This window comes from Rhizobium leguminosarum (assembly GCF_010668065.1).
GTDB classification, from domain to species: Bacteria; Pseudomonadota; Alphaproteobacteria; order Rhizobiales; family Rhizobiaceae; genus Rhizobium; species Rhizobium leguminosarum_S.
The window spans coordinates 112,834-225,614 of the sequence record NZ_WUEN01000004.1; the positions used below are offsets into that span (position 1 = coordinate 112,834).

Annotated in this window: 114 protein-coding genes, 4 pseudogenes and 1 riboswitch (1 of these 119 running past the window's edge); of the genes and pseudogenes, 43 read left to right on the plus strand and 75 right to left on the minus strand. The window is 61.5% G+C overall.

Features of this window, described 5'->3' with window-relative positions; translation table 11 throughout:
- Positions 1-694 carry the 3' portion of an NAD(P)-dependent oxidoreductase gene (locus GR198_RS12600; protein ID WP_003540382.1) on the plus strand. Its footprint begins 176 nt before the window's first position, so only the last 694 of its 870 coding nucleotides appear in the window; its start codon lies off the left edge, out of view; it ends in the stop codon at positions 692-694.
- Positions 691-1,374 (plus strand): DNA alkylation repair protein, encoded by a 684-nt coding sequence (locus GR198_RS12605; RefSeq protein ID WP_164022667.1) that lies wholly within the window; start codon positions 691-693, stop codon positions 1,372-1,374. The genes GR198_RS12600 and GR198_RS12605 overlap by 4 nt, the downstream gene beginning before the upstream one ends.
- Positions 1,375-1,401: 27 nt before the next feature.
- Here the strand turns inward: GR198_RS12605 and GR198_RS12610 are convergent, their stop codons facing one another.
- The 5 genes from GR198_RS12610 to GR198_RS12630 all read right to left on the minus strand — a co-directional run bounded on the left by GR198_RS12610 (position 1,402) and on the right by GR198_RS12630 (position 6,243).
- Positions 1,402-2,298 carry a LysR substrate-binding domain-containing protein gene (locus GR198_RS12610; protein ID WP_003540384.1) on the minus strand — a complete coding sequence of 299 codons (897 nt, stop codon included), beginning with the start codon at positions 2,296-2,298 and terminating at the stop codon, positions 1,402-1,404.
- A gap of 447 nt (positions 2,299-2,745) precedes the next feature.
- Positions 2,746-3,774 (minus strand): porin, encoded by a 1,029-nt coding sequence (locus tag GR198_RS12615; protein ID WP_003540385.1) that lies wholly within the window; start codon positions 3,772-3,774, stop codon positions 2,746-2,748.
- A gap of 716 nt (positions 3,775-4,490) precedes the next feature.
- On the minus strand, positions 4,491-4,979 hold the full coding sequence (locus GR198_RS12620) for an Lrp/AsnC family transcriptional regulator (protein ID WP_003540387.1): 489 nt from the start codon (positions 4,977-4,979) through the stop codon (positions 4,491-4,493).
- Between the two features lie 69 nt (positions 4,980-5,048).
- Positions 5,049-5,681 (minus strand): uracil-DNA glycosylase family protein, encoded by a 633-nt coding sequence (locus GR198_RS12625; RefSeq protein WP_164047781.1) that lies wholly within the window; start codon positions 5,679-5,681, stop codon positions 5,049-5,051.
- Between the two features lie 4 nt (positions 5,682-5,685).
- Positions 5,686-6,243, minus strand: coding sequence for a thermonuclease family protein (locus GR198_RS12630; RefSeq protein WP_164069083.1), 558 nt, complete (start codon positions 6,241-6,243; stop codon positions 5,686-5,688).
- A 106-nt stretch (positions 6,244-6,349) separates the two neighbouring features.
- Between GR198_RS12630 and GR198_RS12635 the strand changes: the two genes are divergently transcribed.
- On the plus strand, positions 6,350-7,885 hold the full coding sequence (locus GR198_RS12635) for a sensor histidine kinase (protein WP_164069204.1): 1,536 nt from the start codon (positions 6,350-6,352) through the stop codon (positions 7,883-7,885).
- A gap of 1 nt (position 7,886) precedes the next feature.
- Here the strand turns inward: GR198_RS12635 and GR198_RS12640 are convergent, their stop codons facing one another.
- Together GR198_RS12640 and cobT are read right to left on the minus strand one after the other, a co-directional pair.
- Positions 7,887-8,270 (minus strand): diacylglycerol kinase, encoded by a 384-nt coding sequence (locus tag GR198_RS12640; RefSeq protein WP_164022664.1) that lies wholly within the window; start codon positions 8,268-8,270, stop codon positions 7,887-7,889.
- A 140-nt stretch (positions 8,271-8,410) separates the two neighbouring features.
- Positions 8,411-9,427 carry a nicotinate-nucleotide--dimethylbenzimidazole phosphoribosyltransferase gene (gene cobT, locus GR198_RS12645; protein ID WP_020050292.1) on the minus strand — a complete coding sequence of 339 codons (1,017 nt, stop codon included), beginning with the start codon at positions 9,425-9,427 and terminating at the stop codon, positions 8,411-8,413.
- A gap of 156 nt (positions 9,428-9,583) precedes the next feature.
- Here cobT and GR198_RS12650 point away from each other — a divergent pair, with 156 nt between their 5' ends.
- From GR198_RS12650 to GR198_RS12670, 5 genes are all read left to right on the plus strand, one after another.
- Positions 9,584-10,366 (plus strand): adenosylcobinamide-GDP ribazoletransferase, encoded by a 783-nt coding sequence (locus tag GR198_RS12650; RefSeq protein ID WP_003540399.1) that lies wholly within the window; start codon positions 9,584-9,586, stop codon positions 10,364-10,366.
- Positions 10,367-10,384: 18 nt separating this feature from the next.
- A complete protein-coding gene (locus tag GR198_RS12655; RefSeq protein ID WP_003540405.1) occupies positions 10,385-10,603 on the plus strand; it encodes a DUF1289 domain-containing protein in 219 nt (72 codons plus the stop codon).
- Positions 10,600-11,301 carry a TIGR02281 family clan AA aspartic protease gene (locus GR198_RS12660; protein ID WP_131709241.1) on the plus strand — a complete coding sequence of 234 codons (702 nt, stop codon included), beginning with the start codon at positions 10,600-10,602 and terminating at the stop codon, positions 11,299-11,301. The genes GR198_RS12655 and GR198_RS12660 overlap by 4 nt, the downstream gene beginning before the upstream one ends.
- A 189-nt stretch (positions 11,302-11,490) precedes the next feature.
- A complete protein-coding gene (locus GR198_RS12665) occupies positions 11,491-11,928 on the plus strand; it encodes an EamA family transporter (RefSeq protein ID WP_164069084.1) in 438 nt (145 codons plus the stop codon).
- Between the two features lie 98 nt (positions 11,929-12,026).
- Entirely contained in the window at positions 12,027-12,950 is a 924-nt protein-coding gene (locus tag GR198_RS12670; RefSeq protein ID WP_164069085.1) for a LysR family transcriptional regulator, read from the plus strand.
- Here the strand turns inward: GR198_RS12670 and GR198_RS12675 are convergent.
- From GR198_RS12675 to GR198_RS12740, 14 genes and pseudogenes are all read right to left on the minus strand, one after another.
- A pseudogene (locus tag GR198_RS12675) lies at positions 12,913-13,649 on the minus strand (SDR family oxidoreductase). The gene GR198_RS12670 and the pseudogene GR198_RS12675 overlap by 38 nt on opposite strands.
- Before the next feature lie 110 nt (positions 13,650-13,759).
- Positions 13,760-13,988: pseudogene (locus tag GR198_RS12680) on the minus strand (ABC transporter permease); the annotation flags it as partial.
- 120 nt (positions 13,989-14,108) lie between these two features.
- Entirely contained in the window at positions 14,109-14,534 is a 426-nt protein-coding gene (locus GR198_RS12685) for a hypothetical protein (protein ID WP_164069086.1), read from the minus strand.
- A 71-nt stretch (positions 14,535-14,605) separates the two neighbouring features.
- Positions 14,606-15,367: an ABC transporter permease gene (locus GR198_RS12690; RefSeq protein WP_003540416.1), complete on the minus strand. Its 762-nt coding sequence runs from the start codon at positions 15,365-15,367 to the stop codon at positions 14,606-14,608.
- Positions 15,364-16,290: an ABC transporter ATP-binding protein gene (locus GR198_RS12695; protein WP_003540418.1), complete on the minus strand. Its 927-nt coding sequence runs from the start codon at positions 16,288-16,290 to the stop codon at positions 15,364-15,366. Before GR198_RS12695 ends, GR198_RS12690 begins: the two co-directional genes overlap by 4 nt.
- A gap of 459 nt (positions 16,291-16,749) precedes the next feature.
- Complete coding sequence (locus tag GR198_RS12700; protein WP_164022661.1) at positions 16,750-18,363, minus strand: glycoside hydrolase family 43 protein; 1,614 nt, start codon at positions 18,361-18,363, stop codon at positions 16,750-16,752.
- Positions 18,364-18,461: 98 nt separating this feature from the next.
- Positions 18,462-19,493, minus strand: coding sequence for an L-glyceraldehyde 3-phosphate reductase (gene mgrA, locus GR198_RS12705; RefSeq protein WP_003540422.1), 1,032 nt, complete (start codon positions 19,491-19,493; stop codon positions 18,462-18,464).
- A 153-nt stretch (positions 19,494-19,646) separates the two neighbouring features.
- Positions 19,647-20,780 (minus strand): Gfo/Idh/MocA family protein, encoded by a 1,134-nt coding sequence (locus tag GR198_RS12710; protein WP_017988583.1) that lies wholly within the window; start codon positions 20,778-20,780, stop codon positions 19,647-19,649.
- 9 nt (positions 20,781-20,789) lie between these two features.
- Entirely contained in the window at positions 20,790-21,551 is a 762-nt protein-coding gene (locus GR198_RS12715) for a sugar phosphate isomerase/epimerase family protein (RefSeq protein ID WP_029870734.1), read from the minus strand.
- Between the two features lie 37 nt (positions 21,552-21,588).
- A complete protein-coding gene (locus GR198_RS12720) occupies positions 21,589-24,048 on the minus strand; it encodes a beta-mannosidase (protein WP_164069087.1) in 2,460 nt (819 codons plus the stop codon).
- Positions 24,049-24,281: 233 nt separating this feature from the next.
- A complete protein-coding gene (locus GR198_RS12725; RefSeq protein ID WP_003540428.1) occupies positions 24,282-25,373 on the minus strand; it encodes an ABC transporter ATP-binding protein in 1,092 nt (363 codons plus the stop codon).
- A gap of 4 nt (positions 25,374-25,377) precedes the next feature.
- Positions 25,378-26,322 carry a carbohydrate ABC transporter permease gene (locus GR198_RS12730; protein WP_003540430.1) on the minus strand — a complete coding sequence of 315 codons (945 nt, stop codon included), beginning with the start codon at positions 26,320-26,322 and terminating at the stop codon, positions 25,378-25,380.
- Positions 26,315-27,220: a carbohydrate ABC transporter permease gene (locus GR198_RS12735; RefSeq protein ID WP_029870732.1), complete on the minus strand. Its 906-nt coding sequence runs from the start codon at positions 27,218-27,220 to the stop codon at positions 26,315-26,317. Before GR198_RS12735 ends, GR198_RS12730 begins: the two co-directional genes overlap by 8 nt.
- A gap of 183 nt (positions 27,221-27,403) precedes the next feature.
- Positions 27,404-28,639, minus strand: coding sequence for an ABC transporter substrate-binding protein (locus GR198_RS12740; protein WP_029870731.1), 1,236 nt, complete (start codon positions 28,637-28,639; stop codon positions 27,404-27,406).
- 454 nt (positions 28,640-29,093) lie between these two features.
- On the opposite strand from GR198_RS12740, the gene GR198_RS12745 reads away from it, so the two are divergent.
- A complete protein-coding gene (locus tag GR198_RS12745) occupies positions 29,094-30,137 on the plus strand; it encodes a LacI family transcriptional regulator (RefSeq protein WP_012757809.1) in 1,044 nt (347 codons plus the stop codon).
- Positions 30,138-30,194: 57 nt separating this feature from the next.
- On the opposite strand, the gene leuS is transcribed toward GR198_RS12745, so the two are convergent.
- Both leuS and GR198_RS12755 read right to left on the minus strand, forming a co-directional pair.
- Complete coding sequence (gene leuS / locus GR198_RS12750; protein ID WP_164069088.1) at positions 30,195-32,711, minus strand: leucine--tRNA ligase; 2,517 nt, start codon at positions 32,709-32,711, stop codon at positions 30,195-30,197.
- 393 nt (positions 32,712-33,104) lie between these two features.
- Positions 33,105-34,013, minus strand: a complete 909-nt coding sequence (locus GR198_RS12755) for a LysR family transcriptional regulator (protein ID WP_029870729.1) — start codon at positions 34,011-34,013, stop codon at positions 33,105-33,107.
- Positions 34,014-34,188: 175 nt separating this feature from the next.
- Here GR198_RS12755 and GR198_RS12760 point away from each other — a divergent pair, with 175 nt between their 5' ends.
- The 3 genes from GR198_RS12760 to GR198_RS12770 are packed head-to-tail and all read left to right on the plus strand — an operon-like array spanning position 34,189 to position 36,475.
- Positions 34,189-34,803, plus strand: coding sequence for a C39 family peptidase (locus tag GR198_RS12760; RefSeq protein WP_029870728.1), 615 nt, complete (start codon positions 34,189-34,191; stop codon positions 34,801-34,803).
- A gap of 34 nt (positions 34,804-34,837) precedes the next feature.
- The gene (locus GR198_RS12765; protein WP_029870727.1) at positions 34,838-35,914 is read left to right on the plus strand and encodes a D-alanine--D-alanine ligase family protein; all 1,077 of its coding nucleotides are present in this window, start codon (positions 34,838-34,840) and stop codon (positions 35,912-35,914) included.
- 15 nt (positions 35,915-35,929) lie between these two features.
- Positions 35,930-36,475, plus strand: coding sequence for an AAA family ATPase (locus GR198_RS12770; protein WP_029870726.1), 546 nt, complete (start codon positions 35,930-35,932; stop codon positions 36,473-36,475).
- Positions 36,476-36,484: 9 nt separating this feature from the next.
- On the opposite strand, the gene GR198_RS12775 is transcribed toward GR198_RS12770, so the two are convergent.
- From GR198_RS12775 to GR198_RS12785, 3 genes are all read right to left on the minus strand, one after another.
- A complete protein-coding gene (locus GR198_RS12775; protein ID WP_029870725.1) occupies positions 36,485-37,102 on the minus strand; it encodes a class I SAM-dependent methyltransferase in 618 nt (205 codons plus the stop codon).
- 104 nt (positions 37,103-37,206) lie between these two features.
- Positions 37,207-37,716 carry a GNAT family N-acetyltransferase gene (locus GR198_RS12780; RefSeq protein WP_029870724.1) on the minus strand — a complete coding sequence of 170 codons (510 nt, stop codon included), beginning with the start codon at positions 37,714-37,716 and terminating at the stop codon, positions 37,207-37,209.
- Between the two features lie 56 nt (positions 37,717-37,772).
- Positions 37,773-38,267 carry a GNAT family N-acetyltransferase gene (locus GR198_RS12785; RefSeq protein WP_164051866.1) on the minus strand — a complete coding sequence of 165 codons (495 nt, stop codon included), beginning with the start codon at positions 38,265-38,267 and terminating at the stop codon, positions 37,773-37,775.
- Positions 38,268-38,515: 248 nt separating this feature from the next.
- Between GR198_RS12785 and GR198_RS12790 the strand changes: the two genes are divergently transcribed.
- Positions 38,516-38,893: a VOC family protein gene (locus tag GR198_RS12790; RefSeq protein ID WP_164047767.1), complete on the plus strand. Its 378-nt coding sequence runs from the start codon at positions 38,516-38,518 to the stop codon at positions 38,891-38,893.
- Positions 38,894-39,037: 144 nt separating this feature from the next.
- Here the strand turns inward: GR198_RS12790 and GR198_RS12795 are convergent, their stop codons facing one another.
- From GR198_RS12795 to gndA, 4 genes are all read right to left on the minus strand, one after another.
- Positions 39,038-39,337, minus strand: a complete 300-nt coding sequence (locus GR198_RS12795) for a type II toxin-antitoxin system RelE/ParE family toxin (protein ID WP_029870722.1) — start codon at positions 39,335-39,337, stop codon at positions 39,038-39,040.
- A complete protein-coding gene (locus GR198_RS12800) occupies positions 39,334-39,618 on the minus strand; it encodes a ribbon-helix-helix domain-containing protein (RefSeq protein ID WP_029870721.1) in 285 nt (94 codons plus the stop codon). The genes GR198_RS12795 and GR198_RS12800 overlap by 4 nt, the downstream gene beginning before the upstream one ends.
- A gap of 91 nt (positions 39,619-39,709) precedes the next feature.
- A complete protein-coding gene (locus GR198_RS12805) occupies positions 39,710-40,456 on the minus strand; it encodes a carbon-nitrogen hydrolase family protein (protein ID WP_164051865.1) in 747 nt (248 codons plus the stop codon).
- An 84-nt stretch (positions 40,457-40,540) separates the two neighbouring features.
- Entirely contained in the window at positions 40,541-41,992 is a 1,452-nt protein-coding gene (gndA, locus tag GR198_RS12810) for an NADP-dependent phosphogluconate dehydrogenase (RefSeq protein ID WP_204329163.1), read from the minus strand.
- A 212-nt stretch (positions 41,993-42,204) separates the two neighbouring features.
- Here gndA and GR198_RS12815 point away from each other — a divergent pair, with 212 nt between their 5' ends.
- The 3 genes from GR198_RS12815 (at position 42,205) to GR198_RS12825 (ending at position 43,828) form a co-directional block, all read left to right on the plus strand.
- Positions 42,205-42,996, plus strand: coding sequence for a helix-turn-helix domain-containing protein (locus tag GR198_RS12815; RefSeq protein ID WP_164051863.1), 792 nt, complete (start codon positions 42,205-42,207; stop codon positions 42,994-42,996).
- Positions 42,997-43,066: 70 nt separating this feature from the next.
- Positions 43,067-43,465 (plus strand): hypothetical protein, encoded by a 399-nt coding sequence (locus tag GR198_RS12820; RefSeq protein WP_003540465.1) that lies wholly within the window; start codon positions 43,067-43,069, stop codon positions 43,463-43,465.
- Positions 43,466-43,828, plus strand: a complete 363-nt coding sequence (locus GR198_RS12825) for a VOC family protein (RefSeq protein ID WP_003540467.1) — start codon at positions 43,466-43,468, stop codon at positions 43,826-43,828.
- Positions 43,829-43,873: 45 nt separating this feature from the next.
- Here the strand turns inward: GR198_RS12825 and GR198_RS12830 are convergent, their stop codons facing one another.
- The 7 genes from GR198_RS12830 to GR198_RS12860 all read right to left on the minus strand — a co-directional run bounded on the left by GR198_RS12830 (position 43,874) and on the right by GR198_RS12860 (position 50,343).
- Positions 43,874-44,590 (minus strand): PAS domain-containing protein, encoded by a 717-nt coding sequence (locus GR198_RS12830; protein WP_018074610.1) that lies wholly within the window; start codon positions 44,588-44,590, stop codon positions 43,874-43,876.
- A gap of 262 nt (positions 44,591-44,852) precedes the next feature.
- Entirely contained in the window at positions 44,853-45,788 is a 936-nt protein-coding gene (locus tag GR198_RS12835) for a lipid A biosynthesis lauroyl acyltransferase (protein ID WP_164069089.1), read from the minus strand.
- A 4-nt stretch (positions 45,789-45,792) separates the two neighbouring features.
- On the minus strand, positions 45,793-46,821 hold the full coding sequence (locus tag GR198_RS12840) for a zinc-binding dehydrogenase (RefSeq protein WP_164069090.1): 1,029 nt from the start codon (positions 46,819-46,821) through the stop codon (positions 45,793-45,795).
- A 56-nt stretch (positions 46,822-46,877) separates the two neighbouring features.
- Complete coding sequence (locus tag GR198_RS12845; RefSeq protein ID WP_003540471.1) at positions 46,878-48,164, minus strand: beta-ketoacyl-ACP synthase; 1,287 nt, start codon at positions 48,162-48,164, stop codon at positions 46,878-46,880.
- 12 nt (positions 48,165-48,176) lie between these two features.
- Entirely contained in the window at positions 48,177-49,382 is a 1,206-nt protein-coding gene (locus GR198_RS12850; protein ID WP_025394908.1) for a beta-ketoacyl-ACP synthase, read from the minus strand.
- Positions 49,379-49,861: a 3-hydroxyacyl-ACP dehydratase FabZ family protein gene (locus GR198_RS12855; RefSeq protein ID WP_003540474.1), complete on the minus strand. Its 483-nt coding sequence runs from the start codon at positions 49,859-49,861 to the stop codon at positions 49,379-49,381. The genes GR198_RS12850 and GR198_RS12855 overlap by 4 nt, the downstream gene beginning before the upstream one ends.
- 203 nt (positions 49,862-50,064) lie before the next feature.
- Positions 50,065-50,343: an acyl carrier protein gene (locus GR198_RS12860; RefSeq protein ID WP_003540486.1), complete on the minus strand. Its 279-nt coding sequence runs from the start codon at positions 50,341-50,343 to the stop codon at positions 50,065-50,067.
- Between the two features lie 430 nt (positions 50,344-50,773).
- Between GR198_RS12860 and GR198_RS12865 the strand changes: the two genes are divergently transcribed.
- Complete coding sequence (locus GR198_RS12865) at positions 50,774-51,496, plus strand: Crp/Fnr family transcriptional regulator (protein WP_029870712.1); 723 nt, start codon at positions 50,774-50,776, stop codon at positions 51,494-51,496.
- A gap of 56 nt (positions 51,497-51,552) precedes the next feature.
- On the opposite strand, the gene GR198_RS12870 is transcribed toward GR198_RS12865, so the two are convergent.
- The 8 genes from GR198_RS12870 to GR198_RS12905 all read right to left on the minus strand — a co-directional run bounded on the left by GR198_RS12870 (position 51,553) and on the right by GR198_RS12905 (position 58,340).
- The gene (locus tag GR198_RS12870; RefSeq protein ID WP_032983804.1) at positions 51,553-51,981 is read right to left on the minus strand and encodes a L,D-transpeptidase; all 429 of its coding nucleotides are present in this window, start codon (positions 51,979-51,981) and stop codon (positions 51,553-51,555) included.
- A gap of 138 nt (positions 51,982-52,119) precedes the next feature.
- Positions 52,120-52,320, minus strand: a complete 201-nt coding sequence (locus tag GR198_RS12875; protein ID WP_029870710.1) for an ECs_2282 family putative zinc-binding protein — start codon at positions 52,318-52,320, stop codon at positions 52,120-52,122.
- Between the two features lie 90 nt (positions 52,321-52,410).
- Positions 52,411-53,391: an adenosylcobinamide-phosphate synthase CbiB gene (cbiB, locus tag GR198_RS12880; RefSeq protein ID WP_029870709.1), complete on the minus strand. Its 981-nt coding sequence runs from the start codon at positions 53,389-53,391 to the stop codon at positions 52,411-52,413.
- The gene (gene cobD / locus GR198_RS12885; protein WP_164069091.1) at positions 53,388-54,431 is read right to left on the minus strand and encodes a threonine-phosphate decarboxylase CobD; all 1,044 of its coding nucleotides are present in this window, start codon (positions 54,429-54,431) and stop codon (positions 53,388-53,390) included. The genes cbiB and cobD overlap by 4 nt, the downstream gene beginning before the upstream one ends.
- Positions 54,428-55,738: a cobyrinate a,c-diamide synthase gene (locus GR198_RS12890; protein ID WP_164069092.1), complete on the minus strand. Its 1,311-nt coding sequence runs from the start codon at positions 55,736-55,738 to the stop codon at positions 54,428-54,430. Before GR198_RS12890 ends, cobD begins: the two co-directional genes overlap by 4 nt.
- Positions 55,735-56,574: a uroporphyrinogen-III C-methyltransferase gene (gene cobA / locus GR198_RS12895; RefSeq protein WP_164069093.1), complete on the minus strand. Its 840-nt coding sequence runs from the start codon at positions 56,572-56,574 to the stop codon at positions 55,735-55,737. The genes GR198_RS12890 and cobA overlap by 4 nt, the downstream gene beginning before the upstream one ends.
- Positions 56,575-56,896: 322 nt before the next feature.
- Positions 56,897-57,850 (minus strand): nucleoside hydrolase, encoded by a 954-nt coding sequence (locus GR198_RS12900; protein ID WP_164069094.1) that lies wholly within the window; start codon positions 57,848-57,850, stop codon positions 56,897-56,899.
- 70 nt (positions 57,851-57,920) lie between these two features.
- The gene (locus GR198_RS12905; protein WP_029870703.1) at positions 57,921-58,340 is read right to left on the minus strand and encodes a cobalamin biosynthesis protein; all 420 of its coding nucleotides are present in this window, start codon (positions 58,338-58,340) and stop codon (positions 57,921-57,923) included.
- 100 nt (positions 58,341-58,440) lie between these two features.
- Here GR198_RS12905 and GR198_RS12910 point away from each other — a divergent pair.
- From GR198_RS12910 to GR198_RS12920, 3 genes and pseudogenes are all read left to right on the plus strand, one after another.
- Positions 58,441-58,702 (plus strand): annotated as a pseudogene (locus GR198_RS12910) (TSUP family transporter); the annotation flags it as partial.
- A 51-nt stretch (positions 58,703-58,753) separates the two neighbouring features.
- Complete coding sequence (locus tag GR198_RS12915) at positions 58,754-59,167, plus strand: nuclear transport factor 2 family protein (RefSeq protein ID WP_011652353.1); 414 nt, start codon at positions 58,754-58,756, stop codon at positions 59,165-59,167.
- On the plus strand, positions 59,167-59,961 hold the full coding sequence (locus GR198_RS12920) for a helix-turn-helix domain-containing protein (protein ID WP_164069095.1): 795 nt from the start codon (positions 59,167-59,169) through the stop codon (positions 59,959-59,961). The genes GR198_RS12915 and GR198_RS12920 overlap by 1 nt, the downstream gene beginning before the upstream one ends.
- Before the next feature lie 5 nt (positions 59,962-59,966).
- On the opposite strand, the gene cobO is transcribed toward GR198_RS12920, so the two are convergent.
- Genes cobO through cobU form a run of 4 tightly spaced genes read right to left on the minus strand, consistent with a single transcriptional unit; the run spans position 59,967 to position 66,366 of the window.
- Positions 59,967-60,617: a cob(I)yrinic acid a,c-diamide adenosyltransferase gene (cobO, locus tag GR198_RS12925; RefSeq protein ID WP_164069096.1), complete on the minus strand. Its 651-nt coding sequence runs from the start codon at positions 60,615-60,617 to the stop codon at positions 59,967-59,969.
- Positions 60,614-64,798, minus strand: a complete 4,185-nt coding sequence (gene cobN, locus GR198_RS12930) for a cobaltochelatase subunit CobN (protein WP_164069097.1) — start codon at positions 64,796-64,798, stop codon at positions 60,614-60,616. The genes cobO and cobN overlap by 4 nt, the downstream gene beginning before the upstream one ends.
- Before the next feature lie 4 nt (positions 64,799-64,802).
- Entirely contained in the window at positions 64,803-65,852 is a 1,050-nt protein-coding gene (gene cobW, locus GR198_RS12935; RefSeq protein WP_164069098.1) for a cobalamin biosynthesis protein CobW, read from the minus strand.
- A 4-nt stretch (positions 65,853-65,856) separates the two neighbouring features.
- On the minus strand, positions 65,857-66,366 hold the full coding sequence (gene cobU / locus GR198_RS12940; protein WP_164069099.1) for a bifunctional adenosylcobinamide kinase/adenosylcobinamide-phosphate guanylyltransferase: 510 nt from the start codon (positions 66,364-66,366) through the stop codon (positions 65,857-65,859).
- A gap of 376 nt (positions 66,367-66,742) precedes the next feature.
- Positions 66,743-67,138, minus strand: a riboswitch (cobalamin riboswitch).
- A gap of 259 nt (positions 67,139-67,397) precedes the next feature.
- Between cobU and GR198_RS12945 the strand changes: the two genes are divergently transcribed.
- Positions 67,398-69,188: a chloride channel protein gene (locus GR198_RS12945; RefSeq protein WP_012757842.1), complete on the plus strand. Its 1,791-nt coding sequence runs from the start codon at positions 67,398-67,400 to the stop codon at positions 69,186-69,188.
- Between the two features lie 21 nt (positions 69,189-69,209).
- Here GR198_RS12945 and GR198_RS12950 read toward each other — a convergent pair whose 3' ends face one another.
- The 3 genes from GR198_RS12950 to GR198_RS12960 form a co-directional block, all read right to left on the minus strand.
- Positions 69,210-70,466, minus strand: coding sequence for an adenylate/guanylate cyclase domain-containing protein (locus GR198_RS12950; RefSeq protein ID WP_312876451.1), 1,257 nt, complete (start codon positions 70,464-70,466; stop codon positions 69,210-69,212).
- A gap of 170 nt (positions 70,467-70,636) precedes the next feature.
- The gene (locus GR198_RS12955) at positions 70,637-71,407 is read right to left on the minus strand and encodes an SDR family oxidoreductase (protein ID WP_164069101.1); all 771 of its coding nucleotides are present in this window, start codon (positions 71,405-71,407) and stop codon (positions 70,637-70,639) included.
- Between the two features lie 102 nt (positions 71,408-71,509).
- Positions 71,510-72,964 carry a cobyric acid synthase gene (locus GR198_RS12960; RefSeq protein ID WP_164069205.1) on the minus strand — a complete coding sequence of 485 codons (1,455 nt, stop codon included), beginning with the start codon at positions 72,962-72,964 and terminating at the stop codon, positions 71,510-71,512.
- A gap of 639 nt (positions 72,965-73,603) precedes the next feature.
- Here GR198_RS12960 and GR198_RS12965 point away from each other — a divergent pair.
- Both GR198_RS12965 and GR198_RS12970 read left to right on the plus strand, forming a co-directional pair.
- Positions 73,604-74,605, plus strand: a complete 1,002-nt coding sequence (locus GR198_RS12965; RefSeq protein ID WP_204337108.1) for a glycine betaine ABC transporter substrate-binding protein — start codon at positions 73,604-73,606, stop codon at positions 74,603-74,605.
- A 20-nt stretch (positions 74,606-74,625) separates the two neighbouring features.
- Entirely contained in the window at positions 74,626-74,988 is a 363-nt protein-coding gene (locus GR198_RS12970) for a hypothetical protein (RefSeq protein ID WP_204328696.1), read from the plus strand.
- Positions 74,989-75,064: 76 nt separating this feature from the next.
- On the opposite strand, the gene GR198_RS12975 is transcribed toward GR198_RS12970, so the two are convergent.
- Positions 75,065-75,220 (minus strand): hypothetical protein, encoded by a 156-nt coding sequence (locus tag GR198_RS12975; RefSeq protein WP_003540537.1) that lies wholly within the window; start codon positions 75,218-75,220, stop codon positions 75,065-75,067.
- 109 nt (positions 75,221-75,329) lie between these two features.
- Entirely contained in the window at positions 75,330-76,271 is a 942-nt protein-coding gene (locus GR198_RS12980) for a LysR family transcriptional regulator (RefSeq protein ID WP_017960848.1), read from the minus strand.
- 73 nt (positions 76,272-76,344) lie between these two features.
- Between GR198_RS12980 and GR198_RS35785 the strand changes: the two genes are divergently transcribed.
- Positions 76,345-76,590 (plus strand): hypothetical protein, encoded by a 246-nt coding sequence (locus tag GR198_RS35785; protein ID WP_164069103.1) that lies wholly within the window; start codon positions 76,345-76,347, stop codon positions 76,588-76,590.
- Here the strand turns inward: GR198_RS35785 and GR198_RS12990 are convergent.
- The 3 genes and pseudogenes from GR198_RS12990 to GR198_RS13000 form a co-directional block, all read right to left on the minus strand.
- The gene (locus GR198_RS12990; RefSeq protein ID WP_164069104.1) at positions 76,505-77,599 is read right to left on the minus strand and encodes a 4-oxalomesaconate tautomerase; all 1,095 of its coding nucleotides are present in this window, start codon (positions 77,597-77,599) and stop codon (positions 76,505-76,507) included. The genes GR198_RS35785 and GR198_RS12990 overlap by 86 nt on opposite strands.
- Entirely contained in the window at positions 77,592-78,263 is a 672-nt protein-coding gene (locus GR198_RS12995) for a 4-carboxy-4-hydroxy-2-oxoadipate aldolase/oxaloacetate decarboxylase (RefSeq protein WP_029870689.1), read from the minus strand. The genes GR198_RS12990 and GR198_RS12995 overlap by 8 nt, the downstream gene beginning before the upstream one ends.
- Before the next feature lie 2 nt (positions 78,264-78,265).
- Positions 78,266-79,227 (minus strand): annotated as a pseudogene (locus tag GR198_RS13000) (VOC family protein).
- Positions 79,228-79,480: 253 nt separating this feature from the next.
- On the opposite strand from GR198_RS13000, the gene GR198_RS36110 reads away from it, so the two are divergent.
- The 3 genes from GR198_RS36110 (at position 79,481) to GR198_RS13010 (ending at position 81,800) form a co-directional block, all read left to right on the plus strand.
- Positions 79,481-79,615 carry a hypothetical protein gene (locus tag GR198_RS36110; protein ID WP_261315154.1) on the plus strand — a complete coding sequence of 45 codons (135 nt, stop codon included), beginning with the start codon at positions 79,481-79,483 and terminating at the stop codon, positions 79,613-79,615.
- A gap of 95 nt (positions 79,616-79,710) precedes the next feature.
- Positions 79,711-80,592: an NAD(P)-dependent oxidoreductase gene (locus GR198_RS13005; RefSeq protein ID WP_164069105.1), complete on the plus strand. Its 882-nt coding sequence runs from the start codon at positions 79,711-79,713 to the stop codon at positions 80,590-80,592.
- Entirely contained in the window at positions 80,589-81,800 is a 1,212-nt protein-coding gene (locus GR198_RS13010; protein WP_164069106.1) for a LysR family transcriptional regulator, read from the plus strand. Before GR198_RS13005 ends, GR198_RS13010 begins: the two co-directional genes overlap by 4 nt.
- Positions 81,801-81,813: 13 nt before the next feature.
- Here the strand turns inward: GR198_RS13010 and GR198_RS13015 are convergent, their stop codons facing one another.
- Entirely contained in the window at positions 81,814-82,422 is a 609-nt protein-coding gene (locus tag GR198_RS13015; protein ID WP_029870685.1) for a LysE/ArgO family amino acid transporter, read from the minus strand.
- Positions 82,423-82,522: 100 nt separating this feature from the next.
- On the opposite strand from GR198_RS13015, the gene GR198_RS13020 reads away from it, so the two are divergent.
- The gene (locus tag GR198_RS13020) at positions 82,523-83,416 is read left to right on the plus strand and encodes a LysR family transcriptional regulator ArgP (RefSeq protein ID WP_029870684.1); all 894 of its coding nucleotides are present in this window, start codon (positions 82,523-82,525) and stop codon (positions 83,414-83,416) included.
- A 48-nt stretch (positions 83,417-83,464) separates the two neighbouring features.
- Here GR198_RS13020 and GR198_RS13025 read toward each other — a convergent pair whose 3' ends face one another.
- The 10 genes from GR198_RS13025 to GR198_RS13070 form a co-directional block, all read right to left on the minus strand.
- On the minus strand, positions 83,465-83,824 hold the full coding sequence (locus tag GR198_RS13025; protein ID WP_029870683.1) for a hypothetical protein: 360 nt from the start codon (positions 83,822-83,824) through the stop codon (positions 83,465-83,467).
- Between the two features lie 109 nt (positions 83,825-83,933).
- Positions 83,934-84,416: a transcription elongation factor GreA gene (gene greA / locus GR198_RS13030; RefSeq protein WP_029870682.1), complete on the minus strand. Its 483-nt coding sequence runs from the start codon at positions 84,414-84,416 to the stop codon at positions 83,934-83,936.
- A gap of 213 nt (positions 84,417-84,629) precedes the next feature.
- Positions 84,630-84,815: a DUF3008 family protein gene (locus tag GR198_RS13035; protein WP_003560205.1), complete on the minus strand. Its 186-nt coding sequence runs from the start codon at positions 84,813-84,815 to the stop codon at positions 84,630-84,632.
- Between the two features lie 37 nt (positions 84,816-84,852).
- The gene (locus tag GR198_RS13040) at positions 84,853-85,062 is read right to left on the minus strand and encodes a DUF2945 domain-containing protein (protein WP_029870681.1); all 210 of its coding nucleotides are present in this window, start codon (positions 85,060-85,062) and stop codon (positions 84,853-84,855) included.
- A 72-nt stretch (positions 85,063-85,134) separates the two neighbouring features.
- Positions 85,135-85,368, minus strand: a complete 234-nt coding sequence (locus GR198_RS13045; protein ID WP_003540582.1) for a DUF2171 domain-containing protein — start codon at positions 85,366-85,368, stop codon at positions 85,135-85,137.
- Positions 85,369-85,449: 81 nt separating this feature from the next.
- On the minus strand, positions 85,450-86,406 hold the full coding sequence (locus tag GR198_RS13050; RefSeq protein WP_029870680.1) for a DUF2950 domain-containing protein: 957 nt from the start codon (positions 86,404-86,406) through the stop codon (positions 85,450-85,452).
- 20 nt (positions 86,407-86,426) lie between these two features.
- Positions 86,427-87,794, minus strand: coding sequence for a DUF3300 domain-containing protein (locus GR198_RS13055; RefSeq protein ID WP_029870679.1), 1,368 nt, complete (start codon positions 87,792-87,794; stop codon positions 86,427-86,429).
- 92 nt (positions 87,795-87,886) lie between these two features.
- On the minus strand, positions 87,887-88,915 hold the full coding sequence (locus GR198_RS13060) for a DUF2955 domain-containing protein (RefSeq protein WP_029870678.1): 1,029 nt from the start codon (positions 88,913-88,915) through the stop codon (positions 87,887-87,889).
- Positions 88,905-90,011 (minus strand): HlyD family secretion protein, encoded by a 1,107-nt coding sequence (locus GR198_RS13065; RefSeq protein ID WP_029870677.1) that lies wholly within the window; start codon positions 90,009-90,011, stop codon positions 88,905-88,907. The genes GR198_RS13060 and GR198_RS13065 overlap by 11 nt, the downstream gene beginning before the upstream one ends.
- A gap of 151 nt (positions 90,012-90,162) precedes the next feature.
- Positions 90,163-90,420, minus strand: a complete 258-nt coding sequence (locus GR198_RS13070; protein WP_029870676.1) for a hypothetical protein — start codon at positions 90,418-90,420, stop codon at positions 90,163-90,165.
- A gap of 146 nt (positions 90,421-90,566) precedes the next feature.
- On the opposite strand from GR198_RS13070, the gene GR198_RS13075 reads away from it, so the two are divergent.
- The 6 genes from GR198_RS13075 to GR198_RS13100 all read left to right on the plus strand — a co-directional run bounded on the left by GR198_RS13075 (position 90,567) and on the right by GR198_RS13100 (position 97,908).
- A complete protein-coding gene (locus GR198_RS13075; protein WP_029870675.1) occupies positions 90,567-92,387 on the plus strand; it encodes an adenylate cyclase in 1,821 nt (606 codons plus the stop codon).
- A 143-nt stretch (positions 92,388-92,530) separates the two neighbouring features.
- Entirely contained in the window at positions 92,531-93,946 is a 1,416-nt protein-coding gene (locus GR198_RS13080) for an alpha/beta hydrolase (RefSeq protein ID WP_032983792.1), read from the plus strand.
- 50 nt (positions 93,947-93,996) lie between these two features.
- Positions 93,997-96,153: a mechanosensitive ion channel family protein gene (locus GR198_RS13085; protein ID WP_029870673.1), complete on the plus strand. Its 2,157-nt coding sequence runs from the start codon at positions 93,997-93,999 to the stop codon at positions 96,151-96,153.
- 54 nt (positions 96,154-96,207) lie between these two features.
- Positions 96,208-96,612, plus strand: a complete 405-nt coding sequence (locus GR198_RS13090) for a hypothetical protein (RefSeq protein WP_029870672.1) — start codon at positions 96,208-96,210, stop codon at positions 96,610-96,612.
- A 106-nt stretch (positions 96,613-96,718) separates the two neighbouring features.
- Positions 96,719-97,366, plus strand: coding sequence for a MarC family protein (locus GR198_RS13095; RefSeq protein ID WP_029870671.1), 648 nt, complete (start codon positions 96,719-96,721; stop codon positions 97,364-97,366).
- Between the two features lie 341 nt (positions 97,367-97,707).
- Positions 97,708-97,908 carry a hypothetical protein gene (locus tag GR198_RS13100; protein ID WP_012757869.1) on the plus strand — a complete coding sequence of 67 codons (201 nt, stop codon included), beginning with the start codon at positions 97,708-97,710 and terminating at the stop codon, positions 97,906-97,908.
- A 186-nt stretch (positions 97,909-98,094) separates the two neighbouring features.
- On the opposite strand, the gene GR198_RS13105 is transcribed toward GR198_RS13100, so the two are convergent.
- Positions 98,095-100,887 (minus strand): DEAD/DEAH box helicase family protein, encoded by a 2,793-nt coding sequence (locus tag GR198_RS13105; protein WP_029870670.1) that lies wholly within the window; start codon positions 100,885-100,887, stop codon positions 98,095-98,097.
- A gap of 467 nt (positions 100,888-101,354) precedes the next feature.
- Between GR198_RS13105 and GR198_RS13110 the strand changes: the two genes are divergently transcribed.
- A complete protein-coding gene (locus tag GR198_RS13110; RefSeq protein ID WP_003540607.1) occupies positions 101,355-102,374 on the plus strand; it encodes a GlxA family transcriptional regulator in 1,020 nt (339 codons plus the stop codon).
- Between the two features lie 114 nt (positions 102,375-102,488).
- Here GR198_RS13110 and GR198_RS13115 read toward each other — a convergent pair whose 3' ends face one another.
- Together GR198_RS13115 and GR198_RS13120 are read right to left on the minus strand one after the other, a co-directional pair.
- Entirely contained in the window at positions 102,489-103,820 is a 1,332-nt protein-coding gene (locus GR198_RS13115) for a diguanylate cyclase (protein WP_017994403.1), read from the minus strand.
- Positions 103,821-104,006: 186 nt separating this feature from the next.
- Entirely contained in the window at positions 104,007-104,837 is an 831-nt protein-coding gene (locus GR198_RS13120; RefSeq protein ID WP_003540610.1) for a response regulator, read from the minus strand.
- Positions 104,838-105,241: 404 nt separating this feature from the next.
- On the opposite strand from GR198_RS13120, the gene GR198_RS13125 reads away from it, so the two are divergent.
- Entirely contained in the window at positions 105,242-106,225 is a 984-nt protein-coding gene (locus GR198_RS13125; RefSeq protein ID WP_029870668.1) for a hypothetical protein, read from the plus strand.
- Here GR198_RS13125 and GR198_RS13130 read toward each other — a convergent pair.
- The 3 genes from GR198_RS13130 to GR198_RS13140 form a co-directional block, all read right to left on the minus strand.
- Positions 106,211-106,762 carry a TetR/AcrR family transcriptional regulator gene (locus tag GR198_RS13130; protein ID WP_245279615.1) on the minus strand — a complete coding sequence of 184 codons (552 nt, stop codon included), beginning with the start codon at positions 106,760-106,762 and terminating at the stop codon, positions 106,211-106,213. The genes GR198_RS13125 and GR198_RS13130 overlap by 15 nt on opposite strands.
- 79 nt (positions 106,763-106,841) lie before the next feature.
- Complete coding sequence (locus GR198_RS13135; RefSeq protein ID WP_017994408.1) at positions 106,842-107,345, minus strand: DinB family protein; 504 nt, start codon at positions 107,343-107,345, stop codon at positions 106,842-106,844.
- 132 nt (positions 107,346-107,477) lie between these two features.
- Positions 107,478-108,002 (minus strand): DUF6428 family protein, encoded by a 525-nt coding sequence (locus GR198_RS13140; RefSeq protein ID WP_029870666.1) that lies wholly within the window; start codon positions 108,000-108,002, stop codon positions 107,478-107,480.
- A gap of 42 nt (positions 108,003-108,044) precedes the next feature.
- Between GR198_RS13140 and GR198_RS13145 the strand changes: the two genes are divergently transcribed.
- Genes GR198_RS13145 through arsK form a run of 7 tightly spaced genes read left to right on the plus strand, consistent with a single transcriptional unit; the run spans position 108,045 to position 112,429 of the window.
- Entirely contained in the window at positions 108,045-108,401 is a 357-nt protein-coding gene (locus GR198_RS13145; protein WP_012757878.1) for an ArsR/SmtB family transcription factor, read from the plus strand.
- The gene (locus tag GR198_RS13150) at positions 108,398-108,928 is read left to right on the plus strand and encodes an arsenate reductase ArsC (RefSeq protein ID WP_029870665.1); all 531 of its coding nucleotides are present in this window, start codon (positions 108,398-108,400) and stop codon (positions 108,926-108,928) included. The genes GR198_RS13145 and GR198_RS13150 overlap by 4 nt, the downstream gene beginning before the upstream one ends.
- On the plus strand, positions 108,928-109,371 hold the full coding sequence (arsN2, locus tag GR198_RS13155) for an arsenic resistance N-acetyltransferase ArsN2 (RefSeq protein WP_011652407.1): 444 nt from the start codon (positions 108,928-108,930) through the stop codon (positions 109,369-109,371). Before GR198_RS13150 ends, arsN2 begins: the two co-directional genes overlap by 1 nt.
- Positions 109,368-110,075 carry an aquaporin gene (locus GR198_RS13160; RefSeq protein ID WP_029870664.1) on the plus strand — a complete coding sequence of 236 codons (708 nt, stop codon included), beginning with the start codon at positions 109,368-109,370 and terminating at the stop codon, positions 110,073-110,075. Before arsN2 ends, GR198_RS13160 begins: the two co-directional genes overlap by 4 nt.
- A complete protein-coding gene (gene arsC / locus GR198_RS13165) occupies positions 110,072-110,500 on the plus strand; it encodes an arsenate reductase (glutaredoxin) (protein WP_029870663.1) in 429 nt (142 codons plus the stop codon). The genes GR198_RS13160 and arsC overlap by 4 nt, the downstream gene beginning before the upstream one ends.
- Positions 110,475-111,200: an arsenical resistance protein ArsH gene (gene arsH, locus GR198_RS13170; protein WP_029870662.1), complete on the plus strand. Its 726-nt coding sequence runs from the start codon at positions 110,475-110,477 to the stop codon at positions 111,198-111,200. The genes arsC and arsH overlap by 26 nt, the downstream gene beginning before the upstream one ends.
- Positions 111,197-112,429: an arsenite efflux MFS transporter ArsK gene (gene arsK / locus GR198_RS13175; protein ID WP_029870661.1), complete on the plus strand. Its 1,233-nt coding sequence runs from the start codon at positions 111,197-111,199 to the stop codon at positions 112,427-112,429. The genes arsH and arsK overlap by 4 nt, the downstream gene beginning before the upstream one ends.
- Positions 112,430-112,450: 21 nt before the next feature.
- Here the strand turns inward: arsK and GR198_RS13180 are convergent, their stop codons facing one another.
- Positions 112,451-112,717 (minus strand): hypothetical protein, encoded by a 267-nt coding sequence (locus tag GR198_RS13180; protein WP_029870660.1) that lies wholly within the window; start codon positions 112,715-112,717, stop codon positions 112,451-112,453.
- Positions 112,718-112,781: the final 64 nt, after the last annotated feature.

The following is a 112,781-nucleotide window of genomic DNA, read 5'->3' on the forward strand; positions in this document are numbered from 1 at the left end:
TGCCGATTTCGTCTTCGTCTGCGTCGGCAATGACGAAGATCTCCGCTCGGTGACATTAGGCGAGAACGGCGCTTTACACGGCATGAAGCCCGGTTCGGTGCTGATCGACAACACCACAGCCAGCGCTGAAGTCGCCCGCGAACTTTATGCCGCGGCAAAGGAAAAAGGTGTCGATTTCATCGACGCTCCCGTCTCCGGCGGCCAGGCCGGCGCCGAAAACGGTGTCCTGACCGTCATGTGCGGCGGCGACGAGGCCGTCTTCGAACGCGCCAGGCCTGTCATCGACGCCTATGCCCGCATGGTTGGCCTGATGGGGCCGGCAGGCTCGGGCCAGCTGACCAAGATGGTCAACCAGATCTGCATCGCCGGCCTCGTCCAGGGACTTGCCGAAGCGCTGCATTTCGGCAAGCGCGCCGGCCTCGATATTGAAAAAGTCGTCGAGGTGATCTCGAAGGGTGCAGCCGGCTCCTGGCAGATGGAAAACCGCCATAAGACTATGAACGCAGGCAAATACGACTTCGGCTTCGCGGTCGACTGGATGCGCAAGGATCTCGGCATCGTGCTCACCGAAGCCCGCCGCAACGGCGCCAAGCTGCCGGTCACCGCGGTCGTCGACCAGTTCTATGGCGACGTGCAGGCAATGGGCGGCAATCGCTGGGACACATCCTCGCTGCTCGCCCGCCTCGAGAAATGATCGGCCCCTCCTCCGATGCGGCCGACCTGATCGCGCATCTCGAAACGCTGCGTTCGGAGGAGAATGTCGCCGGCATGGCGCGCTTCGGCATCGTCACCGGCGGTGCCCTCGGCATCTCCAATCCCGATATCCGCGCGGTCGCCAGACTGGCGAAGAAGGATCACCTCAGGGCAATTCAGCTCTGGCGAAGCGATATCCGCGAAGCCCGCCTGCTCGCCCTCTACACAGCCGAACCGAAGCGGTTGACGACGGAAGAAGCCCGACATTGGGCCGATGATTTCAACTCCTGGGAGATCGTCGATTGCGCCGCCGATCTCTTCGTCGAGGCCGGGCTGGACGAGCTCATCTCAGACTTCGCCGCCGACGAGCGTGAATTTATCAGGCGCACCGCCTTCGCCATGATTGCCGGTGCCGCCGCCCATCGGAAAATGGAGTCCGACGCGACCCTCCTTGCCTGGATGCCGCTGATCGCGGCCCATGCCTGCGACCCGCGAAACTTCGTTCGCAAGGCGGTGAATTGGGCGCTGCGCAGCATCGGCAAGCGCAATCTCGCCTGCCATGCACCGGCGCTGGCACTTGCAAAGATCCTGGCGGAAAGCCCTGATAAAACCGCCCGCTGGATCGGCAAGGATGCCGCCAGGGAACTGGCCGGCGAAAAGCTCTTGGCACGGTTGAGATAAGACGGGATGCCGGCTCGAATAACTAAATCAATGCTGCCTGGACTTTTCGACCAGGAAATCGATCAGGACCCGCACCGCCGGCGGCATGCCCTTGGCCGTCGTGAAGACGATGTAGAACTGGCTCTCCTCCGACTGCCATTCCGGCAGCACCCGCACCAGCTTGCCGGCCTGGAGATCGGCCTCACAGGCACTTTCGAGCAGAAGCCCGAAGCCGAGGCCGGCACGGGCCGCGTCGAGGATGGCGGTCATGCTGCGGCAGGTGAGCCGTGGCTGATGCCGAATCACCTGTTTGGCGTCATTCGGACCGACCAGTTCCCAGGTGTGGAACGACACCCATGACGTCATTGCCAACGTCGGCAGCTCGGCGAGTTCGTCCACGCAGTTCAAACTGCCTGTACGCTCGACGAGCGATGGACTTGCGACCAGGATACGCCGGATACGGTCGAGCTTGCGCATCGTCAGGCTCGTCTGCGTCTCCGGCTCGTTGGTCGCCCTCACCTCGAGGTCGATCCGTTCGTTGATGAGATCGGCGCGCCGGTCGGAGCCAATGATCTGCAGCTTGATCTTCGGATAACGTTCCAGGAATTCGGGCAGGATCCCCCCGACCGAGATGTCGACGAGACCGAGCGGACAGCCCATCCGCACCACACCCTGCGGGTCGGACTGAGCCTCGCTGACGATCGATTTGGCACGATCGGCCTCCTGCAGGATGGTCTGGCATCTTTCGTAGAAAGCCTGGCCGATTTCAGTCACCCGGAAGTGGCGGGTCGAGCGTTCTATGAGCCTCGCGCCAAGCCCTTCCTCAAGCCGGCTGACCCGCCTGCTGAGTTTCGAACGCGGTATTTTGAGATCGCGACTTGCCGAAGCAAAACCGCCGCTGGAGACGACGGCGGCGAAATAATAGTAGTCGTTGAGATCGTCCATAAGAACAAGCTATCCGCGAGTAGGAATGAATGCCGGCCCCCAGCAAGGGTTGTATCCTCTCTCCCAAAAAGCTGTGATCACATTGTCGGCATTGGATTTTCTTTTCGCGACCTGTTGCGACAAAACAAACCGATGCCGAATGGGAGAATGGACAAACAGCCGTCCGCACGACAATTCTATCGGTGGATCCAGCTCGTTGGAAAAATGGAAAAACAGGGTGCCTCTAGAACGAGGCTGGCGGGATGCCGAGTGCAATACACACCGCACCGGTTCGGCTCACCTGAAGGCATCGTGATTGACTGCCTTGAAGACAGTACGCCGGAAACGCTGCAAGGACGGTCCGGCAGGGAAGACCGGACCCGTCCCCGTAGCTGATCGGAGGTCACTCGGATCAGAAACTGATTGTAGTGCTCCCGGTCCGAAGACCGGGAGCATCCACCAAGTGGATTAGAACGAACGCTGCAGGCGGAAGTAGCCCGAAGTGGAGTCGTCACCATCATCCGGATCGAGGTACTGAACCGAAGCCTTGGCGTAGAAGTTGTCGACGATCTGGTAATCAACCGTCAGACCGACCTTCCAAGCATCGCCGAGACCGTCGAAATCATCAGGTACGACAGTGCCGCCGCCGAAGTAGTTGCCGTAGTACTGAACGGCCGGGGTGATCTTGAGCTTGTCGGTTGCCTTGATAGCGTATTCGGCAGCAACAGCCCATTCAGCCGAGGAGTAGTACGAGTTCGGGCCAGTGGAGTATACGCCGGCGAGGCCGAGCGTACCGGGACCGATGTCAACGGTACCCATTGCACGGATAGCGCCGTCTTCGTTGTCGACGTCATAGCCACCGGTGATCTGGTAGCTGAACACACCGGCAGTGCCGCCAACGCCGAAGGCAACGCCAACGTTGTTAGCTTCTTCGCCAGCCTTGTAAACGCCATCTTCCAGTTCGTCGACGCTGAGGCCGGCGTAGAAGGTGCCGCTTTCATACTGATAGCGGATCGAGTTGTGCAGCGTTACGACCGAACCGATGTCGTCGGTTTCGCCAGAGAGACCATCGTCCCACCAGCTGTAGAACAGACCGGCGCGGAAGCCCGCGACGTCGAGGTAAGCGGAGTCGAGGATGGCATCCTGATCGGTGGCATTGTCAGCATTGAACTGCATGACGATGACGCCGGTCAGCGGACCATACTCGGTGTCGCTCTTGGCCGTGAACTGAACCTGACCGCGAGTTACTGCATCCCAATCAGAATCGTTGTCACCACCTGGCTGGTCGCCAACGTTGACCTGGAAACGGATGTAGCCTTCGATCTTGAGGCAGGTTTCGGTGCCCGGGATGTAGAAGTAGCCGGTGCCGTAAGCGTCGCAGACGCGAACGTATTCAACCGGTTCCGGCTCGGCAGCAACGATAGCGTCAGCTGCAAGAACCGGCGTCGATGCAGCAAATGCTGCTGCTGATGCAAGCAAAACCATTCTGATGTTCATTTACCAATCCATTCCTTTGTCGATCGGGGCAGGCTTCAGATCGGGTAGTCGATTTGAAGCCGGCCCAGTTTGAACAGCCATCTCGGCGTGCGGATCGATCGAACCGCCAAACCGTCATCACATACAAGGCTCTATCAAGCAATTGTCGATGCACGCCAGATGGGTTCTCACCGGCTACTTTCCCCGGCAACGTGATTTTTATACAACAATTTCAAATATTTATAAAGAAAACACGCCAAGCGGCTCCGCGACGGAAATCCTCCATCGCAAGCCGCAAACGCTACACCCCATTGTCAAATTCCCCACCGTCCGACCCCCGTCGAACATACTGGTGAAGCGCATAAACTCTACCGCCGGCTAACAAGCACAAACAAGGTGGCGGTTTAGAACATGGTGTCCTGAATTCGATACCAATGAGACAAAATTATGACATATCGCCCACTGGTTTCATCGACCATAACCCCGGAATCCTTACCAGGCTATTCATTTTTCCAGGAATTGGGGGCGATTTGAGCGTTTTTTCGCTATTTTTGAGGCTTTTTTGCAATCACCGACCGCACATGCCAGAACTCGGTCTTGCCGAACCGGCATTCCCGCGTGCGGCCAGAGTGTCACACCTCGCCTCCAACGGGCATATCCCCGGTTAGACTCACGTCTGGTCCCAGTCCTCGTTGGATTTTGCATGATCGCGTGCGGTCATGGCCGCACGCTTGGCCTCAATCCTCGTTGGACTTGGCATTGTCGAGAATCATGTAGTCGAGCGGCAGTTGCGTCGAATACTTGATCTGCTCCATCGCAAAGGCGGAGGAAACGTCGCGAATCTCGATCTTGGCGATCATCCGCTTATAAAAAGCGTCATAGGCGGCGATATCGGGCACGACGACTCGCAGGAGATAGTCGACATCGCCGCTCATCCGGTAGAATTCGACCACTTCGGGGAATTCGGCGACCACCTCGGAAAAGCGGCGCAGCCATTCGATCGAATGGGTGGCAGTGCGAATCGACACAAAGACGGTGACCTTGGTGTTGACCTTCTCCGGATCGAGAATGGCGACTCGGCGCTTGATGACGCCGTCTTCTTCCATCTTCTGGATGCGTCGCCAGCATGGCGTCGTCGAGAGACCCACTTTCTTGGCGAGATCGGCAACGGCAAGCGTCGAATCTTCTTGCAGAAGACGCAGTATTTTTCGGTCGAGGCGATCCATGCGCACAACAGTCCTTTCGAATTATTTTCTTTGTATAACTCGATTCCGCGCAACGAAAAGAATTTTGTTTCAGGAAAGCAGCATTTTCGTCCGTTCCTGCAAGACCGGGAGCAATTCTTTCTCGAACCAGGGATTGCGCTTCAGCCAGCCGCTATTGCGCCAGCTCGGATGCGGCAGCGGCAGCACCGCCGGCGATCGGTCGGACAGAAGACAGTCACGCCATGCCCGCACCGTCTCGGTCATATTGTCCTGCCTTTCGCCGGCCATATGCCAGGCCTGCGCATATTGGCCGATGACCAGCACCAGTTCGATCTGCGGCATGGCCGAGATCACTCTTTGCCGCCAGAATGGCGCGCATTCGCGCCGCGGCGGCAGATCCGCGCCCTTGTCGTCGTAGCCAGGAAAGCAGAAGCCCATCGGCACGATGGCGAATCGGTCGCGGTCATAGAAGCTTGCCCTGTCAACGCCGAGCCATGATCGCAGCCGGTCGCCCGATGCGTCGTCGAACGGCAGGCCGCTCTCATGCACCCGAAGCCCGGGCGCCTGCCCGGCGATCAGGATGCGCGCGCTCGATGAGATCACCGCCACCGGCCGCGGCTCGTGCGGCAGCCGGTATTCGAGGCCTTTCGCCGGTGCGTCGCGACAGATGCGACAGCAGGCGATCTCCCGCCGTAGCGTCTCCAGCATGGCTTCGTCGCTCATGGTTTTACTCCCATCCGACGACCTGCCCGATGAAGCGCAGGGCGCCATCGAAGCCGGAACTCTGGCGCGCATGATCGCGCACATCGCGCGGCCGCTCGAAAGTTCCGGCCCAGAGACCGGTCTTCTCAGCCTTCGCCTCGGCCTCCTCCTTGCCATAATCGCCATAGGAGATGGCCATGCCCCGGCGCACCATGGCGGCATTGATGTCGCCGCCCGCCCCGCTCAGGCAGACGACGAGCAGCCTGTCGTAGCGGTCGCGCCGGCTGCCCTGACAAAGCGTTCCCGGTACCAGCACCATGTCCTGCAGCGCCGCGCGCGCCGCGCGCCCGCAGGCCCAGGCTTTCCCCGCCCGCTCGCAGCTCTGGTTGAGTTCCGGCGCATCGATGCCTTCGAGGCGCAAACGTTCGTCTCCCAATACCAGGCTGTCGCCGTCGGCAGCATGGAAGGCGCCCGCATGCTCGATTTTTGCTGCATCGTTGAGCTTGGCGGCGATCAGCGCCACGAGCGCCAGCAGGGCAAAAGCAATCACGCCGTCGCGAATCAGGCGCAGGCCCCGTGTCACGCTTTCGCCTCCTTAAAAAACAAATCCTTGGCAAAGATGGCAAACATCTTCTTAAGAATTGCCGGTTAAGCTCTTATCCACCCTGGGATGAAGTTTCAACGTGCACATGAGTACCGGCGTAAGCACATCGACCGACAAGATCATCGTCGACAGGTCGCGCAGCCACCGCAACAAGGCCGTTTCCAAGGCCGTGCGGCAGACGCGCGAACGTCTTCAGTCCGGTCATGCGTCCAATTCCTCCTTCGATCGTGACGTGCTCGACATGTATGTGGCGTCGGTGCTGCAGGGCGCGACGATCATGCCGCTCTTCGTCGTCATCATCACCGCGCTTGGCGTCTATTTCACTGAAGATACGCAATTGATCTTCTGGGCGCTGCTGACACTCACCTGTCACGCCGGCAATATCCTGCTTGCAAGGCGCGCGCGCCGGCAGGAGATCACCGCCGAGAGCGCCCGCAAATGGCGCCGCCTGCTGCTCTCCGGCCAGTTCCTGATTGGCTGCTGCTGGGCCGTCTTCGCATTACAGGGTTGCGACACCTGCGAGCCGTCGAGCTTCGTTCTTTATAAAGGCGCCACGCTGCTGATCGCGCTCTCCGTCACGGCGATGTCGAACTTCATGCTGACGCCCGCCGTGCTCGCCGCCTTCTCGCCGGCGGTCCTGGCGCTTGCCGCCAAGAGCGGCCTGTCGCGCGACCTCCTCGAAATCAGCCTGACGGGGCTCTTCACCACCACCCTCGTCTTCTTCAATTATATCAGCGACCGGCTCTTCAAGTCGAACCTCAGGATCCTTTCCTACCAATCGGAGAAGGACGACCTGATCGCCGAGCTGGAAGTGGCGAAATCGATGTCGGACGAGGCTCGCCGCCGCGCCGAAGAGGCAAACCTCGCCAAGTCGCGCTTCCTTGCCTCCATGTCGCACGAGCTTCGAACCCCGCTCAACGCCATACTCGGCTTTTCCGAGGTGATGTCGGCCGAAGTCATGGGGCCGCTCGCCAATCCGACCTACAAGGAATATGCCGGCGATATCCACCGCTCCGGCCAGCATCTGCTTGATCTCATCAACGAGATCCTCGACCTGTCGCGCATCGAGGCCGGCAAATACGAACTGAGCGAGGAGGCGATCTCGCTGCTCGATATCACCGAAGATTGCATCGGCATGGTCCAGCTGCGCGCCCGCGCCAAGAACATTGCCATTTCGGACCAGTTCGAGCGGCAGCTGCCGGCCATCTGGGCCGACGAAAAGTCGATGCGCCAGGTGGTGCTCAATCTTCTCTCCAATGCCGTCAAGTTCACGCCGCAGGGCGGCGAGATCCACGTCAAGGTCGGCTGGACCGCCGGCGGCGGCCAGTACATCTCGATCAAGGACAACGGCCCCGGCATTCCGGAAGAAGAGATTCCCGTCGTCTTGTCGGCCTTCGGCCAAGGCTCGATCGCCATCAAGAGCGCCGAACAGGGCACCGGCCTCGGCCTGCCCATCGTCCAGGCGATCCTTGCCAAGCATGACGGACAGTTCCTGCTGAAATCGAAGCTGCGCGAGGGCACCGAGGTCATCGCCATCCTGCCCGCCAAGCGCGTGCTCCAGAGCCTGCCGGCCGTCGAGGAGGCCCAGGCCGTCGCGCGCAAACGCAAGAGTTTTGCCTGATTCAACTAAAGAACAGGTGCTTAGCGAAGACGAAGCCGAGATAGAGGCAGCAGGCGGCGATCATGCAGGTCACCGCGAAGGAGCCGAGATCCTTGGCATGTTTTCCGACGATCGAAATCTCCGGCGAAATCCGGTCGATCACCTCTTCGACGGCGGTATTCATCGCCTCCATCGAAAAGAGCCCGAGAAACAGAAGCACCGCGACGACGATCTCGCCCGCAGTGGCTCCCACCAGCGCCAGCGCCGCGATCGAAACGACGAAGAATCCGAGTTCCTGGCGGAAGGCCGCCTCTTTCAGCACCCGCAGGAAACCCGCCCAGGAATAGCTGGCGGCGGCGATGAAATGCCGAAGTCCGGTCTCTTTCGTCACCGCAGGCTTCGTCAAGATGCCCTCTCCTCTTCCCGTTGCATCACAGACCGGGAGAGGCTTTGCCGTCTCCTCCTTTGATGAGCGAATACGCAAATACCGAATCCACTTGAGGCGCGCAAGCGAAGGCGTGCGGATCGGCGGCGCCGACCGCGGCCTTAATGCTTATTCGACACACCTGCCTGGGCGAAGGTCGCCATGCCGGAATGACAGGCGGCGGCCGCCTTGACGATACCGGCGGCTAGCGCCGCACCGGTGCCTTCTCCGAGCCGCATGCCGAGCGCCAGAAGCGGCGTCTTGCCGAGCATCTCGATCGAGCGCAGATGTCCGGGCTCGCCGGAGACATGGCCGATCAGGCAATGATCGAGTGCCGACGGATTGGCGGCTTTGAGGATCGCCGCCGCGGCGGTCGCGACATAACCGTCGATCAGCACCGGAATGCGCTCCATGCGCGCAGCAAGGATGGCGCCGGCCATCGCCGCGATCTCGCGGCCGCCAAGCCGACGCATGATCTCGAGCGGATCGTCGAGATGGTCACCATGCAGCGCTACCGCTTTTTCCACCGCTGCGATCTTGCGCTCCAGCATCTCGCCTTCCGAACCGGTGCCGGGTCCCACCCAGTCACGCGCCGAACCGCCGTAAAGCGCATAGTTGATCGCCGCCGCAATCGTCGTATTGCCGATGCCCATCTCGCCGATGCAGAGCAGGTCGGTGCCGCCGGCGATCGCCTCCATGCCGAAGGCCATGGTCGCGGCGCAATCGCGCTCGGAAAGCGCTGCCTCCTCGGTGATGTCGCCGGTGGGGTAATCGAGCGCCAGATCGAAGACTTTCAGCCCGAGATCATAGGCGACACAGATCTGGTTGATTGCCGCACCGCCCGCTGCAAAATTCTCGACCATCTGTTGCGTCACCGTTGGCGGAAAGGGCGTGATGCCCTGCCTGGTGACGCCGTGATTGCCGGCAAAGATCGCCACCAGCGGCCGGTTGACGGCAGGTGTGCGGCCCGTCCAGGCAGCAAGCCAGAAGGCGATTTCCTCGAGCCGTCCGAGCGCACCCGGCGGCTTGGTCAGCTGCGCGTCACGTTCGCGCGCCGCCACCAGCGCGCGGGCATCCGGCCCCGGCAGGTCACGGAGCAGGGTACGGAAATCGTCGAACGGCAGGCCTGAAACGCTCATCTGTGCGGTTTTCCTATGATTCCGGGTATTCTTGTTTTTTTCCCGCAAATCAGCTTCTTTGCAGGTGGCAACTCTCTTAAAGCGGGCGGACGAGGCGAACAACTCCAAAAGCGCCGCCGCGACCATAAGCCGAGACCTCCGGCAGAACGAAGCAGAATGAAGATCAAGGACTATGCGGTCGATACCGCCCGCGCCGTCGCCTTCCTCAGCCGCATTCCCATGCCGCCATCGCTGTTCAAAGGCTATGACGGCAGGCTCGGCCGGCTGGTGCGCGCCTTTCCCTTTGCCGGCATCGTCATCGGTTTCATCCCCGCACTCGCCCTCCTCCTGCTTTTGGGGCTGCGTGCGGACCCGCTGATGGCAGCCTTGATCGCGCTTTCCATCCAGGTCCTCGTCACCGGCGCGCTGCACGAGGACGGCCTGGCCGATACGGCCGACGGCATCGGCGGCGGCAAGAACCGCGAACAGAGCCTGCTCATCATGAAGGACAGCCGGATCGGCACCTATGGCGCGATAGCCCTGATCCTCTCCTTCGCGATCCGCGCCGCCGCGCTTGCTGTGATCGCCCGCCATTCCTCGCCGCTCACGGCAGCCCTCGCCATTCCCGCCGTCGCGGCTCTCAGCCGCGGCGCCATCGCCTGGCACTGGCAGCGGCTGGCGCCGGCAAAGGCCGATGGCGTGGCCGCCTCGACCGGCCAGCCGGACGAGGCGGCGATGCAGTTTGCGCTCGCCTCAGCCGGCCTCGTCGCAGCGCTTCTGATCTGGCCCGCATTCGGCCTGCGGCCGCTAGTCGCAAGCCTGCTCGCCACCGGCATCGCAGGGCTCGCCTTCACCGCCTTCATCCGCCGCAAGCTTGCCGGCCACACCGGCGATACGCTGGGCGCGACGCAGCAAATTTGCGAGATCGCCACTCTTTGCGCCCTTGCCACGGCACTTTGAAACTCCGATATATCGCTCATGCAAACACCCTGCATTCACCTCTGCTCCCTGGAGCCCAGCACCGGATTTTGCGCCGGCTGCGGCCGGACCCTTGAGGAAATCGGTAGCTGGACGAGCTATTCCGACACTGAGCGAACGCGGATCATGGCGCTACTACCGGCAAGGCTTGCCGGCGCCGCCACGGTGTCGAACCATGTGAAATCAAGCCTCGCCGGTAGGCAGGAGCGGCCTTTATGATCCGTTTGACCGTCTTCCTCGTCGTGATCGGCATCGGTCTTGCCGTGCTGATCCTCAACAGTGACAACAGCCGGATCCTTGGCCTGCAGAGCGATGACTTCGGCCGCGTCGTCTATCTGCTGCCGATCGCTCTGATGCTGTCGGCCGGCATCTGGGCGAGCCGGCGCAGCGTCGGCGAAACGATGCGCCAGATGATGATCTGGCTGGTCATCATCCTGGCGCTCGTGACCGTCTATCTCTATCGCCAGGAAGCTCTCGGCGTCGGCAACAGGCTGCTAGCCGGCCTCGTTCCGGGCCGTGCCGTCGTCGTTACCACAAGCGAGGGCGGCCAGGAGATCATCCTGCACAAGCTGCTGAACGGCCATTTCGAAGCCGATGTCGCGGTCAACGGCCAGACGATCCAGATGCTCGTCGATACCGGCGCGAGCATAGTGGCGCTGTCGCGCGAAGATGCCGAACGGATCGGCATCGATCTCTCCCGCCTCACCTATTCCATGACTATCATGACAGCCAACGGCCGCGGCCGCGCAGCACCCGTCACCCTCGACCAGGTAGCGATCGGCCCGATCATCCGCAACAATGTCGCAGCCAGCGTCGCCGAGGACGGCCGGCTCGACCAGAGCCTGCTCGGCATGAGCTTCCTGGAAACGCTGGGCTCGCTGCAGATGCAGACCGACGAACTCCGCATGCGCGATTAAGCCTCGCAGCGCTCCTGATCCCGCTGCCGCTGCGGGCGCCTTTACGGCAGCGGTCGGATCTGTCACCTTCAAGAGCAACAACAAGACCACAAAGAGCAAAAAGAAACTCCTAGTCTGGTGGCACCGCATGTTCGACCGGCCATTGCCCGAGGCGAGGCCTTGACCCATGGGTGCAACAGGAGTTTCGCAATGAATTCACTCTGGCCGATCGTCATCGGCGGCGTTCTGCCCGCCCTGTTCTGGGGCATCACCGCGATCTTCCAGAAGCAGAGCGCCACGGCTGCCACCGGCTCCGCCGTCTACCTGATCGCCTTCGGCGCTGCCTGCGCGCTCGCCGGCCTGATCGCCGCGCTGATCTGGCGCCCCGTCCCCTGGACCGCCGAGGGTCTCGGTTTTGCCGCCACCGCAGGCGCCTGCTTTGCCGTCGGCACCGGCCTCATCAGCTTTGCGCTTTTCACTTACGGTGTCCCCGTCTCAAAACTCGCGCCAATCTGGAGCTGCAACGTACTGGTGACGCTGGCGATAGGCGCCGTCTTTCTCGGCGAAGCCTCCGAACTCGACGTAATGAAGCTCGTCGCCGGCACCCTCCTCATCATCTCGGGCGCCCTTCTCGTCAGCAGCGCTTGACGGGAACTGGTGCGCCGCCACATGCTCCTGCGTTGCAGCGCCTTCTGCTTTGTTGATATCCTACGTCAAGGCGCTTCTGCGCCATACCGGAGCTCGACATGAACCCACGACAGTTGAAGACATTCCTCGCAGTGATCCGGCACGAAAATCTCACGCGCGCCGCTGCCGAGGTCAATCTCGCTCAGTCGAGCCTCAGCGACCAGATACAGGCGCTGGAAGAGGAACTGGGCGCAGACCTCTTCCTCCGCTCCCGGCAGGGCGTCGTCCCGACACCGGCAGGCGCGGTCCTCAAGGCCTATGCCGAAGAGATACTAGCACTGAACGACGAGGCGAAGGCCGCCGTCAGTGTTGCAGCCGGCAGCGCCGGACAGTCCATCACCTTGGGGACGCTCGAAACCATCGCCGCCGAGCGGCTGGCGCCTTGGCTGTCACTCTTTCGCAAGAAGAACCCAGACGTCGGCCTCAAGCTCAAGGTCGGCGGCAGCGGCGAATTGCTCGCGCAATTGCAGCATGGCTCGATCGATATCGCCTTCACCTTCGATCGCGGACAGCAGGATGAGCGCTTCTTGACGCGCCGCATCTGCAGCGAACCGCTGGCGCTGATTGCCGGCCGCGATTTTCAAGCCCGACCACCCGCAAGCCTCGCGGCACTGAGCACTGCACCCTTCGTCGCCACCGAAACCGGCTGCGTCTACCGTCACCTGTTCGACACGGCCTTTACCGAAGCACACATTGCAGCACCATCAATCGTCACCGAAGCCGACAGCATCGCGACGATCGTCCGGCTCGTCGCTTCCGGCACCGGTTATGGCCTCGTGCCGCGCCTTGCCGTCGGCCCGGCCGCAGCGCGGCGCAACGTCGTCGAACTGCCATGGCCGGGCAAACCACCCGCAGCCTCGCTGGTGATGATGTGGCGGCGCAGGCGCGTGCAGCCGCCGGCGCTTACCCTCCTGCTGCAATCGGCAAGCGAAGAACTCTCGCCGCTCAGACCAGCCGATGCCCGCCTTCGACATGCAGGATAGTGCCTGTCGTAAATCCATTGCCGATCAGAAAGCGGATTGCATCGGCAATATCATCGGGCCGTCCAACGCGTCCGGCCGGCAGGCGCTGTGCCATCGCATCAAGTGTCGCCTGCTTGGCGTCGCCGGCGACGAAGCTCCAGATCGGCGTATCTACCCATCCGGGCGACACCGCGTTGATCCGGATCGGCGCCAGTTCGACGGCAAGCGCCTGACCAGGCCTTCGAGCGCCGCATTGACGGCTGCGACCACTGATCCACGCGCCGCCGGCCGGTAGGCCGCGACACCTGACGTATAAGTAATCGATCCTGAGGGCGGCAGATGGGCGGCGCCGTATTTCGCCAGCAGCAGCGGCCCGTAGAACTTGCTTTCGACCACCCTTTGCGCCGCCATAAGCTCGATCGTAGGCAGCAGCTGATAGGCGCCTTCGATATCGGCCGCCGTGCTGACGATGTGATCGACCGGCCCGCTATTGCAAAACAGCGCCGCGACCTCTTCCTCGCGCGATATATCGACTGCAACCGTCGCCAATCCAGGATGCTCGCCGAGATCGCGACGGGCCGCCATAAGCTTGTCTTCGCTGCGTCCTGCGATCGTTACCGCCGCCCCTTCCCCGAGCAAGCGCCTCGCCAGCGCCAGCCCCATTCCGGAACTGCCGCCAACAATAATGATCTTCGCGCCTTCGATCCTGATATCCGTCATCTGCCGTCTCCTTCTTGGCTGACGCAGCAGATGCCTCGGACCGGAGCGGAAGAAAAACGGAAGAAACCGATGACGTCATCGAATTTTCCGATGGTTGTTTCAGAAAACGATCAGTTCCGCAGCCGGTAGCCGGTCTTGAAGATCCAGGCGAGCGTTCCCAGGCAGATCACCGGGAACACCGTGATCATCCCCAGGCTGATTGCCGGGTTGACGTCGGCGATCCCGTAAAAAACTCCAGCGGAAGCCGCTGACGAGATAGAGCACCGGGTTGAGATGGCTGACCGCCTGCCAGAAGGGCGGCAGCATACTGACCGAATAGAAGCTGCCGCCGAGGAAGGTGGCGGCACGACTCGGCGAAGCCTCCGAGCTCGACATAATGAAGCTCGTCGCCAGCACCTTCCTCATCATCTCGGGCGCCCTTCTCGTCAGCAGCGCCTGACGGGAACTGGCGCAATGCGCTCAGTACGAGATGAGGACTTCACCGATCCTCGGGCGTCGCCTTACAACCAGCAGAGTCGTGACACCAGAGTCAGCCTCACCGGACAAAATATCGACAGTAGCACGCCGACCGAAGAACTCGATCCGTGATCGCAAATTCTGGAAGGAACAAGGATTGGGCGAGCAATAGATGCCCAATTCACCATGCGCCTCTGAGCCCGGAAACACTGTAATTGCAAGATCAATGCCGAGATCGTCATGCTTGGCGAGACTGCATGTGTCGTCCGGAAGGCATGACACCTCGGCAGAGAAAGGCTCCTTCCCCTCCATCACCACGGCATAGGTAACCTTGATGGAATGGGCGGTCTCCTGCGACAGGCTTTGCTGCGGGATTAGACAATAGATCGAAACGATTGCGACACATCCAAGCACATTGCTGCTGACCATCAGATTGCCCCATGACCGATGACGTTTTGCTGAGCAATCCTTCATGTTGAAATTGCGGCATTTCTGCCGGATCAGTTGCGCAGCCGGTAACCGGTCTTGAAGATCCAGGCGAGTGTTCCCAGGCAGATCACCAGAAACACCGTGATCATCGCCAGGCTGATCGCCGGATTGACATCGGCGATCCCGTAAAAACTCCACCGGAAGCCGCTGACGAGATAGAGCACCGGGTTGAGGTGGCTGACCGCCTGCCAGAAAGGCGGCAGCATACTGACCGAATAGAAGCTCCCGCCGAGGAAGGTTAGCGGCGGCACGACCAGCATGGGAATGAGGTTCAGCTGCTCGAAATTCCCGGCCCAGATGCCGATCATGAAGCCGAACAGGCTGAAGGTGATCGCCGTCAACAGGAAGAACAGGATCATCATGAAGGGATGCTCGATCCTGACGTCGACGAAGAGATTGGCGGTCAGGAGAATGATGAAGCCAATGATCATCCCCTTGGTCGCCGCCGCACCGACATAACCGAGCAGGATCTCCGTCATCGCCACCGGCGCCGAAAGCACCTCGTAGATCGTGCCGGTGAATTTAGGGAAATAGATGCCGAAAGAGCCGTTGCTGATGCACTGGCCGAGCAGCGTCAGCATGATCAGGCCGGGCGTGATGAAGGCGCCGTAGGACACGCCCTCCACCTCCTGAATGCGTGATCCGACCGCGGCGCCGAAGACGATGAAATAGAGCGAGGTCGAGATGACGGGCGAGATGACGCTCTGCAGCAGTGTGCGGCGCGTTCGCGCCATCTCGAAGAAATAGATCGACTTGACGGCCTCGACGTTCATTTTTCTGCTCCCACCAGCGCCACGAAGATGTCCTCGAGCGAGCTTTGCCGCGTCGAGAGATCCTTGAAATGAATATTGTTCTCGCCGAGCCGGGTCAGCAGTGCCGCAATGCTTTCCTGTTCGTTGCCAGCGTCGAAATCATAGGTCAGCCGGTTGCCGTCTGCTTCCAGCGTCAGCCCGTTGCCGGCAAAACAATCCGGCAGGCGGCTCAGCGGTTCGGTGAGATCGAGGATGAGCTGCTTGCGGCCGAGCTTGGCCATCAGCGCCGCTTTGTCCTCGACGAGCAGCAACTCGCCGCCGTTGATGACGCCGACGCGATCGGCGATTTCCTCGGCCTCTTCAATATAATGGGTAGTCAGGATGATGGTGACGCCGGAGGCCCTGAGCTCTTCGACGACATGCCACATGTCCTTGCGCAGCGTCACGTCGACGCCGGCGGTCGGCTCGTCGAGGAAAAGAATATCCGGCTCATGTGAGAGCGCCTTGGCGATCAGCACCCGTCGCTTCATCCCGCCGGAGAGCTGGCGCAGCATATTGTCCTTCTTGTCCCAGAGCGAGAGCGCGCGCAGCACCTTCTCGATATGGGCAGGATTGGCTTTCTTGCCGTGCAGCCCGCGCGAAAAGCTGACTGTATTGAACACCGTCTCGAACTGATCGGTGGTGAGCTCCTGCGGCACCAGCCCGATCATCCCGCGGGTGGCGCGGAAATCCTTCACGACGTCGTGGCCGGCGACCAGCACCCGGCCGCCGCTCGGATTGGCGATGCCGCAGATGATCGAGATCAGCGTCGTCTTGCCGGCGCCGTTCGGCCCGAGCAGCGCCAGGATCTCACCCTTTTCGACGTCGAGATTGATGCCCTTCAGGGCCTCGAACCCATTGGAGTAGGTCTTGGTGAGGTTCTGAACGGAAATGATGGGGGCCATGCGGGACTCTTGCGGATTCTCGGAAGTTACTTCGGCCCGCTATATAGTCCCTTTGTAACGCTTTAACATCCTTAAGCGCATGAACACTGCATTCACGTGCTGCCAACACAGTTGGCCCGCCGAAGCGGTTGGCCGGCGAAAGAAAGGCAGCGACCGGCTTCATATGTCATCATCCGGTGATCTTCGTGCCCGATAAGAGAGCCGAGGTCAGCACCGGCATCCGCCCCGCCGCCCACCCCTTTGCGGAGCCGTCTCCGGGTGTTCTCGTTGCGCCCCATTTTTGCTGCCTCGGCATGTAGTGAAAGTTATTGTTCAGTCACGAAGTGCTTTGAACCGGCCAGTATCCCCAGTTCAGCCGCGTTCGTCTTAGCCGGCCCTGTGCCGGCTTTCTTTTTTCGTTCCTTCCGCACCTCGCTCTTTCCGTGGCTCGCTGCGGATGAAAGGGATCAAGGGTATCCCTCACAACTCGTCGTAATTGAACCAGTCAAAATCCGCGGCCTTCGCCCGACCCGATGTATCGAAGGCAAACACGCCAGCGAAAGCGCCGGTGAAGGAGCCGTGTTCGCCGCGTCCGCCCTCGTCTGAGATCACTCCGGCATCGAGGACCGGGCCGATCGGTTGCCAGGCGCCCTTGCCTTCGGTCTGCCAGAAGAATTGCAGGTCGTTCTCGCGGATTTCCATGGCGAGCTGGACGCGGCCCTCGGCGGCAATCGCCACGCCGCTTTCGGCGGGAAAACTCAGGCGTCCGTTCGGGTAGTCGCCGTTGCAGGAGAGGATCGTCACGCAGCGGCCGAGTGTTTCGTGCAGCGTCACCGCAACGGCGTGAAATTTGTGGCGGTTGTAGTAATGCGTCAGCCCCGCCACCTGCTGATAGGTATCGGGCGAGAACTCGACCACGGTCTCGGCGCGGAAACTGTGATGTTCCTGGCGGCGGGCAACCAGCGACTGTTCGAACCAGGAGCCGATGCTTTCGCGCGCAAACAGGCGTAGATGGCCGGGACGATCCGTCAGGTTGAAGATGCGCGCGGGCTCTGGCGTGCGCAGCCATTGGAAATCGGCAGGCAGCACGCCGCCATCGAAGCTGTATTCGCTGCGCATCGGCTTTTCCACGGGCACCGCGCCGGAGAGGCCGGGCACATCGACATCGGGCACGGTGGTGCCGTTTTCGAGATAGAGCCAGTCGTCGTCGCGCCAGACGCACTTTTGCAGGGCGGTCTCGCGGCCCAGCGTGCAGCGCCGCTTTGGCGGCAGCGGCCGGCCGCAAAGATGGGTGTGATAGGCCTCGCCCTCGGGCGTTTCGACATATTGGCCATGCCCTGCCCGCTGCAGTACCGCGCCCGGATGATCCTTGGAGGTGATGAGATGCATGTTCGGATGCATCTCATAGGGCCCGTCGATATTACGCGACCGCGCCATAGTGACGGCATGGTCGTAGCCGGTGCCGCCCTCGGCGGTGGTGAGGTAATACCAGCCGTTGCGCTTGAAGAGATGCGGGCCCTCGACGAGGCCGAGCGGGCTGCCGGCGAAAATGTTCTTGATCGGCCCCTTCAGCGCCTTTGTCACCGGATCCCATTCCTGCAGCAGGATGCCGTCGAAGGCCGGCGATTTCGGCGAGCCGCCATAACTTTCGGTCCGGTGGTTCCACTGCATGTTGACGAACCACTTGCGGCCGTCATCGTCGTGGAAGAGCGAAGGGTCGAAGCCGGAGGAATTGACATAGAGCGGCTCGGACCATTCGGCCTCGATCGTCGGTGCCGTGACGATGTAGTTCGGCGCATCCTTGAAATTGCCGTCGTAGCGTTTGACGTCGGTATAGACCAGCCAGAACTGCCCGTCGGCATAGGATAGGCACGGCGCCCAGATGCCGCAGCTATCGGGATTGCCGCGCATGTCGAGCTGCGATCTCCGCTCCAGCGGCCGGCGCACCAGCGTCCAGTTCACCAGGTCACGCGAATGGTGGATCTGCACACCCGGATACCATTCGAAGGTCGAGGTAGCGATGTAATAATCCGCGCCGACGCGGCAGATCGACGGATCGGGATTGAACCCGGGCAGGATGGGATTGCGGATCATGACAGGGTCTCCTCCGACCGGCGGTGCTTTTTTTGCTGTACGTACATCAGATTATAACAGTAAAAGGCCCGGAAGACTTGCCTCCGGGCCTGAGATGACTATTCGCGTTCGGCGGACTTGGCCCAGAGATTGATGTCGGCCTCGCGGGCATAAACGTCGATCTCAGCAAGCTCCTCGACACTGAATTCGAGATTGTCGAGCGCCTTGACGCAATCGACGATCTGCGACGAGCGGCTTGCGCCGATCAGCGCCGAGGTCACGCGGCCGCCGCGCAGTACCCAGGCGATCGCCATCTGCGCCAGCGTCTGGCCGCGCCTTTCGGCGATCTCGTTGAGCTTGCGGATATTGTCGATGATCGAGGGGCGGATGTAGTCCTTCTTCAGGAAATGGTTTTGCGCTGCGCGGCTGTCTTCGGGAATGCCGCCGAGATATTTCGTCGACAGCATGCCCTGGGCAAGCGGCGAAAAGACGATCGAGCCCATGCCGACCTCATCCAGCGTATCGAGCAGCCTGTCGTCCTCGACCCAGCGGTTGAGCATCGAATAGCTCGGCTGGTGAATTAGGCACGGTGTGCCGAGCTCCTTGAGGATCGCGGCGGCTTCGCGCGAGCGCTGCGAATTATAAGAGGAAATACCGACATAGAGCGCCCGGCCGGAACGGACGATATGGTCGAGCGCGCCGCAGGTCTCTTCCAGCGGTGTTTCCGGGTCGAAGCGGTGTGAATAGAAGATGTCGACATAGTCGAGGCCCATCCGCTTCAGGCTCTGGTCGCAGGAGGCGATCAGATACTTGCGGCTGCCCCATTCGCCGTAAGGGCCGGGCCACATGTCGTAGCCGGCCTTGGAGGAGATGATCAGCTCGTCGCGAAGCCCGACGAATTCGCTGCGCATGATTTCACCGAAGGCGGTCTCGGCGCTGCCGGGAGGCGGGCCGTAATTGTTGGCGAGGTCGAAATGGGTGATGCCGAGGTCGAAGGCCGTGCGGCACATATCGATTTTGCGGTCATGCGGTGTGTCGCCGCCGAAATTGTGCCAGAGGCCGAGCGAGACGGCCGGAAGCTTCAGGCCGGAACGGCCCGTGCGGTTATATTTCATTTTCGAATAACGGTCTGCGGCCGGTTGCCAGCTCATGAGACTCTCCTTGATAAAAATATCTGTATAGTCGTCATGCTCGGCTTGTGCCGAGCATCTGCCGCCCTGTTTGCAGATCCTCGGCACAAGGCCGAGGATGACGGTTCTGGCGGGATGCCTCGCGATCCAGCGAGATCCCGAGGCATCCTCTTATCACTTCAAAAGCGCCTGCGCTTCTTCGATGCCAAGGGCCGCCGGTTGCGTGCAGGTCGTGGTCAGGTCGATGAAACGGCCCTCTTCGCCCGATTTCAGGATCGAGGTCATGACGTCGACACCGTGCAGCGTGCGGTCGAGCGAGCAGCGCGCATCGCGGCCCTCGATCAGCGACATCGCCATGTCGGCAAGCCCGGCGGTGCGGTAATTGGCGCGCGACCCGTTCGGGCTCTCCTGGTTGATCTTGCCGAATGGATGCTCCCAAGCATCGAGCGGCTTGATGTCCTTGTCGCGGCCGCTTGCCTCGACGGTGCCGCCGAAGAAGTTCGGATCCGGCACGTAGAGCGAACCGTCGGTGCCGTAGAGCTCCATATTGGCATGGCGGTGCGACCACACATCCCAGCTCGCCGTCAGCGTCACCGTGGCGCCGTTGACGAATTCGAGCAGCGCCTGGATCGTCGTCGGCGTCTTGACCGGGATGATCTCACCGTTGCGCGGCTGGCTGGTGATGGTGCGGGTCGGCGACGCCATCGAGGTCATGCCGCCGACACGTTTGACCGGGCCGATCAGGTTGATCAGGTTGGCGATGTAATAAGGGCCAAGATCGAGGATCGGGCCGCCGCCCGGCAGGAAGAAGAAATCCGGGTTCGGATGCCACATCTCCATGCCGGGGCTCATCACGTAGCAGGCGCCCGAAGTTACTCGACCGATGCCGCCGTCGTCGATGAACTTGCGGGCGAGCTGATGGGCGCCACCGAGGAAGGTGTCGGGCGCGCAGCCGACGGCAAGGTTCTTTTCCTTGGCGATGCGGCGAAGCTCCTCACCCTCTTCGAGCGAAAGCACCAGCGGCTTTTCGGAATAGACGTGTTTTCCGGCCTCGAGGATCGCCTTCGATACCCGGAAATGCGCATCCGGGATCGTCAGGTTGACGACGACGTCGATCTCGTCATTGACGAGAAGCTCGTCGATCGTCTGCGCTTTGACGCCATATTCCTTGGCGCGCGCCTCGGCCGCCTGCGCATTGATATCGGCGCAGGCCAGCACCTTCAGCCCCTTGAAGAGCGGTGCCAGTGAGAAGTAAGTGGTGGAGATGTTGCCGCATCCGATGATGCCGACGCCAAGTTCCCTGGTCATGATGAAGCCTCAGTAGGTCTGGAAGGATGCGATCGAGCGGCTGATATTGCGGTCGATGTCATTCGGGTTATCGTGTTCGACGACGTAGTGTTTGGCCTTGGTGGCGCGCAACGCCGTCATTAGCCTCCCCCACTCGACCTTGCCGTGGCCGACATCGGCCCAGCCGCTCTCATCCGTCGCCTCGCCAGCCGGTGCGATGTCCTTGACATGCACGGCGGTGATGCGCGGTCCGAGCTTCTCGATCCAGGCGAAGGGATCGCCGCCGCCGCGGATGACCCAGGCGATATCCGCCTCCCAGGAAATGTCGGGCGCGCCTTCGAAGATGTGCTCGATCGGCCGCGAGCCATCCTGCAGCTTGAAGAATTCGAAATCATGATTGTGCCAGCCAAATTCGTAGCCGGCCGCCTTATAGGGCTTGCTGATCTCCTGCAGGCGCTTGCCGAAGGCGATCCAGCCGGCAGCATCGGACGGGCGTTCCTCGGCGGCGAGATGCGGCGCATAGATCGAATCCATGCCGAGGATCTTGGCAATGTTCAGCGACTTCTGAACTTCCTTTTCCAGAAAATCGGGGCTGAAATGGCCGCTCGCCATGACGAGGCCGTTCTTGTCGAGCTCAGCGCGAAGGCTCTTCAGCCCGGCATCATCGAGATCGGCATAGATGCCGCCGAAGCCCTCGACTTCGGCATAGCCAGCCTTGCCGAGCTTTTCGAAGATCGCCGAATAGGGCTGGAAGTTGCGGGCGCTATAGAGCTGGTAGCTGAGTTTCGTCATCATGTTCTCCTTGGGCCTCGTGCCCATTCTTGCAGGATCAATCCGCCGACTGGCAGGAATACAGGTCGTAGAACCGGAACTCCGGAAGCGCGCCACGATCAAGCGGCCGTGCCGGGGTAAAGGTGATGCGGCGGCTCTCGCCGGCCGCAAGATCGAAGGCGTTGTCGGAATATTTGCCGTCGGTCTCGGTTTCGATCATCACGAAAAGCGCAAGTCCCCTAGCGGTGACGTTGATGTCGACGGAGCCGTTCTCCTCGACATATTCGTGGGTGACTGTCAGCCCCGCGGGTTCCAGCTCCAGCGCCTTGTAGGTACCGTTGACATGGTGCCCCTCGCCGCCCGTGCCGTTCGACGCGGTGAAACGCCAGGCAAGCAACGTTCCCTCGGGAATATCGGTAACGTCGATGCTCGTGGCAGTGACGGCCGCATCCGGCGAACATATGGCCTGTACGTCTCTCAGGTGCCGGCGTTCGCCCTGCATCTTCAGCAGCGAGATCGAAAGGTCGACGCTGACATCGGCAAGCGTGTCGTTGACCAGCGAGAAGCGAATCGTCTTTCCGTCGTCGGAAGGAATGGCAGCGACCGCGACCGGCTGGAAGAAGCGCTTGACGAGATAGTGCATCGCCTTCCAGCGGCCGCCATAGTCGAGGCTCGACCAGGAGGCGACCGGCCAGGTGTCGTTGAGCTGCCAGTAGATCGTGCCCATGCAATGGGGTTTGAGCGACCGCCAGTATTCCACCGCCGTCTTGATCGCCAACCCCTGCTGGATCTGGGAGAGATAGACGAAGTTCGGAAAATCCTTGGGGAAGCGGAAATAACGGAACATCGTGCCGGCGATGCGCTCGTTGCCGCCGGCATTCTTCTGGTGCAGCTCCATCACCGGGGAAGCGACGTTCATGTCTTTCGCCTCGGCATAGGTTTTGATCACAGGCAGCGACGTATAGGACTGGAAGCCGAATTCCGAGCAGAAGCGTGGACGCACCGAGCGGTAATTGTCGAACGACTTGTTCTCGTGCCAGACCGACCAGTAATGCATGTCGCCGGACCCGTCCGCATGCCAGGCATCGCCGAAATCGAGATAACCGGAAGCCGGGCTCGAAGGCCACCACAGCGCGCCGGGCAGCGCCTTTTTCACTGTCTGCTCGATCGTGCGGTTGAGGCGATCATAGGAGACGAGATAACGGTCGCGGTCCTTCCTTGATTCCTCGAACCAGGTCAGCGCTCCGACCAGCTCATTGTCGCCGCACCAGAGGACGATCGAGGGATGCGAGGAGAGCCGGCGCACTTGGTAGTCGACCTCGATCGTCACATTGTCGAGAAAGTCCTCGGTCGAGGGATAGAGGTTGCAGGCGAACATGAAGTCCTGCCAGACCATAAGGCCCAACCGGTCGCAGAGATCGTAGAAATGATCCTGCTCATAGAAGCCGCCGCCCCAGACACGGATCATGTTCATGTTGGCGGCTTTGGCCGATTGCAGCAGGTCTTCGGTCTTCTCAGGTGAAGACAGCGAAAACAGCGCGTCGGCCGGGATCCAGTTGGCGCCGCGGCAAAAGATCTCGCGGCCGTTGACCTTGAACGCGAAGCGGCTGCCTGATGCATCCGGCGTGGTGATCAGCTCGATGGTGCGAAGACCGATTTGCTTGATCACCTCATCCGTCGGCAATTCGACGGAAAGCCTGTAGAGCGCCTGCTCGCCGCAGCCGGAGGGCCACCAGAGGCGCGGATTGTCGATATGGAAGAGGTGGTTGACATGGGTCTCGCCGTTGACGCCGACATCCAGGCGCACGCGCTCGCCATCAAGGTCGAAATAGACCTGGGCAATGTCTGGCCCCTTGGAAAACAGCGTCGCCGTCACTTTGAGATCGACCGAACCGTCATTATTGTGGGTCTGGCGGGTGACGACGTGTTCGATGCGCGCCGTTTCGAGCTTTTTCAGCGCGATCGTCCCGTAAAGGCCGAGCGGGGCAATGGCGATGTTCCAGTCCCAGCCGAAATGGCACTGTGGCTTGCGCAGCATGTTGCCGTCGGGGATCGGCGAGTTGCCCGTGCTGTAGGGAATGTAGAAGGGCTGCTGCTTCTGTCGCGCGGCGCCGACAGCGACGTTGGAGGCAAAGACGATGCGGATGCTGTTGTCGCCTGATTTCAGCATGCTGGAGACATCGGGCCGGTGGCGGCGGAAGCTGTTGTCGGCTTCGAGCGCCAGAAAGCCGTTGACGTGGACGCTGGCAACCGTGTCGAGATAATCGATATCGAGATACCAGTCGCCCTCGACCTCCTGAAGCGCGAAGCTGCGCTCGACCGCCCATTCGCGCTCGGCGACCCACTGCACCTTTTCCTCGTTGCGGCCGAAATAGGGATCGGGGATCAGCCCTGCCCGGTGAAGCGCCGTGTGCACGTCGCCCGGCAGCATGATCGCAGTGCGGATCTCGCCGTCGACAGAGGCGAGCTGCCACGAACCGGAAAGGTCGATGTTGGGAGTAGTTGATCGATGCGTCACGATATCGTTTCCGATTTACGTTTTTGAAAAGGACGGCGTTTGGTCGTCGTCCGGTAGCTGTCGTTCGTCAGGGGGCCTCCCGCCCGCCTCACTCTCCGTCATCCTCGGGCTTGACCCGAGGATCCACACCGCATCCACCAGCAGCAACGGGCATGGATCCTCGGCACAAGGCCGAGGATGACGGAGAGTGGGGTAGGCCCTCTCGCCGAATTCGCCGCCGCCCGCAGAACCTTCTAAAGACGCAGCTCGCTTTCGGCGTCGAAGACCGAGGCGACCGTCATGTCGAAGCTGAGCTTCACCTTGGCTCCGACGTTGAAGCGGCGTGCGCCGTTGACACGTACCGACATCGTGTGACCGGCATGTTTCAGCCACAGCAGATTGTCCGCGCCCATCGGCTCCTCGATATCGACGGTGGCGTCATGTTCTTCGCCGCCGGTATTCTCGTTGACCTTGATGTGTTCTGGACGAACGCCGAGCACCACTTTGCGGCCGGGCTGCAGCGTCTCGCTGGCGTCGTAGGCAGCGAGCGAGAAAATGACGCCGTTGGCCAAAAAGGCAATGCCATCGCCTGATTTGACCAGCTCGCCGTGCAGGAAATTCATCGACGGCGAGCCGATGAAGCCGGCAACGAACAGATTGCGCGGCCTGTTGTAGATCGTCGTCGGATCGTCGAGCTGCTGGATGATGCCGCTCTTCATGATGGCAATGCGGTCGGCAAGCGTCAGCGCCTCGATCTGGTCATGGGTGACGTAGATCATCGTGTTCTTCAGCGACTGGTGCAGGCGCTTGATCTCGACGCGCAGCTCCGAGCGGAGTTTGGCGTCGAGGTTGGACAGCGGCTCGTCGAACAGGAAGACGTCGACATCGCGCACCAGTGCCCGGCCGATCGCCACGCGCTGGCGCTGGCCGCCGGAAAGCTCGGCCGGTTTGCGCTTCAGCAGCGGCTGAATCTGCAGGATTTCGGAGGCACGCGCCACCCGCTTGTCGATCTCTGCCTGCGGCACCTTGGCGACGCGAAGACCGAATGACAGGTTCTTCTCGACGGTCATCTGCGGATAGAGCGCATAGGACTGGAACACCATGCCGATGCCGCGGTCCTTCGGCTCTTCCCAGGTAACGTTCTTGCCCTTGATGAAGATCTGCCCTTCCGAGGCGTCGAGCAGGCCGGCGATGCAATTCAGCAAGGTCGACTTGCCGCAACCGGACGAACCGAGCAACACGAGGAATTCGCCGTCGTTGATGTCGAGATTGAGGTCCTTCAGTACGCTCACCGCACCGAAGTTCAGGGACAGATCCTTGATGGAGACGCTTGCATTCATATTCATGAGATCAACCCTTCACTGCGCCGGCGGCGATGCCGCGGACGAAAAGCCGCCCCGACACGAAGTAGACAATGAGCGGCACGAGACCGGTGAGGATCGTTGCCGCCATGTTGACGTTGTATTCCTTCACGCCCTGGACGGAATTGACGATGTTGTTGAGCTGCACGGTCATCGGATAGGTATCCGGCCGGGTGAAGACCACGCCGAACAGGAAGTCGTTCCAGATGCCGGTCACCTGCAGGATCATCGCGACCACGAAGATCGGCAGCGACATCGGCAGCATGATCCGCAGGAAGATCTGCCAGAAGCCCGCCCCGTCGACACGCGCCGCCTTGAACAACTCCTCCGGCAGCGACACGAAATAATTGCGGAAGAGCAGCGTCAGGATCGGCATCCCGAAGATCGAATGCACGACGACGAGGCCGGTCAGCGTGCCGTAGATGCCGATTTCGCGCAGGATGATGACGATCGGATAGATCATCACCTGATAGGGAATGAATGCGCCGACGATGAGGATCGAGAAGAAAAGCTCGGATCCTCTGAAGCGCCAGTTTGCCAGCGCGTAGCCGTTCACAGAGGCAATCGCGATCGAGATGATGACCGACGGCACCGTGATGCGAACCGAATTCCAGAAGCCGCGCGACAGGCCATCGCAGTTGAGCCCGGTGCAGGCCTGCGCCCAGGCTTTCACCCACGGTTCGAAGGTGATCTCCATCGGCGGCGAAAAGATGTTGCCGAGACGGATTTCCGGCATGCCCTTCAGCGACGTCACGACCATCACATAGAGCGGCAGCAGATAGTAGAGCGCTGCGATCGTCAGTGTGCCATAGAGCATGATGTTGCGCGCCGACACCGCCGGGCGCGGCCGGGGGCCGCTGGGGCCTTCGCCGAGTTTCGGCGCGACGGCGTCGATGCCGGCAGCCGTGGTGTTGAGAGTTCCTACATCAGCCACGCTTGCGCCCTCCGCCGAATTCCAGATAGGCCCACGGAACGATAATGATCGCGACTGTGACGAGCATCATGGTCGAGGCAGCAAAGCCCTGCCCCAGGTTCTGCGCCTGGAACATGTAATCGTAGACATATTTCGCCGGGACTTCCGAGGAAATGCCCGGTCCGCCCGATGTCTGCGCGACCACGAGGTCGTAGACCTTGACGATGCCGGAGGCGATGATGACGATCGTCGTGATGAAGACCGGCCGCATCATCGGGATGACGATGAAGAGATAGGTCCTCCACATCGGAATGCCGTCCACGCGCGCCGCTTTCCAGATGTCCTCGTCGATCCCACGCAGGCCGGCAAGCATCAGGCACATGACGAGACCCGTCCCCTGCCACAGCGCCGCGATTAGAATCCCGTAGATGACGATTTCAGGCGTATAGAGCGGATTGAAGGTGAAGCTCGTCCACCCCATCGAGCGCACCACCGCCTGGATGCCGAAATCGGGGTTCAGAACCCATTGCCAGACGAGGCCCGTCACGATGAAGGACAGCGCGAAGGGATAGAGAAAGATGGTGCGGAAAGTGTTTTCGAAACGGATCTTCTGGTCCATCAGCGCGGCGAGCATGAAGCCGATGACCAGGCTGAAGATCAGCGAGAGGATGCCGTAGACAGCCAGATTCTCGATCGCCGTCACCCAGCGCGGCGCAGCCCACAGGCGCTCGTACTGATCGAAGCCGACAAAGCTCAACCGCGGAAGGAGCTTGGAATTTGTGAAGGAATAAAAGACCGTCCACAACGTCCCGCCGACAAAGATCACCAGCGCCGTCAGGATCATCGGAATGGACGCAATCTTGGCATTCAGATTGCGCAGTAACTTGTTTGGCCGGCCTGCTCGCGCTTGACCCGTCATGAATACTTCTCCTCAAATCGCAACTGCGACCACTGACAGATCGGCAAGGCACCTCCTGTCGTCTCTACCTCCGAAACCTGCTGAAGATACCAGAGATACGCCGCCGCCCGCCTGACCGTCACCGACCGTCTGGAACGGTCCGGCACCATGGGGGCCGGACCGCAAGGGCAGCAAGTCTGCTGATCAGTCAGCAGAAGCGATGATCCCGGCGAAACGCTTCTGAGCGTCTTCCGGCGTCATCGACGGATTGGCGAAAAATTCGGAGAAAAGGTCTTCCTTCTGCTTCTGGCTGTCGGCCGAAAGCAGCTGGTCGGTGCCTTGGATCACGTTGCCCTTCTGAAGGATTTCGAGACCCTTCTTCATGCAATCGTTGGCGGCAGCGAGATCGACGTCACCGCGAACCGGCAGCGAACCCTTCTTCAGGTTGAAGGCAACCTGGGTCTTGGGATCGAGCAGGGTCTTGGCAAGCACCCCCTGCGCCTTGGACTTTTCTTCGTCCTTCAGCAGCGGGAAGTAGAAGGCGTCGCCACCCGTCGAGATGATCTCGTTCACGCCGAGGCCCGGCAGGCAGGTATAGTCCGTGCCAGCCTTCTGACCGGCCAGCGCGAACTCGCCCTGCGCCCAGTCGCCCATGATCTGGCCGCCGGCCTTGCCTGTGATGACAAGGTTGGTGGCCTGGTTCCAATCCTGGACGTTGCTGCCTTTGGCCATACGCCGCGCATCGTCGGCCGCCTTGAACACCTTGGCGATTTCAGGACCGGCAGCGACTTCCGCATCCTTGTCCTTGAAGACCTTGTTGAAGGTATCCTTGCCGGCAACCGCAACCATCAGCACGTCGAAGGCGCCTGTCGCCTGCCACGGCTGACCGCCGACGGCGAGCGGAATGATGCCGGCCTTTTCGAGAGCCGGAGCAGCAGCGACGAACTCGTCCCAATTCTTCGGAACTTCGACGCCGGCCTTCTTGAAGGCGGCGTTCGAAAGCCACAACCACTGCCAGGAGTGGATGTTGACGGGAGCGCAGTAGATCTTGCCGTCGATGGTGCAGGAATCGAGCAGGCTCGACGGACGAATGATATCCTTCCACTTCTCGGCGGTTGCCACGTCGGTCAGATCGCGCATCAGGCCGGCCTGGACGAGTTCCTCGGCCTGGCGGCCATGGTTGAACTGAGTGGCGCCCATCGGATCGCCGCCGGTGATGCGGCTGATCATGATCGGACGGGCAGTGCCGCCGGAGCCGGCGATCGCGCCGTCGACCCAGTGGTTGCCGGTGGCGTCGAACGCCTTAGCCAGTTCGGCGACGGCTGCGGCTTCGCCGCCGGACGTCCACCAATGGGTGACTTCGAGATCGGTGGCGTTGGCGGCGCTGAACGGAAGCGCGACCGAAGCGGCAAGCACGGCCGCCATTATACGGATTTTCATGAGTTCTCCTCCCTCACTGAAACGTTGCCGGAAAAACTTAGATCAATCGATTTCTCCACGCAACTGCCCGCAGGCAAATTTTTCCGTGATAACCGGAATTGCTACTTCTGCCTGTTTCCATCAGGGGCACTGCATCCCCTTAAAACGATACCAGGCCGGGCGCTCTCGCACATGCGTTTCCAATTTATCAATTTGAATTTGCATAATAATTCTACACAAGAAATTTAGCCTTCCAATTCAGTCTCTTCGCAATCGCAATAAAGCAGAGCACGGATTGCCGATTCAACCTATACGTACAATGTTGCAATGCACACAACAAAAAGCACTCGACATTTCTACTGTATCGTTACAGATTGCATTCTTCAGGGAGGTGCGATTTTGGCATGCGGCGGGCTTACGACGCTGGAAAAAGCCTCTATAAGCGACACCAATTCGCGCAGGACGGCCTAAAGGGATGGAAAACAAGGGAAATTTCGGGAACGCGGCATCGACGCCGGCAGCGCGCGAGCGCCCGACGTTGAAGACGATCGCCTTCATGACGGGCCTTGGCGTGACGACGGTGTCGCGCGCGCTGAAGGATGCGCCGGATATCGGGGCCGAAACCAAGGAGCGCGTGCGCATGGTCGCCCGCCAGCTCGGCTACCAGCCGAACAGGGCGGGTGTGCGCCTCCGTACCGGTAAGACCAACGTCATCGCCCTCGTCCTCAGCATCGACGAGGAGATCATGGGCTTCTCGAGCCAGATGGTCTTCGGCATCTCCGAGGTGCTATCCGGCACGCCCTATCATATCGTCATCACGCCGCATTCGCACAGCAAGGACCCGATGCTGCCGGTGCGCTATATCCTTGATACCGGCTCGGCCGACGGCGTCATCATCTCACGCATCGAGCCGGACGATCCGCGCGTAAGGCTGCTGAGCGAGCGCGGCATGCCCTTTGCCACGCATGGGCGCACCGATGCGGGACTGACGCACCCCTTCCACGATTTCGACAACGAGGCCTTCGCCCATAAGGCGGTGGAAAAGCTGGTCAAGCGCGGCCGGCGCCGCATCGCCCTGCTGCAGCCGCCGAGTAAGCTCACCTACTACGCCCATATCCGCATCGGCTTCCAGACCGGCCTGCATGATTACGGCGCCGAGGAAGTGCCACTGCGCATCAACACCGACGCCCCTCTCGCCGACATCCGCGACGTCGTCGAGGTGATGATGCGCTCGGCCAACGCACCTGACGGCATCGTCTGTTCAGCCGGCAGTGCTGCAATCGCCGTCAATGCCGGCATCGAGGCGGCCGGCAAGGCGCTCGGCCGCGATCTCGACATGGTCTCCAAACAATCGGTACCGATCCTGAACTGGATCCGCCCCGAGATCATCACCGCCCAGGAGGACGTCCGCCACGCCGGCCGCGAAATGGCCAAAGCCGTCATCGCCCGCATCGACGGCGTCGAGCCGGAACTGCTGCAGAGCATTAGTCAGCCGACCTGGCCGGAGAGTGGCAGGTAGGCGGTCGGTTGAAGGAATGGATCGTCGGGCTCAAATCCGACGATCCGCTTTGGATCATCACAGGTCTTCGACGACGAAATTCACCAGTCGCCCCGGGACCAGAACTTCCTTGACCACCGTTTTGCCGTCCAGCAAGGCCATGACGGAAGGTTCGGATCGCGCCGCTGCAAGCAGCGCCTCGCCGAGATCGGCGGCGGCTTCAAAGCGGTGGCGAACCTTGCCGTTGATCTGCACGACATATTCGCGGGTCTCCATCTCGATCAGTGCAGGATCGAAGGTGGGCCAGGAAACCCATGTCAGTGTTTCCCCGTGACCAAGCTTGCTCCATAACTCCTCCGCGATGTGAGGCGCAAAGGGTGCGAGCAACAGCACGAATGTCTCCACCACTTCGCGCGGACGCGCTGCTTCCGCCGTCAGTGCGTTGGCCAGTTCCATCAGCCGGGAAACCGCGGTATTGAACCGAATTGCTTCGATATCCGCCGTCACGGTCTTCACCGTCTGGTGGCGCAAGCGCAGAAGCTGCGGGCTGGGGGCCGCCTCCAGCACTACTGGAGACAATCCGTCGCTCTCGTCGCAGACAATGCGCCAGGCACGCTCCAGAAACCGACGCACGCCGATCACGCCAGCGGTCTGCCAGGGTTTTGCCGCGTCAAGAGGTCCCATGAACATCTCGTACAGGCGCAAGGCGTCGGCCCCGAACTGATGGACAATATCGTCGGGATTAACAACGTTCAGCTGCGACTTCGACATCTTCTCGACGGCGCGCTGCACTTCGACCGACCCAGCGAACCATCTGCCTTCCTCTTCGACGACGGACGACGGCGCGTAATACCGGCCCGCCGCATCGCGGTAGGAATGAGCAAGGATCATGCCTTGGTTGAACAGCAGCTGGAACGGCTCTTCGGTGGAAACGACGCCGATGTCGTAGAGCACCTTATGCCAGAAGCGGGCATAGAGCAGATGCAGGACCGCGTGCTCGGCGCCGCCGACATAGAGATCGACCGGCATCCAATAGCGCTCGGCCTCGCGCCCGACGGGTTCGCTGGTGTTCTCCGGATCGAGGAATCTGAGATAATACCAGCAGGAGCCCGCCCATTGCGGCATCGTGTTGGTCTCCCGCCGTGCCGGAATGTCGGTGCCCGGCACGATCGTTTCGACCCAGGCCTGCGCACGGGCAAGCGGCGGTTCGCCATCCGGCGTCGGAGCGTAGTCGTCCAGTTCAGGCGGCAGCAGCGGCAGGCATTCCTCGGGCAGCGGCATCACCGAGCCATCCGCCAGATGCAGTACCGGGATTGGCTCACCCCAGTAGCGCTGGCGGGAAAACAGCCAGTCGCGCAGGCGATACGTGACCTTCGGCCAGCCCGCGCCGTTCGCCTGCAGCCAGGCGATGATGGCGGATCTCGCCTCTGGTGAGCCCAGGCCATCCAGGAAGCCGGAGTTGACTATCGCCCCCTCGCCCTCATAAGCCGCCTTTTCGATGTCGTCCTCGCTTTCGATCACGCGAATGATCGGCAGTTCGTGCGCATGGGCAAAAGCGTAGTCGCGCGCGTCATGAGCCGGCACCGCCATCAGGGCGCCGGTGCCGTAGCCAGCCAGCACGTAATCGGCCACCCAAACCGGCAGCCGGGCTCCGTTGGCAGGGTTGGTCGCATAAGCGCCGGTGAAGACGCCCGTCTTCTCGCGCCCGGCATCGGCCCGCACCGTCTCTTCCAATCCTTCAGCCTCGGCTATATAGGCGGCCACCGCCTCGCGCACTTCCGGCTCGACGATGGCGGCAACGGCAGGATGCTCCGGCGCGAGCACCACATAGCTTGCTCCAAACAGGGTCTCGGGGCGCGTCGTGAAGACGGTGATGACCTCTTTGCCGTGCTCGAGCGGAAACCGGATTTCGGCGCCCTCCGAGCGTCCGATCCAGTTGCGCTGCATGGTTTTCAGGTTTTCGGGCCAGTCGAGGCCGTCCAGTCCCTGCAGCAGCCGATCGGCATAGGCCGTGATTCGCAGCATCCACTGGCGCATCCTGCGGCGAATGACGGGATCGCCGGTCTCGACATAACGCCCGTCCTTGACCTCCTCGTCGGCAAGCACCGCGTTCTGGGCCGGGCACCAGTTGACCGCGACCTCCGCCTGATAGGCGAGGCCCTTCTCGAACAGCTTCAGGAAGATCCACTGCGTCCAGCGCACATAGGCGGGGTCGGTCGTGGCAAACTCACGACTCCAGTCATAGGAGAAGCCCAGCCTCTGCACCTGCCCGCGAAACGTCTCGATATTGCGCTTCGTCGTGATATCGGGATGCACACCAGTCCGCATCGCGTGGCGCTCCGCCGGCAGGCCGAAACTGTCCCATCCCATCGGATGCAAGACGTTGAAGCCGCGCATGCGTTTGTAGCGGCACGTTATATCGGTGGCCGTATAGCCGAGGGGATGGCCGACATGCAGGCCCGCACCGGAAGGATATGGGAACATGTCGAGTGCGTAGAATTTCGGTCTGGCCGGATCGATTTCCGCTCGGAAGGTATGGCGGTCGGCCCAATAGGCCTGCCACTTCGGTTCGATCGTCTTGGAATCATAAGGCATGCATCACTCCTGGCGCCGGCCGGCTTTGCGGCGGCGTGTCCTGAAAAATGGAGGCGTTCTTTGGTTCAGGAGCAGCTACGGCTGCCGGTGCTCCGGTGACGTCCGGCAGCCGCGGCTAAGTCGAAGCGCGCGCGGAGTTACGGCGCAGGACGTCTGCGCGACGCTCCGGACGAAAAAAACGCGATGTGGCTTTGAAAACGATCTGGTGTCCATGGACGGTGGCTCAAGGCAAATAAGGAGAAAGCAAACGACAGTATTAACCGGCTCCGATCAGGAGGCCGTGGTGGTAAGTCGTGCGTCGCGTGCGCGAACGTCTGCTGCTTGAGTTGCCATAATCATGAACCAAGAGTGCCCGATATGATCGCTCCTGCCAAGAGTGCATTCGCGCGAAAATCAGGATCTGTTCAAATCCTGCGGCGCGCTCTTTACCAGTTGATCGAGCACCGCCGCGACCTTCGGGTTACGCACCTCGCCCCGCCGGGTAATCGCATGGATGCGACGGCAAACGGATGGCACCAAGGGTTTGACGACCAGCGCTCCGCCGAAATCTCTGAGCGCCAAGCCGGGCATCACCGAAATCGAGCACCCGGCTTCCACCAGTGCGAACACCACTTCGAAACTGTCGCTGAAGCCGTTGATGACGGGCTCGAAACCGATGTCGCGGCAGGCCTGGCGGATGGCCATGGAATAGGCGCTGGAGGCGACGTCGAGCGCCCAATGTTCATCCCTCAGCTGTGCGAGTTCGATGACGGACTCGCTCTCCAGCCTGTGACCAGCGGGCAGAAGCACGAAGAGCTGGTCGCGGCAGAGGAACAGCGTGTCGGCCGTGCCCTCCAGCGTATGCGGATCGAACGATATGTCGTCGGCAATGACGATATCGGCCTGCCAGGCCCGGAGCGCCGCCACGCCTTCGGCAGGTCCCATCGTCGTCATGACGATGTCGAGATGCGGATGGTCGATGGCGAGCTGGCGCATCGCGGCGGGAATGAAGGAAGAAGCAGCGGAGGGTTGTGTTGCGATCCTCAGGTCACCGGCGACGATGTTCTGAAGCTCGGCAATATCGGTCTTGGCTTCCTCGACAATGCCGAATATCCGGTCGGCGTGCACAACGAGCCGCTGGCCGGCCGGTGTCAGCGTCACCCCTCGCCCGCGTCGCTCGACGAGCGGGATTCCAACTTCGTCCTCCAACTGGGCGATTTGCTGAGAAACCGCCGACGACGAAATGCCGATAGCATCGGCCACCGCCGCCATCGTTTCGCGGCGCGAAAGCTCGCGAAGCGTCCGCAATCTGAAAAAGTCCAAACTTGGCTCCCTCGGCTGATCAATCGGCCACAATTTCTAATCTATATCCTTATTTTAATTAAGTAGACCTACAGGAAAACACACCCTACCGTCGGATTCGTCAGCGTGCATCGGTTCGAAAAAAGCCAAGATTGCCCGCCATCTCATGAGGCGAGTCACCGGGGATATCGACAGGATGCAGCAGAGCGGCGTGCCCTATTTCAGCCAATGGGAAACACCCGGCATGACACTGCCGGTGCTTGCCGAGGGATCGCAGGCCCTGCTCGGCGATCCGCTCTGGCGCCATTCGGGAGCCGCGACGATCGAGGAATATGCGCGCTGGGCGGTCAATGTCTGCGGCATGGCCTGCCTGAAGATGATCCTTGCTGCCCGCGGCGAGATCCATCCGACCCTCGAGCTTGCCCGCGCCTGCACCGCCTATGGCGGTTATGTCGTCAACGAGATCGATGCCTCGATCAAAGGGCTGGTCTACGCGCCCTTCGTCCGCTTCGCCACCGACCGTTTCGGGCTTAGCGCGGAGACGATGACCGGCGTCGAAACATCGGCCATTCCCGAGCATCTCGCGAAGCGGCGGTTCTTCATCGCCTCGGTGAACTCGGGCATCCGCTGGCCGGAGCGCGAGCCGCCGTCGAAGGGCGGACACCTGGTGCTGGTGACGGCAGCCAGCGACGAGACGATCCGTTTCCACAACCCGTCCGGCCACGACGCTGCGAGCCAGGCCGATGTGACGCTGCCGCTTGCCGTCTTCGACCGTTTCTTCGCCAATCGCGGCATATCGGTCGACGCCTGACCCTTTTCAACACCAGATCGTTTCGGAGGCTTTCATGACCCCATCCCCAAACAGGCTGCGCATTGCCGTGCTCTTCGGCGGCCGCTCGGCCGAGCATGAGGTTTCCGTGCTCTCGGCAACCAATGTCATGGGCGCGCTCAAGCCCGAGAAATACGATGCCGTCCCTGTCTTCATCACCCGCGACGGACAATGGCTGCTAAGCAGTTTTGAGGATGGCGTGCTAACGACACCTTCATCGGGCACGGAAATCTGCCTGGTCCCGGGTGGGCGCGGCCGCGTACTGGCGATCCCAGCTCATGGCGCGCCGCATGACCTAGCAAAGGTCGACATTCTGTTTCCTGTCCTCCACGGCCAGCATGGCGAGGACGGATCGGTACAGGGCGCGGCGGAGGTGGCCCGCGTTCCACTCGCCGGTTGCGGCATCCTCGGTTCGGCCGCAGCGCTCGACAAGGACATCGCCAAACGCCTGCTGAGGGCAGCGGGCCTACCGGTGGCGCGCGCGGTGACGATCCATGAGGGTGCCGCCCCTTCGCTAGCAGCCCTCGAAAATGAGCTCGGCCTGCCGCTCTTCATCAAGCCTGCGCGGCAGGGATCGTCGGTCGGCGTCGCCAAGGTCCATGCCAGCCAGGAATTTGCGCCTGCCCTTACTGAGGCCTTCCGCCACGATCGTACGCTGCTCGCCGAGGAATTCGTGCGCGGCCGTGAGATCGAATTCAGCGTGCTGGAGGATGCGGCAGGAGAACTCTTCGTCTCACGGCCGGGCGAGATCGTGCCGGCGGAAAGCCACGGTTTCTATAGCTACGATGCCAAATATATCGACGAGAAAGGTGCGGCGCTGAAAGTGCCGGCCGAACTGCCGCAGGAGGTCGAGACCGCCATGCGCGACGTGGCCGCAAGGGCCTTCCGGGCCGTCGGTTGCGACGGCATGGCCCGCATCGACTTCTTCCTGACCGATGACATGCGGTTCCTCGTCAATGAAATCAACACCATCCCCGGCTTCACCGATATCAGCATGTATTCCAAGGCGATGGCGGCAAGTGGCGTCACCTACGCCGAAATCATCGACCGCCTCGTGGACCACGGCCTGGCGCGGGCCCGACGGGCCGCCTGAGACGGGAGCTTGATCATGAACAGGTTGGTCTTGATTTCGGGATGTTCCGGCGGTGGAAAATCGACACTGATTGCGGAATTTGCCGCCCGCGGTCATACCACCGTCGAAGAGCCCGGCCGACGGATCGTCAAGCAGGAACTCGAAGGCGACGGTGCAGCCCTGCCCTGGGTCGACATGGCAGCCTTTGCCCGCCGCGCAATCGAGATGGCGATGGCTGACCACAAGGCGGCGCGTGAGCAGTCCGGCTGGACGTTTTTCGACCGTGGGCTGATCGATGCGGCGGCGGCGCACCAACACCTCACCGGAGAACCGATCCTGGAAAAATTGGGCGTCGCCCACCGCTATCACCAGAGAGTTTTTCTCACGCCGCCATGGCCCGAAATCTACACGACCGACCCCGAGCGGCGCCATGGCTTCGACGAGGCGGTCGCCGAATATGATCGACTTGCCGCCATCTATCCGATGCTCGGCTACGACGTCGTCATGCTGCCGAAAATTGCGGTCGCCGACCGGGCGGATTTCATCCTCGACTGCCTCTCTCGGGAAACGAGGCAGCAGTAGACGAGATCGTCAGCACCTGCGAAAAACGCACCACTGGAACGACTGCCGGCCGCCACCGGGTGTCGTGTGTTCCTCCCGCCAGTCACGCTGAAGCGCGAAGGTGGACGAGAATTCGGTCGCAAGCGCCACCGCGTCGTAACGCTGGACCGGCAAGCCGCTGCACCGTTCCGGCCCGTCCGGCGCGAAGGTCGCGATGATCACGACGCTGCCCGGCGCCGTGCCGGTTTCGAGTGCTCGACGATAGGCCAGCCGCTGCTCGGGTTCGGTGAGGAAGTGAAAAACGGCGCGGTCGTGCCACACATCGTAATGGCGGTCGGGCTGCCATGACGTGACGTCGGCAACCACCCAGGTGATGCGGGCGGCTTCATCCCGCAGTCGCGCCTTGGCGACTTCGAGCGCCGGCGCGGCGATGTCGAGGACGGTGAGGTCGGACCACCCGCGCTCGACAAGACGGTCGACAAGGCTCGATGCGCCGCCGCCTACATCGATCAGCGAGGCCGTGGCCGGCAGTTGCAGCTCGTCAAGCGCCTGCAAGGAAGGCCCGGGCGTCGGCTGATACCAGCTGACGCTGTCGGCAGATTTCGTCCGATAGACCTCGTCCCAGTGTTCCCGCTTCTCGCCTGTCATCCGATATCCCCATCTCTTGCAGAGCCCGATTCCCTAACCGATCAACATGTAGGGACTGAGACGTCTGCAACCAGTCGCAGTGTGCCCAGGACCATGATCTCCGTTCAGGAAGCGAAGTGACGATAAACCAGATCCTTAGGGTCATCTCTGGGTGCAGCAGGATCGAGGCGTGCGCCCAGCCGTTCGGCAACGGCAGCGGATGCAGCATTGCCGGGAGCAATATAGCTGACCAGCGACGGCAGCTTGAGCGTCGCGAAGGCCCAGTTGCGCAGCGCCAAGGCCGCTTCGGTCGCATAGCCTCTGCCCTCGTATTCCTCGTAGACGAACCAGCCCAATTCCTTTTCGGGAAAGAGCGGTCCGTGATTGATCCCCACCTGACCGACGCATTCGCCGGTTTCGCCAAGCTCGACCGTCAGCGCTCCGTGCCCGAAAAGCTGCCACAGAGCGACGTCGTGACAGAACATCCCCCACGCCGCGCGCAGATCGAACGGACCACCCATTCCGATGGATCGCGGCGACGCCATGATCTCAGCATAGGCAGCGAAATCGTCGATGTCAGGCATGCGGAGCTTGAGACGCTCGGTTCGAATGGTTATCGCGCCCGCTTCGGACATGTCGTCGCCTTCTCTGTCAGGTTGGGTTTGGAGTTTCGGCCGTTGAACGAAATATTCTAGCTTTCAAATGCCGAGGCGAATTGCAACGTCCCGCTTGGCGGAGATCCGCGAAAAACAATCCTCTGCACGAGCCGCGTATCGAGGTCGAGATACTCCAGTTGTCCATCGCTGCTGAAACCGACACGGCTGTAGATCTCGGGATTGCCGATCAGGGCGCATCCGCTGGCGCCCATCTCGTTCAACAATTCGAGACCCCGTGCAATCATCGCCTTGCCGATGCCCTGCCGCTGTCTCTCCGGCTTGACCGATATCGGCCCCAGCCCGAACCAGCCGTCATGCGCGCCGTTGATCGTCACCGGCGAAAACGCCACATGCCCGACAATCTCGCCGCCCTGCTCGGCCACCAGCGATATCTTGAGATCGCCCGCCGCACGAAGTCTTCGGACAATCTCCGCTTCCGTACCGTCGCTGTAGGGCATCGGCTTGAAGGCGGTCGAGGTCAGATCATGAATCGCATCGATATCATCAGGCGTTTCGTCTCGGATAAGCATCTCTGTCAATTCCTCAAGCGCGTTGTCGTCAGGGCTGCCTGTACAAACAGTGTCTTATCCCACTGAAACGAAGTGTCGTAGATCCCAGAAAATCTCGCGGGGTTTCCGCTACCCCTCTTCCGCAGAAGATTTCGAGGCTATAGACCTAAGCTCGTGGGCACCGTCCTGCTGATCGAAACATCGGAGCGTACCATCTCTGTCGGCACCGTCCGAAGGGTATCTGCGTCTTCGCAATCAGAGGTTCTGCGATGAATGATATCGCCGATCACGGTGTTCGTTTCGGACGAATTGCCGCCATGCTGCCGGTCAAGGACATGACCAAGGCCTATGATTTTTACGCCAATGTCCTCGGCTTCAAGAAAACATTCGAGAACGGCAATCCTGTCGGCTTCATGATCCTGAAGCGCGATCAGGGCGAAGTGCATCTCACCTTGCAGCCGAACCACAAGGCTGCGGACTTCAATGTTGCCCACCTGATGGTCGACAATGTCGATGCCTTGCACGCGGTTTGCCAGCAATATGGGCTGAGAATCATCAAGAGCCTTCAGGACAAGGACTACGGATTGCGGGCCTTTGTGTTTGAAGATCCCGACGGCAACCGTATTGACGTTGGCCGACCGATCTAGTCAGACCAATGGGAACTGGGTGGGGAACGCGGATGCGATCCCCACCCAGGGTCGCAGAATTCCGAATTCCGCAGAGAATCAGCTCCAAAACGTCAAAGTTGCCGTCGTCACAGGGTGCCGCAGTTGGCTCTGCGACCGCTAACATCACTCCTCGTAAAGCTTCAGTTCCTGCCCGCCGGACATGATCCTGAGGATGTAGACGGTTTCTGCTTCAACGGTAAACGCAATGCTCAGGCTACGTTCAAAGCCAACGATCCTCAAGCCGGCGCGGATCTCGTCTCGAACCGTTCCTCGCTTTGGAAAGCTTTGAAAACCTTCCAGAAATGATCGAAGGCGGTCAACATAGCCTTGCGCGACAGCCTCCCCTGCGACCGGCACAAGGTAATCTAATAGTGCCTCGACGTCGTGTTGCGCAGCGACACTCAGCCGGACGGTATATTTCATCTTTTGGTTTTGGCGACGGTGGATTTGATGCGCTTGTTGAACCCTTCGAAAGCATCGTCAAGGGATACTGCTCGCTCGGGATGCGCCTTGAGCTCATCATAAACAGGCGCGACCTCTTCACGGAGCCAACGCTCGACCGCAGCATCACGCGCAGCAAGAGTACGCAGCCCATCACGGATGACTTCGCTCTCGGTGGCATACTCGCCTGTAGCGACCTTTGCCTTGACCATTTCAGCCATTTCGATCGGCAAGGTGATGCTTAAGGATTGGGTCGTGCGCATGGATAGTCACTCTCGCTTCTGCATTCTTATCGCACACAACACGATTAAATCCTACATTTTTTCCGAACACCTCGGACCTGCCGCAAGCCGCCTATACCTTACCGCCACCGGGAAAATCGAAGATCAGCAAGCCGGGCTCTTCCAGCGGCAATTGCGCCACCACCTGCCCGTCCGGGTCCAGCACGGCCGTCGGTCCCCAGGCGATGCGCGCGTCGCGCTCGCCCGTTACGTCGGACGATATCAGCCACAAGCCTGTCTCGCGGCATCTTTCACCTCGAACGGCATTATGCAGCGGCTTGAATATTTCCGCCTTTTCCCGTGGCATCATGTTGTTGGATAGGCATAGGATCAGCGAGGCGCCAGACGCGGCGACTTTTGCGGCCGCTTCCGGAAAATTGGTGTCGTAGCAGATGTTGATCCCGTAGCGCAGAGCACCGATCGCAAAAAGCGGGCTCTCCTTTCCTGCCTCGAAAGCCCGTTCGCCGTGCAGCAGGTGGGTTTTCCGGTAGCGGCCGAGGAGGACACCGCGCTCGACGACGACGGCGGTGTTGAACAATCGCCCGTCATCGATCTCGATCAGCCCCATGACCAGCACCGGTCCCGACTTCGGCAACCGATCCAGGACCGCCGCGAACTCGGCCGATGCGAGATCGAGGGCAACACGCCGCGCCGATCGTTCATCGGTCAGGTAGCCCTGCAGAAAACCTTCTGGAAAGACCAGCAGGACCACGCCATCAGCCTCGGCGAGCGCCGCGACCCTAACCGCATAATCCAAGGCCGCTCCGACATTCTCCCGAAATTCCGGCGTCTGCGCGGCGGCTATCCGAATGCTCGTCATTTAGATCTCCGGGTTCTCGGCCGCGGCATCTCAGCAAAAGGCCCGGCACTGTGGCCGGGCCTCTCCTTGAAAAATTGGAAAACCTCAGAAGGTCGAGGCGCCGCTGCCCCAGGGGCCGTGGTGGAAATCCTTACCATCAAGGCGGTCGAAGCCGTGGGCGCCGAAGAAGTCGCGCTGTGCCTGGATGAGGTTTGCCGTTCCCCTGCCCTGGCGATAGGCGTCGAAATAGGTCAGCGCCGAGGTCAGCGCCGGCACCGGCAGGCCGGCGGCAATCGCGGCACCGACGACACGGCGCAGCGCCGGGACCGATTCCTTGACCATGTCGGAGAAGGCTGGCGTGACGATGAGGTTTGCAGCATCAGGCGCCTTGGTAAAGGCCGAGGTGATCTCGTCGAGGAACTGCGAGCGGATGATGCAGCCGGCACGCCAGATCCTGGCAATCGTCGGCATCGGCAGTGACCAGTTGAACTCGCGCGACGCTTCCGCCATCACCGCGAAGCCCTGCGCATAGGCGCCGATCTTGGCGGCAAACAGCGCCAGTTCGAGATCCTTGTTGAGCTCGGGGCCGTAAGCGATCGGGAAGGACACGGCCTGCGTTCCGAAGATCTTCTCGGCGGCTTCGCGCTGCGATTTCATCGAGGAGAGGCTGCGGGCGGCGACCGCGGCTTCGATCGCCGTTGCCGGAATGCCCATATTCTGCGCCTCGATCGCCGACCACTTGCCGGTACCCTTCTGGCCGGCCTTGTCGAGGATCATATCGACCATCGGCCCGCCGGAAACCGGATCGGTTGCGGCAAGCACCTTCTCGGAGATTTCGATCAGGTAGGAGTTCAGCCGGCCCTTGTTCCATTCGCCGAAGATGCCGGAGATTTCGGAGGCACTCTTGCCGAGGCCGTCGCGCAGGATGCCGTAGATTTCGGCGATCATCTGCATGTCGGCATATTCGATGCCGTTGTGGATGGTCTTGACGAAATGGCCGGCGCCGTCATTGCCGAGCCAGGCGACGCAGGGCTCGTCATTGTAACGGGCGGCAATCGAGGTCAGCACCTTCTCGACGCGCTTCCAGGACTCTTCAGTGCCGCCGACCATGATCGACGGGCCGTGGCGCGCACCTTCTTCGCCGCCGGAAACGCCCATGCCGATGAAGGTCAGCTCGGTATTCTTCAGCCGATCGAAGCGGGCGACGGTGTCGCGGAAATTGGCGTTGCCGGCATCGATCATGATGTCGCCCTTGGAGAGATGCGGGCGCAGCAGCTCCATCTGCTGGTCGACGGGCTCGCCCGCCTTGATCATGATGATGATCGGGCGCGGTGGCCGGATCGCATCGACGAATTCCTCGATGGTCTTGCAGGGAATAATCTGCTTCTTCAGATCGCCGGCGCTTTCGTAGAATTCGTCGGTTTTCTCCGGCGTGCGGTTGAAGACCGCGATTTTATTGCCTTTCTCCGCGATGTTGAGCGCCAGGTTGGAGCCCATGACCGCAAGGCCGATCAGTCCGATTTCTGCCTTTTCCACGACAAACCTCCGATGTGTCATTTGGACCGGTGTTGTGGCACTGTCTCGGTCAAACGGCAAGTCTCGCAAGGGTCTAATCGGTTCGCAAAAGCCAATGAAATGAAGCTTGCAAATATCGCCGCTTGTCCGACAACCCGCCGGCTGGCGCCCAGTCCGGAAGCCCTGAGTTTTTCGTGCGCCCTGCCCGCAATGCCCTATCTCATGTTATCATCAGGGCATCGGGAGATATCGCATTGTCATCGGGAAGACGAAAAGATACGGCTCTCCTGGCGGCCCGCGCCGGCCAGTACCGCGAGGCTATGCCGCCGCCGGCGCTGCGACGCCATTTCAGCCGCCTCTGGTCGCATGCGCTGCATGACGGACCGCCGGCAATGGTGGCGATCGTGCCGGACGGCTATTGCGACCTGCTCTGGATCGACGGCCGGCTGGTCGTCGCCGGCCCTGACCGGACAGCGGCCTTTCCCGTCATCCGGCCGGGCGCGACTGTCATCGGCGCACGTTTTGCGCCCGGCGCCGCAGCACCCTGGCTGAAGACGCCGCTCTCGGCACTGGTCGGCTGCTCGGTGCCCCTTGCTGAAATCGGCCGAAAGGACACCGCCGAATTCGAAGCGCGGCTTGCGGATTGTCTCGACCCCCCGGCCGCCACGGCGCTGTTTAGCCGCCTGCTCGAAGAGACCGCGCGCAATGAGGAGGAGCCAGCCCGCGACGCCGCCATGATCTTCGCCGCCGCCGACAATGCTCGCCCGGTGTCCGGCCTGCTCGACCGCCTCGGCATGAGTGAAAGGCAGCTGCGCCGCCGCTGCCATCACCATTTCGGCTACGGCGCAAAGACGCTGGAACGGATTCGCCGGTTCCAGCGTTTCCTCGACCTCTGCCGCAGGTCGGGCGCGATGCCGCTTGCCCGCCTTGCGCTCGAAGCGGGCTTTGCCGACCAGCCCCACATGACACGCGAGGTCGGCGAGCTCTCGACGCTGACACCTGCCGTCATTCTCGGCCAGCTCAGCATACGGCAAAGAGCCGATTGACCGTTTTGTTCAAGACGCTGCTGGCCGGTCTGTTATTCTGACGAAACCAAATGCCAGGGACCTGCAAGCCATGTCGACAATGCCCGCGAAAATCATCCACCGGTCGATCGAGCGCGACTGGCGCGACGTCTATGACTTCGCCGGCAAGCCGGAGAACATGCCGCTCTGGGCCTCCGGCCTTGCGACCGGCTTAGAGCCTCACGGCGCCGACTGGATCGCCCACGGCGCTCTCGGCAGCGTCAAGGTGAGCTTCGTTCCTGCCAATGAATTCGGCGTGATCGACCATACGGTGACGATCGAATCCGGCCTAAGGGTTTATAATGCTCTGCGCATCGTGCCGAACGGCGATGGCTGCGAGGTCATGTTCACGCTGCTGCGCCTACCCGGCATGACCGACACACAGTTTTCCGCCGATGCCGCCCATGTCGAGAAGGATCTCGCCATGCTGAAAGCCCTGATGGAGAGATAGATGGCCGAGAAGACAGAAAACCACGATCGCCGTATCGATTATGTCGAATTCAACGTCGCCGACATCGCTGCCGCCAAAGCTTTTTACGGCTCGGCCTTCGGCTGGCGCTTCACCGATTACGGCCCCAATTATTGCGAATTCGACGATGGCCGGCTGAAGGGCGGCTTTTCCGATTTCGGACCGGTGCGGCCGGGCGGCGGCCCGCTCGTCGTCGTCTATGCCAGTGATCTGGAAGAAGTGCTGACCTCAGTCGAAAGAGCCGGCGGCACGATCTGCCGGCCGATCACCGATTTTCCCGGCGGCCGTCGCTTCCACTTCCTCGACCGCGATGGTTACGAGCTTGCCGTCTGGGCGGCTGCTTAGCCAGACTGCCCGAGGCAGCCGAGTTGGTCAGGCTGCCGACCTAGATCAGGCAGCCTGCGACAGCCGATCGAGATCTTCCATGACGAGCAGGGCGCCGATCACCGTACCGCCCGCATCGCGCAGCGGCGACATGCGACAGCGCACCTGCCGCGATTTGCCGCTGCCCGCCGAGCGCTCATAGGAATAGTCGATCTGTTCGCCGGCAAAACAGGCGTCGAGCTTATGCTTGGCGCATTCGGCAAACCGCTCCTCGCCGATGAATTCGGAAAGGTGACGGCCGATGAGCTCCATCGGCTTCCTGTTGAGATGGGCGCTGTTGGCTGGATTGGAATAGAGGTAGCGATAGTCCCTTGTCAGCACCGCCACGCGATCCGGCAGGCTTTCCAGGATTACCGCGTTGAGGAACTGGCCATTGTCGGTATCAGGCACATAGGCTGGCGGCGGCTCGATGCGCACATCCTGCGGCGAAGGCACGCGCCAGTCCGGCCCATGAGCCCCGAAATAGCGGTCGAGCAGGTAGGAAAGCACCGACGTGTGCTCCGTGACGCTGGCGCTGTCGTCGGCATCCTGGCTGATCAGATGGCTCACAAACTGTAGCTGCATGTAGACTTCGAGCAGATTGACTGCCCGGCAGGCGAGGATTGCCTCGACCAGCGGCTCGACATGGCGGTCGAGCGCCGTGACGCGTTGATCGTCGCCCAGGCGTATGGCTTCCTCGATTTGCACGCAACGCAAGGAAAAAGCTCGAAAAAGCTCCAGCAAGACGCCTCCACTCCCATTGTCCCAAGAGACGAGTCCGAAACCTCACATGGCTGCATCTCCCAAAAATGCGCCTTCCGGTAGACATTATTCGCGTCTTGGTGGTGACGGATAACATGAAGTGCCCTCAGTTTCAATCCGAGAGCACCTGCCGCTTTTCACCGCTGATAAATGGGGGTGGACCTTTTTTAGAGTATGATGCCGAAAAGTGTCAGCGGTTTTCGGGCGACATCATGCTCCAACTATTATTCTGGAGCATCCTATTCTAAGGCGCGAGCGTCTGCTTGATCTGCCAGCGGTCGTGATACCAGAGCCACTGTTCCGGATATTCCCGCACCCAGCTTTCCACCTTGTCGTTGAGCAGCTGGGCGGCGGCCGGCAGGTCGAGGTTGCCCTTGGCATCGCGCGGCATGTCCAGCCGCGGCTCGATTTCCAGCCGGTAGCGATTTCCCGGCAGCCGGATGCAGCGCGCTGGATAGACTTCGCAGTCGAACTGACGCACCAGCTTCGGCAGCAGCGGATTGGTCTTGACGTCGCGCCCGAAGAAGGTGCCCTTCAGCCCCTTGCGGAATTTCTGGTCGACCAGCACGCCCACGCCCTGACCTGCTTCCAACTGACGGGCGAGCGCGAAAGACGAGCCTGCATGCGAGGGCACCAGCTTGCCCATGCGGGCGCTCCGGAAGTCGAACACCTTCTTGGCGACATAAGGATTATTCGGCGGCCGAAAGAGCACGGTCACGGTGAGCCCGAAGGCGGCTCCCGCCACCGGCAGCAGCTCGAAATTGGCGGTATGTCCGGTAAAGACGATGAAGGGGCGCGGATTGTCGCGCAGGTCGAGGAAGATCGGGACGCCCGACACCTCCACCCTGCCCGGCTCCGACTTTTCGGGATCATAGTCGAACAGCTGGTCGAGGAAGACGTATTCCGCCGCAAGCCGGCCCATATTGCCCCAACTGGCGAGCGCGATCTCCTCGATCTCGGCCTTGCTCTTCTCAGGAAAGGCGTTGCGCAGATTGGTCAGCATCAGTCTGTGTCGGCTGGTCAGCCGGCCGAGGCGGCGCATCATCCCGTCGGCGAAGCGGATCGCGCCGTCGGCCGGAAACAGCTTCAGGAAATTCATGAAGCCGAACATCAGCTGAGCCACCAGCCATTGCTGGAAATTCCTGAGCGCCAGAACGATCCGGGTGATGAACAGCTTCACGCGGTCAATCCATCTTCAGGATGATCTTGCCGAAGATCTGGCGCGATTCCATCCGCTCCAATGCCCTGTCGATATCGCTGAAGCTGACTTCGGTATCGATGACGGGATGGACCAGCCCGCGGCCCATCTTCTGCATCGCATTCGCCATGTTCTCCATGCGGCAGCCGAAGGAACCGAAGAGCTTCAGCTGTTGCTGGAACAGCATCATCAGGTTCATCTCAGTGGAAACACCCGAGGTCGAGCCGCAGGTGACGAGGCGCCCACCGCGCTTCATGCAGAGCATCGAGCCTGCCCAGGTGTCCTTGCCTACATGTTCGAAAACGACGTCGACGCCCTTCTTCTTGGTGAGCTTGCGCACCACGCCTTCGAAACGGTCGGTGCGGTAGTTGATAACGTGATCGGCGCCGAGCGCCTTGGCCCTCTCGATCTTGTCGTCCGAACCGACCGTGGTGATGACGGTGCAGCCGATCTTCTTGGCAAGCTGGATCGCCGCCGTGCCGATGCCGGAGCCGCCGGCATGGACGAGGATCGTCTCGCCCGGCTCAAGCTTGGCATTGTCGAACAGCATGTGCTCGACCGTGCCGAAAGTGACCGGAGCAAGCGCCGCACCGATCGCGTCGACGCCGGGAGGAGCCGGCACCAGCAGGCGCGCCGGCAGGTTGACCTTCTCCTGCGCAAAGCCGTCGAGATGGAAGCCGTGCACGCCCGAGACATGTTCGCAGAGATTGTCGCGGCCTTCGCGGCAGGGGCGGCAGAGGCCGCAGGTGCGCGCGCCGTAGATGGAGACGAGCTGGCCCGGCAGCACGTTGGCGACGCCCGGCCCGATCGATTCCACCACGCCGGAGGCTTCCGCACCGATGACCAGCGGCATCTTGCGCTTGGCGAATGCCATGCCGCGCCAGCCCCAGACGTCGATATGGTTGAGCGCCACCGCCTTGACGCGCAGCGTCACCTCGCCGGCACCAGGAGCTTCCGGCTCCGGCAGGTCGGTGATCTCAAGCTTGCGGTCGTCGATCAGTTGCAAAGCGCGCATGGCAAAATCCCTCGCCTTCAAGACGGTCTTCTTGTTTTGAAATTGTCGCGAACCGCTTAAGCCGGTTCGAGCGCCATGACAAGGCTGGCATTCTGCCCGCCGAAGCCGAACGAGTTGGAAAGCACGGCTGAAACCTGGGCTTCCCGCTTCTTGTTCGGCACGACATCGAGAACGATCGACGGATCGGGGTTGTTGTAATTGATCGTCGGCGGCAGCGTTCCGGTCAGCATCGTCTGCAGCGAGAACACCGCCTCGACGGCGCCCGCCGCCGTCAGCGTATGGCCAATCATCGACTTGTTCGACGAAACCGGAATGCCGACGAGCCGATCGCCGAACACGGCCGACATCGCGCCATACTCCATCTTGTCGTTCTCCGGCGTCGAGGTGCCGTGCGCATTGATGTAGCCGATGCCGCTCTCGTCGATGCCGGCATCGGCAAGGGCCGCGCGGATCGTCGCGATTGCCGGGCCGCCATCGGGCGACGACCGGGTGCGGTGGAAGCTGTCGGCCTTGTCGCCGGCGCCCTTCATGATGCCGAGCACCTTGGCGCCGCGGGCGACTGCCGATTCCAGCGATTCCAGCACCAGCGTCGCCGCACCTTCGGCGATGACGAAGCCGTCGCGATCCTTGCTGAACGGCTTGGAAGCCTTGGTCGGCGGATCATTCTGTGTCGAAAGAGCTGACAACAACGAGAAGCGGATCAGCGCTTCGGCACTCAGCGATCCATCGGTCGCGACCGTCAGCGCGCGATCGGTGCGGCCCTGGCGGATCGCCTCGATGCCGAGCTGGATCGCCGTGACGCCGGAGGCGCAGGCGGTCGACAGCGTGACGGGAAGGCCGCGGGTGCCGAACCGGTCGGCAAGGCGCTCGGAAATCGCACCGAACAGGGCCGCCTCATGGAAGGCAGGATCCGGACGCTGGCGCAGCGCCGTCAGGAAGCGCTCATAGGCATCCCCCGGATGGTCGGAGGCCGGCGAACGGTCGGCAAGCTCGAAACGCGCGCTCCACTCGGGCTCGATCGGCGGGGCGGCGAGGAATAGTGGGCCATTGAAATCGCCGGACAGGCCGGCATCGGCAAGCGCCTCGATCGTGGTTTCGCGGGCAAAGGCATAGGAGCGCTCGACGGCGTTCGGCACCGGGATGCCGATAAAATCGACGGTGCCGGCGATCCGCGTCGACAGGCCCTCGGTCGGGAAACGGTTGATCTCGTGGATGCCCGACGTGCCTGACGAAAGCGCTGCCCAGTTGTCGCTGAGGCCCTGACCGAGCGAGGTGATGATGCCCATGCCGGTAACCGCCACGATCGGACGGCCGAGGTGATCTCTATAAGCGGAAGCTGTCATATCTCTCACTCCTCACGCATCTGCGGAAAGAACGGCAACGCCCTCGCCGCGCTGGTGTCCGACCGTGGTCACGACGGCGGCGGTGGCGCCTGCCCGCATCGGCGCCTCATGGGCGGCGTCGAACGGCGGAACCTTGGCCTTACCGTCGACGGCAAGGGCTGCAAGCGCCAGACCCAGCGTGAACTGCGTCTCGATCGTATGGCCGGTGACCCCGCCGAAGCCGCGGATTGCTACGTCGGGCAATTGATGTTCGAGCACCGCCCGCTCGCGGGCGGCAAGATCGTGCATGCCGGTCGATCCGGAAAAGATCGCCGTGCTCTCAGTGGCAAGCCCGGCAGCCGGTGCCAAAAGCCGCTCCAGCCGGACTTCGAGATTGCCGGAATTGCGGTTGCCGCGGTCGCCCTCGACCGCGTCGATGACAGCATAGATATGGGCGCCGCGGGCTTCAGCATGCTTGCGCGATTCGAGCACCAGGAAGGCGCCTGCCGAACCGGTGATCATGCCGCCGCCGTCGCTCGGCTTGCGCGACCAGAGCGGCACCCAGTCGCCGCGCGCATGGGCGCCGATCGCTTCGGTGAGCAGGATCATGTCAGGCCGCTCGGCCGCGAAGGCGCCTCCAACAAGCGCATGCGAGGATTCGCCTGATTTGATGCGGTAGAAGGCGGTCTCGACGGCGGATATGCCGGCTGCTTCCTCGCCCATGAAGGTACGCGACGAGCCGGTGACCTTGTGCACGATCGAGATATTGCCGGCGAGCAGGTTGGAAAGCTGGGCGAGAAACAGCGTCGGCCTCAGCTCAGTCGTCAGCTTCTCGTTGAGCAGCAACTCGCGATCATTGCGCTTCAGCGCCTCGTCGACGATCAGTGTGTCGACATTGATATCGCGCTCGCCGCCGCCGGCCGCCACGATCATGTCCATCGTGCCGCAGGCCTCGATATCGTCCTTGAAACCGGCATCATCAAGCGCAAGGCCGGCGGCGAAGACGCCGATGCGCTGCCAGTTCTCCATCTGGCGCTGATCGCCGCGCTTGGCGATCTGCTGCGACCAGTCGATCTCGGGCAGTGGATGCACCGGATAGGGCTTGAACTTTTCGGTCTCGACGATCGCCTTCGGGGTGCTCGCGGCCGAAAGCAGCGCGATATGCGCGTCCTTGCCGACGCCCTGACAGGTGACGATGCCGATGCCCGAGATGACGACGTCGTTTGCAGCCTTGCTCATCCAATCACTCCCTGCGCCGCGATCGCTTCGAGAAGCCCGATCTCGCCGGCACGTTTCTTCACGATATCGCCGAGCGGCACCTCGGAAAACGGCATGGTGCGCAGTTTCAGCTGCGCATCGCAGACCTTCTTGCCGCCGCTGGTGATTTTAGCCTTGGTGACCGCGAAACCCGAACCGTCATGCTCCAGCACCGCCTCGATGTCGAGCACGGCTTCCGGTTCGACGAAGGTGCGCATCTTGGCGCCGTCGACCGTCATCAGGAAGGGCATGGCGGCAAAATTGGTGACGGCAAGCACCAGCATGCCGGAGGCCTGGGCCATGGTCTCGATCAGGAGCACGCCGGGAACGAGCGGCATGCCGGGAAAATGACCCTCGAAGACGGGGCTCTTGGCCGGCACGACGGATCGCGCCTTGAGCGTGCCCTTCTTCAGGTCCACCGCTTCGACGCGGTCAATCATCTGGAAATATTCCAGCAGCATTCGGATCCTCCGGCCCGACAGGCCAGATCCGCCCGCCGGTAACGCCTAAAGCGCGTCTGGTTCGCAGTTTAGGTCTTTGTTTTATGCATGCCGTTGTCCCAAAACCGCTGCGCACTTTTGGGCGGCATGCACTAGTTAGGAACGAAACCGCCCGGCCGCCATATTCAGGGCGGCAGGGCGTTCAAAAAAGACTGTTATATCGCTCAGGCCTTGGCTGCTTTGAGCTCGTCGATCTTGGCGCAGAGGTTCTTCAGCACGAAGTATTCTTCGGTGGAAACCTTGCCTTCGTTGACTTCCTGCGTCCACTTTTCGAGCGGGATCTTGATGCCGAATTCCTTGTCGATCGCAAAGACGATGTCGAGGAAATCGAGGCTGTCGATACCGAGGTCGTCGATCGTATGGCTCTCCGGCGTGATCGTCGCGCGGTCGATCTCGCTGGTTTCTGCAATAATGTCGGCAACTTTATCGAATGTAGCGGTCACGCGCTGTACCTCATGAAATGACGATTTAAACCCCCTCATAGGCAAATCCATTTCAAAAGCCAATGCTTTCGTCCCGGCGTTGCGGCAATTTGCCGGCTGGGTGTTGCCTAAACAGCAATGGAATGCCGGCCTTTGCCGTCACGCAAGGCGCGAGGCGATGCCGCTTTAGAAAGCCCGCCCTCTCGGCGAGGCGAAGAAGCTGTCCGAATCAAACCCGCAGACGGCCTCTTCTCGGCGCAGGCGCTTCCAACAACAGCCAGGGCACGGAAACTTTGATCTGGATCAAATCGCGATCCCGGCGAAATTGATAATCATCAAGCCGCGCTGGAAGAAATCGGGATAGCCGAACCCGCAATCGCGGCGTAATCGTCTAGGGTATGCCCAGCATGCGCAGCCACACGGCACACGCGGATTTCGAAGGGATCAGGACATGGACGTCGCACGCAGTGAGGTTTTCGACGCCGGCACTCTCGTCGCCTGCCGTTCCTGCCAGGCGCGACACGGCGTCGTCTGCGGCGCGCTGTCGAGCAGCCAGCTCCGGGAACTCGGCCGCCACTCGCTGCGCCGCAAGGTCGATGCCGGCAGCGAGATCATCGCTCAAGGCTCGGAAAGCTCTTTCTATTCGAACATCATGCGCGGGGTGGTGAAACTCTGCAAGGTGATGCCGGACGGGCGCCAGCAGATCGTCGGCCTGCAATTCGCCCCCGATTTCGTCGGCAGGCCCTTCGTGCGCGAAAGCACGCTGTCGACCGAGGCTGCGACCAATTCCGAAATCTGCGTCTTCCCGCGCAACCTGCTCGACCGCATGATATCGGAGACGCCGGAACTGCAGCGCAGCCTGCACGATCAGGCGCTGAAGGAGTTGGATGCCGCGCGCGAATGGATGCTGACGCTCGGCCGGCGCACCGCCGAGGAGAAGGTCGCAAGCCTGCTCCACCTCATCGCCACCCACGCCGAGCCGCAAACGGCCACGAGCACCGCCTTCGACCTGCCGTTATCCCGCGCCGAGATCGCCGACTTCCTCGGGCTGACGATCGAAACCGTCAGCCGCCAGATGACCAGGCTGCGCAAGAGCGGCGTCATTCGCATCGAGAATTTCCGACATATCATCGTCCCCGACATGGATGAACTGGAGCGGATGATCAGCGCATAAGAAGGATCAGCGCGGCGCATAAACCGTTCGGTTAGCGCGGCGCATAACCCGTTGGGTTAGCGCGTAATGACCACGCGGGTATTGGCAAGGCCGGCCTGCCGCGTCAGCGAGAAGAACTGGGCGGCATTGTCGGGATGCAGGCGAACACAGCCATGCGAGGCCGGCCGGCCCAGGCGCTTCAGGTCGAAGGTGGCGTGAACGGCATAACCGCCGTTGAAGAACACAGCGTACGGCATCGGCGCATTGTCGTATTTCCTGGAGCGGTGATCGCGTGACAGCCACTTGGCGCTCCACGAACCGGTCGGTGTGACATAGCCGTTGCGCGCAGTCGAAACCTTCCAGCGATACTTGACGAAGCCGTTCTCGGAAACAGTCATCGTCTGCTTGCCGATGCTGATATTGGCGACCAGCGTTGCTGCCTGAGCGGCAAGAGGAGAAAACTGCAGCAATAAACTTGCGGCCGCAGCCGCCAAAATCGTCTTCATCATAGCCCCTCTTCGAACTCGCGCAGCTTAATTGCGCCCTCACAAAGAGAGACTACGGCAATACTTATTAGATTGCTTTAATCCGAATGGTAATCACAATTTTAACGGCGCATGGCAGCAAGCGGATGCGCCGCAGGCTTATTGAAGCTTGCGCTTCGCCGAAGGCTGCTTGAGCTGTTGGTAGGCCTTGTTCATCTTCTCGCGGATCGAGGCCATGGTCCCGAGATTATGGCCGCAGGCGGCACAGGTGATGATGTCGGTCTCCCGGATCTCGGGACGCTCGAACTTCATCTTGGTGCTCTTGCACTTCGGGCACGGTAATTCAACCTGAACTGTCATCGCTCTGCTTCCGGTCTGGAGGTAGGAGGCGTTTCGCATAAACGTTTGAGTGGGAGCTGTCTACCGAGGCGTGGTCGTACCCTGCCGCCTCTACAGAAAACACAAGAAAAGCCCGAACGTAACACCGGCGAGCACCATGCAGCTGGCATAAAACACCGATACGCCGTCCTCGATGTCGCCTGAGGTCGCCACGTCGCGGCCCGTGTCGTTGATCATCGGTTCACGCACGATGACGCCGCCATAGATGCGCGGCCCGGCGAGCTGGACATTCAGCGCGCCTGCCATGGCCGCCTCCGGCCGACCGGAGTTCGGCGAGCGGTGCAAGGCCCCGTCGCGCATCGCCACGCGGATCGCCTCACGGCCGGCGCTTGTTCCCCGCCGGATCCAGGCGCCGGCGGCGATCAGCAGGATGGAGAGGCGCGCGGCCGGCCAGTTGGCGACGTCGTCGAGCCGGGCGGCAGCCCAGCCGAAGTCGATGTATTTTTCCGACTTATGGCCGATCATCGAATCCGCCGTGTTCAGCATCTTGTAGGCGAAGAGCCCCGGCAGGCCGAAGACGGCATACCAGAGCGCCGGCGCCACGACGCCGTCGGAGAAATTCTCGGCAAGGCTTTCGATCGCCGCGCGACAGACGGCTGGCTCGTCCAGCGTCTCGGGATCGCGTCCGACGATGCGGGAAACGGCGGTCCGCCCGCCGGCAAGCCCCTCGTCGCGTAAGGCGACGGCGACGGCCGCGACGTGATCGGCAAGGCTTTTCTGCGCCAGGAAGATCGCCACCAGCCCGGTCTCCAGCAAGATGCCGGCAAGGCCGAACAGCGCGAAGAACCGGTTGAAGACGAAGCCTGCGGCTATCGCCACCAGAAGCAGCGCCAGGATGGCGGCGATACCATTCATTCGGCGTTGCGAGCCGGTGAGGCTTGCCGGGTTGAGCTGCCGGTCGGCATAAGAGATCGCCGCGCCGAACATGACGACGGGATGCGGCATCCGCGACCACAACCATTGCGGATCGCCGGCGATCCGGTCGAGCAGCAGCGCCAGAAGCAGTACCAGAAGGTTTTCGTCGATCGTCATCGCTCAAATCTCTGAAGGACTTCGCCAAGCCGCCTGTCTGCCGCCGGATCGGGCGGCAGCCCGAAACGCAGCCAATCCGGCGCATAGTCGAACTTGCGGACGAGAATATGATGGCGGCAGAGATGCGTGTAAATGTCGCCGGCTCTCGCATCGGCGACAAGGGTGAAGAGCGCCGTTCCTCCAGTCATCCGCAACCCGGCGCCCTTCAGCACTGCATGCAGGCCGGCGCTGCGTTCATCGATGCGGCCGCGGATCGGAGAGGCATCCGAGCGTAGCAGCGAAGCTGCAATCGAAAGAGCCGGGCCGGAGACCGCCCAGGGGCCGAGCCAGTCCTCGAAACGTGCGAGAATATCATCCCGCGCAATCGCAAAACCGAGCCGCAGGCCGGCAAGCCCGAAGAACTTGCCGAAGGAGCGGAAGATGATGAGGTTGGAAAGCTGCGGCGCACGGGATGCAAGGCTGAGCGCCGGATCGGTATCGCCAAAGGCTTCGTCGACGACGAGAAGTCCGTCCGCTGCCTTCATCCTGTCGTGCAGGGCAATCAGCTTTTCGGCCGGCCATATCAGCCCGTCAGGATTGTTCGGATTGACGACGATAGCCAGCCGATGCCCGGCCCCGATCGCCGCAACATCGCCGACCGCATCGACGGCAAAACCCGCCGAGGCGAAGGCGCGCCCATATTCGCCATAGGTCGGCGATACCACGGCGACGCGTTCGTCCGTCACGGCGATCTTGTTGTCCGTCACGGCGACCCGCCTGCCCGCCTCGATGAGGCGCGGCAGAAGCTGGATCACCGATTGCGTGCCGGGCACGGGCAGCGGCAGAATCTTGCCGCTACCGTAGTGGTCGCGCGCCGCGCGCCTTGCCTCATCGACGAGGTGCCTGTCCGGCAGGCGGTGCCAGGCTCGCGCCGGAATGTCAGGCAGCGCGACGGGGCACGGATTGATGCCGGTGGAAAGATCGAGCCAATCTTCCGGCCTGCCGCCGAAAGCGGCGGCAGCGGCAGTGACGCCGCCGCCATGGACGATCGGTGCGCTCATGCAGCCGTTGCTCCGGCCAGATCGATCAGATGCATGTAGGACCCCGCCACCTGGTCGCGCCTGAGACCGGCGGCACCCAGGTCGGTTCCGAGCGCATCCTGCACCTGAAAAAGCCGCTTGCCCTCGCCCTCGGAGACGACGCTGGAATAGTGGAATTCATGGGCCGTCATCATCCGCGCAAAGAAGGCGCCGTCGAGCGGCACAACGCGGCGATAGCCGAGATGGCGTTTCCGCTCGGCATAGCTGGTAACGACGGGCAGCAGGCCGAGCATCTCATGACGCTTGCCCTCCGCGTCGATCAACCCGTCGCCAAGCACCATGTAGCCGCCGCACTCGCCGTAGATCCGGATGTCGCGCGCTGCCGCATCGAGCATGCCGGCGCGGAAATTCTGCGCCTCTGCCAGCCGTCCGGCATGCAGCTCGGGATAACCGCCGGGCAGATAGATCGCATCGGCATCCAAAGCCGGCGGCTCGTCGGCGAGCGGCGAGAAAAAGGAGATCGCAGCACCCCGGCGGCGCCAGCCGAGCAGCATATGCTCGTAGGAAAAGGCAAAGGCGATGTCGCGCGCCACGGCAATCCGAGCACCCAGCGGCGGCAGTCGGTCGATATTGGCCGCCGACGGACGATTGAGACCCTGCTTTGCAATGCGCAGCAGGAATTCGAAATTGCATTCCTCGGAGACCGCATCCGCCGCATGATCGATGAATGCGTCGAGCGTGGCATGTTCGCCGGCCTGGACGAGGCCGAGATGGCGCTCCGGCAGGGAAAGCGCCTTGTCGCTGCCGATGACGGCGATGACAGGCATACGGATCGCTTCGAGCGCCTGTCGCAGCATCGCTTCGTGCCGGTCGCTGCCGACTTTGTTGAGGATGACGCCGGCGACGCGGACATCGGCACGGAAACCGGCAAAGCCCGAAACCAGCGGCGCGACCGACTGCGACATGCGCGAGGCATCGACGACGAGCACCACGGAAAGCCCGAGCTGGGCGGCGAGATCGGCCGCCGTTCCCTTTCCGTCGGCCGCCCCGTCGAAAAGTCCCATCATCGCCTCGATGACGAGGATGCGGTCGCCGGAGCGGTGAAGGGCGGCATTGGCCGAGATCAGTTCCGGGCGCATCGCCCAGGGATCGAAATTCTGGCAGAGCGTGCCGCTTGCGGCCGCATGAAAGGCGGGATCGATATAGTCAGGGCCGGCCTTGCCGGGCGCGACCGCGATGCCGCGCCGGCGAAGCGCCCGGAGCAGACCGAGCGTCACCGTCGTCTTGCCGGCGCCGGAGGATGGTGCTGCGATCAGGAGGCCGCTCATGCCCGCACCTTGCCTGACTGGCGGAACGGGTCGGGCTGCAATCGCCGTCCTGCGAGTGCACCGAGCCAATCGAGCGAGGCCCTGAGCCGCACCACCTCGCCGACGACGACCACCGCAGGCGGTTCGAGCCCGGAAGCCGCAACAGCCTCGGTCGCCTCTCCGAGCGTCGTTTCCAGCACCTGTTGCCGGCCGGTGGCGGCATTGCAGACGAAGGCGACGGGCTCGGTCGGCAGCCGGCCGGCGGCAATCAGGTTGGCGCTGATCTCCGCGATATGTTTCATCGCCATATACATGACGATGACGGGCGAACCTCGGCCGATCGCGTCCCAGTTGATCCTGTCGGGTACGATGCCGGAGGAATCATGGCCGGTGAGGAAGGTCACGGCATGGTTGATGTCGCGATGCGTCACCGGAATGCCGGCATAGGCGAGCCCACCGATACCGGCGGTGATGCCGGGCACGATGCGGAAGGGGATATTGTGTTCGACCAGCGTCAACGCCTCCTCACCGCCGCGGCCGAACACGAAGGGATCGCCGCCCTTCAGCCGCAGCACCTTCTTGCCGGCGCGCGCCAGCTCCACCAGCCGCAGCGAAATGTCGCGCTGTTTCGCCGAAGGCTTGCCGCCGCGCTTGCCGGCATATTCCACCAGCGTTTCCGGCCGCGCCAGCGCCAGGCATTCCTCGTTGACCAGCGCATCGTGGACGATGACGTCGGCCTCGAAAAGCCCCTTGGCGGCGAGCAGCGTCAAAAGCCCCGGATCGCCGGGACCGGCGCCGACGAGCCAGACGCTGCCCGGCTCAAGCACCGGAAGATGGGAGAATGCGGCATCGATCATCCTGCTGATCTAGGCCCCGGAAAGGGCAAGGTCAACGCCGCGCCCATCACCTCACTTGAAGTTGCTGAGATGATCGTGACTCACTTTGTGAAGCGTCGGATTCGATTACGCAGAAAAGCCGCGCAACAATATGAATATATTAGAATATTACCCAGAACGGTCAGCCACGGCACGGACTGCTGACAAAGTCGGCCAACTTCTCTTTCGTCATGCTTGGGCTTGTCCCGAGCATCTGCAGCCGGTACAGCAGATCCTCGGCACAAGGCCGAGGACGACGCCGACTAAAGAACGAGACCTGTCGATACTGCCGGCCTTCAGTTAGTCAGGCTGCAAGCAATGTATTGCGAATGAGGTCGAGGACCCTCTCCGACTCGATGCCGGTGCAGACGATCTGGCTCGGCAAGCCATCCCAGGCGCCATCAGGCGGAAAATTCCGCCCATCTCGCCTGACGATCGTCTGGCCATCGGCGATGCCGCCGCAGACGACACGCACCGCACCCGATATCGACGAGAACAGCTCGGGCGCCACGGCATAGACGCAGGCGCAGCTGTCATGCACCATCATGCCGTCTTCGACCGCATGCTTGTAGAAGTCGATGTAGGACTGAGAGAGTGCGTCGAGCTGCTTGACCGCCTTGTCACCCCTAGCTGCCATTTCGCCGAGATAGCTGCGGCTCATCGTGGTGATCGCGGTGACGTCGAGGCCGATGACGGCCACCTTCCACGGCGCGGTCATGACGATATCGGCAGCCTCGGGATCACCGTGGATATTGGCCTCGGCGACCGGCGAAACGTTGCCCGGCACATAGAAATTGCCGCCCATGATGACGACGTCCTTGGCCAACGTCGCAATCTCGGGGTCTTCCTTCAGCGCCAGCGCCAGATTGGTCATCCGCCCCACGGCAACGAGGCGCACCTCGCCCGGATGGGCGCGCACCGTGTCGATGATAAAGCGATGCGCCGGGCGCGGATCGAGCGGCAGGTCGATCGTCTCCGGTACGTCGATATCGCCGAGGCCGTTATCACCATGCACCATGGCCGGCCATGGCCGCTCCGCCCGCGCGGAATCGATGGTGACGCTAGCGCCCTTGGAAACGGGTGCCGGAATATTCCATTCGCGCTTGAGGAAGAGCGCATTGCGCGTCGTCGTCTCGACCGAGGCGTTGCCGAAAACTGTGGTGATGCCGAGAAGGTCGATTTCGGGATGGCGATGCAGAAAGAGAAGCGCCATGGCGTCGTCGACGCCAGGGTCGGTGTCATAAATGACCTTGTGCATGAGATATCCTCTAGATGTGAACCGTGAGGCTGCCGGACGGCGCCGCGAATTGCCGCCACCATAACGTCCACTAGGCTTTCTGCAACCCGCCGCGGGCAACTGCCGCCGTCGCATGTGCAGATTTGATCTTGGCGACAGCAAGCTCGGCATCCGGCCCCGCAGCCGCCAGCGCAGCTGCCTCAGAGACCCCATGGCAGCCGACGCGGGCAAAGACGATCGCAGAGGGATTCGCCAGCCGCGGCGTCTCCTCCTCCAGCCGCAGCGCGCCGAAGAACACGGCGGGCACGGAAAAATGCGCGGCAACGGCAAGGATCGCCGGCTCCAGTCTTCGGCTGTCGATCGAGGCAATGGCTGTGAGTTCCGCCGCGCCGATAGCGGCTACGTCGAGCGCCTCGATCGCAAGCGCCAGCACCTCGGCAGGCGGCGTCCCGCGCTCGCAGCCGAGGCCGAGCACGTGGCGCCTCGCCGTATCGAAAGAGATATCGCTCATGGAAACCGTCAAATACGCCCTGCCCATGTCTTTGCAGCCATTGCAGCTTGGGGCGGCAAATGCAACAAGGCCGTTCGAAATCCCCGCCCGGAATACCACCTTGCCCGATATCGCCTTCCATCTGCTTCTGCTGCTCTGCGCAGCGGCTTTCTTTGCCGGGTTCGTCGATCCCATTGCCGGCGGCGGCGGCCTCATCACCGTCCCCGTCATGCTGATCGCGGGTTTTCCGCCGCTCCAGACCCTCGGCAACAACAAGGTGCAGTCCCTCTTCGGCGCGGCCTCGGCCACGATCGCCTATACAAGGGCCATGTGCAGCTTGCGGAACAATTGCCGAGGCGCTGATGGCTGTCATGGGCGGTTCGACCATCTTCCATTACCTCTGGCGTAATTGATAAGGTGAATCGCCTTCCCGCATGATCGGACTGCCTGGAACTGACGGGCGATCAAAAGGAGATGACCCGATGAACGACGCAAACACCAACGCAGAGCGCTATCTCGCCATCTGGAATGAGACGGATGCCGTTCGCCGTCGCGCTCTCATCGCCGAGAGCTGGAGCAAAGCCGCCACCTATATCGACCCACTGATGCGCGGCGAAGGCCATGAGCAGATCAATTCGCTGGTCGAGGCGGTGCAAAGCCGCTTCCCCGGCTTCCGCTTCGCCCTGATCGGGGCGGCCGACGGCTACGGCGACAACCTGCGCTTCTCCTGGGGCCTCGGCCCGGAAAACGGCGATGCGCTGATCAAGGGCACGGATTTCGCCGAGCTCGAAGGCGGCAAGCTGAAATCCGTCCGCGGTTTCATAGATTTGCTGCCGGAAGCCGCCTGATGACGCCGACCGCCCGCTCCCTTGGAGACCATCTGCGCGAATGGCGCCAGCGCCGCCGCATGAGCCAGCTCGACCTCGCGCTGGAGGCGGAGATCTCGCAGCGGCATCTGAGCTTCATCGAGAGCGGGCGCTCGACACCGAGCCGCGACATGCTGCTGCATCTTGCCGAACGGCTCGACGTGCCCCTTCGCGATCGGAACCCGCTGCTGCTTGCGGCGGGTTTCGCTCCTGTTTTTGCCGAACGCGCGCTCGACGATCCCGCATTGGAACCGGCACGTCGCGCCATCGACATGGTGCTGAAAGGGCACGAGCCCTTCCCAGCAATCGCTGTCGACCGCCATTGGACACTCATCGCGGCCAATGCGGCCATCGCTCCGCTGCTCTCAGCCGTCTCCGACCAGTCTCTGCTCACGCCACCCGTCAACGTACTGCGCCTCAGCCTGCATCCACAAGGATTGGCGCCCCACATCAAAAACCTTTCCGAGTGGCGCGCCCACCTTATCGGCAGGCTGCGCCAGCAGTTATCGGCTTCGGGCGATCCAATGTTGGACAAGCTTTTGAAGGAGTTGCTGTCCTATCCAGCGCCTAAAACTGCTGGCGAGGTCCATACCGACTATGCCGGCATCGCCGTTCCCCTTCAGCTTTCAACCAAGGCCGGCTTGCTTTCCCTGATCTCGACGACGACTGTCTTCGGCACGCCCGTCGAAATCACTTTGTCGGAACTCGCGGTCGAATCCTTCTTCCCGGCGGATGCGGAAACGGCTGCCATCCTGCGCAGCCTCGCACTCAACTGACCGCCTCAGAACTCCACGCCCGGTTGACCCTTGATGCCGGAGCGGAAGGGGTGTTTGACGAGCTCCATCTCGGTCACCAGATCGGCGATTTCGATCAATTCTTCCTTGGCGTTGCGCCCCGTCAGCACGACATGCGTCATATGGGGCTTCTCGCTCTTCAGAAAGGCGACGACTTCGTTGATGTCGAGATAGTCGTAGCGCAGCGCGATATTGATCTCGTCGAGCAGCACCATGGAATTGCGCTCGTCGCGGATCAGTTCCTTGGCCTTTTCCCAGGCGGCCGCCGCTGCGGCGACATCGCGGGCACGGTCCTGCGTTTCCCAGGTGAAACCCTCGCCCATCGTGTGGAACTGGCAGAGATCGGAGAAATGCTTCTCGATCAGGTCGCGCTCGCCGGTCCACATCGCGCCCTTGATGAACTGCACGACGGCAGACGGCTTGCCATGGGCGATGTGGCGGAAGATCATCCCAAAGGCAGAAGAGGACTTGCCCTTGCCCTTGCCGGTATGGACGATGATCAGCCCCTTGCCATCGGTCTTGGTGGCCATGATCTTGTCGCGCGCGGCCTTCTTCTTCGCCATCTTCTCGGCATGGCGCGCATCGTCCTTGCCAACTCCGCCTTCTGCGATCTCGCTATCCGGGGTCTCGTCGCTCATTGGGTCACCTCATTTTTATGTCTTGTGGCCAGGTCAAACCGTGCCGAATTGCTGCGCGGTGTCCAGAGGCTGCGGTCGATTGCTTCGCGCAGCCGCTCCCTCATCTCGTCGAATGCCGCCGGGTTCTTCTCGATCATGAAGCCGGCAACAGTGGGATCGGCGACGAAGGCCTGGTAGACCGCCTCGAAATGATGTTCGCCGACTGCGCCCGTCGTCGCCGAAAAGGCGAAGAGATAATCGACTGTGGCGGCGATCTCGGCAGCGCCCTTGTAGCCGTGACGCATGACGCCCGCGATCCATTTCGGATTGACGACGCGCCCGCGCACGACTCGGCCGATCTCCTCTTCCAGCGAACGGATCACCGGCTTTTCCGGCCTGGAATGGTCGTTATGATAGATCGAAGGGCGCGCGCCGGCGAGCTGTTCGGCCGCCGCCGCCATGCCGCCCTCGAACTGATAGTAGTCGTCGCTGTCGAGCAGATCGTGCTCGCGATTGTCCTGGTTCTGAATGACTGCCTGCACCGAGCGCAGCCGCTCCTCGAACAGGCCGCGCTCGGCCTTGCCCTCCTCGCCGGCACCATAGGCATAGCTGCCCCAGACGAGATAGGCCTCGGCAAGGTCGGCGCGCCGCTCCCAGCCCTTTTCGTCGATCAGTGCCTGTAGTCCGGCGCCGTAGGCGCCGGGCTTCGAGCCGAAAACGCGGTAGCCCGCCCGGCGCTTTGCCGAGATTTCGTCAAGACCGGCAGCACCAAGCCTTGCTGTCTCGCCGCACATGCGCATTGCGATCGGATTGTCGGCCTCGTCCTCTTCAAGCGCGCCGACGGCACGGATCGCCTTGTCGAACAGCGCGATCTGCTCGGGAAAGGCATCGCGGAAGAAGCCGGAGATCCTGAGCGTCACGTCAACGCGCGGCCGCCCGAGCATCGCCGGCGGAATGATCTCGTAGCCGGTGACACGGCGCGAGCTCATGTCCCAGAGCGGCTTGACGCCGATCAGCGCCAGCGCCTGGGCGATATCGTCGCCGCCAGTGCGCATGTTTGACGTGCCCCAGGCCGTCAGCCCGAAGGAAACAGGCCACTCACCGTGATCCTGCACATAGCGGCGCACCAGCAGCTCCGCGGATTTCTTGCCAAGCTCGTAGGCCGCCGGCGTCGGGACGGCGCGGCTGTCGACCGAGTAGAAATTGCGACCCGTCGGCAGCACATCGGGCCGCCCGCGCGTCGGCGCACCGGAAGGGCCGGGCGCCACGAAGCGGCCGTCGAGACCGGCGAGCAGGCCGGCGATCTCGGCGGGGCCGCAGGCGAGGATCGAGGGTTTGAGACGGGTTTTGATCTCGGAGAGTACGGCCCGCGTCGCTTTCCAATCTTCGGGGCATTCCATCTCACTGGAGACGAACTTTGCAGCGAGCAGTTCGATGCGCTCGACAGTGTCTCCGTGGGTCCGCCATGGGGCATCGAGAACATCCGCGAGGACATCAGAACGCGGGCCGGTCCAGACGGCGGCCATGTCACAATCGAGAGGGTCGAAGGAGGAGGCGCCCCCCTCTGTCCTGCCGGACATCTCCCCCACAAGGGGGGAGATCGAGGATGAGAGGCCTCGCTCAATCTCATGCGTCGAAGGTGCGGCATCTTCAAACGGTTCTTTGTCGGGAAGCCCAAGCGACTTGCCGATCTCCCCCCTTGTGGGGGAGATGTCCGGCAGGACAGAGGGGGGTATCCCGCGCACGCCGCCGTCCAAGCCCGCATCCGCCGCGATCGCCCGCTGCAAACTCGCATCCCCACCCTCACCAAGCCCACGCGGCACCCGCGCCAGCGCCACGGTCAGGTCCGTCAGCAGCCGCCCCTCGGGCGACACGCCGAACACATGCAGCCCATCGCGGATCTGCATTTCCTTGAGGTCGCAGAGATAGGCGTCGAGCTTCTTCAGCGCCTCGCCTTCGCTTTCGCCCTTGGCGATACCGGCATCCCGGTCGAGACCGATATCGGTCACGAGATCGAGAATCTGGCGGCTGAGCAGGCGGATGCGGCGGGGATCGCCGCCGGACGCCTCGTAATATTCGTCGACCAGCGCCTCCAGATCCTTCAGCGGCCCGTAGCTCTCGGCCCGCGTCAGCGGCGGCGTGAGGTGGTCGATGATGACGGCCGCACTTCGGCGCTTCGCCTGCGTGCCCTCGCCCGGATCGTTGACGATGAAGGGATAGAGGTGTGGCAACGGCCCGAGGATCGCCTCGGGATAACAGCTTTCCGACAGCGCCAGCGCCTTGCCGGGCAGCCATTCGAGATTGCCGTGTTTGCCCATGTGGATGATCGCATGGGCGCCGAACTCGCGGCGCAGGAAAGCGTAGAAGGCGAGATAACCGTGCGGCGGCACGAGATCTGGCGAATGGTAGCTCTCTTTCGGATCGATATTGTAGCCGCGTGCCGGCTGGATGCCGACGAGCACCTCGCCGAAACGCGCGAAAGGCAGGGCGAAGACGCCCTCGCGAAAATACGGATCGTCTTGCGGATTGCCCCAGCGGGCTCTCACCTCATCCTGAATCTTATCGGGAAGAGATTCCAGGAAGCTGTTGTACAGACTCAGGGAAAGTGTCTCGCGGATGATCTTTCCATCGGAACCGGAATTGGTCGGCCCTTCCATCAGGTGGCGGATCAGCGCATCGCCGTCGGCGGGAATCTCGGCGACCGGATAACCCACAGCCCGCATAGCCTTCAGCACCTCAGTGGTGCCTTCAGGCGTATCCAAGCCGACGCCGTTGCCAAGTCGACCGTCCCGGTTCGGATAATTCGCCATGACGAGCGCGATGCGTCGGTCGCGCGCCGATGTCTTCCGCAGCCGTGCCCAATTGGCGGCAAGCTCCGCCGTATAACGCACCCGGCCGGCATCGGCCTGACTAGCGACGATGTTGGTCTCGACGGCAGCATCGTAGCGCGCTGCCGTCTTGAAGGAGATCGCCCGCGCCAGCACTCGGCCATCGACTTCAGGCAGCGCCACGTTCATGCCGAGATCGCGCGCCGACAGGCCCTGCGAGGAAGCCGCCCATGCCTCCCTCGACGAGGCCGACAGGATCGCCTGCAACACGATCGCCTCATTCGCCTCCAGCACCGTCGCCTGCCGGTCCGCACCCGGTGCGGAGACGGCAAAGCCGGTCGTGTTGATGACGACATCGGGTTTCAGCGTCGAAAACACGCTTTCGAGAATGCCTGTGGAAACCGGATCCTTGAGGCTATAGGCAAAGACCGGCAGCGGGCGGAGGCCGAGTGTCATCAGCGCTTCGATCAGAGCTTCGATCGGCCCGGTCTCGCCGCTTTGGACGAGGGCGCGGTAGAAGCTGATGGCGACGATGGGGGATGCCTGTTGCGTCGAGTTCGTAGTACCCCCCTCTGTCCTGCCGGACATCTCCCTCACAAGGGGGGAGATCGGCAAGTCGCTTGGGCTTCCCACAAAAGAAACGTTGGAGGATGCCGCATTTTCGTCCCAGGAGATGGAACGAGGCCTTTCATCCCTGATCTCCCCCCTTGTGGGGGAGATGTCCGGCAGGACAAAGGGGGGTATCTCGAGCTCGGCGGATAAGGCGGGCACCACACGCGAAGACACCTCCGCAACAATCCGCCGCCACTCCTCGACTCCGATCAGCCCCCGCCCTGGCCACCAAATACCTGCCTTCATCAGCGGCACAGCCGGCGCCGGCTTCTCGGCGCCCGACAGCATCGCCTCGGCATAGTCGAGAAAGGCCCGCGCATTGGCGTCGCCGCCCTCGATCAGATAGGCCCAGAGCGCGTTGAGATCGTCGAGGTCAACATTGGAGAAAGGCACCAGCCCCGCATCCGGCCGGGCATCGCCCGGCAGCACCGCTATCAGTGCCCCCGCGCGGGCCGCAACCGCATGCAGCGCTTCCAGCGCATAGTGGAAATAGCTGGCGCCGCCGAGAGCGCGCACGATAATCAGCTTCGCATGCCGAACCGTGCGCTCGACATAGGTATCAACAGACATCGGGTGCTTGAGGCTCATCAGGCTGGCGAGCCGGAGCGAAGGCCCCGCCCCGCGATCGCGATGGGCGGTTGCGATCGCGGCAAGCTCGCTGTCGGCCGCCGACAGGAACAGGATATCGCCCGGCGTCTGCCCGAGGTCGATTGCCTCCTCGCCGTCGCTGATCGTTCCCTGTTGAGCCAGAAGCAGATGCATCGGGTTACGCCAGCGCTTCGATCGCCGCCCTCACTGCGCCCTGATCCATTTCGTGCAGGCCGATGACGACGAGGCGCGTGGCGCGCTTTTCGCTCGCGCCCCAGGCGCGGTCGAAATAATGGTCGATGCGGCTGCCGACAGCCTGGAGCTGCAGGCGCATCGGCTTGCCTGACACATCGACGAAACCTTTGAGGCGCAGCACGTCATGGGCGGCAATGATGCCCTTTAGCGCTTCGACGAAGCCGGCGGGATCGGCAATGGGTCCGAGATCGACGACGAAGCTGTCGAATTCGTCATGGTCGTGCGGCGCACCGTCCTCATGCTCCAACTCGTGATGCGACTTGCGATTGGCGACATCGTCCTCCGTGCCGATGCCGAGGCCGAGCAGGATGCCGGCCGACACCTCGCCGTTCCGTGCCTCGATCATGACAGGCTTGCGGACGGTGCGGGAGGCGACCTCGTCACGCACCCTGATAAGGCCGGCAGCATCGATCAGGTCGGTCTTGTTGAGCACGATGAGGTCGGCGCAGGTGAGCTGGTCCTCGAACAGCTCCTCGATCGGGCTTTCGTGATCGAGCGATTCATCCTCGGCGCGGCGCGCATCGACGGCATCATGGTCGTCGGCGAAACGGCCGGCGGCAACCGCAGCGCTGTCGACCACCGTGATGACGCCGTCGACGGTCACCTGCGTGCGGATGTCGGGCCAGTTGAAGGCAGCGACCAGCGGCTGCGGCAGGGCAAGCCCCGAAGTCTCGATGACGATATGGTCAGGACGCTGTTCGCGCTCGAGCAGCTTGGTCATCGTCGGAATGAAGTCATCGGCGACGGTGCAGCAGATGCAGCCATTGGTCAGCTCGATGATATCGTCCTCGGTGCAATTCTCCGCACCGCAGCCCTTCAGCACGTCGCCGTCGACGCCGAGATCGCCGAACTCGTTGATAATAAGCGCAATCTTCTTGCCGCCGGCATTGGTGAGCAGGTTGCGGATCATCGTCGTCTTGCCGGCGCCGAGGAAGCCGGTGATGACGGTTGCGGGAATCTTCTGCTGGTTCATGGACTTAACCCTTCATTTTCAGCGGCAGGCCTGCCGCGATGAAATAAACTTCGGCGGCCTTCGCCGCGATCGATTGGTGCAGCCGGCCGGCATGATCGCGAAAATCCCGCGCCATGCGATTGTCGGGCACGATGCCGAGACCGACCTCATTGGAAACGAAAACGAGCCGCGCTTTCGCGGCGGGCAGGAAATCGGCAAGGGCGGCGAATTCCGCCGCCATGTTCCGCTCCTCCATCATCAGATTGGTGACCCAGAGCGTCAGACAGTCGATCAGCACGATGCGCCCCGGTCCGTCGATGGCGGTGAGCTTGCCGACAAGATCGAGCGGCTCCTCATGCGTCGTCCAGGACGGACCGCGGTCGACCTTGTGTTGGGCGATGCGCGCCTGCATCTCGTCGTCCCATGCGCGGCCGGTCGCAAGGTAATGGCGGTCGAGTCCGGCGGCCGTCACGAGGTCTTCGGCGAAACGGGATTTGCCGGAGCGTGCACCGCCGAGGATGAAGGTGGCGGTCATACTCAAACGCCCCTCAGGGAGAGTGCGTAGCCGTGGATTGTTCCGAGTGCACCTTTCTCGGCTACTGAGGGTGTGACACCCCCCTCTGTCCTGCCGGACATCTCCCCCACAAGGGGAGAGATTGAATCGCCGAGAGCTTTTCTCCAAACAATTGATGTAGGACGACGGTCGTGCTGCTTGCCGATCTCCCTCCTTGTGGGGGAGATGTCCGGCAGGACAGAGGGGGGGACCCAGCATTCGACATAAACGGCCGAAAGCACACCTCTTGCAGCACTGCTTGGAGGCGTCGCGCGCGCCGCACCAGGCCGCGCCGAATTCAATCGTTCAGCCAAGACAACCTCCGTGCTGGCAACGGGCATAGCGCCCAGGTGTGGGCTTCTCGCCCGGCCGCATGGCAGGTCTCCTGGCTCGCGGTTGTCGGCCGCGATCGGGGCAGACCGGAAACCGGTCGCCCTGATCGTGCCAGCGGATCATCCTCGCCTTCCCGGCTGCATCAGTGAAAAGGTGGACGATTCGTAGATTGAGAGGCGTCCGACCCCGGTTGATCACGATGCATATCCAGTGGCTTTTCCGGCATGTCGCCCGTCCCGCCCGCTTGCATGATTGCAAGCCGCCGGCCGGAAGGGCTTAGTGCCGGATGGAAGACCCTGACCGCTCTACAGTCGCGGGGTCGGCTGTGATGAAGGCGCCCGGCTTGGGTCCGCCCCGTCACATTCCCTTTTCATCCGGAAGGGCGCAACACCGATCCGGAACCATCCGTTATGTCAGGATGGTCAGTCGACCATCCGTTATCGGGATGGTTAGGCAAGCGCAGGGATGAAGTCAACCGGCCTTGGCGGCCGCCTGATCGCCAGTTCCGAGACGTGGCTACCCAAACACGACTTACCCTACCTAAAATATCGTCATTTATCAGAGACTTACGTCACCAGAATTTATTCCAACCGCCGGCTTTTCGCCGCAATTGCATCGCAAGCGGACTGTACGACCATCTCCGCCCTTGACCGGGCCTCTCCCCGCCTAGTTGTCTAGCCATGCTTATGAAATTGGATCGGCGCGGTTTCCGCGCGCTGCGTGTTTTCTTTGATCCGGGACGCCTGAGGGCGCTGACCCGGCGCAGCGAGGTCGGCCTGTCGCTGGCGGGCGCCGTCGTCGGCATCATCTCGGGTCTCGCCGTCACCGGCATGAGCTATGTCTCCAACGAGCTGCATCAGCTGGTCTTCGGCATTGCCGACAGCGAAAGGTTGAGCTCCTCCGAGATCGAGAACAAGCTGCTGCTGCTCACCGCCCCGGTTATCGGCGGCGCCCTGCTCGGCCTGCTGCTTTTCGTGCTGGCGAAACGACGCAAGAAACCGATGGTCGACCCGATCGAGGCCAATGCGCTGCATGGCGGCCGCCTGTCCTTGACCGACAGCATCATCGTTGCCGTGCAGAACCTGATCTCCAACGGTTTCGGCGCCTCCGTCGGCCTGGAGGCCGGCTATACCCAGCTTGCCGCCGGCCTCGCCTCGAAATTCGGTCTGAAGCTGCAGCTTCGCCGCTCGGACCTGCGCACCCTGGTTGGCTGCGGCGCGGCGGGCGCCATCGCCGCCGCCTTCAATGCACCGTTGACCGGCGCCTTCTATGCTTTCGAGCTGATCATCGGCACCTATACGATCGTCTCGCTGACGCCTGTCGTCGTCTCCGCCCTTGTCTCCACCCTGATCGCAAGGCTGCTCGCCGGCAGCGATTTCACCATCGATATCGGCAGCTTCGGTTCGGTCGTGCCGGCCGATTATATCCCGGCGCTGCTGCTCGGTGCGTTCTGCGCCGGCGTCGGCATCCTGATCATGCAGGGCGTCGCCTTTGTCGAGGAGCTGGCTCGCAAGAGCTCGATCGCCCCACCCTTCCGCCCGGCTCTCGGCGGCATCATCGTCGGGCTGCTGGCGATGATCTCGCCGCAAGTGCTCTCGGCCGGCCACGGCGCGCTGCATCTCAACCTTTCCCGAGACGTGGCGATCCCGACGCTGATCGGCCTCTTCCTTTTGAAATCCTTCGCCTCGGCGATCTCGATCGGCTCCGGCTTCAGGGGCGGGCTGTTCTTCGCCTCGCTGTTCATGGGCGCCCTGCTCGGCAAACTCTTCGCCTATTGCGGCCCTTATTTCGCCGATGCGACGCTGACGCCCGTCATCTATGCCGTGGTCGGCATGAGTTCGCTTGCCGTCGCCGTCATCGGCGGGCCGCTGACCATGACGTTCCTGGCGCTCGAAATCACCGGCGACTTTCCGATCACGGCACTGGTGCTCGCTGCGGTCATCACCTCGTCGCTCGTCGTGCGTTCGACCTTCGGCTACTCCTTCGCCACATGGCGCTTCCACCTGCGCGGCGAAAGCATCCGCAGCGCCCATGATGTCGGCTGGATCCGCAATCTGACGGTCGACAAGCTGATGCGCGCCGACGTCAAGACGGCAAGGGCGGGCATCTCGCTGGAGGAATTCAAGCAGGCCTTCCCGATCGGCTCGACCCAGCGCGTCATCCTCGTCGAGGAGAGCGACAAATATGCGGGCCTCGTGCTGGTACCGGAGATTTACGCCAATCCGACCGATGCGCAGGACGAGGGCAAGACGCTTGCCGATTTCATCCACTACCGCAACGATTTCCTGCAGCCGCAGATGAATGCCAGGCAGGCGGCGGCGATCTTCGACAAGAGCGAAAGCGAAGCGCTCGCCGTCGTCAACAACCTGATCGAACGCAAGGTGATCGGCCAGCTCAGCGAAAGCTACACGCTGCGCCGCTACAGCGAAGAACTCGACCGCCGCCGCCGCGAGGTCTCAGGCGAGATCTGAGCAAGTCGGAACACTCCGTCGTCAGTCGGTGCCGGCGAGCTTGAAGACGTTGACCGGCTTCGAAACCCCGCGCAATTCGAAAGAGCCGAGACATTCACTGGCAACGGCAGAGGTGACGGCGAAACTCTCCGACATCAGCAAATGGTGCCCGAGCGTGCCGCAGAGCTTTTCGAGCCGCGAGGCCTCGTTGACGGCGCTGCCGATGACGGTGAAATCAAGCCTGCCGCGCGCGCCGATATTTCCGTAGAACACCTCGCCGAGATGCAGCACGACATCGACGCCGATGTCAGGACCTCCATCATTCCTCCGCTGACCATTCAGCACCTTGTTGGCTTCTAGAATATTCCTTGCCGAAGCCAGTGCGGCCATGCAGGCCTTTTGCGGGTCTTCAGCATCGGTCGGAAAGATCGCCAGCACGCTATCGCCCATGAACTTGAGGATCTCGCCCGAATTTTCCTCGACATGCCAGCCGATCAGCTCGAAATGTTCATTCAGAAACCCGGCGATTTCGCCCGGCTGATAAACCTCGGTCAGCGCCGTGAAGTTTCTCAGGTCCGCAAGCAGGATTGCAGCATTGATCGCCCCTCCCTTTCCCCTTTGAATATCGCCTGCAAGGATGCGTGCACTTGTTTTGGCGCCTGTATAGACGGCAAGGATATCCGATGCGGTTTTCGTTGCCGCGATACGATAACAAGCCAGCCCCAGCGCCGGGAAGAGCTTCGCGACGATCGCCAGTTGGTCATCAGAAAATCCGCCCGGCCTGTCGCTTGTAAGAGACAGACTGACCCCGCGCAGCGCAGCCTCCTTCGGAAACTCCAGCAGGCTGACCAGATGATCCGTGCCGCCGCCATGCGCGAATTCCGCAAGCTGTGGGTAGTCATCGACACCCTCACCCTTGGCGATGTTCCATCGACCTGACGTTTCGCCGCGGCCCAAAAGAAAATAGATCGGGGTCTTCTCGAAATTCAGCACTGCCGCACTGCCATACTCGGCATTCTCGATCGTGGTCGCACCGCCACGCACGAAATTGGCCGAGACGCCGCCATACATGGGATGAATCGACGGCATTGAGATGCTTCCCCGCCAGATCGGAAAGCCATCCGCGATCAGCCGATCGCACAATCCGGCTATCAGCTCGCCAATATGCTCAGCTGTGATTCCATGTTCTATAAGCCACTGAATATGATTGTTAATTTCCGAACCTCCAAATGACCGACGCAATTTATGGTCGGAAATCGGGCAAATGGACGGCGATGACCAACCGGGGCGTTGCCAGATCAACCAATAGTCGAGTCAGGCAGATATTTCTAGCCATGGATTCCGGCAGCGACGACCACAAGGCAGGCTGAGAGCAAGTGATACCTGCCGTTACCGTCATTCGGCTCCGACGAGAAGCAGTGAAGGGCGCCGCAAAAATGAAAGCCGGTGCCGCAGCGCTTGCGGATATCTCACATCCTGACTGTCATGCCGCCGTCCACCGTCAGCACGTGACCGTTGACGAAGGAAGCGGCGTCGCTTGCAAGAAAGAGCGCCGCGCCGGCGATCTCGTCCGGCCGTCCCCAGCGCTGAACCGGGATGCGTTGACGCACGAAGGGCATCAATTCCTCGTTTGCAGCCATCGCCGCGTTCGTCTCAGTGGCAAACCAGCCGGGCGCAATCGCATTGCTGGTGATGCCGTGCGGGCCGAATTCGACCGCCATGCCGCGCATCAGTCCGGTCAGTCCCTGCTTGGCCGCCGGATAGACGCAGTCCCCGGGCATGACGACATGGCCGCTGATCGAGGTCACCGCGATCAGGCGGCCGTGATTGCGTCGCTTCATCAGCACGGCAGCGTCCCGCGACAGCGTCATCGCCGCCGCCAGGTCTGTGCGCAGCAGCTCGATGATGGCATCATCATCGAATTCGGCCAGAGGCCGCCTGTCGCGGGCGCCGACATTGTTGATCAAAATATCGAGACGACCATGGACCTTGTCGATATTCGCCATCGCAGCACGCTGTGCCTCGCGGTCGGCGATATCGAATGCGGCGGCCTCCGCCGTGCCGCCCGCGGCACGGATCGTCCTGACGGCATCTTCCAGCGTCGCCGCCGTGCGTCCGTTGACGATGACATGCGCGCCGGCCTCGGCAAGGGCGCGCGCCATCTCGAATCCCAGACCACGGCCGCCGCCGGTCACGAGCGCCACCTGACCTGCCAGTGAAAATCTATCCAATATGCTCATAGTTTTAGTCGCTCACCTGGGTCCGTCGCGACAATTAATGGACTCAGTCAACTAATTTAGCAATAGCAGAACGACGGCACCGATGATGGTGCGAGGTGCGGCCTAACCGAGCAGCCCGGCCAGCCAGCGCGGATCGAGATGACGTTCCAATTCTCCGGCGATCTCGTCGAGTGCCTGCTCGACGCTCTCGCGGTAATTCCGCTGCTCGCCTGATAGACCGAAGCTTTGGAGCAGTCGAGTGCGGTAGGCGTCACTGCCGAAGAGCCCGTGCAGATAGGTACCCATGATCCGGCCGTTGGTCGAAAGCGCCCCGTCGGGCAAGCCGTCGATGATCGCTGAAGGCCGATCGCAATCCGGGCCGCGGGTGATGCCGAGATGGATCTGGTAGCCGGCAAGCGGCGCGTCATATTCGGTCGAGCGAGCCTGGCTGTTGCGCACGGTCTTCTCCGGCGCCATCTCGGTCTCGATGTCGAGCAGCCCAAGCCCCGGCGTCTCGAGCGTCCCGCCCTCGATGCCGAGCGGATCTTGCACCATGCGGCCGAGCATCTGGTAGCCGCCACAGATGCCGATCACCCGGCCGCCGCGCCTGACATGCGCCTGCAGATCGCTCTCCCAGCCCTGGGCCCTGAAGTCGGCGAGATCCGATATCGTTGATTTCGAGCCGGGAAGCACAACGAGGCTCGCGTCGGCAGGTATCCGCTCGCCTGATCGCACGAAGACCAGCTCGACATCCGGCTCGGTCCTCAGCGGATCGAGATCGTCGAAATTGGCGATACGTGGCAGCACCGGCACGGCAATCTTCAGCGCGCCCGTCCCGCCCTTCGCCAACCGTTCGAGCACGACCGAATCTTCGGCCGGCAGGCGCGCGGCACCCTGCAGCCAGGGCACGACGCCGAAACACGGCCAGCCGGTAAAGCCTTCGATGGCGCGGATGCCGTCGTCAAACAGCGAGACGTCGCCGCGGAACTTGTTGATTATATAGCCCGCAATCATCGCCCGGTCGCCATCTTCGAGGATCGCATGCGTGCCGACCAGCGAGGCGATGACGCCGCCGCGGTCGATATCGCCGACGAGCACGACAGGCACGCCAGCCCGCGTCGCAAAGCCCATATTGGCGATATCGCCGGCCCTGAGATTGATCTCGGCCGGCGATCCGGCGCCCTCGACGATAACGAGGTCGGCCCCCGCAGCCACTTTTTCGAAACTCTCGAGCACGGCGCCGAGCAACTCAGGCTTCAGCCGCTGATAGTCGCGTCCCTTCGCCTGTCCGAACACCCTGCCCTGGACGATGATCTGGCTGCCATTTTCCGATTGCGGCTTGAGCAGCACCGGGTTCATGTGGACCGAGGATGGCGTGCGCGCGGCCAGCGACTGCAGCCACTGCGCCCGGCCAATCTCGCCGCCGTCATCGGCGACCGCCGCATTGTTCGACATGTTCTGCGGCTTGAACGGCCGGACCTTCAGCCCGCGATTGGCCGCCAGCCGGCAGAGCCCTGCGACCAGCACCGTCTTGCCGACATCGGAGCCGGTTCCCTGCAGCATGATCGCTCTTGCCATGGTGGCCCGCATTCGCCTCTCGTTCAGGCGAGGCCTACAATGGGCGGTAATCCCAGGTCAAGACTTTGGCCGGGCAAGACTTGGCCCCAGTCACGTTCCTACATAAACGCGAAAACCGCGCATGGCCTTGGCTCTGCGCGGTTTGCCGAAAAACTCTGGCGTCTTCGCCCTTACACGGCGAAGCTCGCTTTCTCCGGTACGCACTACCTGAACCGGAGAAGCGGCGGTCATTGCTGCCACGACCCAACTGATAACGGCACATTCTTACCGGAGAGTTATTGAAGGCTTACGCAAATGTTAATTTTGATCTTTTTTGACATTCTGGCCAAAATTTCTGCCGAAGATCCGCAGCCTGTCGCCAAGAGCGTGCTTTTCGCCCGAGGGCGCCAATTTCGGAATGCTGACATAAATTCTTCGAATTCAATAATTTAGTCACGCAACCATGAGCAGAAGATGGTTGATTTCTGCGAGCGAACGCGTAGGCTCCGTCATAACACGCCATTGTTGAACATGGCTTGCCCATGAACCGGAAAGCCTGTTGCGGTATCGCCCCGGCAGGCATTTTCCATTCGGGTGCCGGAGAGATTTGTCGGTGAATTTCAGAGCCTGCTGCACGTCCGCCTAAGAAGAATTCGGGGAATGACGATGAAGACGTTTCTGATTCCGGCCGTCTTTGCCGCGGCTCTTTCTACCGTCGCGCCGGCCGAAGCCGCCGAATGCGGCAGCGTTTCGATCGCCGAAATGAAATGGGCCTCGGCAGGCATTGCGGCGAGCTTCGACAAGATCATCCTGGAAAAGGGCTACGGCTGCTCCGTCACCATCGTCGATGGCGACACCCTGCCGACCTTCGCCTCGATGAATGAGAAAGGCATCCCCGACATCGCCTCGGAATACTGGATCAATTCCGTCAGGTCCCTGCTCGATCAGGCTGTCAACACTGGCCGGCTGGTACAGGGGGCCGAAATCCTGGCCGACGGCGCCGTCGAGGGCTGGTGGATCCCGAAATTTGTCGCCGACGCCCACCCCGATATCCGCTCGGTCGAGGACGCGCTGAAACATCCCGAACTCTTCCCCGCCGAGGACGACCCGTCGAAAGGCGCAGTTTACAACTGCCCCGCCGACTGGAGCTGCCAGATATCGACCACCAACCTGTTCAAGGCGCTTGCCGCCGACAAGAAGGGCTTCGAGCTCGTCGAGACCGGCAGCCCCGAACAGCTTGATGCCTCGATTGCCCGCGCTTTCGAAAACAAGGTTGGCTGGCTCGGTTATTACTGGGCGCCAACCGCCATCCTCGGCAAATACGACATGACGCGCCTGAGCTTCGGCGTCGGCCACAACAAGAATGAATGGGATCGCTGTACCGCGGTTGCCGGCTGCGTCAGGCCCGAGCTCAATTCCTACCCGGTCTCGCGCGCCTTCACGCTGATGACCAGGTCCTTCGCCAGCCGCGCCGTACCTGTCACGACCTATCTCAAGACCCGCAAATGGGACAATGCGACGATAAACCAGGTGCTCGCCTGGCAGGACGAAAACCGCGAAAGCAACGAGGATGCCGCGATCCATTTCCTTCGCAATTACGAGAGTCTGTGGACGAAATGGGTGCCAGCTGATGTAGCCGAGAAGGTCAAGGCGAGCTTATAACGGCCAAAACACGATCAAGCATGGACGATTCGATGACAGGCAATGTTCCCTTTCCCGACCGCGATACCGTTGCGGAAAAGCTCGCCGCCCTGTCGGAGACCGACAAGTCCTACCTGGCGCTGCTCATGGAAAACGCCGCCCAGGACGACAACCTGCTCGACGGCCTGCGCCGCCATCTCGATCTTGCCGCCGGATCGCGTTTCCTGAACTCGCTGAAACTTGAAAATTTGGGAATGTGGCTCGGTGCCCAGGCACCGGATCGGTTGCAGATCCGGCTGATGGAAACCGCCCGCTCCGGCCAGCATCCTGCCTACCAAGCCTTCCGGACCGGCCTCAGCCGATCCGGTGGCCTCGAAAAAGCTTATCCCCCGATCATCCGCTAGGATGATCAGAACCGGATCTCCTTATCCCCCGGTCAGTATCTGATCAGGCAATCCCCGGAAGGAATCTGAACCGTCATCACTTCTTCGCGGCGCGGTCGACTGAGCGGCCGGCATCCTGCGTGGCGTTCACGGTGTTTGCCGTATCTTTTCCTATGCCGCGGATCGTGTTGCCGCAGGAAGAAAGGGCAAGAAGAACCATCAAGGCTGCGGCAATTTTGGCCGTTGTCGTCATCTCGGATATCCTTGTTTGAAATCAACCCCGAACGGCGACAATTGCCGTCCGCGCCGATAACGCACGACAAACCAAAAGGTTCACTGTCACGTTCGATCGGCATCATGCTCTAGGCGGCCACCGCCTTCGCTCTCTCGGCAAAGGCCCCGCGAATGCTGTCGGCCACCGTCTCGATCGGCCCCGATACCTGCGAGGCGGTCAGCAGGCGGATATCGAAGGCGCCGAGCTCCGGCAGCCCTTCCTGAGGCCCGAGGATCGCCATGTCCTCGTTGACATAGGACAGCGGCAACGGCGCGATGGCGAGATCGGAAAGCACGGCGGCGCGCTGCGCCATCGTGTGGCCGCTGAGATAGGCGACGCGATAATGCCGCTTGTTGCGTTCGAGCTGGGAGAGTGCTTCCTGGCGCCAGATGCAGCCGTCTTCCCAGATCGAGATCGGCAGCGGATCGCGCCGATGCGCCGAACCGCACTTGGCGCCGGCCCAGACCAGCCGCTCGCGGAACACCACCTCTCCGCCCGTCGGGAACGGCCGTGTCGCACAGTTGATCAACGCCAGGTCGAGCCGCTGCTCCTCCATGCGCTTCTTCAGCCCGATGCTCATGTCGATCGTCACATCGACCATGATGCCGGGATAGCTCTCGGCGAAACTCTTCAGGATGCTCGGCAGCAGCCGTTCGCCGATATCCTCCGGCGCGCCGAGCCGCACGACGCCGCTGAGCTCCGGCATGATGAAACGCGACACCGCCTCGTTCGATAGCGCCAGGATGTTGCGCGCGTAGGACAGCAACATCTCGCCGTGGCGCGTCAGCGATACCGAGCGGGCGTCGCGCAGAAAAAGCGTCGCACCAAGCTGCTCTTCAAGCTTTTTGATCTGCATCGATACCGCCGAAGGCGTGCGGAAGACGGCCTCTGCGGCGGTCGAAAAATTGCCTGTTTCGGCGATCGCCACGAAGGTACGCAGCACTTCGTTGTCAAGCAGCGGAATGGGACGGCGAAAGGGAATACTCATCGTCGCATCTTTCAATTTTTCTGATTTATAACCCCATATCATTTTGTTTGATTGAATGTCAATTGACCACCATATTCCGGGTGTCGGCAGCTAAATGCAGCAAAGGAGGCCCGACATGTCTCAAACAAGCATCTGGAATATCGTACAGGCCCTTTCCGCATTCAAGTCGCAGAGGCGCAGGGATGCGAACCATAAGCATGCGCTCCGGGAGCTAAGGCGTTTTCCGCCACATCTGCTGGCAGATTGTCAGCGCGAGATGGACACGCCTCGGCCAGTCAGTCGAGACGGTTTCGACCAAGGCTCGGACGGGCCGTTAAATTGGGAAACACCCTTCCGTCGAACAGCTTGCGCGCCGTTCTGATCGTCCCCGCGCCCTGGACCGAGCCGTCCGCGGCCAGATCGAGAAACACCTCCATGTCACCTGTGGGATGCTCGATCCGGTAACGGCCGTCTGTGGAAGCATGCGCCAGCGCATGCGCCGGAGAACGGCCGAGCCGCGTCGCCGTCGCAACGGTGACGGCGGCCAGCACGCCGACCGAGGCGTGAACGCGGTGCGGAATGAAGCTGCGCGTGCCGATCGATCCGCCGGCTCGGGGCTCCGATACCAGGGTCATTTTGGGAACGGACGCGGCAGTGACGTCGCCGAGGTTCATCATCGGGCCGGCCTTGAGGCGAATGGCTTCGATACGCTGCTTGAGGCCATCATTTGCTTCCAGCGCCTCGCGGCTTTCTTCGCCAGAAAGCCCGAAGTCCGAGGCCCGCATGATCACGCAGGGCATGCCGTTGTCGATCAGCGTCGCCTCGACGCCGTCGATGACATCGACCTCGTTTCCTGTCGGAAGAAGGGCGCCGCACATCGAGCCAGCAATGTTGACGAAGAGCAGCGGTACAGCGGCGTTGCTTCCCGGCACACCGGCGATTTCGGCCTTGCCCCGGTAGTTGACCTTACCGTTCGGCGTCTCGATCCTGCTGACGGCAACCTCGCCGGAGTTGACCATGTGGATGCGGACGGGCGTAATCTCGCCCGATGCCTTCACCAGACCCCGTTCGATGGCGGCCGGACCGACGCCGGCAAGAATGTTTCCACACCCCTGCGCGTCGCTGACCAGTGCCTGGTCGACGAAGACCTGCAGGAAGAGATAGTCGACGTCAGCGTCTTCGCGCGAAGAGGCGGAGAGCACTGCGACCTTGGATGTCAGCGGATCGGCGCCGCCGATCCCGTCGATCTGCCGCGGGTCCGGTGAGCCCATGATGGCAAGCAGCAGAGCGTCCCGTTCCGCGGGATCCCCAGGCAGGTCCTCGGCCAGGAAATAGGCGCCTTTCGACGTTCCGCCTCGCATCCAGAGGCAGGGAATGCCGTCCTCATACATATTTTAGCCCCTTCTCCCGGAGCTTCGACCGCATGTCGTAGATATCGAGCCCGAGTTCGCCGGCCGCGAGGCGCTGGCGCTTGGCCTCCTCGTTCGCCACCCGCTTCTCGGCGGCAGTCAGAACCTCCTCGGCTTCGCTGAGCTTCACCACGCACACCCCGTCATCGTCGGCGACGATGATGTCGCCGGCTTCAATGAAGGCACCAGCGCAGACGATCGGAACGTTGACCGAACCGAGCGTTTCCTTGACGGTCCCCTGCGCGGACACGGCCTTGGACCACACCGGGAACTGCATCTGGGTCAGATCCCTGATATCGCGGACACCGGCGTCGATGACGAGGCCGCGGCAACCTCGCGCCCGCGCCGAGGTGGCGAGCAGGTCGCCGAAATAACCGTTGTCGCAGGGCGAGGTCGGCGAAAGCACCAGGATGTCGCCGGCCTGGATCTGCTCGATCGCCACATGGATCATCCAGTTGTCACCAGGCGGTGCGGAGATCGTGATGGCGGACCCGGCGATCTGCGCCCCCGAATAGATCGGCCTCATATGGCTGGCAAGCATGCCTTTGCGCCCCTGGGCTTCGTGGACCGTCGCGACGCCGGCTTTGGCCAGCCTGTCGATCACATCAGCTTCCGCCCGCGGTATGTTCTGTACGACGATGCCCATGCTTATGCTCCGTTCTTGTCCGCCGGCGGCGTGCCGTGGGTGTGGAATGTTTCGATCGTCTTCAGTCCCCAGGCCTGCCCCTTTTTCCGGTCGGCCTCCGTCCAGACGATCGGCTCCCAATCGGGCGCCAGGATGAGACGCGCGCCGGCATTGGCAAGCTCGACGCGATTGCCGGCCGGCTCCCAGACATAGAGGAAGAACGTGCCCTGGATGGCGTGCTTGTGTGGACCGGTCTCGATGTGGACGCCGTTTTCCAGAAAGATGTCGGCCGCCCGAGAATGTCGTCTCGCGTGTCCGTCGCATAGGTGACGTGGTGAAGACGGGCGTTGCCGCGGCCATGCTCCTCGGTGCAGGCAAGGTCGTAGCCCTTGTTGTTGATGGTGAACCAGCAGCCTCCCACGCGCCCGTTGTCGAGCTGGATCATCTCGGTCACCCGGGACCCGAGGCACGTCTCCATGAACCGCCTGAACTCGGAAACATCCGACGCCAGAAGATTGAGATGGTCGAGACGCCGGGGGTGGCATCCCCGACCGTGATAGCGCTGTGCAATATTCTTCAGAGCCGGTTTTTCATCGTCGGGCGGGCTGTAGCGGACCGTGTCGTAATAGATTTCGAAGACATGCCCGAAGGGATCTTCGAAGCGGAAGGCGCTGTTATGGCCGAGATCGCCGTCGACCCAGCCGACGACCTTATAGCCGCTGGCCTCGATCGCTTTCACCCGCCGGTCGAGCGCATCAGGCGAAGAGGCCCGGTAGGCGATGTGCCCGACGCCGGTCGTGTGGTGGCGCGTCAGCTTCAGCGTATGGAACTCGTAATCGTCCCATGCCCTGAGATAGGCGGAATTCTCGTCCTGGCCGGCAAGGCTCAGCCCGTAAACCCGCAGAAAGAAGTCGAGACTTTCTTCGAACTTGTTCGAATACATCTCGACATGCGCCAGATGCGCAATGTCGAAACAGGGCTCCATCTATCTCCTCCTCCGCTCTCTCCGCATGGAGCGCCAGACGAAATCCGCGGCATGTGCGCTGATGACGAGAGCCGTCTTCTTTTCCGACATGAAATGCCTCCTTCCTCGTTGGAGGGATTTCATTCCCCAGGCTGCCTTTTGCCAATTTGGAATTGCCGCAGAGCCTATAAGTTTTCGCTATAGGGAATCTTCTCAAGCGGCTCAGTAGCCCGAGAACTATAGCTTTTTCTTATATCCAATAGATCATTTTGAAATGGGCATTTCCCGCATCTCCCGACAGCCTAAGGCCAAGATCGAGCTCGAAGTGCGCAAGGTCGAAAAAGTGGGCGGCGAGCTCTACAATACCGAATTCCAGACGTTCGAGAGCGTCAAGGATCCGGCTCATTGATACCAGCCATGGCAAGCGCGGCTAGAGCCGCACTTGCCTCTCCAACTTCAGGTCGAGAAGGCGGCTGCCTGACAGCATCGAAAAGGGAAAAGCGGATGTCGGCTATTGCAACGATCGGATTCGGCGAAGCGGCGCAGGCCTTCGTATCGGGCTGGCGATCCGAAAACGGCGCGTCGCCTGAAAAGATCTCCACCTTCGACATAAAGGTCGAAGATCCATCCCAGCGTGGCGATCTGCTGCAGGCCTGTTCGGATCTCGGTGTCGATTGCGCCGAAACACCGGCACAGGCGCTGACGGGCGCCGACACCGTTTTCAGCCTGGTCACTGCAGACCGCGCCCTGGAAGCGGCGACCCGGGTCGCCGAATTCCTCGGGAGAGACGCGCTTTACCTCGACTGCAACTCCTGCTCTCCCGCGACGAAGGCCGCCGCCGCCAGGCTCGTTGAAGCTGCCGGCGCCGTTTATGTCGATGTCGCGGTGATGTCGCCCGTTTATCCCGCCCGCCATCGCACGCCGCTCTTGGTCTCAGGATCGTCGGCAGAACGGGCGCAAGACGTGCTCCTTGGCCTCGGAATGCAGGCCGGGACAGTGGGAGACGAGATCGGACAGGCCTCGTCGATCAAGATGCTGCGGTCGGTGATGATCAAAGGCTTCGAGGCGCTGACTGCGGAATGCCTGCTGGCTGCCCGCCGCGCCGGCGTGGAAAAAGCCGTGCTCGCATCTCTCCAGGCCTCGGATCCTGGCATAGACTGGACGATGCGCGCAGCTTACAACCTTGAACGCATGATGGTACATGGCAAGCGGCGGGCCGCGGAAATGCAGGAAGTCGCCGCGACACTGAGGGAACTGGGACTACCGGATCGCATGGCCTCGGCGACGGCCGACTGGCAGCGCCGGATCGGCGAATTGGACATCCTGATGCCGCAGAATTCTCTGGAAGCGCGGGCCGATGCCATTTTGGAGCGTGATTTGACTTGAATTCAGCGGCGTCTCCGGCATTGCAAGTCCAGCACAACCTTCGCCATCTGAGGGTCTTCCTTGCCGTGCTCGACACCAATTCCGTCACCCGGGCGGCCGATGTCTGCCATCTCTCGCAGCCCGCGGTCACGCAGGCGCTTTCCAAGATCGAACGCGCCCTGCGAACGACCCTTTTTACCAGGACCCCGCAAGGACTGTTCGCCAACGCGCAAGGGGATGTCCTGGCAAAGCGCGTGCGAAGAGCCTTCGGCTTTCTCGATCCGGCCCTCAATGAACTCAGCCCACGCCTTCGCATGGTCGCGACGTCCTCTCAACTGCAGGCTCTCATCGCCGTGCGCGAGGCCGAGAACTTTACGCTTGCCGCTCGCAGGCTCGGCCTGGCCCAGCCGACCGTTCACCGGGCGGTGACGCAACTCGAGGAGGAAGCCGCCCGCCCGCTGTTCGAGCGGACCTCCTACGGTATCGTCGCCACCCGCGCCGCCGGAACGCTCGCCCAGGCCGCACGCCTCGCCTTCGCCGAACTGGCGCAGGCGGAGGTGGATCTCGCCGAAACGCTTTCAGAGGAAGCAGGCCGGATCGTCGTCGGTGCGATGCCGCTTTCGCGCTCCTTCGTGCTTCCGAGAGCCATCGCCGAGTTCCGGAAGTTCCGTCCGAACACGCCGATCCACATTCTGGAAGGTCCCTATGCCGACCTGCTTGCCGGCCTCAGGCGCGGCGAAATCGATTTCCTGATCGGCGCGTTGCGCGATCCCGCACCGATCGGTGACGTCGAGCAACGCTTCCTGTTTACCGATACGCTGGTCGTAGTCGCCGGCAGCAACCATCCGCTGACGGCACGTTCCGAGCTCTCGGTCGAAGAACTCGCGGCCTATCCATGGATCGTCGGCCAGCGCGGCACGCCGATCCGGCGGCATTTCGACACCTTGTTCGAGGGCCTGGACCACCCGCCGACAAGCATCGTCGAGTCCAGTTCGCTCATCCTGATGCGCGAACTGCTGAACGGAACGGACCACCTCGGCTGCATTTCCTACCTGCAGGCCCAGGCGGAATTGTCCCGCGGCCTCCTCAAGGCATTGCCGCTCGACCTCAGCCACACCGCGCGGCCGATCGGCCTCACCCTGCGCATCAACTGGATGCCGACGCGCGCACAGGAACAATTCCTGAGGTTCGTCTCGTCGAACGAGGAGCCTGCCGCCGAAACGCCGTGAAGCGGATCGGCGGTCACAACCCACCCAGCAGTTTGAACGCTATGATCCACATCGTGAACGCGACGAGCGTTTCCAGCATGCGCCAGGATGAGGGTTTCGAGAAGATCGGCCGCAACCGCTTCGCGCCATATCCGAGCGAAAAGAAGAACAGGAAGGACCCCGTCACCGCCCCTGCCGCAAAAGAAGCCTGCTCTCCCGGATATCGTGTCGATATCGTGCCGAGCAGCACCACGGTGTCGAGATAAACATGCGGATTGAGCCAGGTGAGTGCGAGGCAGGTTGCCAGCGTCTGCCGAAAGCTCGATGGTTTGGCTTCCGCGGCCGTGAGAGCGGCGGACGACCGCAAGGCGGAATAGAGGCTTCTTGCCCCGTACCAGACCAGAAACATAGCTCCCCCGTAGCGCATGACGGGATCGAGCCAGGGCATGAACCTGGCGATTTGCTGCAGGCTGGTCACGCCAAGCACAATCAACGCGGCATCCGATAACGCGCATGCGAAGCAGACGGCGAAGACATGTTCGTTGCGCAAGCCCTGGCGGAGAATGAAGGCGTTCTGCGCGCCGATGGCGACGATCAGGCTGAGACCCATCATCAGGCCGGTTCCATAGATCGAAAAATTCATCTCTTCGGCCAACGCCCCTCATTTCGGTGGGGTTGCGCTATCGCTATTTCGAGAATTAGGCTAATTAATCTAACTTATCTAGATTAAGTAAAACTAATCCATGCTCGACTATCCCGCTCTTCGCGCCGTCGCAACTATTGTCCAGACAGGCAGCTTCGAAAGAGCTGCGACCGCTTTGAACGTGACCCCTTCGGCCATTTCGCAGCGCGTGAAGCAGCTCGAAGAGCGTCTCGGCGTCGTCCTCATCGTCAGAGGCACGCCGTGCACGGCGACCGAAAAGGGAGAATGGCTGTGCCGCCATGTGGAGAATGTCGGCATGCTCGAAGCGGAACTCTTCGGGCAACTGCCGGCCCTCGTCGATCCCGACGAACCACGGCAAAGGGTCACACTTCAAATCGCGACGAACGCCGACAGCCTCGGAACATGGTTCGTCGAGGCCATGTCGAATTTTGCCAAAAGCTCTTCCTATCTGCTGAACGTCGCCGTCGACGACCAGGACCATACCGCCGAATGGCTGCAGCGCGGGCGGGTGATCGCCGCCGTCACCAGCCTGGAAAAACCGGTCCGAGGATGCCGGCGTTTTGCCCTCGGCGTTCTGCGTTACCATGCAACGGCAACCCCCGACTTCGTCGCACGCTATTTTCCGCAGGGCGTGACATCAGAGGCGATCCGCAACGCTCCGGCGCTGACCTTCAATCAAAAGGACAGGCTGCAGAGCAGCTGGATCAGGCGAACATTCGGACGCGATCTCGATTATCCCACCCACTGGCTGCCGTCGCCGCAAAGCTTCGTCGAGGCGAGCCTTTCAGGCATGTGCTGGGGAATGAACCCGACACAACTGACCCGCGAGCACCTCGCATCCGGACGGCTGGTCGAGCTGGTGCCCGATACACCGCTCGATGTCCCGCTCTACTGGCAGATAAATCGCCTCGCCGCCGACCGCCTGGCGGATCTGACGCGCGAAGTCGTCACCGTGGCCAAGCGCCGCCTTTGATGCATCACTAAAAAATGCAGCATCATCCCGGTGACCGGGTCGCTTTTATCAGACATAAGCCGTGCGGCTGCCGAACTCGCTGGTCTCGTCAAAATTCGTCGTGCCGATACGCTCGCTTTCGCCGGAAAGTTCTTTCGGAGCGTCACCGGCAGGCTTCGACGCAGCAGACGCCTGAGTTTGGCTGCTCTCGCTCGCTTCGATCTTGGCAATCTTCGCTTCCAGCGTCGCGATGGATTTTTCGATCGTGGCCTTCTCTTGCTCGTCCTGCGTTTCCGACAGGGCTACCTGCTTTTCGGCAAGCTGCGCCTCAAGAGAGGCAAGTTGGTCCGACGAACTGGAAGACGCGGTTGAAGCGGCTGAACCCAAAATGGTGGATGCAGAACTGGAAATTGCGCTGACCATGAGCATGACTTTCGATGATGGAATGTCATCGTTCTAGCCACGGATGGTAAAGGTTCGATAAATAAAGTACCGGATAGTACTAAAATAATGAGATGGCCACGCGAATAGCGCGCTCCTATGCGATAGCGATGATCTCCAGTTCCTGGCCGCCTGTCTCCACCATATCGCCTACAGCCTTGCCCATCAAAAGCCGTGCGACTGGGGACACATAGGAAATGGAGCCGGCCTTCGGATCGGCCTCGTCCTCTCCGACGATGCGATAGGTCTGCACGCGCCCGTCGTCACGACGGAAAGTCACCGTGCTGCCAAAGGCGACGGTATCGATTGACGTAGGGGCAGGCACGAGCTGGGCGGTGCGAAGTCTTGCGGCTAAGTAGCGAAGATCACGCAAGGGATTGGCCGCCTGCCGCCGCCGTTCGCTCACGTCCTCGATGGGGCTCGCAGCATCATAGGCCTCGCGAGCCTGCTGGAACTGTAATTCCAGAGCCTTCAATCCCGCTTCCGTCACAAGGTTCGGATGCGCCGAAATCGGACGATCGGGCAACAGGGTTTCCGAAGCGGTTTCGAAACTCTCTTCCTTGGTAAAAGCGACGGCCAATCTCGGACTCCGTTTTAGCGCAATGCGCTCTTCTAGCTGATGGGCAATTGCCTCGAAACGATCGTCGGAACCATACACCGACCGCGGACGAACCGCCAATCTTGCTTCATAGCCAGCCGACGCCGGCGGCAGAGGCAACCGCTTTCAAAGTCACGGCCCCGTAGCTGTTAAGCGGCGGGAACGTCCTGCAACGCATGGCGGTTCTCGGCACCCTTATTTCGAAACGTGCTGGGGTTTGCCCTTCCTCTTGGTGGAGGCAAATTCCTCGAGCTGTTTCTCGCTCATGGATTCCACCATCTGCTTCGAGGCGCCTTTGAGTTCGCTCTTCGGCGTCTCGCCACGCTTGGCCGAAAGTGCGGCGCCCGCCGCCTTCTGCTGGGCCTTGGACTTGGCTGGCATATCGATCTCCTTTGCTCGAACAGAACGGCCGCCGGCGTCAAAGCTTCTTGAGTTCGTCAGGCTTGTGTGCCGCGCGCTTTCCCGATTTGTCGCTTTCGACGATATATTGCGGCTCGGCCTTCGATGCCTTCACGCTGTGGTCTTTGATCTTCGTCGGACTGCTCTGCTTTTTGACCACCCTGCCCTCGGTCTTTCCCTGGCTGGTATTCCAGCTTACCTCATCGCCCCTCTTCAATTGCTTCGACATGGCGGGCTCCTTTATGAGCATGATGCCGAAAAGTGTGGAGGCTGCGGCCCGCAAGCCGCAGCCGACCGGCTGTCAGTTGATGGTAGCCCATTGCATCCGGACATCCCTGGCGTTCTTCGACAGATGGACGTGTGCGTCCACGTGATCGACCCAATCGATCGGTATCAAGTGGTGCTTGCCGTCTTCCGAATCCATCTTCGTCAGCTTGATGCGGGTGGTGCCGTCGAGATGATCGACTGTGCCGACATGGGTGCCGTCGGCAGCCCGCACTTCCATATGTTCACGGATCTGCTCTGCGGAAATCATCGTTTCCTCCTTTGCAACATTGTCAGGTACCAAGCGGCAACGAGGTGGAGCAGACTTGGTTCCCAACACGCGCAACCGTGTTCAATCAGCAGTCACGTCCCAGTTGTCACCTGGGTTGAAGGTCCTGACGCCAGCAGCGATCTTTTCGGTCTCCCGGCCGAGATCGGCCTGGTAGACCGTGCCGTTCGCGTTGACTGCGAATGTGTGGACGCCGGTTTCACCATATCGGATCGGCCAGGCGATAAGGGCAAATCCTGCGATCATGTTGCCGTTGATCACATAGTCGAACTGTCCGCCCGCGATGTTCGGCCCTTGGCCGTCGATGATCCTGTAGCGATAGCCGTAATAACCTTCGCCGGCCTTGGCCTTATCAAGCGCCGCATTGTCTTCGAGGGCGTTGCCCGCCGGGCTATCCCCCTCGCCGAGATCAGGCGACCAATAGAGGCCATCGGTTTTGCCGTCGCTGCTGATCAGTTTCTGGGCATATTCCAGAACGCCGTCGTCGTCGTGGTCGGCGGAAGAATATTCCTTTTGAGCGTCGACATAGGCCTGCATCGTGTCGATGGTCTGCAATTCGTTCTCGCCGACGCGACGATTGATGATCTCCTCGAACCCGGCATAGGCGTCGAAACCCCATTTGCCATCGTCGCCCTTCACGATCGGAAATGGCAGAGGCCATAATTTGTCGCCGATCTCGATGATCTTGCGGTCATCGACGTCCTTGACGACGATCTTCTTCTTCGTGCCGTCCCGGATCTGTGCGTAGGTGTCCATCACGCCTTCGCCTGCCTTCGCTTTCGCTGCATCAATACCCAGCAGCGCCGTAAACTTGTCGAAGTCGTCGGCCGCCAAGGCCGCCTTGAAAGCGTCGATGGCCTGTTCCGGCGTCTCGAATACGGGCGGATCGCTCTGCGCGGCGAAGCCCGAGATGACGGTCGCATCGGATGGCTCCGCTGCAGACGTGGAAACCGGATTGGTGGCGAGAGCCGCAAAGGCGAACACCGAACCCAGAAGCATGTTTCTGACTGACCTGGTCATGACTTTCCTCCTTCTTTCGGTCACCGACGACCGCCGCCGCGGCCGCCGCCACCGCCGCGCATTGCTCTACCGCCGCCGCGATTGCTCCCGGCCATGGCCTGTCTGCCGCGGTTGGACTGCATCTCAGCGCGCCTGCCGCTGTCGACCTGACCGAGGGCTGATGGCTTTCTGGGCCGGTTGTCGACCCGGGCCGCAGGCTTCGGCTTTGCGACCGGGCGTTTAGCGTTGACCCCGGGCCTTGCGTTTTCGGCAGCCCTATTCGGCGTCCTTGCCTCGGGCCTGCGGTTCTGCGCAGCCTGCGCTCCCTTCCCGCCCCCGGGAGCCGCTCCCGAATTGCCTGCCTTGTTGCGCGCAGCATTGACCCTGTCCGCATCGATCTTGCTCTTGCGGACATCGTTGACGCTGACCTTGCCTGGCTGGTCGCGGACCGTGTTCGCACGGTCGTTGCCTCTTGCTCCGACCCTGTTGTTGCCGTTCGCCTCGATACTGGTCCGGAAGGAGCTGCGGTCGATCTTGTTGAATTGCGCGCCGTCGAACCCGATCTTGCTGCGGTCGACCTTCTTCCAGTCGACGTCGTTGATATTCACTTTGCCGTTGATGTTGTTGAAGCAGTTGTTGCAGTCGATATCGACGTTGCCGTTCCAGCGCCCGCCCCATACACCCCAACGGTTCCAGTCGACGGCAGCCGCCCACACTGCTCCCGTCACCACGCCGGCAAAAAAGGTGGCGGTCGGATAGTAGTAGTTCGGATACGGCTCGGAATAGTAGCCGATCGGCGCGGCCACATAGTTCGGTTCATACAGCATCTCCGGCGCATACTGCGGAACGTAGATCTTGTCGGGACTGGCGGAGACGATCACCACGTTGTCGTTCTCCTGGCTGACCTTGATCTTGTCGTCCGTCTTGATGATACCGTCGGCGACCGCTTTGTCGCGCAGTTGCTGTATGGCGATCAGAACGTCTTTCTGCTGGTAGGAAAGCGCCTCTCCGAGAGACTGCGTCCAGTCCAGATCCTCGCTCATCATCGTGACGATCTGGGGATAGTTCAGCAGCGATACGATGCTGCCGTCCCACGTCGTCTTCGGCTTGAGCTCGGGCTGCTTCTTCAAGGTTTCGAGAAACCGGGCTGCTTCCACGACCTGCAGCGGATAAAGCGACGCCGATGTGACGAGCGCGACCAGTTCGTCCGGATAAAGTGCAATCCGCGCCACCAGGATTTCGAGTTCGTCCTCGCTCAGCGGCGCTGGCGCGTCGTCTTCCGCAGCGACGGGACTGGAAGCGGCAGGCTCCTGCGCGGCGGCGGTCGGCATCGGATGTGGCGAAAACGGGAACCCTGCAAAAGGCAGGAACAGTCCCGTGGCGATTAACAATGCATGAGGTCTAGCCATCTCAAATCCTCCTTGCGGTCAGACATGGTGTGCAGGCTGTCGGCCTTAGTATATTCACATATACTTACATTCATTCCAGTGGCGAGGAAATGTCATGCCGATATCCTCTTCGTTTCCCTCGTCCGCGGCCACAGGATGACGGCAAACAGCAGCGCGTAGATCAAGGCCACTGCGACATAGACGATGCGGGTGGCGAAGGATTCTGCAGCACTCCCCGGCAGAGGCGAGACCCCGAGGCCGAAGAGGATCAGGAATGTCGTCAGGGCGCCGGCAAACACCGGCGCGTCCTTCGAGCGAGCAGCCGCGCGCCCACCGATGAAAAGGACGACGACGAGAACGATGAGGAAGATCGAGAGGAGATTGGGGCGCAGCGAGAGCGCGGCATAGGCAACGGAGGCGAGCACGCCGCCGAAAAGATTGACGAGCACGAGCCCGATCGCCGTCCGCGCGCTCGCGGCAACGTCGAGCTGCCCGAGCAACGACGCCACGGTGATTGGAATGACCGCCGCAGCGGTCAGGTTGTCGCTCGTCAGGCAGATCACGACGGAGCCCAGAAGCATGACCGTGTTTGCCAGCGCCCGACCCAAGGCCGGCGGCCGCTCGTCGATCGCCACCACCTCAACCTCCGGGGAGAACGGCTCGGGAAAGACCGCATGGGCGAACCACATCAGAGCCGTGCCGGACAACACCCCGGCGACCAGGATGGACAGGATGGAATTGGCGAGCTCCTTGTTCAGGATGCCGAGCAGAGGCACGATGATCGAAACGACGAGCACGAGAAAGACCGCCGGTCCTCCCTTTCCCGTCGACTGTGCGGCGAAGCACGCAAAATAGGTCAGCCCCAGGATCAGAAGGAAGGGCGCCGGACGGGCGCCGAGCACGTTGGTCAGAACCATCATCGCCATCCCGACGATCAGGATGATCATCGCCGCGCCGATGGTCTTTCCGAGCGGCATCGGCCGCGAACTTCCGAGCAGAAACTGGGCGGCAAAGAGCGGACCGAGGAAGGGCACGATGGCGCCCGCATAGACTGCGAGCGTAAAGCCGATCGAGACCGCGAACGCAACCCGCAGCCCCTTGCGTTTCTGCTCCTCGACCGCGGGGCTCCTCTCAGCGGACATAGGTCAGCACCGACATGATGCGGATCCAGAGCGATCCCCAGGCATTGGTGACCGGGTTGTCGCCGGTGTAGATGACGACTGTCGCCTGCGATCCGTAGCGTACGCCGCCCTTGGGCCTCTGCGCCTCCTCGATGATGAGCCGGACTGGAAACCGCTGCGGCTCCTGGACCCAGCCGCTATCGCTCCGGATCGTCGGCAGTCCGGTGTTCGGGTCCGTGCTGCCTTGCGATACGCCGAAACCAACGCTCTCGACTTGCGCCGGAAACAACCGGCCGGGAAGCGCGTCGAAAAGGACTTCCGCCCGGTTGCCGACTGCCACCTTCTCGAGGCTGTTCTCCTTGAAGGCGGCGGTGATCCAGATCGTTCCGACATCGATAAAGGTCATGGCTGACTGTCCGGCCGACACGACCTTACCGGTTGTAAGTTGGAGGTTGGTCACGACCCCGGCCGAAGGTGCCTGAACGGTGGTCCGCACCAGATCGAGTCGTGCCTTTTCGAGCGCGGCCAGAGCTGCCCGGAGCTGCGGATTGTCATTTCCACTTGGCCCGAGCTGCTCCTTGGCTTTGGCCAGCTCAGCCTCAGCACCGGTGACGGCCGCCTCTGACTGACCGAAAGCCGATTTGATTGAATCAGCCCGCGCTTTGGAATACACGCCCCTCTTTTCCAGCTCTGCGGCGCGCGCAGCTTGTTCGCGAAGATTGTCCCGATCGACCTGGGCCGTTACAAGCTTTGCCTGTGCCGCATCGACAGCAGCCGTTGACGCGCCCATTGACTGGCCGACACTTGCAAGGCTCGCCTCGGCCTCACTGACCGCGAGTTCATAGCGCTCGGGATCGATACGAAAGAGAATCTGATTGGCCTCGACGCGCGAATTGTCGGCGACGCCGACTTCCACCACCCGGCCGGTGACTTCGGGCGCGATGCCGACGATATAGGCCTGGACCTGAGCCTGCGAGGTCGATGGCGTGCGCCGCTCCATGAAGATGGAGAGAACGAACAGGGCGAGCGCCAAAAGGACGATGATGAGTGCTATCCTGCGGAGTGGATTCCGAGGCGTTGGGGAAATGGCAGGCTCGTCCAAATTTTCGGAAACCACGGCAATATCCTTCGGAGGCGTTTCGTTTCGTGCAAGCGCAAAGTTTCCGCGCCGGACATCTGTCGCGATGGTCGTTACCGGGCGATGGAACGCAAGTAGGTAACCGTAACATACGCCTTGCGATGACTTGCCGCCGGCCTGGTTGCACGCATCAGCGAGCCGTTGGCGGTACCGAGGCGTCAAGCGCGCCCTCTATCTCCTTGGAGAGTTCTGCGATCAGCTCCTGGTATTCGACGACGCGCTCGTCGCGTTTCGGATCGGTCGAGACGTTCCATTTCTGCAGCGCCGATTGGGCGTCGGCAAAGTCCCTGCAGATTTCCCGAAAGTCCTCATTGCGGGCAGAGAGATCGTCGATCGCCTTGATCCTGGCTGGAAACTGCCGACGGACTGCGGTCACGCCTTCGTCCATGGTCCACTCCTTACCGGCATTCGAGACGTCGCCACTGCAACGTGTGCCAGATCCCGATCTTCATGGACGGCAATCGGTTCGTGGAGTATGTTACCGTAACATACGGTCTGGCAGTGATGTGACTCCACGGGGGATTGGGGACAGACATGCAGACATCGATACCGGCAGAGGGGTCTGCTGCACCCATTTCTTCGAGGCCGGCGCCTCAAGCCGATGATATCAGCGAGCAACTGGAACGTGTCGTCTCCAGCCCTGAATTTCCGGGCGTCGGCCGCGCGGCGGCGTTTCTCCGCTATGTCGTCTCGGAAACTCTCGAGGGTCGGGGCAACCGGATCAAAGCCTATTCGATCGCGATCGAGGTGTTCGGCCGGGATCCCGGCTTCACCCAGGACGATCCGGTGGTCAGGATCGAGGCCGGACGGCTGCGGCGGTCGCTTGAGCGCTATTATCTCGTCGCCGGGCAGCATGACCCAGTCAGAATCGACATTCCCAAAGGCGGATATATCCCAACCTTCGCCTGGTCCTGCCCGGCATCAGTCGACATTGGAGACGAAGACGCTGGCGAAACATCACCCTCCGAGGCCCGTCCCGGACGCTGGTGGCGCGCAAGGCGGGTCTTGTTGCCGGGTGCTGCTGCGCTCGCTGCAGTGGCTATTTCGCTCTATTGGATCGGGGCACGGTCTCCCGCTCCGTCGCTCGAACGCGTAGCAAGCCTGTCGCCCGATCGGCCGGCCCTCGTCGTGGCCCCGTTTGCCAATCTCGGCGAAGGGCCGGAGGCGCAGCTCTACACGGCGGGCCTGACCGAGGAACTGATGACCATCCTGCCACGGTTCAAGGAGATCAAGGTCTTCGGCCGCGAAACGTCCAAGTCCCTCCCCGCCGATGTGGGCGCATCGGAAATCCGCGCCGAATTCGGCGCACGCTATCTCCTTGCCGGCGGGGTACGCACGTCGGGCAAGCGTCTTCGTGTGACGGCGAGGCTGCTCGATACGTCGGACGGCGAAATCCTCTGGTCGGAGAACTATGACAATGATCTCGCATCGGGAGACCTGTTTGCGATCCAGACGGATGTCGCCAGAAAGGTCGCGACCGCCATCGCCCAGCCCTACGGGGTCATGGCACAGATCGACTCCGCCGGTCCGCCGCCTGATGACCTCGGCGCGTATGAGTGCACGTTGCGCTTCTATGCCTATCGTTCGGAACTGAGCGCCGAAGCGCATGCGCGCGTCCGGGATTGCCTCGAGGCTGCGGTTGCGCGGTTTCCGAGCTATGCGACCGCCTGGGCAATGCTGTCGATCGTCTATCTCGATGAGGACCGGTACAAATTCAATCCGACACCAGGCCAGGATTCAGCCATACAGCGTGCACTCGATGCCGCCAGGCGCGCAACCCAGATCGATCCGAACAATACGCGCGGACTTCAAGCACTGATGACGGCGCTGTTCTTCGACAGGCAGCTGGCTGAATCACTTCGTGTGGGCGAGCAGGCGCTCGCCACCAATCCCAATGACACCGAACTGATGGGCGAGTTCGGAACGCGGCTTGCGATCGCTGGCCAGTGGCAACGTGGAGCAAGCCTGCTGGACCAGGCCATCGCGCTCAATCCAGGCAGCGGCGGCTTCTACCACGGAACGCGAGCCCTGGCCGCCTACATGCTCCGCGACAACCACACCGCCGTGCTGGAGATCAGGCAGGCGAACATGCAGAAGTTCCCTCTCTTCCATGTTGTTGCCGCCATCATCTACGCGGAGGCTGGCATGATGGACGACGCCCGCCGGGAAGGACAGGTGTTCGTCAGCATGCGACCTGACTTCCTGCCGAACATTGTAACGGAACTCGCAATGCGCAACATGCAGCCCGAAGATCGCGATCGTCTGATCGAAGGACTTCGCAAGGCGGGGATGACGGTGCCCGATCCCGACGCAATTGCGTCGACTGCCGCCACCTCGGACCTGCAACCTCGCTGATACTGTCTCCCCGACCGTAACATACCCGATCATACGGGCACGCCATCTCGTCTTCGCATAGTCTGACCTCAGTGCCGACTTCGACCGCCGCGGCGTGCGGCGTCGAGGCCCGTACAAACTTGACAGGGCTATGAGGAACGCCAGTGAGCACAGCAAAATGTCTTGACGGCCGAATTCAACCAAGCCCTTCCCTAGCGCAATTCCAGCAAAAGTGCGCAGCGGTTTTGCGTCCGGAATTGCGTGAAAACAAAAAGACAGAGCATTTCCGTGGCTCGGAGAAACTAGGTAATGCTCTGGGTTTGAAATGGATCTCGACTCTGCTGCTGCTCTGCGCATTGGCCGGATGCGGCGGCCACCCGAAGAACGTCCTCATCCCGGTTGCCGATAGCGCGCCGAACGCCACCAAGGTCGCCATGCTCGTGACCACGACGCGCAGCCGCTCCACGATCCAAGGCGAAATGTTCACGGGCGAACGCGCACTCGCCCCGGCCTTTGCCGACATCACCGTATCCATCCCGCCTGCGAACGTCCGCAAGATCGGCGAAGTCGCCTGGCCGAGGAGGCTTCCCTCCAATCCGGCCACGGACTTCGCAACCTTGAAAGCCGAGGAGATCACACGCGACGACGCCAAGAAATGGCTGAGCGCCTCTGTCAGGAAGAGCCGCGACCGCAGCGTGCTGGTGTTCATCCACGGCTTCAACAACCGTTTCGAAGATTCCGTCTATCGCTTCGCTCAGATCGTCAAGGATTCCGGCGTGCATAGCGCGCCCGTGCTGGTGACATGGCCGTCGCGCGGCAGTCTGCTTGCCTATGGCTATGACAGGGAGAGCACTAACTACACGCGCAACGCATTGGAGATGCTCTTCCAGTATCTCGCGAGGGATCCAGAGGTGAAGGAAGTCTCGATCCTGGCGCATTCGATGGGGAACTGGCTGGCGCTGGAAGCGCTTCGCCAGATGGCGATCCGCAACGGCCGCCTCCCTGCCAAGTTCAAGAATGTCATGCTGGCCTCGCCCGACGTGGATGTCGATGTCTTCCGCCAGCAGATCGTCGACATGGGCAAGCAGCATCCGAATTTCACCCTGTTCGTTTCGCGAGACGACCGCGCGCTCGCGGTATCGCGCAGGGTATGGGGCGACGTCGCCAGACTCGGCGCCATCGATCCCGAGCAGGCCCCTTTCAAGAAAGAGTTGGCCGACAGCCAGATCACCGTGATCGACCTCACCAAGGTCAAGGCGGGCGACAGGCTGAACCATGGAAAATTCGCGGAATCGCCCGAGGTCGTTCAGCTCATCGGCGCTCGGATTTCCGACGGCCAGACGCTGACCGACAGCAAGGTCGGGCTCGGGGACAAGATCCTCGCCGCGACGACGAGCACGGCGGCGGCGGCGGGCAGCGCCGCCGGCCTGATCCTTGCCGCCCCGGTCGCGGTCGTCGATGCCGACACCAGAGATAATTACGCCGGCCAGGTCAGCGGCCTCACGGGTCCCGTGGGTACGCGACCGAAGGCGTCCGAGTGCACTGCCGCGGGCCGATCGAAGGAGACATGCAGGCAATAGCGCTTCAGCAACAGGCAGACGCAACAGCTTCATCGAGATCAGGATAGACGATGCCTTTACTTTCCAAGATCCGCATGGTCAGGCCGCTTGTCATCGGGGCCACCCTGGCATCCATTCTCCTTTGTGCCTCAATTGCCGTGGCGCAGAGCGCGACGCCTGCGAGCCCGCAGCCTGAAAGTGTCCAGCGCTTTATCGGCATGTTCTCGGATCCGGACGTCCAGCGCTTCCTGCAGCAGCAGTCGGAAGCTGCCAAGGCCGTGACGGAACCGCCCGTCGCAACGCCGAACGCCGACCCTTCATTCTCGGAATTTGCGATGCGGTTCCGTGTCCACGCCTCCGGCCTTCTCGGGGCTATCCAGTCCTTTCCTTCGGAGACGATGCGTGGTGCGGCCATACTCGACCAAGACATCCAGGCGAACGGCGGGACGCGGCCGATCTTCCTGGTCGCTGCCTTCGTCGCCGTCGGTCTGGCCGCGCAATGGCTGTTCTGGTGGATCAGCGCCGGCTGGCGTTCATGGATGGCGCGCGCGCCCTTCGCCACGGTTCGCCAGAGGGTGATCGCACTGGCTGCGAGGCTTCTGTGGGCGGCATGTTTCGTTCTGTCGTTCGGGCTCGGCAGCATCGGCTTCTTCCTGCTGTTCCAATGGCCGCCTGTTATCAGGGAAATGGTCGTGGGATACCTCTTCGCGATCGTGATCTTCCGTCTGGCGAGCGCTCTTTTCGAGGTATTTTTGGCACCAAAGGCCGAGGAAGAAGGCCGGTTTCGTGTCGTGCCGATCACCAGGGATGCCGCCGGCCACTGGGCGAAACGCCTCGGCTATCTCGTCGGCTGGTATGCCTTTGGCTGGGTGACCATCCACCTGCTCGGCACACTCGGTTTTTCCGTCCCGGCCCGGCAACTCGTGGCCTATGCCCTCGGCCTCGTGCTCCTCGTCATCGGCATCGAAGCCGTCTGGAGACGTCCGTCCGGATTGACGGCCGGCCAGGCCAGCCGCATCGGCCTGCGGGCGCGGAACTGGCTCTGGACGGTCTACTTCGTTGCCGTCTGGCTGCTGTGGGTGGTGGGAGCGATGAGGCTGTTCTGGATCGCGGTGGTCTGTGCCGCACTGCCCGGCGCTATCGCCCTTACCAAGGCGTCGGTCGACAATATCCTGCGCTTTTCCGAGGACGAAGAGGACGGCCATAAGAGAGGCACCGTCGTCTCGGTCATCGTCGAGCGCGGCATCAGGGCGGCACTGATCGTCGGCGCCATCATTCTGCTGGCCAACGCCCTGGATATCAGGCTGACGCAGATGACGATGCAGGATTCGCCGCTTCTGCGCCTCGTGCGCGGCCTCCTCAGCGCCGGCATCATTCTGCTCGTCGTCGACCTCGCCTGGAGCGTTGTGAAAGTGCTGATCGATCGCAAGCTCGGCGACACCGAAGCCGTCCTCGAAGTCGGCAGCGAACGGGAGCGGCGGCGCACACGTCTCAGAACCCTGCTGCCGATCCTTCGCAATTTCCTCATGATCCTCTTCGTCGCCGTCGCGATCATGATGGCACTGTCGTCGCTCGGCGTGGAGATCGGCCCGTTGATCGCCGGCGCCGGCGTGGTCGGCGTTGCGATCGGTTTCGGCGCACAGACGGTGGTCAAGGACGTGATCAGCGGGATGTTCTACCTGCTCGACGACGCTTTCCGGGTGGGCGAATATATCCAGAGCGGCAGCTACAAGGGCACTGTCGAATCCTTCAGCCTACGATCGATCAAGCTCAGGCACCATCGCGGCGCGGTCTATATCGTCCCCTTCAGCGAGCTCGGTGCCGTGCAGAACATGAGCCGCGACTGGGTCATCGAGAAGATGACGATCACCATCACCTACGATTCCGACATCGAGAAGGCTCGCAAGATCGTCAAGAAGATCGGCCTGGAGCTGTTCGAGGATCCGGAGTTCAAGCCGACGACGATCGAGCCGCTGAAGATGCAAGGGATCGACAGCCTGGGCGACTCCGGCCTGCTCCTGCGGATGAAGGTCATGACCCTTCCCGGCCAGCAGTTCACGCTGAAGCGTCGGGCTCTGCGGATGATCCACCAGGCGTTCAACGAAAACGGCATCAAGCTCGCCGTGCCGACCGTTCAGGTCTCGGGCGGCAAGGACGACGCAGTTGCTGCCGCTGCCCAGCAGACGCTCGCAGCACAGAACGCAGCCGCCGCCGCAAACCCGGCCTGAGGGCGGCATCTTCGAGGAAATGAACGACACACGAGAGCAATGGGAGGAAATGAAATGAAGATCCTGGTCATCCTGTCGCACATGCTTGCGACGCTTGCCGTCGTGATGACGGTCTGCGCGCCCGTCCTCATTCCCGTAACTGCCGAAGCCGCCCGTCGTGGCGTGGCGGCATGTGGTCCGAGAGGCTGCGGCGCTGCAGCCTGCGGACCACGCGGATGCGCTGCGGTCGGACGCCGAACCGCTCCCGTCGTTCGCCCGCCCGTCCGGCGCGGTGTCGTGGTCGTCACCCCTCGCCGCTACTGGCGTCCGGGGACCGCCATCGCCGCGGGTGCCGCCATCGGCTTCGTCGCCGGAGCTGCGGCCGTTTCACTGGCAGGCACGCCGCCGCAATCCGGTCAATGCTGGTATTACACCTCGCCCGCCAAGACGACGGGCTTCTGGGATGTGTGCCCGCGCTGAGTGCTCGCAGAAAAACTGGCGAGTTCGTTTGGTTCTCTTCGTCACTATCCTCCCCCGGGCGGGGAGGGTCTCGATTTCCGCGTCACAAATTTAGAGGGCACGTTCCATGGATTTCACAGTCATCGATGCCGCACTCGTCGGAAAACTTCTTCTGCTGCTTCTGATCGGCATGGGGCCGAAGATTGCCCTGGTGCCGTTTCTGGAAAAGACCCACACCTTCGACACCGAAACCAAGGTGCGCATCGGCCGCCAGATGGTTATGATCGCCGTTGTCACGGCTTTGATCCTTTTTGCCACCGGCGCTCTGCTGATGCGGCTTCTCCACATCACGGGCGGTGCGGTCGCCGTCGCCGGCGGCATCATCCTCGCGCTGATCGCCATCAAGATGGCATCAGGACCGACAGAGAAGCCGCATGACGACATTGCGGCGCCAGTCGATCCAGACAAGCTAGCCGTCTTTCCGCTTGCGGTCCCTTACCTGCTCAATCCTGTCGGCATTACGGTCATCATCATCGCCTCCGGCGAAGTCGTCTCGATCGCCAGCGCGATACTCGTCATCGGCCTGATCCTAATCGTCGGCGCATTGGACTACCTGGTGTTCACCAACATCGACAAGCTCGCCAAGCGTATGAAGCCGGTCACCATGATCGTCTCGGAGGTCGTCTTCGGCATTCTGCTGACCGCAGTCGCAGTCCAGCTGATCGTCGTCGGGCTTGGCAATCTCGGGATCATCACGCCGGCCGCTGCGCATTAGATGAGGATGATTTAGGCCGGGCCGGCCTAAAATTTGAACCGGGATTCTAGATCAAAGAAATAGAGTGTGATGTCGTCCGAAACCGCTCACGCATTTCGGCATCATGTTTAGCTGCAGATTTGCGATCCCTCTGCACGGAAAGCCGGGGATTAAGCTCGATGACAGGCTGCAAAGGTGCCATAGACGGCCGGCGGGCACGCAACGATCATTCAATATCTCTGATGTTATCCATAAGTTCTATTCGTTTGAATGATGAGTTTTCAAGGCCCATATTAGGATCATGGACATGGACGAACCTCCCATTGACGACCATGCCCCTGACCCTAGAAAGGAACCGGAAAATGACCACTCTCACCTATCGCGGTGGTGGTAAGTCCCTCACCTCCAGCGAAAGCCGCTTCGACCTGGCAGATTATGCCCGTAAGCTTGTGCTCGCCTGGACGCGCTGGCAGACGGCCCGCGAAATCGAAGCCATGCCCTTCGACATTCGCAAGGACATCGGCTGGCCGAGCACGGACGACAACAAACACCGGACCATGTAATGAATGCGACATTCCTCCCAAGATAAGGGCGGCGCCTGCCTCGTGCAACGCCACCTTTTTCTTCTTCCGAATTCCCGAATCTGCTTATCGATTGTCGCTCGCCTTTCCGGCATTGGATGGCCCCGCAACTGCATATCAGGCGCAAACGCGCCGCGGCAGGTGGGAGCCAGCATCAGGCTTTCCCAATTACTCCCACCGGCTAATTCTATCGGTTTTCCTTGTAAACGCAGAAGCGAATGACTTCGCGCGGAATTGGAGCAGTTTCAGGCGACCCTGGGCACTGCGCGTGTATACAAGTTCCGAATAACCGACGTAACGATTCCACAGCTGGGCGAAATATATGGCATCCTCCCTTTTCCGGCCGATGATCGACGGGACTGCATGATAATCCACCCGGTTCAGCCGCCAGAATTTTGACGACCTGACGAGAATGTAGCGGGGATTCTGTGGGGGAATGAGGACTTCCCGTAGAGCGTCGAGAAAGCGGGACCGCTCAATTGTCGTGGCACCCTCAAGCCGGCAGTAAATCATGCCGTTTTGGTCGAGCGTCGCCTCGACACTCACTTTTCCCAACTCGGTCCTTATGACGCCCACATGATGCAGCGTCTCCAGAACGGTTATTCCCACTTGCTCCATGCTCCCTTCCAGGGAGCCGTTCCGCAGCAGCAACAGACTAGCTTTGAGTGCACCCGGCAAGCAGAAGATGGCCAGTATTGCGAACATAACGAACAGGACCAACTCCAGTTGTTGGAGCGATCGGATGTGCGTAACGCGAAAGCTGTGCAAAAATCCGTTCAAGATCATGCCGGCGAGCGCGGCGCTGTGCGCAAACAGAAACTTTGTCGTATTCCAGTTAACTAGCCCCTTAGGGGCATAGTTGCTCTCCAATGTTTCTTGCATCCTCGCAACGGCGCGTTTGCTGTGCAGCGCGCTATGCCAGCGGAATTTCAGTGATTTGCGGTCTGCAGCCCTCCGTTCCATCATTTTGTTGATGTCATCAACACCGCGCGCATTCCATTTGGCAGTACCCAGCATCAATCGTTGAAAACCGCTTTGGATCAGCGGAGGCTCGCCGAAGGACAAAGCTTCAAACGCGTAAAATCGGCGTTTTAGCGCATCGACGTCGCTGCCCAGGTCTATTGTCATGGTGTCATAGGGATCGGGCGCTTTTCTGTCGGTCGATTTCCTCCCGAAGCGCAGCGGTATTCTCTGCTCGAGCTTTTCAGGGTCGATGACCGCCAGATGCCAGACGTTCGCGGCCTTCTGAGGGCTTCGAGGATCGATGCGAATGGCACGACCGCGCATCTGATTGGAGAGCACGTATGATCCCACCGTACTTGCCAGGATCAAAGTGTTTACGGACGGTGCGTCCCATCCTTCACCCAGCAAAGCTTGGGTGCCGACCAGGACCGTGATCCCGCCGCGACTGAACAGTTCAGTGATCATATGGACAATATTGCGGCTCAGCTCGCCGCCAAGTTCCACGCTCAGAAAGCCGGCATCGAATGCCGTCTGTTGATAACGGATATGTTCTGCACCTATACCAAGACGGTCTGCGATCTCGTCAAGAATTCCTTTTGACCCCGCCGGAATGACAACCAGACTCCCGGTCAGAATTCCAAGCTTGAGATCAAGTTCGGACCGCCGCAGCGTCTCGAAGATTGGCACGACGCCCATTCTCTCGATGGGCTGAAGGTCCGCGGGGGCAGTGGGCAGCGCATCCTTCCTTATATAGTCGGAAAGGATAACCATACGGAGTTCGTCACGCATCGACGCGCTTTCGAGCCGGGTAATATCGACGATCGCGTTTAGCTTGCTCGCGCTTGATACCAGCAGCTTCTGAACCGATCGTGGATCAGTCAGTCGCACTCTGCTGTGCTCCACTGCCCTAATTTCCCTCAGCCTGTCTTGCTGGCAGCGGATTGCCTGTTCAGCTTCTTCGAAATCATTGCGATAGGTGTAGATAACGCCGTTCAGCAATACCTCTATCCATTGAAGCGTCAGATCCGGTATTTCACGCACCTTGACGCCGAGAATGTCGAGAGTCGACTGCGGCAGGTCGACATATTGGGAATTCAGGAAGATGAGCATGCTGGAGAAAAAGCGTGCATCGTCCAGTATATGCTCCACATTCTCGATCGGCTGCGTAATCCATGGATGGCGCAGAATTGCCTCTTTGAATTCTGCACTCTCAAGCAGCGTTTCAATGAAGTCTCCGATCTGCGCGCGAAACTCGGCCAGCTTCTGTGCTTCCAGCGCACTCGGCAGGCTGAAGTGGACATAATCCTGATGCGGGCAAAGATCGCCTTGCAACACAAGTTCCGGCACGGAAATTTCACCGTCGATCGGCCCGCAAAGCGCCTGATAGCGGTCCCATTCCTGAGGATCTACATCATAAGGAGGCGTAGCTGTCAGCGCGACGACAGTGGGTTGGCCTAGTGCTTCCTTGAGCATCGTCAGCGCCTTCCACCACTCGTTTCTAAGATGGTGCGCTTCATCGAGCACAAGGGTGCGAACCTTCTCCTCGCGCAGCTTCGCGATGATTTTCTTTCTCGCCTTCTCCGTTTCCTGCTTGCCTGGTTCGCCGGATTCCGCCCCGTCGCTGCCCTCCTCTTCACTGTCGAGGACTTCTTCTTCGGACGGATGGCCCGAGAACGCCGCATGCAGAGCTTGATAGGTGATGATCGTGACGGTTCCGGGCGCTCTCACATCGTGGGAAATCCACTCCGGTTCCGCAAGGTCGGGGGGCAGGAACATCGTGCGCAGCCGATGCGCCCATTGGTCCCGGATGGTCTTGCTCGGAGCCAGAATCAAAGTCGCCTCGCCGAGCCTGCACATCACTTCAAGACCTAAAACCGTTTTACCGGAGCCGGGTGCCGCGACAATATGCAATCCGTCATCGCCGATGAGATTTGCAAGATCATCAAGTATCTTCTGCTGATATGCTCGCCACGTGCCCTGAAAAGCGAGGTCCTTCATTCAATGCTGCCTTTTGGATTAAATGCGACGAGTCGTTGTGGAAGCTCCGACTAAAATACTCCTCAGGAAACACTGCACCATCTTGGCGTGGGTCATGCAGCGCCAGTTATGCTTCCCGCATGCCTTTTGACGAAATTTCAACGACAGCGCAATGAACATCAGCTGGCTGTAATGAATGCGACATTCCTCCCCAGATAAGGGCGGCGCCTGCCGCGTGCAACGCCGCCTTTTTCGTGGCCTGATCGTCCATTCCTAAGCCATTTTCAACATTGAATTTCAGTCGTCTATGAGCCTCTCTTTTGCCTTGCCCGCAGCCGTTCCCACGGTTTGATCGGCCAAATCGCCGGCGATGTCGCATATTTGCTCTTCCCGGCCGCATTTTTCCATGCCAGTGTCGCTTTCAGGACATCGGCGCGACGCATTCCGCGCAACGAATGTGTCATCGCCCCTCGAGCATGGATTTCGCTATGAACAGGATGCAGATCAAGAAGCGTTCGGTAGTCTTCTTTATGGTACCGCAATTCACCATGCTGCCCTTTTCGGCGGCCGTGGACACCTTGCGCATCGCCAATCGCATGCTCGGCTATCAGGCCTATACCTGGCGGCTGACCTCCGTCGATGGAGAAAAGGTCTATTCCTCCTGCGGCATCGGCGTCGAGGCAAATTCCTCGCTTGCCGAGGAGCGCCGTCATCTCGGCGGCGAAAACCGGCCGGGCATGGTGCTCGTCTGTTCCGGCATCGATGTCGAGCAGTTCAACAACAAGTCGGTCAATGCCTGGCTGCGTGAATGCTACAATCGCGGTGTCGCCGTCGGCAGCCTCTGTACGGGCGCGCATGTGCTTGCCCAGGCCGGCCTCCTGAATGGCAAGCGCTGCGCCATCCACTGGGAAAACCTCCCGGGCTTTTCGGAAGCCTTCCCGCAGGCGGAGGTCTATGCCGATCTCTACGAGATCGACGGCAATCTCTATACCTGCGCCGGTGGCACCGCCTCGCTCGACATGATGCTGAACCTCGTCGGCGAGGACTTTGGCGAAAGCCTTGTCAACCGCATCTGCGAGCAGCACCTGACTGACCGCGTGCGCAACCCGCACGACCGCCAGCGTCTGCCGCTGCGCGCCCGTCTCGGCGTGCAGAATGCCAAGGTGCTGTCGATCATCGAGCTGATGGAAGGCAATCTCGCCGAGCCGCTGTCGTTGATCGAGATCGCCGACGGCGCCGGCCTCTCGCGCCGCCAGATCGAACGGCTGTTCCGCCAGGAAATGGGACGCTCGCCGGCCCGCTACTATCTGGAAATCCGTCTCGACCGTGCGCGCCACCTCCTGGTGCAGTCCTCGATGCCGGTCGTCGAGGTCGCCGTTGCCTGCGGCTTCGTCTCGGCCTCGCATTTCTCCAAGTGTTATCGCGAACTCTACCATCGCTCGCCGCAACAGGAGCGCGCCGAGCGCAAGATGACCATGGCGACCGCTCGCCAGGCCGTCGCCGCTTGAGACAATAAGACGGGCCGTCGCCGCTTGAGACATTAAAAAGCTGATCTCGCTGACGCCAAAAGATCGTCGCCGCCTGAGATTAAGGGCGGCGGCTTGGCCCCACCCTCATAGGCGCTACTGCGCCGCCTCTTCCGTCATCTTGGCGTCGGAATAGACCTGGTTGCGGCCCCTGTGCTTGGCCATGTAGAGAAACTGGTCGGCGGCGTTGAGGTAGTTCTCGAAGGTTTCGTAACCGGCGATTTCGGCGATGCCGATCGAAATCGTGACGCCGAGTTCCTCGTCGTCGGCCGTGACCTTCAGCCGCGAAATGTCCGAGCGGATCTCGTCGCAGAGCTTGGTCGCGGCTGCCGAATCCATCTGCGGGAAGAGGATGGCGAATTCCTCGCCCCCGAGCCGCGAGAGAAGATTGTCGCTGCCCTCGAAGATCGTGAACAGCCTGTTTGCGACAGCCTTCAACACCTTGTCGCCGATCTCGTGGCCATAGGTATCGTTCAGCCGCTTGAAATGGTCGATATCGAGAATGGCGACCGAGCTCGGCACCTTCAGCCGCAGGCACTCGTTCACCAGCTTCGGGCCGTTGTCGTAGAAATAGCGGCGGTTATAGAGGCCGGTCAGATAGTCGCAGGCCGCCGCTGCCCTCAGTTGCCGCATCTGCGCCAGCGTTTCGGCATTGTTGGCGATACGGCATTGCAGCTCCTCGGCGACGAAGGGCCGGTAGACGAAATCGCTGGCGCCGGCCTTGAGGAAACTCGCCGAAAGCATGCGGTCGTTGGAGGAGGAAACGCCGATGACACGCAGCCTGTCCGAACCGAAACGATGGCGGATGCGCCGCGTCAGCTCATAGCCGCTCATATCGGGCATGTGATGGTCGGTGACGACGAGTTCGATATCGCTATAGGCCTCGAGCGCCGCCAGCGCCTCGAGCCCCGAATTTGCCTCGACGACGAGATATTGCTGTGCCTTCAGCAGATCGACGAGCACCTGGCGCGCCGAGACGACATCGTCAACGACGAGCACCCGCGTCTTGCGGTTGGAGATCGCCCGCCGGACGGTGGCGACCAGATTGTCGAGCGCGAATTCATTGTCCTTCAACACGTAATCGATGACATTGCGCTCCATGATCTTGTTGCGCGTGTTGAGATCGAATGTCGCGGTGAAGACGATCGCCGGGATATCGTGCTCGATCGTGCAGTCGAGCGCTTCGCCATAGGGCGAATCCGGCAGGTTGAGATCGACGACGGCCATGGTGTAGCCGTGAGCGTCGTCGGCAAGTTCCTTGCGAAGAGCCTTCAGCGACGGGCAGGATTTGACGGCAAGGCCGAGCTCCGTCTGGAACCGGTGACAGAGCACCGCGGAAAACATCCGGGAATCTTCAACCAGAAGTATTTTGAGCCCGCCGGAGCGTAACCCGATGCCATCCCGCAGAAAATCCGCTTGAAAAGCCACAGCCGCTATTCCCCCATGCGCCTGACGGGCACGACTCGGCCCTCTCCCCGGTGGGGACGATAACCGAGAGACCTGTGCGCGTGAAGGGGACAAATAATGGCGCTGTTACTTGTAATTGCAAAAATTCGACGACTGTCCCCGACCGTCATTTCCGCCCCCCTGGCGACACCGATACTGGAAGGGCCGTCAGGCAACCGCCCGTTCCTTGCGCATCGATTGAATTTGCAGCAGCGTATCGAGGTTCTGGTTGACGCGGCAGTAGAACTCCTCGTCGATGAAAGGACGCAGCATGAAATCATTGCCGCCGGCCTTCAGGAATCGCGCCGAAAGCAGCCGGTTCGAGGAGGAGGAAACGCCGATGATGCGCAGCTCGTGCGAGCCGATACTGGCGCGGATGCGCCGCGTCAGTTCGAAGCCATCGATGTCGGGCATGTTGTAGTCGGTGATGACAAGGCCGATATCGCGGTTGGCCTTCAGGATCTCCAGCGCCTTGCCGCCACTCTCGGCGACGCTGACACGGAAATTGTAGCGCTTCAGCCGGCTCGACAGCAGGGCGCGCGCAGTCGCGCTATCGTCGACGATCAGCACGTGGTGGCGATGATTGGTGAGGAAGCGGCATATCGATTCCGCCAGCAGGTCGACGGCGAAGATATTGTCCTTGAGGATATAGTCGACGATATCCTTGGCCATCAGCTTGTCGCGCATGTTTTCATGGAAGGTGCCGGTGAAGACGATGGTCGGGATGGAGAGATCGACCAGATATTCGAGCGCTTCGCCGTTTTCGGCGCCGGGCAGGTTGATGTTCGAGATCGCCAGCGTGATCGGATCGGAAGACTTGTCGTAGGAAACCTGCAGATCCTCGAAGCTGCGGCAAATCTCGACATCGATGTCGAACAGCTCCTTCAGGCGTTTGCTGATCATCGAGGTGAATACGTTGGAATCTTCCGCGACAATAATGCGCGCACCCGCAAACATTTCCCCGGAATATTGCATCCCCGAAATACCTAGAAACGCCATAGCAAACCTTTGATGTAAAATCTGTCCCCGGATCAAACTGATACATCAATTGATTTGAGTAATTATTAATCGGCGCGCCTGGATATAAATGAAGAGGCGGCCCGATCGTGCCGCCTCCAACTTCTTTGCGGATATGATTAAGAAATCAGGCGCGAAGCGCCGCATTCTCGGCGTCGCACGGGTTTTCGCCGACAACCGTCGCATTATAGGTCGAACCGACGTCTTGATCCTCAGCTTCGTGCCGTCCTTGGCACAATCCGGCCGCAGCATGGCAAGCGCCAGCGAGCGGTTGATGCGGAAGCCGAAGGCGCCGTGGCGCGGCCGACGAGCCCATCCGGCTGGCACCGCTCGGCCGAAGCGATTATAAACAAGCCATCGACCCCGACCCGCCGACAGGTTCGCCCATGATCCAATCCGACACAGTGATCGCATGGCTTCTCGACTCCGACCCGTCGATCCGATGGCAGGTGATGCGTGACCTGCTCGATACTCCGGAGCGGGAGTGGATGACTGAGCGGGCCAAAGTCGAGACCGAGGGCTGGGGCGCCAGGCTGCTCTCCTGCCAGGATGAGGACGGGCGATGGGCAGGCGGCGCCTTCCTGCCCGCCGGTTTCGACCCGCGAGAGTGGAAGGAGCATGGCCAGCCGTGGACGGCCACGACCTTCTCGCTGTCGCAATTGCGGGAGTTCGGTCTCGATCCCGCCTGCGGCTGCGCCAGGCGCACCGTCAAATTGATCGGCGCCAACGCCCGTTGGGAAGAAGGCGGCCAACCCTACTGGGAAGGCGAAGTCGAGGAGTGCATCAACGGCCGCACCGTTGCCGACGGCGCCTATTTCGGGATCGACGTCTCGCCCATCGTCGACAGGCTGGCCGGTGAGCGTCTCGACGACGGTGGCTGGAACTGCGAGCGGATCAACGGCTCCGTCCGCTCGTCTTTCGCCAGCACCATCAATGTGCTGGAAGGTTTGCTGGAATACCAGAGATCGACCGGCGGCACGCATCGGTCTCGAGAGGCGTGCAGGACGGGCGAGGAGTTTCTGCTGGCCCGCAACCTCTTCCGCCGCCTTGGCACCGGCGAGCCGGCCGACGAACGCTTCCTTCACCTCCTGCATCCGAACCGCTGGCGCTACGACATTTTGCGCGCGCTCGACTATTTCCGCGCCAGCGCGATCCTGACCGGCGCCGACCCCGATCCGCGCCTCGGCGAGGCGATCGAGCACCTGCGTTCCCGGCGCTTGCCGGACGGCAGTTGGCCGCTCGACGACAGCCCTGCCGGGCGGGTGTGGTTCAAGGTCGATGACGGGCAAGGCAAGCCCTCGCGATGGGTGACGCTTCGGGCGATGCGGGTGCTCAGATGGTGGGATGCCCAGCCCTCAATCAATGCCTGACGGCAATCCCAGTCCACGTAGGAAATGCCCCTCAAGCGCCCGCAGCAATTCGGCGCGGGCCGCGGGCGTCTCACCGATGCCGGGCTGATTGACCACACCGTGCAGGGCGTTGAACAGAAACACCGCCGTAAAGCCGGGATCCCTGACCGACCAGGCATTCTCGCCAGCGCCGGCGGCAAGCAATTCGGTCAGATGATCGATCAGGATGTTGCGCGAAAGCCCTTCCCTTGTTGCGGGAGGGGCTGCCACGAAGGCGAGGTGATGCAGCCCGGCGGTGTCGAGATAGCCGGTGGCGCATGCCGTCGACCAGGCCGCCAGCTTCCCGCGCCAATCCTCTGGCCGCAGTCCTTCGACCGCCGCGACGATGCCACCCAGCACGCCCTGCACGAAGCGGGCGCGCAGCGCCTGGAGAACATCGGTCTTCGAGGAAAAGTGTAGGTAGAAGGTGCCCTTGGCGACCCCCGCCCCGGTCGTGATCTCCTCGATCGTGCTCTGCTCCAGGCCCTTTTCCAGAAACAGCCGCTCAGCCGCGGTCATCAGCTCGTCGCGCCGTTCTTCGGGTGGCTTGGTTCTCGGTTTTGAAACAGGATTGGCCGGCGGCAAGACTGGTCCACTCTCATTGACGGCGCGCGGGATCGGTCCTGTGCAGGTAGCCGGTAAACACGTCGCGCATTGCGGTGCTCTCGATATCAGGCAGCAGGCGACCGACTTCACCGCGATGATAGCCGGCATGCGTCACCACATGGGCCAGCATCTCCTCGCGGGACATGCGCCCGCGTCCGCCATCGGTGAAGGTGAAGTCGACGACCTCCTCCATTTCCTCGGGCGTTATACGCGAGGTATAATCGATATACCAACGATCCGTATCTCGGATATCGGAGGACAACTGTGCCAAGGGCGGCGCTTCGCTGCTCCAGCTCGCCGCATAGGAGTGATCCAGCCGTTGAAGATTGGCGGTGAAGATGCGATCGACGAGATGGGCGTGATTGAACACGCGAAGGGCCGATCGGAACTCATCGGATCGCGCCTCCACGCCGAGCGCGTTCAAGGCATCGAGTAGCTCGTCGTCGACGCTGGCTTTGTATTGGAACAGAGAGTTCAACAGGGTCTGCGCGCTCATGGCAATCTCCGGGCATGAAACGGGTGGCGCCGGCATCAAACCGGCAGCCTCCATCTACATAAATGACTGGCGGTCAGTCAATACGATCCCGATCTCTCTGCCACCTGCTCTGCCGCGCGTTCTTATGTGTCGTTACGCGCAGCAGCCGCTCGCTGCCGCTTGCGGCCCACAGCAGGCCGCCGCCTTGCTGTTCTCCTCTGCCAGCCATCGGTCGCGCGGCTTGCAGCTTGACGGCCGCGGCGAAAGCGCAACATGGACGGCGCCGGCACGGAGAACCGGCATCGCTGCGCAATAAAGCTGCATTGGCCGCACGCCGTCGCTGACTTCGAAGGTCAGCTTCGCCGAACCATCCAGTTGCACATGATCGGAAACCTTGCGGATGATTGCATGGAACTTGCCGGCCGGCATATGCGTGCGGTCGCCTTCCTCGATATCCCAGAGCTGGATGAAGATTTCCGCCCACGCTTCAGGATTGGCGCCGCAATCCAACGCCGAGAATTGGCCCGCCTTGACCTCGGTGACATGATAGCCAGGCTTTACCGCCTTGCCGTCATAATAGAAAATCAGCGGAGAATCCTTGGCGCCGGTAAGCACACTGAGCAGCAGGCCGAGATCGATGTCGTTCTCTTGAATTTTGCTGTTGTCGATGACGTTCATTTGCGCTAATCCTCGTTTCAATGATTCAAGGATTATTGAAATATGGATCAACGTCAAGCCCTCATCGCATTCGGCGCGCTCTCGCAGGAAACCCGCCTTCACATCGTCCGCATGCTCGTGGTTTCGGGTCCCGACGGCATGGCGGCAGGCGCGATCGCTGAGAAGGCGGAGGTCTCGCCCTCTAATATCTCCTTCCATCTGAAAGAGCTGGAACGGTCGGGGTTGATCGCGCAACAGCGTGAATCCCGATCGATCATTTACACCGCGAACTACGAGGCACTTGGTGGCTTGGTTCGCTTTCTGATGGAAGATTGCTGTTCCGGGCATCCGGAAATCTGCGCACCTGCCGCGGAGGTCGCGGCCTGCTGCGCCCCTAAAATGAAGGAGAAATTGCAATGACCCCTGACCGCATTTACAATGTGCTCTTTCTCTGCACGGGCAATTCTGCCCGCTCGATCTTGGCTGAATCCATCCTGGAGACCGAAGGCAAGGGTCGATTCAAGGCCTATTCGGCCGGCAGCCAGCCGAAGGGTGAAGTCAATCCCTATGCGCTGAAGGAGCTTGCGGCGCAGGGCTACCCAACAGTCGGCTTCCGTTCAAAGAGCTGGGACGAATTCGCCGAGCCGGGCGCTCCGGAGATGGACTTCATCTTTACGGTTTGCGACAGCGCTGCCGGCGAGGCTTGTCCCGTCTGGATCGGTCATCCGATGACCGCCCATTGGGGCGTCGAGGACCCGGCTGTCGTCGAGGGCAGCGAAGTCGACAAAGGCCGCGCTTTCGCACAGGCCGCCCGCTTCCTCAAGAACCGGATCAGCGCCTTTTTGAGCCTGCCTCTTTCCTCGATCGACAAGCTCGCCCTGGAATCGCACCTGCGCCAGATCGGCACCATGGAAGGCGCCAGCATTAAACAGCCCAAGGCGAGCTGATGGGTTTCGATTTGAACCAGCAAGCCTTGGAAGGGCACGACGACAGACTTCGCGGCGCGCTCGCAGGTGCCGGGCTTCCGGTCGATGACCTCACAGACGCCGGCCGAAGCTTCTATCGGTTTTCACGTGGCGGCGAGACGGTCGGCTTCGGCGGGCTGGAACTCTATGGCGAGACTGTACTCCTGCGTTCCATTGTCGTGCTGTCCGATCAGCAAGGCTTTGGCTTCGGCCATGCGATCACCCTTAGCCTGCTCGATCAGGCACAAAGGAAAGGCGCCACTGCCGCCTATCTGTTGACAGAAACAGCCGCCTCCTTCTTTCAATCGCTCGGCTTTCGTCCGATCGCCCGCGATGAAGCGCCGGCCGAGATCCTGACGACGCGGCAGGCCGCAAGCCTGTGCCCGGCATCGGCCGCCCTGATGGTCCGGAGCCTGCCAGCATGAGCGCGCCGATGTTTCCCCAGTCTCGACGACTGGTCGCCGAAGCGCTCGGCACGCTGCTGCTCGTAGCAACCGTCGTCGGCTCGGGCATCATGGCGGATAGCCTGACGGACGATACGGCGATTGCGCTGCTCGGCAATACGCTGGCAACGGGGGCAATCCTCGTCGTCCTGATCACGATCTTAGGCCCGATTTCCGGGGCTCATTTCAATCCGGTCGTGTCGCTGGTGTTTGCGCTCCGGCGCGAACTGCCTGCCTCCTCCGTTCCCGCCTATATCGCCGCGCAGATCGTCGGCGGCATTGCCGGAACGATGCTCGCTCATGCGATGTTCGCCCTTCCCGTGCTGCAGGCCTCGGAAACCGTGCGCACCGGCGGCGCGCAATGGCTCTCTGAAGTGACGGCAACCTTCGGCCTCGTCTTCGTCATCTTAGCTGGTGTGCGCTTTCGCGCCGATGCCGTGGCATGGCTGGTCGGCCTTTATATCACCGCCGCCTACTGGTTCACCGCCTCCACGTCCTTTGCCAATCCCGCCGTCGCGATTGCTCGATCGCTGACGCACACCTTTTCCGGCATCCGCCCGATCGATCTACCGGGCTTTATCGCCGCTGAAGTCCTCGGCGCCTTGCTGGCGCTGATGCTTGCGGGTTGGCTGCTGATGGAAGCCCGCGATCCTGAAACTCTCACCAAGACGGAATCCGCCTCATGACCATAGATGTTACGATCTATCACAACCCCGAATGCGGCACGTCGCGCAACACGCTTGCGATGATCCAGAACGCCGGCATTGAGCCCAACGTTATCGAATATCTGAAAAACCCACCGTCGCGCGACCAGCTAATCAAGATGATTGCGGATGCAGGTTTGAGTGTTCGCGAGGCGATCCGCGAAAAGGGCACGCCCTATGCGGAGCTCGCCCTCGACAACCCTGATCTTACCGACGAGCAATTGCTGGACGCGATGCTGAAAAACCCGATCCTGATCAACCGGCCCTTCGTCATCACGCCGCTCGGCACGCGTCTGTCGCGGCCGTCGGAACTTGTTCTCGAAATCCTGCCGGAAACGCATCAGGGCGCCTTCACCAAGGAAGACGGCGAGAAGGTGCTCGATGCCGGAGGCAAGCGCATTGTCTGATTTGCCTGCCATATCACCGATGCATCTGCGTCAACCGGATATGGACGCGCTCAGGCCGGCGTTCTCGACGCACAAGCCGCGCATCCTGATCCTTTATGGATCGTTGCGAGCAGTGTCCTACAGCCGCTTCCTCGCGCAGGAGGCCGCGCGGCTGCTCGAATATTTCGGCTGCGAAGTTCGCATCTTCAATCCGGAAGGTCTGCCGCTGCCTGATGCGGTGCCGGCGAGCCACCCGAAAGTTCAGGAGTTGCGCGAATGGTCGGCATGGTCTGAAGGCCAGGTGTGGGTCAGCCCCGAACGTCATGGCGCGATGACCGGCATCATGAAAGCGCAGATCGACTGGATTCCATTGTCGGTCGGCTCGGTTCGGCCGACGCAAGGCAAGACGCTGGCGGTGATGCAGGTCTCCGGCGGCTCCCAGTCCTTCAATGCGGTAAGCCAGCTCCGCATCCTTGGACGATGGATGCGGATGATCGCAATTCCCAATCAGTCCTCGGTTGCAAAAGCTTTCCAAGAATTCGACGCGGACGGCCGTATGAAACCCTCGTCCTATTACGACCGCGTCGTCGACGTCTGCGAGGAATTGGTGAAGTTCACGCTGCTGACCCGCGATGCCTCGAACTATCTGACCGACCGCTACAGCGAGAGGAAGGAAGAAGCCGAAAAGCTCGAACAGCGCGTGAGTCTCAGATCCCTATGACAATCAGCACCGAACGACCACCGGTAGCGGCCATTGCCGCGCTCGGGCTGACGCAGATCATCGGTTATGGATCGCTCTATTACAGCTTCAGCATCCTCGCCCCCGACATGGCCCGTGATTTGGGCTGGTCATCGGAATGGATCTTCGGCGCGCTCTCTGTGGCCCTTCTGATCGGCGGCCTGGCCGCACCTCTCATGGGCACGTGGATCGATCGCTTCGGCGCTGGCAGGATCATGACATCAGGCTCGGCGATTGCCGCCGCCGCCCTCGTCGCCTGCGCCTTCGCGCCGGGAAAGATCGCTTTCGTCGCGGCATTGATCGGTATCGAGATCGCCTCGAACCTGGTGCAATATGGCGCAGCGTTCGCCCTGCTCGTGCAGATCAGGCCGCAGGTCGCCCAGCGCAGCATCACCTATCTGACCCTGATCGCCGGCTTCGCCTCAACCATTTTCTGGCCGATCACCACGGCGCTGCATGCGCATCTCTCCTGGCAGAACGTCTATCTGATCTTCGCCGCGCTCAATCTCGTTATCTGCCTTCCCATTCATGCCTGGCTCTCCCGTGGCGTCAGCCAAACCAGGAGACGGACCGGAGAGGAGGCCGCAAAACGCGTCGAGCCGAGCCTTCCGCCGTCGGTGCGCAGGCCGGCCTTTATCCTGATGGTGACGGGCTTTGCTTTGGAAAGCTTTGTGAACTCAGCACTTCTGGTTCACATGGTGCCTGTGATGTCGGCCCTCGGCCTCGGCGCCATGGCGGTGGTGGTCGGAACGCTCTTCGGCCCGTCACAGGTGCTGAGCCGCCTCATCAACATGGTCTTTGGCGAGAGCTTGTCGCAAGTGATGCTGGCGATCATCTGCGCCATCCTGCTGCCGGCAGCCCTTGTCATCCTCATCGCCACCGCACCCTCGGTGCCCGGTGCGTTGGTCTTCGCCGTCGTCTTCGGCCTCGGCTCGGGGCTTAACAGCATCGTCTACGGAACCTTGCCGCTCGCGCTCTTCGGAAGCGATGGCTACGGCCGGCGGCAAGGACAAATCATGTCGGTTCGTCTCGTCGTCTCCTCGATGGCGCCGTTCGCGCTCGCTTTCCTGATGGGCAATCTCGGCGTATCATGGTCACTGTCGATCGCTGCATTGCTCAGCACCGTCGCCGTTGCCGCATTCTTCGCCATCATGCGGCTGACGCGCCCGGTTGCCCGGCCGGAAACTGTTCCCAATCCCGGAGAAGCTTGAGCGCATCAATCAGGACGGGCGCTACTTGACGACGGCCGAGCCCTTGACGATGTCGATCGTCTCGCCACCGTCGAGCCCGATGCGGTCGCCGTCGGGCGTCGTCATGAAGCAGCCGGAAGCACAGAGGTTTTCCGAAGCGCCGGCATCGACCACGACCTCGACGCGCTGGCCGCTCTCGGTGATGACGAGCACGACGGCGGCTGGATCGGTGTTGGTGATGGATGCCGCTTCAGCCGCGGTTGCGGCAAGCAGCGGGATAAGCAGAACGGCGGCAAATCTTGCCATCATGTGCGGCGGCGCTGGCGCGCCCTCCCCTCGAACGATCGGTGCTGCCCCCGGCAGCGATCCCGAT

Coding starts and splice junctions, on each gene's coding strand:
- GR198_RS12605 (WP_164022667.1), top strand. CDS start 691: ATGATCGGCCCCTCCTCCGATGCGGCCGACCTGATCGCGCATCTCGAA.
- GR198_RS12610 (WP_003540384.1), bottom strand. CDS start 2,298: ATGGACGATCTCAACGACTACTATTATTTCGCCGCCGTCGTCTCCAGC.
- GR198_RS12615 (WP_003540385.1), bottom strand. CDS start 3,774: ATGAACATCAGAATGGTTTTGCTTGCATCAGCAGCAGCATTTGCTGCA.
- GR198_RS12620 (WP_003540387.1), bottom strand. CDS start 4,979: ATGGATCGCCTCGACCGAAAAATACTGCGTCTTCTGCAAGAAGATTCG.
- GR198_RS12625 (WP_164047781.1), bottom strand. CDS start 5,681: ATGAGCGACGAAGCCATGCTGGAGACGCTACGGCGGGAGATCGCCTGC.
- GR198_RS12635 (WP_164069204.1), top strand. CDS start 6,350: ATGAGTACCGGCGTAAGCACATCGACCGACAAGATCATCGTCGACAGG.
- cobT (WP_020050292.1), bottom strand. CDS start 9,427: ATGAGCGTTTCAGGCCTGCCGTTCGACGATTTCCGTACCCTGCTCCGT.
- GR198_RS12650 (WP_003540399.1), top strand. CDS start 9,584: ATGAAGATCAAGGACTATGCGGTCGATACCGCCCGCGCCGTCGCCTTC.
- GR198_RS12655 (WP_003540405.1), top strand. CDS start 10,385: ATGCAAACACCCTGCATTCACCTCTGCTCCCTGGAGCCCAGCACCGGA.
- GR198_RS12660 (WP_131709241.1), top strand. CDS start 10,600: ATGATCCGTTTGACCGTCTTCCTCGTCGTGATCGGCATCGGTCTTGCC.
- GR198_RS12665 (WP_164069084.1), top strand. CDS start 11,491: ATGAATTCACTCTGGCCGATCGTCATCGGCGGCGTTCTGCCCGCCCTG.
- GR198_RS12670 (WP_164069085.1), top strand. CDS start 12,027: ATGAACCCACGACAGTTGAAGACATTCCTCGCAGTGATCCGGCACGAA.
- GR198_RS12685 (WP_164069086.1), bottom strand. CDS start 14,534: ATGGTCAGCAGCAATGTGCTTGGATGTGTCGCAATCGTTTCGATCTAT.
- GR198_RS12690 (WP_003540416.1), bottom strand. CDS start 15,367: ATGAACGTCGAGGCCGTCAAGTCGATCTATTTCTTCGAGATGGCGCGA.
- GR198_RS12695 (WP_003540418.1), bottom strand. CDS start 16,290: ATGGCCCCCATCATTTCCGTTCAGAACCTCACCAAGACCTACTCCAAT.
- GR198_RS12700 (WP_164022661.1), bottom strand. CDS start 18,363: ATGATCCGCAATCCCATCCTGCCCGGGTTCAATCCCGATCCGTCGATC.
- mgrA (WP_003540422.1), bottom strand. CDS start 19,493: ATGAGCTGGCAACCGGCCGCAGACCGTTATTCGAAAATGAAATATAAC.
- GR198_RS12710 (WP_017988583.1), bottom strand. CDS start 20,780: ATGACCAGGGAACTTGGCGTCGGCATCATCGGATGCGGCAACATCTCC.
- GR198_RS12715 (WP_029870734.1), bottom strand. CDS start 21,551: ATGACGAAACTCAGCTACCAGCTCTATAGCGCCCGCAACTTCCAGCCC.
- GR198_RS12725 (WP_003540428.1), bottom strand. CDS start 25,373: ATGAATATGAATGCAAGCGTCTCCATCAAGGATCTGTCCCTGAACTTC.
- GR198_RS12735 (WP_029870732.1), bottom strand. CDS start 27,220: ATGACGGGTCAAGCGCGAGCAGGCCGGCCAAACAAGTTACTGCGCAAT.
- GR198_RS12740 (WP_029870731.1), bottom strand. CDS start 28,639: ATGAAAATCCGTATAATGGCGGCCGTGCTTGCCGCTTCGGTCGCGCTT.
- GR198_RS12745 (WP_012757809.1), top strand. CDS start 29,094: ATGGAAAACAAGGGAAATTTCGGGAACGCGGCATCGACGCCGGCAGCG.
- leuS (WP_164069088.1), bottom strand. CDS start 32,711: ATGCCTTATGATTCCAAGACGATCGAACCGAAGTGGCAGGCCTATTGG.
- GR198_RS12760 (WP_029870728.1), top strand. CDS start 34,189: ATGCAGCAGAGCGGCGTGCCCTATTTCAGCCAATGGGAAACACCCGGC.
- GR198_RS12765 (WP_029870727.1), top strand. CDS start 34,838: ATGACCCCATCCCCAAACAGGCTGCGCATTGCCGTGCTCTTCGGCGGC.
- GR198_RS12770 (WP_029870726.1), top strand. CDS start 35,930: ATGAACAGGTTGGTCTTGATTTCGGGATGTTCCGGCGGTGGAAAATCG.
- GR198_RS12775 (WP_029870725.1), bottom strand. CDS start 37,102: ATGACAGGCGAGAAGCGGGAACACTGGGACGAGGTCTATCGGACGAAA.
- GR198_RS12780 (WP_029870724.1), bottom strand. CDS start 37,716: ATGTCCGAAGCGGGCGCGATAACCATTCGAACCGAGCGTCTCAAGCTC.
- GR198_RS12785 (WP_164051866.1), bottom strand. CDS start 38,267: ATGCTTATCCGAGACGAAACGCCTGATGATATCGATGCGATTCATGAT.
- GR198_RS12790 (WP_164047767.1), top strand. CDS start 38,516: ATGAATGATATCGCCGATCACGGTGTTCGTTTCGGACGAATTGCCGCC.
- GR198_RS12795 (WP_029870722.1), bottom strand. CDS start 39,337: ATGAAATATACCGTCCGGCTGAGTGTCGCTGCGCAACACGACGTCGAG.
- GR198_RS12800 (WP_029870721.1), bottom strand. CDS start 39,618: ATGCGCACGACCCAATCCTTAAGCATCACCTTGCCGATCGAAATGGCT.
- GR198_RS12805 (WP_164051865.1), bottom strand. CDS start 40,456: ATGACGAGCATTCGGATAGCCGCCGCGCAGACGCCGGAATTTCGGGAG.
- gndA (WP_204329163.1), bottom strand. CDS start 41,992: ATGACACATCGGAGGTTTGTCGTGGAAAAGGCAGAAATCGGACTGATC.
- GR198_RS12820 (WP_003540465.1), top strand. CDS start 43,067: ATGTCGACAATGCCCGCGAAAATCATCCACCGGTCGATCGAGCGCGAC.
- GR198_RS12825 (WP_003540467.1), top strand. CDS start 43,466: ATGGCCGAGAAGACAGAAAACCACGATCGCCGTATCGATTATGTCGAA.
- GR198_RS12840 (WP_164069090.1), bottom strand. CDS start 46,821: ATGCGCGCTTTGCAACTGATCGACGACCGCAAGCTTGAGATCACCGAC.
- GR198_RS12845 (WP_003540471.1), bottom strand. CDS start 48,164: ATGACAGCTTCCGCTTATAGAGATCACCTCGGCCGTCCGATCGTGGCG.
- GR198_RS12850 (WP_025394908.1), bottom strand. CDS start 49,382: ATGAGCAAGGCTGCAAACGACGTCGTCATCTCGGGCATCGGCATCGTC.
- GR198_RS12855 (WP_003540474.1), bottom strand. CDS start 49,861: ATGCTGCTGGAATATTTCCAGATGATTGACCGCGTCGAAGCGGTGGAC.
- GR198_RS12865 (WP_029870712.1), top strand. CDS start 50,774: ATGGACGTCGCACGCAGTGAGGTTTTCGACGCCGGCACTCTCGTCGCC.
- GR198_RS12870 (WP_032983804.1), bottom strand. CDS start 51,981: ATGAAGACGATTTTGGCGGCTGCGGCCGCAAGTTTATTGCTGCAGTTT.
- GR198_RS12875 (WP_029870710.1), bottom strand. CDS start 52,320: ATGACAGTTCAGGTTGAATTACCGTGCCCGAAGTGCAAGAGCACCAAG.
- cbiB (WP_029870709.1), bottom strand. CDS start 53,391: ATGACGATCGACGAAAACCTTCTGGTACTGCTTCTGGCGCTGCTGCTC.
- cobD (WP_164069091.1), bottom strand. CDS start 54,431: ATGAGCGCACCGATCGTCCATGGCGGCGGCGTCACTGCCGCTGCCGCC.
- GR198_RS12890 (WP_164069092.1), bottom strand. CDS start 55,738: ATGAGCGGCCTCCTGATCGCAGCACCATCCTCCGGCGCCGGCAAGACG.
- cobA (WP_164069093.1), bottom strand. CDS start 56,574: ATGATCGATGCCGCATTCTCCCATCTTCCGGTGCTTGAGCCGGGCAGC.
- GR198_RS12900 (WP_164069094.1), bottom strand. CDS start 57,850: ATGCACAAGGTCATTTATGACACCGACCCTGGCGTCGACGACGCCATG.
- GR198_RS12905 (WP_029870703.1), bottom strand. CDS start 58,340: ATGAGCGATATCTCTTTCGATACGGCGAGGCGCCACGTGCTCGGCCTC.
- GR198_RS12915 (WP_011652353.1), top strand. CDS start 58,754: ATGATCGGACTGCCTGGAACTGACGGGCGATCAAAAGGAGATGACCCG.
- GR198_RS12920 (WP_164069095.1), top strand. CDS start 59,167: ATGACGCCGACCGCCCGCTCCCTTGGAGACCATCTGCGCGAATGGCGC.
- cobO (WP_164069096.1), bottom strand. CDS start 60,617: ATGAGCGACGAGACCCCGGATAGCGAGATCGCAGAAGGCGGAGTTGGC.
- cobN (WP_164069097.1), bottom strand. CDS start 64,798: ATGCATCTGCTTCTGGCTCAACAGGGAACGATCAGCGACGGCGAGGAG.
- cobW (WP_164069098.1), bottom strand. CDS start 65,852: ATGAACCAGCAGAAGATTCCCGCAACCGTCATCACCGGCTTCCTCGGC.
- cobU (WP_164069099.1), bottom strand. CDS start 66,366: ATGACCGCCACCTTCATCCTCGGCGGTGCACGCTCCGGCAAATCCCGT.
- GR198_RS12945 (WP_012757842.1), top strand. CDS start 67,398: ATGCTTATGAAATTGGATCGGCGCGGTTTCCGCGCGCTGCGTGTTTTC.
- GR198_RS12955 (WP_164069101.1), bottom strand. CDS start 71,407: ATGAGCATATTGGATAGATTTTCACTGGCAGGTCAGGTGGCGCTCGTG.
- GR198_RS12960 (WP_164069205.1), bottom strand. CDS start 72,964: ATGGCAAGAGCGATCATGCTGCAGGGAACCGGCTCCGATGTCGGCAAG.
- GR198_RS12965 (WP_204337108.1), top strand. CDS start 73,604: ATGACGATGAAGACGTTTCTGATTCCGGCCGTCTTTGCCGCGGCTCTT.
- GR198_RS12970 (WP_204328696.1), top strand. CDS start 74,626: ATGGACGATTCGATGACAGGCAATGTTCCCTTTCCCGACCGCGATACC.
- GR198_RS12975 (WP_003540537.1), bottom strand. CDS start 75,220: ATGACGACAACGGCCAAAATTGCCGCAGCCTTGATGGTTCTTCTTGCC.
- GR198_RS12980 (WP_017960848.1), bottom strand. CDS start 76,271: ATGATATGGGGTTATAAATCAGAAAAATTGAAAGATGCGACGATGAGT.
- GR198_RS35785 (WP_164069103.1), top strand. CDS start 76,345: ATGTCTCAAACAAGCATCTGGAATATCGTACAGGCCCTTTCCGCATTC.
- GR198_RS12990 (WP_164069104.1), bottom strand. CDS start 77,599: ATGTATGAGGACGGCATTCCCTGCCTCTGGATGCGAGGCGGAACGTCG.
- GR198_RS12995 (WP_029870689.1), bottom strand. CDS start 78,263: ATGGGCATCGTCGTACAGAACATACCGCGGGCGGAAGCTGATGTGATC.
- GR198_RS36110 (WP_261315154.1), top strand. CDS start 79,481: ATGGGCATTTCCCGCATCTCCCGACAGCCTAAGGCCAAGATCGAGCTC.
- GR198_RS13005 (WP_164069105.1), top strand. CDS start 79,711: ATGTCGGCTATTGCAACGATCGGATTCGGCGAAGCGGCGCAGGCCTTC.
- GR198_RS13015 (WP_029870685.1), bottom strand. CDS start 82,422: ATGAATTTTTCGATCTATGGAACCGGCCTGATGATGGGTCTCAGCCTG.
- GR198_RS13020 (WP_029870684.1), top strand. CDS start 82,523: ATGCTCGACTATCCCGCTCTTCGCGCCGTCGCAACTATTGTCCAGACA.
- GR198_RS13025 (WP_029870683.1), bottom strand. CDS start 83,824: ATGCTCATGGTCAGCGCAATTTCCAGTTCTGCATCCACCATTTTGGGT.
- GR198_RS13035 (WP_003560205.1), bottom strand. CDS start 84,815: ATGCCAGCCAAGTCCAAGGCCCAGCAGAAGGCGGCGGGCGCCGCACTT.
- GR198_RS13040 (WP_029870681.1), bottom strand. CDS start 85,062: ATGTCGAAGCAATTGAAGAGGGGCGATGAGGTAAGCTGGAATACCAGC.
- GR198_RS13045 (WP_003540582.1), bottom strand. CDS start 85,368: ATGATTTCCGCAGAGCAGATCCGTGAACATATGGAAGTGCGGGCTGCC.
- GR198_RS13050 (WP_029870680.1), bottom strand. CDS start 86,406: ATGACCAGGTCAGTCAGAAACATGCTTCTGGGTTCGGTGTTCGCCTTT.
- GR198_RS13055 (WP_029870679.1), bottom strand. CDS start 87,794: ATGGCTAGACCTCATGCATTGTTAATCGCCACGGGACTGTTCCTGCCT.
- GR198_RS13060 (WP_029870678.1), bottom strand. CDS start 88,915: ATGTCCGCTGAGAGGAGCCCCGCGGTCGAGGAGCAGAAACGCAAGGGG.
- GR198_RS13070 (WP_029870676.1), bottom strand. CDS start 90,420: ATGGACGAAGGCGTGACCGCAGTCCGTCGGCAGTTTCCAGCCAGGATC.
- GR198_RS13075 (WP_029870675.1), top strand. CDS start 90,567: ATGCAGACATCGATACCGGCAGAGGGGTCTGCTGCACCCATTTCTTCG.
- GR198_RS13085 (WP_029870673.1), top strand. CDS start 93,997: ATGCCTTTACTTTCCAAGATCCGCATGGTCAGGCCGCTTGTCATCGGG.
- GR198_RS13090 (WP_029870672.1), top strand. CDS start 96,208: ATGAAGATCCTGGTCATCCTGTCGCACATGCTTGCGACGCTTGCCGTC.
- GR198_RS13095 (WP_029870671.1), top strand. CDS start 96,719: ATGGATTTCACAGTCATCGATGCCGCACTCGTCGGAAAACTTCTTCTG.
- GR198_RS13100 (WP_012757869.1), top strand. CDS start 97,708: ATGACCACTCTCACCTATCGCGGTGGTGGTAAGTCCCTCACCTCCAGC.
- GR198_RS13105 (WP_029870670.1), bottom strand. CDS start 100,887: ATGAAGGACCTCGCTTTTCAGGGCACGTGGCGAGCATATCAGCAGAAG.
- GR198_RS13110 (WP_003540607.1), top strand. CDS start 101,355: ATGAACAGGATGCAGATCAAGAAGCGTTCGGTAGTCTTCTTTATGGTA.
- GR198_RS13120 (WP_003540610.1), bottom strand. CDS start 104,837: ATGGCGTTTCTAGGTATTTCGGGGATGCAATATTCCGGGGAAATGTTT.
- GR198_RS13125 (WP_029870668.1), top strand. CDS start 105,242: ATGATCCAATCCGACACAGTGATCGCATGGCTTCTCGACTCCGACCCG.
- GR198_RS13130 (WP_245279615.1), bottom strand. CDS start 106,762: ATGACCGCGGCTGAGCGGCTGTTTCTGGAAAAGGGCCTGGAGCAGAGC.
- GR198_RS13135 (WP_017994408.1), bottom strand. CDS start 107,345: ATGAGCGCGCAGACCCTGTTGAACTCTCTGTTCCAATACAAAGCCAGC.
- GR198_RS13140 (WP_029870666.1), bottom strand. CDS start 108,002: ATGAACGTCATCGACAACAGCAAAATTCAAGAGAACGACATCGATCTC.
- GR198_RS13145 (WP_012757878.1), top strand. CDS start 108,045: ATGGATCAACGTCAAGCCCTCATCGCATTCGGCGCGCTCTCGCAGGAA.
- GR198_RS13150 (WP_029870665.1), top strand. CDS start 108,398: ATGACCCCTGACCGCATTTACAATGTGCTCTTTCTCTGCACGGGCAAT.
- arsN2 (WP_011652407.1), top strand. CDS start 108,928: ATGGGTTTCGATTTGAACCAGCAAGCCTTGGAAGGGCACGACGACAGA.
- GR198_RS13160 (WP_029870664.1), top strand. CDS start 109,368: ATGAGCGCGCCGATGTTTCCCCAGTCTCGACGACTGGTCGCCGAAGCG.
- arsC (WP_029870663.1), top strand. CDS start 110,072: ATGACCATAGATGTTACGATCTATCACAACCCCGAATGCGGCACGTCG.
- arsH (WP_029870662.1), top strand. CDS start 110,475: ATGCCGGAGGCAAGCGCATTGTCTGATTTGCCTGCCATATCACCGATG.
- arsK (WP_029870661.1), top strand. CDS start 111,197: ATGACAATCAGCACCGAACGACCACCGGTAGCGGCCATTGCCGCGCTC.
- GR198_RS13180 (WP_029870660.1), bottom strand. CDS start 112,717: ATGATGGCAAGATTTGCCGCCGTTCTGCTTATCCCGCTGCTTGCCGCA.